General features: G+C 60.3%; 83 protein-coding genes, 4 pseudogenes and 1 riboswitch (1 of these 88 running past the window's edge). Of the genes and pseudogenes, 44 read left to right on the forward strand and 43 right to left on the reverse strand.

Annotated elements, in window-relative coordinates; translation table 11 throughout:
- Positions 1-1,682: 1,682 nt before the first annotated feature.
- From ACSV9I_RS09320 to ACSV9I_RS09350, 7 genes are read left to right on the forward strand one after another with little or no spacing between them, the layout of a single operon-like run.
- Complete coding sequence (locus tag ACSV9I_RS09320) at positions 1,683-2,966, forward strand: RhtX/FptX family siderophore transporter (RefSeq protein WP_438328563.1); 1,284 nt, start codon at positions 1,683-1,685, stop codon at positions 2,964-2,966.
- Positions 2,967-2,992: 26 nt separating this feature from the next.
- Positions 2,993-4,348 (forward strand): diaminobutyrate--2-oxoglutarate transaminase, encoded by a 1,356-nt coding sequence (locus ACSV9I_RS09325; protein WP_438328565.1) that lies wholly within the window; start codon positions 2,993-2,995, stop codon positions 4,346-4,348.
- Entirely contained in the window at positions 4,345-5,835 is a 1,491-nt protein-coding gene (locus ACSV9I_RS09330; RefSeq protein ID WP_438328567.1) for a pyridoxal phosphate-dependent decarboxylase family protein, read from the forward strand. Before ACSV9I_RS09325 ends, ACSV9I_RS09330 begins: the two co-directional genes overlap by 4 nt.
- A complete protein-coding gene (locus ACSV9I_RS09335; RefSeq protein ID WP_438328569.1) occupies positions 5,822-7,579 on the forward strand; it encodes an IucA/IucC family protein in 1,758 nt (585 codons plus the stop codon). Before ACSV9I_RS09330 ends, ACSV9I_RS09335 begins: the two co-directional genes overlap by 14 nt.
- A complete protein-coding gene (locus ACSV9I_RS09340) occupies positions 7,572-8,162 on the forward strand; it encodes a GNAT family N-acetyltransferase (RefSeq protein WP_438328570.1) in 591 nt (196 codons plus the stop codon). The genes ACSV9I_RS09335 and ACSV9I_RS09340 overlap by 8 nt, the downstream gene beginning before the upstream one ends.
- Before the next feature lie 3 nt (positions 8,163-8,165).
- Positions 8,166-9,533: a SidA/IucD/PvdA family monooxygenase gene (locus tag ACSV9I_RS09345; RefSeq protein ID WP_438328572.1), complete on the forward strand. Its 1,368-nt coding sequence runs from the start codon at positions 8,166-8,168 to the stop codon at positions 9,531-9,533.
- Complete coding sequence (locus ACSV9I_RS09350; protein WP_438328574.1) at positions 9,520-11,325, forward strand: IucA/IucC family protein; 1,806 nt, start codon at positions 9,520-9,522, stop codon at positions 11,323-11,325. Before ACSV9I_RS09345 ends, ACSV9I_RS09350 begins: the two co-directional genes overlap by 14 nt.
- A 57-nt stretch (positions 11,326-11,382) precedes the next feature.
- Here ACSV9I_RS09350 and ACSV9I_RS09355 read toward each other — a convergent pair whose 3' ends face one another.
- Positions 11,383-12,333, reverse strand: a complete 951-nt coding sequence (locus ACSV9I_RS09355; RefSeq protein WP_438328575.1) for a helix-turn-helix transcriptional regulator — start codon at positions 12,331-12,333, stop codon at positions 11,383-11,385.
- A gap of 157 nt (positions 12,334-12,490) precedes the next feature.
- Between ACSV9I_RS09355 and ACSV9I_RS09360 the strand changes: the two genes are divergently transcribed.
- From ACSV9I_RS09360 to ACSV9I_RS09370, 3 genes are all read left to right on the forward strand, one after another.
- Positions 12,491-14,743 carry a TonB-dependent receptor gene (locus ACSV9I_RS09360; RefSeq protein WP_438328577.1) on the forward strand — a complete coding sequence of 751 codons (2,253 nt, stop codon included), beginning with the start codon at positions 12,491-12,493 and terminating at the stop codon, positions 14,741-14,743.
- 190 nt (positions 14,744-14,933) lie between these two features.
- Positions 14,934-16,001 (forward strand): GNAT family N-acetyltransferase, encoded by a 1,068-nt coding sequence (locus ACSV9I_RS09365; protein WP_438328578.1) that lies wholly within the window; start codon positions 14,934-14,936, stop codon positions 15,999-16,001.
- Positions 15,988-17,058 carry a siderophore-interacting protein gene (locus tag ACSV9I_RS09370; protein ID WP_054159426.1) on the forward strand — a complete coding sequence of 357 codons (1,071 nt, stop codon included), beginning with the start codon at positions 15,988-15,990 and terminating at the stop codon, positions 17,056-17,058. The genes ACSV9I_RS09365 and ACSV9I_RS09370 overlap by 14 nt, the downstream gene beginning before the upstream one ends.
- Before the next feature lie 115 nt (positions 17,059-17,173).
- Here ACSV9I_RS09370 and ACSV9I_RS09375 read toward each other — a convergent pair.
- Positions 17,174-17,305, reverse strand: a pseudogene (locus tag ACSV9I_RS09375) (IS6 family transposase); the annotation flags it as partial.
- A gap of 137 nt (positions 17,306-17,442) precedes the next feature.
- Here ACSV9I_RS09375 and ACSV9I_RS09380 point away from each other — a divergent pair.
- The 9 genes and pseudogenes from ACSV9I_RS09380 (at position 17,443) to atzF (ending at position 28,372) form a co-directional block, all read left to right on the forward strand.
- On the forward strand, positions 17,443-17,574 hold the full coding sequence (locus ACSV9I_RS09380) for a hypothetical protein (protein ID WP_438328580.1): 132 nt from the start codon (positions 17,443-17,445) through the stop codon (positions 17,572-17,574).
- Between the two features lie 800 nt (positions 17,575-18,374).
- Positions 18,375-18,488, forward strand: a riboswitch (guanidine-I (ykkC/yxkD leader).
- Between the two features lie 72 nt (positions 18,489-18,560).
- Positions 18,561-19,634 (forward strand): putative urea ABC transporter substrate-binding protein, encoded by a 1,074-nt coding sequence (locus tag ACSV9I_RS09385; protein WP_438328581.1) that lies wholly within the window; start codon positions 18,561-18,563, stop codon positions 19,632-19,634.
- 70 nt (positions 19,635-19,704) lie between these two features.
- On the forward strand, positions 19,705-20,523 hold the full coding sequence (locus tag ACSV9I_RS09390; RefSeq protein WP_438328583.1) for an ABC transporter permease: 819 nt from the start codon (positions 19,705-19,707) through the stop codon (positions 20,521-20,523).
- A pseudogene (locus tag ACSV9I_RS09395) lies at positions 20,520-21,342 on the forward strand (ABC transporter ATP-binding protein); the annotation flags it as partial. The gene ACSV9I_RS09390 and the pseudogene ACSV9I_RS09395, both read left to right, overlap by 4 nt.
- 4 nt (positions 21,343-21,346) lie before the next feature.
- On the forward strand, positions 21,347-22,174 hold the full coding sequence (locus ACSV9I_RS09400; protein ID WP_438328585.1) for an urea amidolyase associated protein UAAP1: 828 nt from the start codon (positions 21,347-21,349) through the stop codon (positions 22,172-22,174).
- Positions 22,175-22,188: 14 nt separating this feature from the next.
- Positions 22,189-22,842 (forward strand): urea amidolyase associated protein UAAP2, encoded by a 654-nt coding sequence (locus tag ACSV9I_RS09405; protein WP_438328586.1) that lies wholly within the window; start codon positions 22,189-22,191, stop codon positions 22,840-22,842.
- A pseudogene (locus tag ACSV9I_RS09410) lies at positions 22,842-25,167 on the forward strand (5-oxoprolinase/urea amidolyase family protein); the annotation flags it as partial. The gene ACSV9I_RS09405 and the pseudogene ACSV9I_RS09410, both read left to right, overlap by 1 nt.
- 146 nt (positions 25,168-25,313) lie before the next feature.
- Positions 25,314-26,564, forward strand: a pseudogene (locus tag ACSV9I_RS09415) (carboxyltransferase domain-containing protein); the annotation flags it as partial.
- A complete protein-coding gene (gene atzF, locus ACSV9I_RS09420) occupies positions 26,564-28,372 on the forward strand; it encodes an allophanate hydrolase (RefSeq protein ID WP_438328588.1) in 1,809 nt (602 codons plus the stop codon). The pseudogene ACSV9I_RS09415 and the gene atzF, both read left to right, overlap by 1 nt.
- A gap of 536 nt (positions 28,373-28,908) precedes the next feature.
- Here atzF and ACSV9I_RS09425 read toward each other — a convergent pair.
- Positions 28,909-29,817: a LysR family transcriptional regulator gene (locus tag ACSV9I_RS09425; protein WP_438328589.1), complete on the reverse strand. Its 909-nt coding sequence runs from the start codon at positions 29,815-29,817 to the stop codon at positions 28,909-28,911.
- Positions 29,818-29,928: 111 nt separating this feature from the next.
- On the opposite strand from ACSV9I_RS09425, the gene ACSV9I_RS09430 reads away from it, so the two are divergent.
- The 5 genes from ACSV9I_RS09430 to ACSV9I_RS09450 all read left to right on the forward strand — a co-directional run bounded on the left by ACSV9I_RS09430 (position 29,929) and on the right by ACSV9I_RS09450 (position 35,203).
- Positions 29,929-30,351, forward strand: coding sequence for an organic hydroperoxide resistance protein (locus ACSV9I_RS09430; protein WP_438328590.1), 423 nt, complete (start codon positions 29,929-29,931; stop codon positions 30,349-30,351).
- Between the two features lie 13 nt (positions 30,352-30,364).
- Positions 30,365-31,783 carry a coniferyl aldehyde dehydrogenase gene (locus ACSV9I_RS09435; protein WP_438328591.1) on the forward strand — a complete coding sequence of 473 codons (1,419 nt, stop codon included), beginning with the start codon at positions 30,365-30,367 and terminating at the stop codon, positions 31,781-31,783.
- Between the two features lie 51 nt (positions 31,784-31,834).
- The gene (locus tag ACSV9I_RS09440; RefSeq protein ID WP_438328592.1) at positions 31,835-32,512 is read left to right on the forward strand and encodes a type 1 glutamine amidotransferase domain-containing protein; all 678 of its coding nucleotides are present in this window, start codon (positions 31,835-31,837) and stop codon (positions 32,510-32,512) included.
- Positions 32,513-32,883: 371 nt separating this feature from the next.
- Positions 32,884-34,173, forward strand: coding sequence for an NAD(P)/FAD-dependent oxidoreductase (locus tag ACSV9I_RS09445; protein ID WP_438328594.1), 1,290 nt, complete (start codon positions 32,884-32,886; stop codon positions 34,171-34,173).
- 106 nt (positions 34,174-34,279) lie between these two features.
- Positions 34,280-35,203 carry an alpha/beta hydrolase gene (locus ACSV9I_RS09450; protein ID WP_438328596.1) on the forward strand — a complete coding sequence of 308 codons (924 nt, stop codon included), beginning with the start codon at positions 34,280-34,282 and terminating at the stop codon, positions 35,201-35,203.
- 71 nt (positions 35,204-35,274) lie between these two features.
- On the opposite strand, the gene ACSV9I_RS09455 is transcribed toward ACSV9I_RS09450, so the two are convergent.
- From ACSV9I_RS09455 to ACSV9I_RS09500, 10 genes are all read right to left on the reverse strand, one after another.
- Positions 35,275-37,284, reverse strand: coding sequence for a CocE/NonD family hydrolase (locus ACSV9I_RS09455; protein WP_438328597.1), 2,010 nt, complete (start codon positions 37,282-37,284; stop codon positions 35,275-35,277).
- The gene (locus tag ACSV9I_RS09460; RefSeq protein ID WP_438328598.1) at positions 37,281-38,912 is read right to left on the reverse strand and encodes an ABC transporter ATP-binding protein; all 1,632 of its coding nucleotides are present in this window, start codon (positions 38,910-38,912) and stop codon (positions 37,281-37,283) included. Before ACSV9I_RS09460 ends, ACSV9I_RS09455 begins: the two co-directional genes overlap by 4 nt.
- Positions 38,905-39,732: an ABC transporter permease gene (locus ACSV9I_RS09465; protein WP_438328599.1), complete on the reverse strand. Its 828-nt coding sequence runs from the start codon at positions 39,730-39,732 to the stop codon at positions 38,905-38,907. Before ACSV9I_RS09465 ends, ACSV9I_RS09460 begins: the two co-directional genes overlap by 8 nt.
- Positions 39,729-40,838 (reverse strand): ABC transporter permease, encoded by a 1,110-nt coding sequence (locus ACSV9I_RS09470; protein WP_054159400.1) that lies wholly within the window; start codon positions 40,836-40,838, stop codon positions 39,729-39,731. The genes ACSV9I_RS09465 and ACSV9I_RS09470 overlap by 4 nt, the downstream gene beginning before the upstream one ends.
- Entirely contained in the window at positions 40,838-42,427 is a 1,590-nt protein-coding gene (locus tag ACSV9I_RS09475; protein WP_438328600.1) for an ABC transporter substrate-binding protein, read from the reverse strand. Before ACSV9I_RS09475 ends, ACSV9I_RS09470 begins: the two co-directional genes overlap by 1 nt.
- A 197-nt stretch (positions 42,428-42,624) precedes the next feature.
- Positions 42,625-43,407 carry a carnitinyl-CoA dehydratase gene (locus tag ACSV9I_RS09480; protein ID WP_438328601.1) on the reverse strand — a complete coding sequence of 261 codons (783 nt, stop codon included), beginning with the start codon at positions 43,405-43,407 and terminating at the stop codon, positions 42,625-42,627.
- Between the two features lie 4 nt (positions 43,408-43,411).
- Entirely contained in the window at positions 43,412-45,466 is a 2,055-nt protein-coding gene (locus ACSV9I_RS09485; RefSeq protein ID WP_438328603.1) for an acetate--CoA ligase family protein, read from the reverse strand.
- A gap of 6 nt (positions 45,467-45,472) precedes the next feature.
- The gene (locus ACSV9I_RS09490) at positions 45,473-46,633 is read right to left on the reverse strand and encodes an acyl-CoA dehydrogenase family protein (protein WP_438328605.1); all 1,161 of its coding nucleotides are present in this window, start codon (positions 46,631-46,633) and stop codon (positions 45,473-45,475) included.
- A 78-nt stretch (positions 46,634-46,711) separates the two neighbouring features.
- Entirely contained in the window at positions 46,712-48,208 is a 1,497-nt protein-coding gene (locus ACSV9I_RS09495; RefSeq protein ID WP_438328606.1) for a carnitine 3-dehydrogenase, read from the reverse strand.
- Entirely contained in the window at positions 48,205-49,116 is a 912-nt protein-coding gene (locus ACSV9I_RS09500) for a 3-keto-5-aminohexanoate cleavage protein (RefSeq protein WP_438328607.1), read from the reverse strand. The genes ACSV9I_RS09495 and ACSV9I_RS09500 overlap by 4 nt, the downstream gene beginning before the upstream one ends.
- Before the next feature lie 106 nt (positions 49,117-49,222).
- On the opposite strand from ACSV9I_RS09500, the gene ACSV9I_RS09505 reads away from it, so the two are divergent.
- Positions 49,223-50,197 carry a GlxA family transcriptional regulator gene (locus ACSV9I_RS09505; RefSeq protein WP_438328608.1) on the forward strand — a complete coding sequence of 325 codons (975 nt, stop codon included), beginning with the start codon at positions 49,223-49,225 and terminating at the stop codon, positions 50,195-50,197.
- 34 nt (positions 50,198-50,231) lie between these two features.
- Here the strand turns inward: ACSV9I_RS09505 and ACSV9I_RS09510 are convergent, their stop codons facing one another.
- From ACSV9I_RS09510 to ACSV9I_RS09545, 8 genes are all read right to left on the reverse strand, one after another.
- The gene (locus tag ACSV9I_RS09510) at positions 50,232-51,344 is read right to left on the reverse strand and encodes a Gfo/Idh/MocA family protein (protein ID WP_438328609.1); all 1,113 of its coding nucleotides are present in this window, start codon (positions 51,342-51,344) and stop codon (positions 50,232-50,234) included.
- Between the two features lie 40 nt (positions 51,345-51,384).
- Positions 51,385-52,281: a bifunctional methylenetetrahydrofolate dehydrogenase/methenyltetrahydrofolate cyclohydrolase FolD gene (gene folD, locus ACSV9I_RS09515; protein WP_438328610.1), complete on the reverse strand. Its 897-nt coding sequence runs from the start codon at positions 52,279-52,281 to the stop codon at positions 51,385-51,387.
- A gap of 5 nt (positions 52,282-52,286) precedes the next feature.
- On the reverse strand, positions 52,287-53,171 hold the full coding sequence (gene purU / locus ACSV9I_RS09520; RefSeq protein ID WP_438328612.1) for a formyltetrahydrofolate deformylase: 885 nt from the start codon (positions 53,169-53,171) through the stop codon (positions 52,287-52,289).
- A gap of 112 nt (positions 53,172-53,283) precedes the next feature.
- Positions 53,284-54,366, reverse strand: coding sequence for an ABC transporter permease (locus ACSV9I_RS09525; RefSeq protein WP_438328613.1), 1,083 nt, complete (start codon positions 54,364-54,366; stop codon positions 53,284-53,286).
- Between the two features lie 21 nt (positions 54,367-54,387).
- The gene (locus tag ACSV9I_RS09530; protein WP_054156831.1) at positions 54,388-55,941 is read right to left on the reverse strand and encodes a sugar ABC transporter ATP-binding protein; all 1,554 of its coding nucleotides are present in this window, start codon (positions 55,939-55,941) and stop codon (positions 54,388-54,390) included.
- Between the two features lie 68 nt (positions 55,942-56,009).
- The gene (locus ACSV9I_RS09535; protein ID WP_054156832.1) at positions 56,010-56,933 is read right to left on the reverse strand and encodes a sugar ABC transporter substrate-binding protein; all 924 of its coding nucleotides are present in this window, start codon (positions 56,931-56,933) and stop codon (positions 56,010-56,012) included.
- A 182-nt stretch (positions 56,934-57,115) separates the two neighbouring features.
- Positions 57,116-57,931, reverse strand: coding sequence for a TIM barrel protein (locus ACSV9I_RS09540; protein ID WP_438328617.1), 816 nt, complete (start codon positions 57,929-57,931; stop codon positions 57,116-57,118).
- Between the two features lie 163 nt (positions 57,932-58,094).
- Positions 58,095-59,126 carry a LacI family DNA-binding transcriptional regulator gene (locus ACSV9I_RS09545; RefSeq protein WP_054157357.1) on the reverse strand — a complete coding sequence of 344 codons (1,032 nt, stop codon included), beginning with the start codon at positions 59,124-59,126 and terminating at the stop codon, positions 58,095-58,097.
- A gap of 163 nt (positions 59,127-59,289) precedes the next feature.
- On the opposite strand from ACSV9I_RS09545, the gene ACSV9I_RS09550 reads away from it, so the two are divergent.
- The 4 genes from ACSV9I_RS09550 to ACSV9I_RS09565 are packed head-to-tail and all read left to right on the forward strand — an operon-like array spanning position 59,290 to position 62,788.
- A complete protein-coding gene (locus tag ACSV9I_RS09550; RefSeq protein WP_438328618.1) occupies positions 59,290-60,381 on the forward strand; it encodes a fatty acid desaturase family protein in 1,092 nt (363 codons plus the stop codon).
- A gap of 44 nt (positions 60,382-60,425) precedes the next feature.
- A complete protein-coding gene (locus ACSV9I_RS09555; protein ID WP_438328620.1) occupies positions 60,426-60,740 on the forward strand; it encodes a MocE family 2Fe-2S type ferredoxin in 315 nt (104 codons plus the stop codon).
- A 1-nt stretch (position 60,741) separates the two neighbouring features.
- The gene (locus tag ACSV9I_RS09560) at positions 60,742-61,968 is read left to right on the forward strand and encodes an NAD(P)/FAD-dependent oxidoreductase (protein WP_438328621.1); all 1,227 of its coding nucleotides are present in this window, start codon (positions 60,742-60,744) and stop codon (positions 61,966-61,968) included.
- Between the two features lie 25 nt (positions 61,969-61,993).
- Entirely contained in the window at positions 61,994-62,788 is a 795-nt protein-coding gene (locus ACSV9I_RS09565) for a 3-methyl-2-oxobutanoate hydroxymethyltransferase (RefSeq protein WP_438328622.1), read from the forward strand.
- Positions 62,789-62,790: 2 nt separating this feature from the next.
- On the opposite strand, the gene ACSV9I_RS09570 is transcribed toward ACSV9I_RS09565, so the two are convergent.
- From ACSV9I_RS09570 to ACSV9I_RS09590, 5 genes are all read right to left on the reverse strand, one after another.
- Positions 62,791-63,348: a 4'-phosphopantetheinyl transferase family protein gene (locus ACSV9I_RS09570; protein WP_438328624.1), complete on the reverse strand. Its 558-nt coding sequence runs from the start codon at positions 63,346-63,348 to the stop codon at positions 62,791-62,793.
- 247 nt (positions 63,349-63,595) lie between these two features.
- Positions 63,596-64,351: a 2,3-dihydro-2,3-dihydroxybenzoate dehydrogenase gene (dhbA, locus tag ACSV9I_RS09575; protein ID WP_438328626.1), complete on the reverse strand. Its 756-nt coding sequence runs from the start codon at positions 64,349-64,351 to the stop codon at positions 63,596-63,598.
- Between the two features lie 20 nt (positions 64,352-64,371).
- A complete protein-coding gene (locus tag ACSV9I_RS09580) occupies positions 64,372-65,241 on the reverse strand; it encodes an isochorismatase family protein (RefSeq protein WP_438328628.1) in 870 nt (289 codons plus the stop codon).
- Positions 65,242-65,263: 22 nt separating this feature from the next.
- Positions 65,264-66,922, reverse strand: coding sequence for a (2,3-dihydroxybenzoyl)adenylate synthase (locus ACSV9I_RS09585; protein ID WP_438328629.1), 1,659 nt, complete (start codon positions 66,920-66,922; stop codon positions 65,264-65,266).
- Positions 66,923-66,948: 26 nt separating this feature from the next.
- Positions 66,949-68,124: an isochorismate synthase gene (locus ACSV9I_RS09590; protein ID WP_438328630.1), complete on the reverse strand. Its 1,176-nt coding sequence runs from the start codon at positions 68,122-68,124 to the stop codon at positions 66,949-66,951.
- Positions 68,125-68,205: 81 nt separating this feature from the next.
- Between ACSV9I_RS09590 and ACSV9I_RS09595 the strand changes: the two genes are divergently transcribed.
- Together ACSV9I_RS09595 and ACSV9I_RS09600 are read left to right on the forward strand one after the other, a co-directional pair.
- A complete protein-coding gene (locus ACSV9I_RS09595) occupies positions 68,206-72,657 on the forward strand; it encodes an amino acid adenylation domain-containing protein (protein ID WP_438328632.1) in 4,452 nt (1,483 codons plus the stop codon).
- Positions 72,658-72,748: 91 nt separating this feature from the next.
- Positions 72,749-74,113 (forward strand): condensation domain-containing protein, encoded by a 1,365-nt coding sequence (locus ACSV9I_RS09600; RefSeq protein WP_438328634.1) that lies wholly within the window; start codon positions 72,749-72,751, stop codon positions 74,111-74,113.
- A 78-nt stretch (positions 74,114-74,191) separates the two neighbouring features.
- On the opposite strand, the gene ACSV9I_RS09605 is transcribed toward ACSV9I_RS09600, so the two are convergent.
- Both ACSV9I_RS09605 and ACSV9I_RS09610 read right to left on the reverse strand, forming a co-directional pair.
- Positions 74,192-77,149 carry a condensation domain-containing protein gene (locus ACSV9I_RS09605; protein ID WP_438328636.1) on the reverse strand — a complete coding sequence of 986 codons (2,958 nt, stop codon included), beginning with the start codon at positions 77,147-77,149 and terminating at the stop codon, positions 74,192-74,194.
- A gap of 56 nt (positions 77,150-77,205) precedes the next feature.
- On the reverse strand, positions 77,206-78,042 hold the full coding sequence (locus tag ACSV9I_RS09610; protein ID WP_438328638.1) for a siderophore-interacting protein: 837 nt from the start codon (positions 78,040-78,042) through the stop codon (positions 77,206-77,208).
- Positions 78,043-78,570: 528 nt separating this feature from the next.
- Here ACSV9I_RS09610 and ACSV9I_RS09615 point away from each other — a divergent pair.
- Complete coding sequence (locus tag ACSV9I_RS09615) at positions 78,571-80,640, forward strand: TonB-dependent receptor (protein WP_438328639.1); 2,070 nt, start codon at positions 78,571-78,573, stop codon at positions 80,638-80,640.
- A 79-nt stretch (positions 80,641-80,719) separates the two neighbouring features.
- Here the strand turns inward: ACSV9I_RS09615 and ACSV9I_RS09620 are convergent, their stop codons facing one another.
- Genes ACSV9I_RS09620 through ACSV9I_RS09635 form a run of 4 tightly spaced genes read right to left on the reverse strand, consistent with a single transcriptional unit; the run spans position 80,720 to position 84,540 of the window.
- On the reverse strand, positions 80,720-81,667 hold the full coding sequence (locus tag ACSV9I_RS09620; protein WP_438328641.1) for an ABC transporter substrate-binding protein: 948 nt from the start codon (positions 81,665-81,667) through the stop codon (positions 80,720-80,722).
- Positions 81,668-81,680: 13 nt separating this feature from the next.
- Positions 81,681-82,745 (reverse strand): FecCD family ABC transporter permease, encoded by a 1,065-nt coding sequence (locus ACSV9I_RS09625; RefSeq protein WP_438328643.1) that lies wholly within the window; start codon positions 82,743-82,745, stop codon positions 81,681-81,683.
- Positions 82,742-83,755: a FecCD family ABC transporter permease gene (locus tag ACSV9I_RS09630; protein ID WP_438328644.1), complete on the reverse strand. Its 1,014-nt coding sequence runs from the start codon at positions 83,753-83,755 to the stop codon at positions 82,742-82,744. The genes ACSV9I_RS09625 and ACSV9I_RS09630 overlap by 4 nt, the downstream gene beginning before the upstream one ends.
- Positions 83,752-84,540, reverse strand: coding sequence for an ABC transporter ATP-binding protein (locus ACSV9I_RS09635; RefSeq protein ID WP_438328646.1), 789 nt, complete (start codon positions 84,538-84,540; stop codon positions 83,752-83,754). Before ACSV9I_RS09635 ends, ACSV9I_RS09630 begins: the two co-directional genes overlap by 4 nt.
- 122 nt (positions 84,541-84,662) lie before the next feature.
- Between ACSV9I_RS09635 and ACSV9I_RS09640 the strand changes: the two genes are divergently transcribed.
- Entirely contained in the window at positions 84,663-85,967 is a 1,305-nt protein-coding gene (locus ACSV9I_RS09640) for an NtaA/DmoA family FMN-dependent monooxygenase (protein ID WP_438328647.1), read from the forward strand.
- A 20-nt stretch (positions 85,968-85,987) separates the two neighbouring features.
- Here the strand turns inward: ACSV9I_RS09640 and ACSV9I_RS09645 are convergent, their stop codons facing one another.
- Positions 85,988-86,857, reverse strand: a complete 870-nt coding sequence (locus tag ACSV9I_RS09645; RefSeq protein WP_438328648.1) for a D-amino-acid transaminase — start codon at positions 86,855-86,857, stop codon at positions 85,988-85,990.
- Between the two features lie 330 nt (positions 86,858-87,187).
- Here ACSV9I_RS09645 and ACSV9I_RS09650 point away from each other — a divergent pair, with 330 nt between their 5' ends.
- From ACSV9I_RS09650 to ACSV9I_RS09690, 9 genes are all read left to right on the forward strand, one after another.
- Positions 87,188-88,030 (forward strand): transporter substrate-binding domain-containing protein, encoded by an 843-nt coding sequence (locus ACSV9I_RS09650; protein ID WP_082352394.1) that lies wholly within the window; start codon positions 87,188-87,190, stop codon positions 88,028-88,030.
- Positions 88,031-88,091: 61 nt separating this feature from the next.
- Entirely contained in the window at positions 88,092-88,835 is a 744-nt protein-coding gene (locus ACSV9I_RS09655) for an amino acid ABC transporter ATP-binding protein (RefSeq protein ID WP_438328649.1), read from the forward strand.
- 7 nt (positions 88,836-88,842) lie between these two features.
- On the forward strand, positions 88,843-89,520 hold the full coding sequence (locus ACSV9I_RS09660) for an amino acid ABC transporter permease (protein ID WP_438328650.1): 678 nt from the start codon (positions 88,843-88,845) through the stop codon (positions 89,518-89,520).
- A 2-nt stretch (positions 89,521-89,522) separates the two neighbouring features.
- Positions 89,523-90,188 (forward strand): amino acid ABC transporter permease, encoded by a 666-nt coding sequence (locus ACSV9I_RS09665; protein ID WP_438328651.1) that lies wholly within the window; start codon positions 89,523-89,525, stop codon positions 90,186-90,188.
- Positions 90,189-90,216: 28 nt separating this feature from the next.
- Positions 90,217-91,143 carry an N-carbamoyl-D-amino-acid hydrolase gene (locus ACSV9I_RS09670; RefSeq protein WP_054156854.1) on the forward strand — a complete coding sequence of 309 codons (927 nt, stop codon included), beginning with the start codon at positions 90,217-90,219 and terminating at the stop codon, positions 91,141-91,143.
- A 12-nt stretch (positions 91,144-91,155) separates the two neighbouring features.
- The gene (hydA, locus tag ACSV9I_RS09675) at positions 91,156-92,616 is read left to right on the forward strand and encodes a dihydropyrimidinase (RefSeq protein ID WP_438328652.1); all 1,461 of its coding nucleotides are present in this window, start codon (positions 91,156-91,158) and stop codon (positions 92,614-92,616) included.
- Complete coding sequence (locus tag ACSV9I_RS09680) at positions 92,613-93,287, forward strand: aspartate/glutamate racemase family protein (RefSeq protein WP_438328654.1); 675 nt, start codon at positions 92,613-92,615, stop codon at positions 93,285-93,287. The genes hydA and ACSV9I_RS09680 overlap by 4 nt, the downstream gene beginning before the upstream one ends.
- Positions 93,284-94,204: a LysR family transcriptional regulator gene (locus ACSV9I_RS09685; RefSeq protein WP_054156857.1), complete on the forward strand. Its 921-nt coding sequence runs from the start codon at positions 93,284-93,286 to the stop codon at positions 94,202-94,204. Before ACSV9I_RS09680 ends, ACSV9I_RS09685 begins: the two co-directional genes overlap by 4 nt.
- Positions 94,205-94,230: 26 nt before the next feature.
- Positions 94,231-94,896, forward strand: coding sequence for a flavin reductase family protein (locus ACSV9I_RS09690; RefSeq protein WP_438328655.1), 666 nt, complete (start codon positions 94,231-94,233; stop codon positions 94,894-94,896).
- A gap of 30 nt (positions 94,897-94,926) precedes the next feature.
- On the opposite strand, the gene cysG is transcribed toward ACSV9I_RS09690, so the two are convergent.
- The 9 genes from cysG to ACSV9I_RS09735 form a co-directional block, all read right to left on the reverse strand.
- Positions 94,927-96,393 (reverse strand): siroheme synthase CysG, encoded by a 1,467-nt coding sequence (gene cysG, locus ACSV9I_RS09695; RefSeq protein ID WP_438328656.1) that lies wholly within the window; start codon positions 96,391-96,393, stop codon positions 94,927-94,929.
- Positions 96,365-99,022 (reverse strand): nitrate reductase, encoded by a 2,658-nt coding sequence (locus ACSV9I_RS09700; RefSeq protein WP_438328657.1) that lies wholly within the window; start codon positions 99,020-99,022, stop codon positions 96,365-96,367. The genes cysG and ACSV9I_RS09700 overlap by 29 nt, the downstream gene beginning before the upstream one ends.
- Positions 99,023-99,051: 29 nt before the next feature.
- Positions 99,052-99,381 (reverse strand): nitrite reductase small subunit NirD, encoded by a 330-nt coding sequence (gene nirD, locus ACSV9I_RS09705; RefSeq protein WP_136600248.1) that lies wholly within the window; start codon positions 99,379-99,381, stop codon positions 99,052-99,054.
- A gap of 177 nt (positions 99,382-99,558) precedes the next feature.
- Positions 99,559-102,006: a nitrite reductase large subunit NirB gene (gene nirB / locus ACSV9I_RS09710; protein ID WP_438328659.1), complete on the reverse strand. Its 2,448-nt coding sequence runs from the start codon at positions 102,004-102,006 to the stop codon at positions 99,559-99,561.
- A gap of 5 nt (positions 102,007-102,011) precedes the next feature.
- Entirely contained in the window at positions 102,012-102,809 is a 798-nt protein-coding gene (locus tag ACSV9I_RS09715; protein WP_438328660.1) for an ABC transporter ATP-binding protein, read from the reverse strand.
- Positions 102,810-102,820: 11 nt separating this feature from the next.
- Complete coding sequence (gene ntrB / locus ACSV9I_RS09720; protein WP_438328662.1) at positions 102,821-103,717, reverse strand: nitrate ABC transporter permease; 897 nt, start codon at positions 103,715-103,717, stop codon at positions 102,821-102,823.
- Positions 103,718-103,840: 123 nt separating this feature from the next.
- Entirely contained in the window at positions 103,841-105,139 is a 1,299-nt protein-coding gene (locus ACSV9I_RS09725) for a CmpA/NrtA family ABC transporter substrate-binding protein (protein ID WP_438328663.1), read from the reverse strand.
- A 357-nt stretch (positions 105,140-105,496) separates the two neighbouring features.
- Positions 105,497-106,762, reverse strand: coding sequence for a CmpA/NrtA family ABC transporter substrate-binding protein (locus tag ACSV9I_RS09730; protein WP_438328664.1), 1,266 nt, complete (start codon positions 106,760-106,762; stop codon positions 105,497-105,499).
- 48 nt (positions 106,763-106,810) lie between these two features.
- Entirely contained in the window at positions 106,811-107,398 is a 588-nt protein-coding gene (locus tag ACSV9I_RS09735) for an ANTAR domain-containing response regulator (RefSeq protein ID WP_054157362.1), read from the reverse strand.
- A 294-nt stretch (positions 107,399-107,692) separates the two neighbouring features.
- On the opposite strand from ACSV9I_RS09735, the gene ACSV9I_RS09740 reads away from it, so the two are divergent.
- The gene (locus tag ACSV9I_RS09740; RefSeq protein WP_054156866.1) at positions 107,693-108,361 is read left to right on the forward strand and encodes a response regulator; all 669 of its coding nucleotides are present in this window, start codon (positions 107,693-107,695) and stop codon (positions 108,359-108,361) included.
- A 23-nt stretch (positions 108,362-108,384) separates the two neighbouring features.
- Here the strand turns inward: ACSV9I_RS09740 and ACSV9I_RS09745 are convergent, their stop codons facing one another.
- Positions 108,385-109,809, reverse strand: coding sequence for a sensor histidine kinase (locus ACSV9I_RS09745; protein ID WP_438328665.1), 1,425 nt, complete (start codon positions 109,807-109,809; stop codon positions 108,385-108,387).
- Between the two features lie 317 nt (positions 109,810-110,126).
- On the opposite strand from ACSV9I_RS09745, the gene ACSV9I_RS09750 reads away from it, so the two are divergent.
- Positions 110,127-115,343, forward strand: partial view of a peroxidase family protein gene (locus ACSV9I_RS09750; protein ID WP_438328666.1) — the 5' portion only. The gene runs 3,639 nt beyond the window's last position; 5,217 of the gene's 8,856 nt are visible here — the first part of the coding sequence; it begins with the start codon at positions 110,127-110,129; its stop codon lies off the right edge, out of view.

The following is a 115,343-nucleotide window of genomic DNA, read 5'->3' on the forward strand; positions in this document are numbered from 1 at the left end:
GCCCGGTAGCTCGTCAGGCTCATAACCTGAAGGCCGCAGGTTCAAATCCTGCCCCCGCAACCAAATCCAAACATAAATACGCAAAACCGCCTCCATCCAATGGGGGCGGTTTTGCGTTTATGCGGTATGCAAATCGGCGCCGCCGCAAGCCGGCCAGTTCATACCACTGCTTGTGTTGACCTGATCCCCTTGAGATTTCGGTAAGCGATGTTCTGATCGCACCTTCCGGATCAGCGCTTGATTGCCGACCTCGGCCCAAATCGATTTTCAGCTTACGCTCAAATCCCAGGAGCCATGCGCCAGGTTGAGGTCTTTACCAGCGGCTGGCAGTTCGTGATCAGTCTTACGACTTGTCTGGCGGCTTGCAGCCTAGTTCAGCCGTGACGAGCCCATCGTACCGCTCGCGGACGACGGCGCGTCTCATATTATGGGCAAGCCGATCGTGGATTATTTCGAGCGCTCGTGGAGTCTCTTCATCCGAAAGCCAGCCATCGCATAGTCGCCAGCGTCGATAGAATAGCCCGTCGAGTTCGCCCGACCCGCTTTGCTCGACGCCAGTACGTGCGCGCGCCCGTTCAATGTCCGGCGGGCAAATTCGGGAGGCGCGACGTCCCGGCCACGTCGCTTGGCGTTGGTATAGTTCATTTCTCTGACCTTGCGGATACGCACCACACTCTATTCGACATCATCGTCAGCGATCGTCGCGAGGCGGTGCGTTTCGTCCTCGATGTCATCAGGCATCGTCTCGTAGGCAATTTTGACGCTTCCCTAAAGCGAACGTCTTGGAGGCGTGAAGGCTTCCAACCGTCCGCATATCGCCAGTGGATCGTCTCTGAAGCCTGTGTCCATTGCCCATTCTCCGTAAGACCAAGGCTATCGAGCAGCGGTAAAATAGTGGTGCTAGCCAGTGCCGCATCCGCTGTCTTGTAGGCAGCCATATTCGCATCTGTGGCTGTCCAAACCGGTTGTTATCCCGGGTGGCGCACGCCCTACTCGCAAGAGCTTTACATTCGCCAGGCCCAGGACCGTCAAGCATAAGTCATCTCAGTGCGGCAGAATTCCGGGGTGTTTTGGGCAGTCCTTCGCCAGCGCGCCTGACCCAATGCGCTCCGCCTGTCCCAACGCCACCAACGCATCGCACCCGTTCTGAAAGGCTGTCATGCTATCATCGGATCATGTAAGCGGAGATCGACTGGCCACCGGCAGACTTTCCTCCAGGAAGGCGATGACAGCGCTTGGCCAATCGTCGTTCGGTCCATTCGCACTCATTCGCTTCTCGCCACCTTGCCTGGATTATGCAACTATTGAATGTCGTCGGCCGCGCGTCATGGGTTTTGGCGTTATGCGATGGACCCCGGAAAATTTCAGCTCCCGCTGGTCCAAATTCTGGGTGCACGTCACAAAACCGCTCGCGGGTTAGTCTGAGCCTATCGAAAGGTTTGCGACAAGCCCCGGTTATTCCATCATCGACAAAGGATCCGTGCACCAGCGCCTCTCATGGGTGTTGATCCGGGACATACGACGAAGTCGTCAATGTCACCGGTCAATATGGCACGCTGCTTGATTGTATTTTTGTCTTCGGAGTTCGCCGTGGTCCAATCCGTGTTCGTATTGGCCCTAGCCAACTGTGACCACCCAGCATAAACATGACTTATTCTATCATGTTTTTTCGAGGTCGAACGATGGCAATCCATGCAGAGCTGGGCGACGACATGGGCGATGCTGGTCGCGCGGCCCTGCACCAGCGACGGCTGTTTGCGGTGCTGGCCGCGCTCTACCTCGGCCAGGGCATCCCTAACTATCTGCTGCTGGTGGCGTTGCCGCCGATCATGCGTGAGGCCGGCGCGTCTCGGACTGCAATTGGCCTTTTCATGTTGTTGATGCTGCCAATGCTGTTCAAGTTCGCCGTTGCCCCCTTCATCGACCGTCATGCTCTCTTGCCGGCGCTTGGCCATCGCCGCGGCTGGATCATCGTGATGCAGGCTGCCGTCAGTCTCGGGATTGCCATTCTTTCACTCGTGGGGCCGACCGACACGGCAGTGTTGTTTGTCATCTGCGCCATCGTCGTCGTTCTGTTTTCCCTCCAAGACATTGCAACTGACGGATACGCAATCCGTACTCTTCGCTCAGAAGACAGAGCGATTGGCAATGCCATACAGGCCGGCGCCATCGCCCTTGGGGTGATCATTGGGGGCACCGTTTCGCTGGTTCTCTACCACCATATCGGCTGGCAAGCGACCATGCTGACCATTGCAGTCATTTCGCTTGCGCCGCTCGCCGCCGCCGCCTGGATGCGCGAAGAGCCGGACGCGGAACCGAAGGACGCGCGCCCACGACCGAGCATCACCGCTTTCTTCCGCCGCCCGCAGGCATGGCTTTTGCTTGGCTTTGCCCTTACCTATCGCGCCAGCGAAGGCCTCGTGAAGGGGATGGAAGGGACCTATCTCGTCGATCTCAAGGTTCAGACAGACTGGATTGGCTATCTCACCGGCTCGGCAGCCGCCACGGCCGGCCTTGCCGGGGCTGCGATTGCCGCCGCAGTCATTCGTCGCTTCGGTCTTCCGGCGACGCTTGTCCTGCTCGGCAGCCTGCGCACGCTCTGCTTCATCGGATTTTCATTGAGTGCCCTCGGTATCCTTCCAGCGGTCGAGACAGCAATGACCGCATCGGCCTTTCAGACGCTGATCCGCTACATGGAACTCGTTGCCATCTATTCCTTCTTTATGGCTTCCTCCTCTTCGGATCAGCCCGGTACCGACTTCACGATCCTCAACTGCGCAGAGCTCTTGATCTACCTCATAGGCGGTTCAATCGCGGGCTACTTTGTTGATCGCCTCGGCTACTCCGCGCTTTTCGTCACGGCGACCGTGGTCTCGCTGATCGGCATTGCGCTTGCGGTCTGGTTCCTCCGCCGCATTCCTGCGGTGGCGGATCAATCCAACGAAGGTGTCCTCTGTCCCCCCTGAGTGTTTCGGGATGAGAGGAGGTCTTCATGTCTTTTTCAGGTGCCTCGACAAATGAGCACTATCTGGAGCGCCAGAGCCGGCGCGAGTCAAACGCGCGGAGTTATCCAAGGCGCTTCCCGGTCGCGCTCCAGTCAGCCAAGGGCTGCATTGTTACGGATGTCGATGGGCGTAGCTATATCGATTGCCTTGCAGGGGCGGGCACGCTGGCCCTTGGACATAATCATCCTGAGGTGATCGAGGCCTTACAACAGGTGCTTCTGTCGGGCCTGCCGCTGCATACGCTGGATCTGACAACACCGGTAAAGGACAGGTTCGTCTCAGATATCTTCGATACCCTGCCGTCAATCCTGAAGGAACGGGCCCGCATCCAGTTCTGCTCCCCGAGTGGCACGGATGCGACTGAGGCGGCGATCAAGCTGGCGAAGACGGCAACAGGGCGTGATCATGTGATTGCCTTTCGAGGCGCCTATCACGGCATGTCGCAAGGGTCCCTGTCGCTCATGGGATCGCTCGGCCCGAAGGCCGCTCTTGGGCATCTTGTACCTGGTGTCCACTTCTTTCCCTATCCCTACAGCTTCCGTTGCCCCTTCGGACGCGGCCCGGAAGAAACGGCGGATCTAGCCGCAGATTATTTCGAGCGGGCGCTGAACGACCCGGAGGGCGGTATCCCGCTGCCAGCAGCAGTCATTCTCGAAGCCGTGCAGGGGGAGGGAGGTGTCATTCCGGCGCCAGCCTCATGGCTACGCCGCATTCGCAAGGTGACGCGTGATCTCGGGATTCCGCTCATCATCGACGAGATCCAGTCGGGCGTTGGGCGTACCGGTACGTTCTATGCCTTCGAAAAGGCCGGGATCGTTCCGGATATCATCCTCATTTCCAAGGCAATCGGAGGCGGTCTGCCCTTGGCCGTGATCGTCTATGATGAGGCGCTCGATCTCTGGCAGCCGGGCGCGCATGCCGGCACCTTCCGCGGAAACCAACTCGCCATGGCGGCCGGATCGAAGACGCTTGAGGTCATGCGTCGGGATGCGCTTGTCGAGCGGGCGACACAGGCCGGTGGCCGGTTGCGTGCCCATCTCGAGCATATCGCTGCCGGTTCTGCCTATATTGGCGAGGTGCGCGGAGAAGGATTGATGCTGGGCGTTGAACTGGTCGATCCCTTTGGGCGACCTAACCTCCAGGGGCATCCGGCGCATGGGGGCGCCTACGCCCGACTGGTCCAGGCCGATGTCTTCCGATCCGGCCTTATCCTGGAAACCGGTGGTCGCGATGGCAGCGTGCTGCGCTTCCTTCCGCCACTGGTCATTTCTGATGCTGAAATCGACCGGGTTGCCGACATTGTAGGTTCCGCTTTTGCGCGATTGGAGCGCCAGGCGGCATGACTGCAAACATCGTGAACGTGAAAGCTCCGGTCGAAAGCGACCGGGGCATAGACCTCCTTGCCCATGAGATCCTCGGATCCGCCCTTCAAAGTCTGGCGCGTTATCGCGATGCCTTGCTCGCGGTTGCCGAACTGATCGGGGCCCAACAGAGAAGCGGTCCTTATGCCGGACGGCATGCTGACGATCTTGCGAAGGATATTTCGCTGATCGATCCCATGCCGGACGAAGGAACGGGGCTCACTCGCGCGCTTGAGGATATTGGTCGACCCGCGGTCGCCAATGCCCTGAATGTGGGGTCTCCCGTCACCATGGCGCATCTGCAGTGCCCGGTTTCAATCAGTGCTCTGGCCGCCGAAGCGATCGTTGCGGCCACGAACCAGTCCCTGGACTCCTGGGATCAGTCGCCCTTTGCGACCATGGTCGAGGAGAAGGTCTGCACTTGGCTTTCCTCCCTTTGCGGATTGCCAGAGAGTGCTGGTGGCAGCTTTACCAGCGGTGGCACCCAGTCGAATATGACGGCCCTTTACCTCGCGACGGAACGATTGGGGCCGGAGAGCCGAAGGCGGGGCGTGATCTTCGCGTCGGATCAGGCGCATTTCAGCATCACCAAGAGCGCTGAGATACTTGGCTTTCCCCGAGGAGCGATCACGCTCGTTCCGACGGATGACGAGGGGCGGATGGAGCCGGAGGCGCTCGAGAGAGCGGTCGACCAGGCGATTGCAAACGGCATGATACCCGTAACCATCGTCGCAACCGCCGGGACTACCGATCTCGGCGCGATTGATCCGCTCGACGCGATTTCAGACATAGCCATGCGTCGCGACATCTGGCTGCATGTCGATGCTGCCTATGGGGCGGGGCTTCTTTTCACTCGCTATCGTGGTCGGCTGAGCGGGATCGAGAAAGCCCGATCGATCACCCTCGATTTCCATAAAATGCTGTTCCAGCCGATCAGTTGCAGTGCCGTCGTCCTGCGCGACGTTCGAGACTTCGCACCGCTGGCCAGCAAGGCTGACTATCTCAATCCCGAAGAGGAAGTCTTCAAGGGCGTACCAAACCTGGTTGAGCGCTCTTTCCAGACCACACGCCGCAGCGATGCCCTGAAGGTTCTGATGACGACGAGGTCACTCGGAAGGAGCGGGCTTTCCACACTGCTTGAGCAGACGCTCGCCAACACTCAGGCGATCGCAGAAGAGATCTCCCGGCACGACGACTGGATCCTCAGCAGGACGTCCAGTCTTTCGACGGTTCTCTTCCGGCCGAAACTCGACTGCGACGGCGAACGACAGGATCGCCTGGTCATGCTGGCCCGCGCCGAGCTTATGCATCGGGGCATTGCCGCTGTGGCAACAACTGTTCTCGATGGCCGGGTCCACTTCAAGCTGACCCTGCTCAATCCCGCATCCACCCTTGATGCCGTCCGGCCTGTGCTGGATGCGCTGTCTGTCATCCTGAAGGAACTGGAGGCTCAATATGCACAAGCATGATGCTGCAATCCTCGCCCTGCGGTCGCTGATCAATTGCATTGCTCGCGAATACGCCGATTTGACCCATTGGTCGTTCAACGAAACGACGACATTCTCCGTCCGCTTTCCCGACAGGGGTGGGCGCATCACTTTGCCGGTCCTGCATCATTCCGCCACGGGCCATCACGTGTTCGGGGAGCCGCTCCTGCTGGAGGACCTGACGGGCTCTCGTCTCATCACGGTCGTCGAAGCCTTGCCAATCATCATCACCCGGCTTGCACCGGAAGACAGCCAGCGCGAGGGGCGGGAAGAAATTCTGGAGCGCGCCCTCTCGAGCCGCGCGTTGATTGCAGAGGCACTCGATGCGCGTGCTGATGATCTCGACGGCTTGAGAGCGGAAATGCTCAGCTTTCTCGAGGCGGAGCAAGGGCTGCTTGCAGGGCACGGCATCCACCCGTGCCCGAAGAGCCGCTCCGGCATGACGGCTGACCAACTTGCGCGCTTTTCTCCGGAATTCGGGGCGGGCTTCCCGCTGCACTGGTTTGCCATTGCGCCTGAGCTTTACCGGACAGGACATTCCGAAGGTGTTCCCGCGGCACAGGCCTGGATTGGGGAAGCACTCGGGCCGGAGCTTGCGGATCTGAAGGCTCGACTGCCGTCGGATGACTTCGCGCTTGTCCCCGTCCATCCCTGGCAGGCAGCGCATATTCTCGAATCCGGTCGCATTGATCCCCTCCTGTCATCTGGAGGCGTCATTGATCTCGGCGAGGCCGGGAAAGAATGGTTTGCAACGTCTTCTGTGCGGACGCTCTACCGGCCCGACATGCCATTCATGCTCAAATTGTCGCTCGGCATTGGAATTACCAATTCGGTCCGCATCAATCTGCCTAAGGAACTTTTGCGCGGAGACGACATGGCGCGGTTCCGCACACATCCAGCGTGGTCGAGATTTTGCGAGAACTTCCCTGGTCTGACCTTCATCCCTGATCCTGCCTGGATGGCGGTCGCGGACACAAACGGAGAGCTAGTCGACGACCTTTCAGTGTCGGTGCGCGAGAATCCCTTCGTCGGGCTGGGTGCAGAGCGGAACGTATCGGCACTCGCCAGCCTATGTGAATATCTTCCGGGTCGTGGAAGCCGCGTCGGTGCGCTGATCCGCAATCGTGCGGCAGCAGAACACCGCAGTGTGGACCTCGTCGCACTAGACTGGTTCCATGCGTTCCTTGGCGTCTTCACCCGTCCGGTGGTGGCGCTCTATCTGACCCATGGCATAGCGCTTGAAGCCCATCAGCAAAATGTTCTTCTGGAAATCCGCGACGGATATCCGGTGGGCAGTTTCTATCGCGATAATCAGGGCTTCTTCCACCATAGCCGGAGCCATGATGCGTTGACTGCGATCCTGCCGGGCCTCGGTGAAGCCAGCCAATCGGTCTATGACGAGCTGCCGGTCGACGAGCGTGTTATCTATTACAGCTACATCAACTCTATGCTCGGTATGGTCGGAGCAATTGGTCGCGAAGGGCTGATTTCCGAGGAGCGATTGCTGGCGGCGTTGCGTGATGAGCTGCTCTCTCTGGAGCGTAAAATCGGCGGCCAGTCCCGTTTCGTGCGCAAGGCCCTTCATCCCATCCTCAGTTGCAAGGCCAATCTGCGAACCCGGCTGGCAAGAATGGACGAGCTCGTCGGTCCGGTCGAGACCCAGTCCGTCTACCTCGACATCGTCAATCCGATCACTCTTGCCGATGTGGAGCGCGCCCATGCTTGACCGGATCGGAGACAAAGCGGATTTCGCTTACTGCCGTTTCGATCCGGAAATCGGGGCGACTGTGGCATTTCGGCTGCTGGACAAGGAGAGCGACACCGAACTGCTCTGGCGGTGGATGAACCAGCCGCACGTCGTGCCGCAGTGGAAGATGGCCAAGCCGATCGAGCTGATTGCGGACTATATCGAGCGCAATCTCGAAGATCCGCATCAGGATCCGTATATCGGTTTCATCGATGGCGTTCCAATGAGCTATTGGGAGGCTTACTGGGCGAAAGAGGATATTCTCGGCCAGCATTATCCGGCCCTCGAAAAGGATCGTGGCTGGCACATGCTTGTCGGTGACCCCTCCTTTTTCGGTCGCGGCTTTGCTCCGGCGGTCATCCGAGCTTTCACGCGGTTCCTGTTTCTGGATGATCCGCAAACCGCAAAGGTTGTCGGTGAGCCGGCCGTCGCGGCCCGACGTCTCCTGCGCTACGCGCCAGAGTGCGCATTCGAGGAACAGGGTGAGATCGAACTCCCCGACAAACGGGCAAAACTGATGTTCTGCCACCGCGAAACCTTTCTTCAACGATTTGGGATCTGATCCATGCAAACCCTTGATCTCGCCGGCATAGGCATCGGCCCCTTCAATCTGGGGCTGGCTGCACTTGCCTCTTCCCACGCCACAATCGATTGCCGCTTCTTCGAAAAAAAGAGCAGTTTTCGCTGGCATGAGGGCATGATTCTGCCTGGCACGACCCTGCAGGTGCCCTTCCTTGCCGACCTTGTCACCATGGTCGATCCCGCGCATCCACTTGGCTTCCTAAGTTATCTTCGGGACCAGAAGCGGCTCTACAAATTCTACTTCTACGAAAACTTTTTTATTCCGCGCGAGGAGTACGACCACTATTGCCGGTGGGCCTCGGAACGGCTCGCAAGTTGCGTCTTCGATGAAGAGGTGACCGGTCTTAGCTTTGATCGGGATGCTCATCACTTCGTCATCGCCAGCCACCGGGGGGCGCAGGCCCATCAGGCTACGGCCCGCAATATCGCCGTGGGTGTCGGCACAGTCCCAGTGCTCCCGCAATGGGCACGTGCTCGGCCGGGGTCTCGGCTGATACATTCGAGTTCGTTTGGCTTACGTCGCGATGAACTCGGCAAATGCCGCACGATCACCGTTGTCGGCTCGGGGCAGAGTGCGGCCGAATGCGTTCTTTCGCTCTATGCCGATCTCACGCCGGAGAAGATTGCAGCGGGGTATTCCCTGCGCTGGATCACCCGATCGGCTGGCTTCTTCCCGATGGAATATTCCAAACTTGGACTGGAATACTTTACGCCGGATTACATGCGCCAGTTCCACCGCTTGGCTGTCGATAAACGCCGTGAGGTCGTCGCAGGGCAGGGGCTTCTCTACAAGGGCATCAGCTTTGCTACGATCGCCGAGATCTTTGATCTTCTCTACGAACGCAGCGTCGGAGGGCAGGATCCAGGGCTTTCGCTCTATTCCAACTGCGAGGTTACCTCCCTTGAGGCAGCGGCGCCAAGAACTGCGGGCGGCTTCGTTCTCGATATCCGCCATCTGCATCTCGACGAGCAAACGACAGTCGAGGCCGACGCGGTGATTGCTGCAACCGGTTATCGTCATGTCTGGCCGAGTTGGCTTGAAAGCCTGAAGGGAGAAGTACTCGCGGTGGATGACAACGGCGATTTCATCGTTGACGAAACTTTCCGGGCGACCACGGTTGCTACGCATCCTGCCGCCAACAGGGTCTTCGTGCAGAATGCCGAAACGCATCAGCATGGTGTCGGCTCCCCGGATCTCGGGCTCGGCGCATATCGCAACGCCATCATTCTCAACCAGCTTCTCGGGCATACCCATTACCAGGTGGACCATCCGTCCGCATTCCAGAGCTTCGGCCTCCCGGGTAACCCCAAACGCTCCACTCACGAAGGAGAACGCTATGCAGGTGTTTAACGAAACCAATGTGCCGCAGGCCTTCAACAAGGCCATCTGGCACGAAGCGTCACGCCGCCTTCTGGCCAAGGTGATCGAAGAGTTCGCTTATGAACGGGTGTTCGAGGTGATCAGCGAACAGCCGGGGTCCTATGCCGTGGAGGTCGGCCCCTTCCGATATCGCTTTCGTGCAAAGCGGTACGTCTTTGACAACCTCGTGGTGGAGCCTGATAGTGTTGTGAGGACTGCCAATGGTGTCGACGGGCCAATCCACGATGCGATGGCATTCGTGGCGGAGGTACTTCCCCATCTCGGCGTCAAGCCAATGACCACGGCCCATTTCCTTCGTGAACTCGGCAATACCCTGACCGCCGATGCCCATAGTCTTGCGACCGCGACCAAGACTGGCGCTGAGCTGGCCCTTCTCGATGATGTCCGGATGGATGGTGAGCTTACTGGCCATCCCTGGGTTACTGTCAGCAAGGGCCGTATCGGCCTTGGTTACCGCGACTACGCGCATTACACGCCGGAAAACCGGACCCCCTTCCGGGTGGCATGGCTTGCCGTCAGCCGGGTCCGCGCGCGGTTCGTTGGCGAGGAGGGGCTGTCCAATGAAGGACTGGTGCGGGAGGCCGTGGGTGAGGAGAGGTTCGCAGCTTTTCTCGCAACACTGCACAATCGGGGCGGTTCTCTCGAAAGCCATCTTCTGATGCCGGTTCATCCCTGGCAGTGGGATCAGGCGATCATCCCGAACTTTGCCGGTGATATTGCAGAGGGCCATATCGTCTATCTCGGCGAAGGTGAGGATCTCTACCTAGCCCAGCAATCGGTGCGCACCGTTTCAAATGTCAGCGATCCAGCGAAATCCACGCTGAAGCTTTGCATGAATATCCTCAACACCGCTGTTTATCGTGGCATCCCGGGCAAGCGTGCCCTGACGGCTGCGCCTCTGACGACATTCCTCGACCAGCTTGTGCAGCGGGATGCCTTCCTGTCGGCAACGTGCAAGTTGGCACTGCTTGGGGAGCGTGCTGGCATGCATTATGTCCATCCTCTCTATTCGACAGTGCCTGGCGCGCCTTACCAGTTCAACGAGATGCTCGGCTGCTTGTGGCGCGATAGCCTGTCGGATCACCTCGCAGCAGGTGAGACCGGGATGCCGCTCGCAGCCTTTGCGCATGCCGGATCCGACGGCCAGCCTGTTGCGGTCGCACTTGCGAAGACGGCGGGCGTGCCGCTCTCGGTCTGGATGGAACGGTTCTTTGATGTTGTCCTAGTCCCTGTCTATCATCTGCTGGTTAAGCACGGTCTCTATTTCTCCGCGCACGGGCAGAACGCCACGGTGATTCTGAAAAATGGCATGCCGGAGCGGCTGGCGCTGCGGGATTTCATCGACGATGTCATGGTCTGCGACCGCGCGTTTCCCGAGAGCGCGGGCATCCCGGAGGGGCCTGCCGAAGTCCTGCTTCATCTACCACCCGAAGTTCTGATCCACGGGATCCAGACCACGCTTTTCGTCTGCGTCTTCCGCTACATGTCGGTGTTGCTCGACCAGCGTGCAGGATTTGGAGAGGCGGCGTTCTGGGCGGCCGCCAACAACAGTGTCCTGCGTTATCAAAGAGCCTTTCCGGATCTTGTCGAGCGCTTTGCGATCTTCGACCTCTTCGTAGACGAATATCCGCGCCTGTGCCTGAACCGTGTGCGGCTGTTCACCCATGGCTATGCCGACGACGATGAACGTCCGGTTCCGGATTTTCAGGGCATGGTCGCCAATCCGCTCACTGCGCTGAACCTGCTGGACCATGCGGCCTGATGGTTTCTGGCCTTCGCAGCCCGCCGGGCCAGGTGGGGGCAATTTGAACACATGACTTCACGCGGCCGGCGAGGTGCCGAATTGGCGCACCTCTGTCGGCCGCGTACCATAGCGCCGTCGGAAAGTCCGGTTGAAATAGGACAGGTCATTAAAGCCGACGCCGTAGGCGATGTCGCTGATGCGTGCGTCAGGCGGAGACGAGAGCAGTTGTGCCATGGCAAGCGCCAGCCTCTGCTCGAGGAGATATTTCGAAAAGGTCGTTCCCTCGCGGTGGAACAGCTTTTGCACAGCGCGTGGCGTCACACCCTCATAGGCCGCGATGCTGCCAACCGTGAGCATGCTGTCCGAAAGGCGACGGTCGATTTCCGCTTTCACGCCATCGATGCGAAGATGCGGTCGATTGGTCGGGGCGGCCTTGCCAAGGTTCTGGGCCAGAACGGGGATCAGCGCATAGAAATGGCCAATCATCATCTGGGCTTCCATATCCGTTTGATATTCGTGACGGAGCAGATAACCAGCATAGCTGCACAGGAGCTGCAATGGCAGGCATTCGGCAGATACAGTCCTGCCGATCAGCACGGCGAGATGATCACGCTGACGCGCCAGAGCGTGCGCCGGCAAATGGGCGAAGTCCAGACGACCGCCAGCTTCCAGCTGGAATTGTACGTCTTGGCCGGCGCTGAGAAAGGCGACATCTCCGGGCCGCACCGTGAAGTTGCCGGTGCCACAGGCGACCTTCAGCGGGCTTTCCACCGGTCGCACGATGACGACATCATCCAGTGCACCATTGGTCGCCTCTATGATCAATGGTACCGCCGGAAAATACAGGGTCGCAAGGGAAAGGTGCTGATAATTCCAGTAGAGGCCAGTTAGGCCGGACAAGTCGCTCATGCCAAGCGAGATTTCAAGGTCGCCGAGCATATCCTTTAGGATGCCCTGGCACATCAGGCGCGCTTGCTGGTCCGGTTGGGTCGCACTTCCCAACTTCATCACTCTAACGATTTCCATGGCAATGGTCCCTTTCGGACTGAAGTTCGCTTTCGGACTAATGACGTTCGCTGGAATCCAAGATGTCGGACTGGCGCCGCTTTAAACATGATAAAATTAGTTATGTTTAAGCCGACTTGCATGGAAATGCAACTATACGTCGGTGTGGCGTGGGGACATGATGCAGAAGAGTTTGAAGGAAACCAAAGCGTTGGCGTTTGCCAGCACGGCTATTGTGATGGCGTTTTCCGGCCAGGTTTGGGCACAGGACGGGCAATCGCCGCCAACTGCGGCGAACGGTGAAGGCACGGTGCTGCAGGAGATTGTTGTAACTGGCAGCCGTAAGCCACAGCAGGTGTCACAGACCGCACACACAATACGGGTCGTTGAGGGCGACGTGATTGCCCGCCAGGCCCGCATGGGGCTATCCCTGCAAGAAATTCTCGGCGAGGAGATCCCGAGCTTTGATCCGGGGAGCCAAGGCGCGCGGACCAGCTATAGTCAGAACCTTCGCGGGCGGACCGCGCTCGTCCTGATTGACGGGGTATCCATGAATTCCGCGCGGGGTCTCAGCCGGCAATTCGACTCGATCGATCCATTCAACATCGCACGCGTGGAGGTTTTGTCCGGCGCGACCTCGATTCACGGCGGCAATGCGACCGGTGGTGTGATCAACATCATCACCAAGAAGGGCAGCGATGCGGAGGATGGCCTGCATGGCGAAGTGCAGGGCGGAGTCGCCAGCGGATTTGCCGGAAGCTCCGATTTTGATCGCAACGCTGCCGGGGCCGTGACCTACAAGGCGGAAAACTTCGACGCTCGCCTGTCTGTATCCGGTACGCGCAATGGTGCCTTCTACGACGGTTCCGGTACGATGGTGATCCCGGACATCACCCAGACGTCGATGGCGTTCAATGAGCGAATCGACATCATGGGGTCTGTCGGCATCCAGATCGACGATACCCGCCGACTGGAGATCGGCACGCAGTATTTCGACAGTCAGCAGCAGTCGGATTATGGGCTGTTTTACGGTGTCAACTTCGCGGCGCTTTTCGACCCGAGCCAGTTCGAGACCCGTGACGGTTATTCTTCCGATGTTGATCCTAGAACAACGCGGCGAATGATCAATTTGACCTATACCGATGATGACTTTCTGGAGCAAGAATTGCTGCTGCAGGCTGCCTATCGGAGTGAGGCCATCACATTCAATCCCTTCCCGGGGACCAGCCCCAGTCTGTATTTTGGTGCAAGTCAGCAGGACACCGATTACTTCGCCGTCAAGGCAGCCATGATCGCGGAGCCGCTGGATGGGCTGACGGTGACCTATGGGGTCGATGCAGACCACGATTCCTTCTCGGCAACGCAGTCGATTTTCGATCTTGCCACCGCTGCTGCGACCGGAGGCATGACGTTCGACGTGATCGGCGAAACGGGTCTCTATCCGGACATCGATGTAAGCACTGTCGCTGGCTTCGCCCAAGTAAGCTATGAGGCAACCGATCGGCTAACCCTGAGTGGCGGTACACGTTACCAGTTCGTCCAAACTAAGGTCTCCGATTTCATTGGAGCGGCGCAGCAGATTGCAATTCTTAACGGGACAGCGACGGGTGCCGATACAATTCCCGGCGGTGAAGTTGATTATGCGGCGTTTCTGTTCAATGCCGGAGCGTCCTATGAGTTAAATGAGACAAGCCAGATTTACGGCAATTTCAGCCAAGGTTTCGATCTCCCCGACCCCGGAAAATATTATGGCGTTGGCAATTATAGTCTCGCCAGTGGATACTATTCCCTTCTTTCGAGCGTAAATGTCGAAGACTCTCCGCTGCAGGAGATCAAGACGGACTCATTCGAGTTGGGCTATCGCCTGGATGACGGCACCTACAATTTTGACATCGCCGGCTTCTATTCACGGTCTGACAAATCGATCACCCTGAACCGTACCGCCATGACAATCAGCCTGACCGACGCGCCACGTCAGGTGTATGGGGTTGAAGCTTCAGCAGGAGTGAAATTCGACAACGGTTTCGATGTCGGCGTCAATGGCCAATGGATTCGTTCCGAGGTCAAGGATGGCAACGACTGGGTCAACGAAACCGTTGGAACGGCGAGTGTCTCGTCGCTTGGAGGCCATGTCGGCTGGACGAATGATGTCTGGCGCTTGAAGTTTGCCGGACAGCACGTCTTCAGCCTCGAAGACAACGATGGCCACGAAATTGAAGGCTACACACTGTTCAACTTCGGCGGCAGCTACACATTTGCCGATCAGGCGACGACCGTTAATTTCGGTATCCAGAACGTCTTCGACACCCAATATACGACGATCTGGGGTTCCCGCGCCAAGGCTCTCTACGGCGCGCTCGCGGATGAAGCGGTCTTTGATTATCAGGGTCGCGGTCGCACGCTGGCACTGTCCATCACAAAGACATTCTGAACAGGCGACGTCCGGGCAGGTTTGCCCGGACGTCCGCACGTCTTGGAGGATTACCGGCGAACACCGGTTAGCCGCCGATGCACCAACTTCCTGTTTTAACGCATTTTCCGGACGTGAAATCGGATCTGGAATTCAGTGGAAATGCTTAAGATCTGACCGGACAGCCTGGAGGACTACCAAAATGGGGAGATTGGCCGAGGCCTCGGCATCCATTGCTTTCATCGACAAACATTTTCGGTGTTTTGCTGTGTCGTCTTCCGGCCCGGTGACGGTTCGGCGGATATCGGAGCAGCTTCTCGTCGTCGCGGCCGATAGTCATGCGGCTACGATGGACGTTGGCGAAGGGCCGATACACTCGCTAACTGCACGTCGGCCATTGCCGGATGGCAGACCCGGCTTGCAAATGGCGCTTGCGGTTTTCGAGACCTTATTGTCTACCCTGCCACCGACAAGCCGCCTTGTCCTTCATGGCGATGGCTGGACCTCGCAGATGGCGGCGCTGGTTGACCTTGGCGTCGTCGCTCACGCGTCTGAACCGGTGATCTCTTCCGAGGGGCTGTTCCAGCGCTCCGAGCTTTGGATGGGGCCGCAGTCTGTTTACCCCGTACGCATGACATCGACCGACGGGGTCAGCCATCCGGTCCGCCCGCCGAAACCTCAGGCGCGGATCTATTCCCGGTTCATCCCATGGCTCGGCGGCTGCCTCACGTTCGACGTGGCAACCACGCGCGATACCCAGACCCTGCATCGTTGGATGAATGATCCTAGAGTCGCTGAGTTTTGGAAGGAAGACGGTAGGTTCGAGCACCAGTTCGCCTATCTTCGGCGCGTGATTGCCGATCCGCACATGATCCCGCTAATTTGCCGCTTCGAAGGGGTGGCTTTCGGCTATTTCGAGATCTATTGGGCCAAAGAAGATCTGATCGGGGGCTACTATGCCGCGGATGATTACGACCGTGGATTCCATGTGTTGATTGGTGAGGACGCCTATCGCGGCAAAGCATGGCTCACGGCATGGATGACATCCATCCTGCATCTGATGTTTCTTTCCGACCCGCGCACCAATCGTCTTGTTGGCGAACCTCAGGCGGACCATCACCAGCAACTCCGCAATCTCCTTCGTTCAGGATTCACTCATGCCTCGACCGTGAATTTTCCAGGCAAGCAAGCGGCGATCGTCCATTTGGACCGCCAACACTATTTCGCCAACCGCCTCTGGCAGCCTCGGGAAGAGGACGGCAAACGTGGAAACCTCTGAGCATTTTCCATGGCGTGCCTCCGCCTCGGTGCCGCTACAGGAAGCCGTGTTCGTATTCGAAGCGCTTGCAGAGCATCTCGACGAGCACCTGGAGTTGACGAGAAAGGATGGAACCATCCGTGCGCTGACACCTGAGGGAGAACTCGTCCTAAACCTCCGCCCATCCACAATCGATGTATCGATCAGGGCGATCGACACGCTGACCGTGGGCCGTGCCATGGAATTGGTCGCCACGCATATGCAGGAATTTTCGCAGGAGCAATTGGCGGAAATTTCCTGGCGGGGGAATGCCGTGGCTGCAAAGCACGCGCGTTGCTTCCGCATGGTCACGGTGACTGGAGTAGTCGATCTTTCGTCGAACATTCGCCGCCTGACCTTTCGGGGGGAGGAACTGCAGCCCTTTGCGCAGGGATTGCATGTACAGCTGTTCCTTCCGAGAGTGTCGAACGCACTCCTCCCGGACCCGGACACGGTTGTGCAGGGGAAGCCCATCTGGAGAGATTTGCAGGAAGCGCCCTTTGTCCGAACTTACACAATTCGTCGTCTGGATGTCGCAGCAGGCACCCTTGATATCGATTTCGTGCTTCACCACTGTCGAAGCCCGTATACCGATGCCCCCGGTGCGGGGTTTGCAGCGATCGCGGAGGTCGGAATGCGGGTTGGAATGTTCGGGCCGGGCGGGCGTTCGCTTCCGCCAGCTCGCCACTATGTTCTGGCTGGAGACGAAACGGCACTACCGATGATCGCACGTCTGCTGGAAACCATGCCGGCGGAATCACGTGCCGACTGTATCATCGAAATCCAAGGCATGGCGGACAGGCAATGGCTGCCAAGTCGAGCGGACTGTCGCATTCGCTGGCTAGAAAGAGACGAGACTGGTGATGATCCATCGGATCTTTTGCTCAGCCAAGTCCTCGCGCTCAACATCGGTCCAGACGATCCTGAGCGCTTTATCCTGTTCGCCGCGAAAGCTGAGGCAAGCCGACAATTTCGCCAATATTTGCGCGACGTTTTGCACCACTCTTCGCGACGTTATCTCTGCGCAGGTTTCTGGTGAAAATCTGACCTGATGGGGTTGTCTAGTCGCGGCATTGTAAAGTTAACGCAACGGCGTGCAAGATATGCGATGTAGGGGCATGAAACCACAGAGTGGGGTCGTCGGCGTGTATTGCTCATGCCCGAGCGATCGTCGCCCACAGGTTCATCGCCGTTGCGCGCAGTTCGCGATGATGGTCGGAGGGGATGTCGTGGCGGAGGATGTGGAACAGGTTGACAATCGGATCATGGATCGAAACGAAGCGTTGGCCTGCTGCGGGTTTGGCATTAGGGACGGCGGCATTGGAAACGGTTACCAGAAGCGCGGCCGTCGGACAGATTTCATGGACGATCCGGAAGTCACCGCCAAAAGGAAGGAAGCTTTGGCGCGCAAGGAGGGCGCAGAATGACGTTTGCCAGTTTAAAAGCCAAAGCCGAAGCGGTGCGTCCCTCCCGCCCCGATCTGATCTTGAAAGAGGGCCTGTCGCATGGATCGGGGCTGACCGGCAGCCCCGAAGTCGCGTTTCTAACTGGTTAGCAAGTGCGCGCCTCTATCCAGCTTTGACAAAAGGCTAGATTTTAGCGCCCTCGACGCGGGCTTTATGCAAGTCTCCGTGCAATCAGGCCCCCGCAACCATATCCAAACATAAATACGCAAAACCGCCTCCATCCAATGGGGGCGGTTTTGCGTTTGCGACAGGTCAAAAACACGAAACAAGCGAAGTGAACTGCGAAACGGGGAATCTATACCGCCAATGGCTCGCGCTCCCCGCTATCCAGAAACCCAAACGACCAGAGCCACAAATAACCTGCCATCACCCCGTCAACACACATACTAGCTCAACTTACATATGCAGCTTTTGAGGGCAGGGGGCAGAGCATCGAACGACCGCGGGAATAAAGCGTTCGCAGGTGACCTGCGTGGGGGTAAGAAGGCCATTGAAGCTGATGTACATCGCTGCGTGAGCAAGCTGTTTCGTTGGGGCACGACCCTCTGCCGGATCGAGGAGCCGTCGATGCTGGTATCGAGCGCATTGGTGCCCGTGGTTGGTTCGGAGGGCGGTCCCTCAAAGAACCCTCCTGCTTCGATCCTTTCTCCTTTCGATCCAGAGACGTTCCGTGGCCTTAAGCCTTGGGAGTTGTGGCGGGGGGCATCAAGCGAAGAGGCACGTTTGGGCCTCCATATTCATGCATGCATTTTGATCGAATTGTCAGATTTTGATGATTCTTTGAGCACGGAGGCAGATTGTAATTGGCTCCTTTTTGGAAAACCCTAGGGGAAAATTGCAGATGTCTTGCCGGCTTTGAATTGGCACGGTGCTTGCTTCCCTAGCTTCAGAGTTTGGACGCTAGGGTTCCGATACACTTGAAGTGTGTGACTGGTCCGAGAGCAGCCACTGGGCGGAGGAGAAATTCTGTCCAGATGCACGGCGGGAAAAAAGCCCGGGAGACCTCGTTAGCCAAGGGATTGGCGGCGCTGGTCTTCGCCATTCCCTTTTTGAAAAGCGCAAAAGGGGAATGCTCATGATGAACTTCAAAAAAACCATCTCTGCAATTGCGGCAGCGACGCTGGTCGTTGCGGGGATCTGCTCATCTGCGGAAGCTGCACAAAAGAAAGACTTCAAAGTTGCGTGGTCGATCTATGTCGGCTGGATGCCCTGGGGCTATGCCAATGACACCGGCATCGTGAAGAAATGGGCTGATAAATACGGCATCAACATCGAAGTCACGCAGTTCAACGACTACGTAGAGTCGATGAACCAGTACACCGCTGGTGCCTTCGATGCGGTGACGCTGACTAACATGGACGGCCTGTCGATCCCCGCCGCCGGTGGCGTCGACACGACTGCCGTCATCGTCGGCGATTTTTCGAACGGCAACGACGCCCTCATCCTGAAGGAAAAGGACAAGCTCGAGGATGTGAAGGGCCAGAACGTCAATCTCGTCGAGTTCTCGGTCTCCCATTATCTGCTGGCCCGTGCGCTCGAAAGCATCGGCTCGTCCGAGCGGGACGTAAAGGTGGTCAACACCTCTGACGCCGACATGGTCGCTGCCTATCAGACCCCGGATGTGAACGCCGTCGTGACCTGGAACCCGCTTGTCTCTTCCATCCTGGAGGACGCCTCGGCCAAGAAGGTTTTCGACAGCTCGCAGATCCCGGGAGAGATCATCGACCTGATGGTCGCCAACACCGATGTGCTCAAGGACAATCCGGACTTCGGAAAGGCGCTGGCCGGCATCTGGTACGAGACCATGGCGGTCATGACTGCGCAGACGGACGAGGGTAAGGCAGCGCGTACAGCGATGGGCACTGCCTCCGGCACCGATTTGGCAGGCTTTGAAGCGCAGATGGCGGCGACAAAGCTGTTCGACAAGCCGGCTGATGCAGTTGCCTTTACGGCTTCTCCGAACCTGTCCAAGACCATGGATCTGGTCCGCAACTTCCTGTTTGAAAAGGGCCTGCTTGGAAGCGGTGCGCCTTCCGCCGATGTCATCGGGATTGAACTGGTCGACGGCTCGGTGCTTGGCGACAAGGAAAACGTCAAATTCCGCTTCACCACGACGTACATGGACGCGGCTGCCAAGGGTGCGCTCTGAGCGTTGATCACCGCCCGGAGGATAATGTCTTCCGGGCGGCTGCTGCCTCCCTGAAACCCTGGAGTGGTCGATGCGCTGGATCAATGCTCATCCCGGAAATGGCGCGCGCCTGACGCTGGTGCTTCTGCCTTTCGTGCTGGTGCTTGGCGCCTACATGATCGGTTCGGCCGAGCGGCTCGCGGAAAACCCGAATGACAAGTTGTTGCCCGGTTTTGCCGCCCTGTGGGAAGGCATAAGCCGCATGGCCTTTACGGCTGACGTCAGAACTGGCGAATACCTGCTCTGGTCGGATACCTGGGCGAGCCTAGGGCGCCTCTTTGCCGGGCTTGGCATCGCCACCGCGATCGCGCTGCTTCTCGGCCTTGTCATCGGTATCCTGCCCTATGCACGGGCAACTCTGTCTCCCTTCGTCGGTGCGATCTCCATGGTCCCGCCGCTGGCGCTGCTGCCGATCCTCTTCATCGTCATGGGGCTCGGTGAGGCGTCGAAAATTGCGCTGATCGTCATCGGTGTCGCCCCGATCATGATCCGTGATCTGGCGCTGACTGCGACATCGCTTCCGCGCGAGATGATTGTCAAAGCGGAGACCCTGTCGGCCTCGTCCTGGCAGATCGCATTGCGTGTGGTGCTGCCGCAGATCCTGCCGCGCCTGATCACCACGCTCCGCCTGCAGCTCGGCCCCGCCTGGCTCTTCCTGATCGCAGCCGAAGCGATCTCTTCCGACAGCGGCCTCGGATACCGCATCTTCCTCGTCCGCCGCTATCTGTCGATGGATGTCATCTTCCCATACGTTCTCTGGATCACGCTGCTCGCAATCCTCACCGACATCCTGCTCGATCGCCTGCGCATCGCGGTCTTCCCCTGGTCCGAACTGGAGAAGGGCAAATGAGCGCGCTTTCCATCAAGAACCTCTGGAAGGAATATGGCGACCAGATCGTGCTCGAAAACGTTTCGATCGAGATCGAATCCAGAGCCTTCGTCGCGCTGGTCGGCCCTTCCGGTTGCGGCAAGTCCACCTTCCTGCGCCTGCTGCTCGGCCAGGAGCGTCAGACCAAGGGTGAGATCGTGCTCGATGGTGTGGCCTTGCCGAAGGAGCCAGGGTCCGATCGCGGCGTCGTCTTCCAGCGCTACTCCGTGTTTCCGCATCTGACCGTGCTCGGCAATGTCATGCTCGGCAAGGAGTTGAAAGCCTCGCGTTTCGCCGCCCGCCTGTTCGGCGCTGCGAAGCGCGCGGTCGAGGACGAGGCACGCGTGATGATCGCGGCCGTTGGGCTTGCCGGTTCCGAGGACAAGTATCCGGCCCAGCTCTCCGGCGGCATGCAGCAGCGACTGGCGCTCGCCCAGGCGCTGATCATGCGGCCCAAGGTTCTGCTGCTCGACGAACCCTTCGGCGCGCTCGATCCCGGCATTCGGGCTGAAATCCACACGCTGATGAAGACGCTCTGGCACGAGGCGCCAATGACCGTCGTCATGGTCACCCATGACATGCGCGAGGCCTTCACGCTGGCTACCCGCGTCGTTGCCTTCGAGCGTCCCCGCGACCGCCCGGAGGAAAAGCTGCGCTACGGCGCGACGATCACCCGCGACATCGCCATCTGGCCGCCCCGCAAGGCGGGCGAGGCTTCCCTCTTTCGCCCCGACCGGGACGGCCCGGTCTCTTCACAGGGTCAATAGCCGGGACGACCCGGCCAACGAAACTACTGGAGATGACAATGCATATCCGACGCTCCCCCGAAGAGATCGCCGCCAACCGGGCGCGCTACGAAGAGCATCAGAAGAAGGGGCTGGAATTCGCACCGAAGGCGCTGCCGGCCAAGAGCGCAAAGCCCGCGCCCGCCATTGATGCCGATAAGATCGTGCACCAGGAAAAGCTGCCCGGCGGCTGGTACTGGTGGACCCGCGTTAAGGCCAACGAGACGCTGCGCATCGCGCTCGACGAAGGCTTCTCGACCGTATCGGTCGTTGCCTGGAATGCCGAAGACCCGAGCGAGCGCATGAACCTGCCTGATACCGTCAAGGTTCAGTGGACCACAGGGCTTGGAAAGGGACGTGTCATCTTCTCCGACATGGGCAAGGTCATGTTCTCGATCACCGAGGACAGCTCCGGCGCCCATGACGTGCTGATGGGCGGCTCGACAGCCTCCTCCAACGCGAAGAAATATGCCGGACAAAACGGCCCGGCGCTGCGAAACACCCGCGACAACTTCGTGCTGATTGCCACCAAATCAGGTCTCGACAAGCGCGACATTCCGGCAGCGCTTGCCCTTTTCGCACCCGTCCGTGTCGATGCGGATGGCAAATTCGAGTGGAAACCGGATCTCGTTTCCGAAGGCGACTATGTCGATCTGCGTGCCGAGATGGACATGATCGTCGGCTTCTCGAATTGCCCGCATCCGCTCGATCCAAACCCGGTCTACGCCCCCAATCCCGTCAGCATCACCCGCATCGCCGCAATCGAGCCGGCGGCGGATGATCTGTGCCGGACCGCGACTGCAGAAGCCATCCGTGGTTTTGAAAACAACGCTTTTGCGGCCCTGTGAGAGGAGAGGCGACCATGACCAGTTTCATCCAGACCTCTCCCGCCCGCACGCTCGCCAACACCGCGCAGGATCATTACATCGCCGCCGAAGCGCCCTTCTCGACCTTCATCAAAAAGGGCCAGGTGGTGCGCATCGAGGACACCTACGGCCAGCAGGCCGTCGATACGCTCTTCTACAACGCCCATGATTTCTCCGAGCGCTATTCGAGCCAGGACACCATGCGCGAGCAGGGGGCGGCCTACATCTCCACCGGCACCAAGGTGATCTCCAACGAAGGTCGGGTGATGCTGACGGTGACGGCCGACAGCTGCGGCCGCCACGACACCTCTGCCGGCGCCTGCTCCTGCGAGAGCAACACAGTCCGCTTCGGCCATTACACAAAATACCTGCATGCCTGCCGCGACAACTTCGTCATCGAGGTTTCCAAACATGGCATGAGCAAGCGCGACGTCGTGCCGAACATCAACTTCTTCATGAATGTGCCGATCGAACCCTCAGGCGAAATGACCATCGTCGACGGCATTTCCGCCCCCGGCGACTATGTCGAGCTGAGGGCGGAGATGGACGTGTTGCTCGTCATTTCCAATTGCCCGCAGATCAACAACCCCTGCAATGGCTTCGATCCCACGCCGATCCGGGTGCTCGTCTGGGACGACGAGGCGGCCTGATGTTCAAAAAAGTTCTGATTGCCAATCGCGGCGAAATCGCCGTGCGCGTCATCAAGACGCTTCGAAAGATGGGGATCGCAAGCGTTGCGGTCTATTCCGATGCCGACCGCTTTTCGAAAGCCGTGCTGATGGCCGACGAGGCGGTGCGCCTCGGCCCCGCACCCGCCAGCGAAAGCTACCTGAACGTCGACGCCGTCATCGCCGCCTGCCGTCAGGCGGGTGCTGAAGCCGTGCATCCCGGCTACGGTTTTCTCTCGGAGAACATTGGCTTTGCCGAACGACTGAAGGCGGAAGGCATCACTTTTATCGGCCCCACGCCGGACAACATTTCCGCCTTCGGCCTGAAACACACAGCCCGCGAACTGGCCAAAGCGAGCGGCGTGCCGCTCTTGCCCGGCTCCGGCCTGCTAGACAGCCGGGAAGAGGCGCTCTCCGCAGGGGAGCAGATCGGCTATCCGGTGATGCTGAAATCCACCGCCGGCGGCGGCGGTATCGGCATGCAGCTCTGCGACAGTGCGGAGGCGCTTGCCGCAGCCTTCGACACGGTGCAACGAACGGCAAAATCCAGTTTCGGCGACGCCCGCGTCTATCTCGAACGCTTCGTATCCAAGGCCCGCCATGTCGAGGTGCAGATCTTCGGCGACGGCAATGGCAGGGTGATTGCGCTCGGTGAACGCGACTGCTCGCTGCAGCGGCGAAACCAGAAGGTGATCGAGGAAACGCCGGCCCCGGGTCTTACCGATGCCGTGCGCCAGCGCCTGCATGCGGCGGCCGTGTCGCTCGGTAGCCAAGTGGCGTATGCCTCCGCCGGCACGGTCGAGTTCATCTATGATCCCGCCCGCGAGGAGTTCTACTTCCTAGAGGTGAACACCCGACTGCAGGTCGAGCATCCGGTGACGGAAGCCGTCTTCGGTGTGGATCTGGTCGAATGGATGATCCGTCAGGCAGCCGGCGAAGATGTACTGACGGGCAAGGATAACCTCGTGCCGAAGGGTGCGGCGATCGAGGCGCGCGTCTATGCCGAAATGCCCCATGCCGGCTTCCGCCCAAGTGCCGGCCTGCTGACGGAAGTTGTCTTCCCCGAGGGCGTCCGTGTCGACGGCTGGGTGGAAACGGGAACTGAAGTTACGCCTTTCTATGATCCCATGCTCGCCAAGGTGATTGTCTCAGGCGCGGATCGCGAGACTGCCATTACGGCGCTCTCCTCCGCGCTGGAAAAAACCTCGCTTGCCGGCATTGAGACCAATCTCGAATACCTGAAGGCCATCGCCGCCTCCGACCTGTTCCGCAGCGGCGATGTCGCGACCACGGCCTTGAAGGACTTCGCCTTCGTGCCCGATGTCGTCGAGGTGATCGCCCCCGGCGCGCAGTCGAGCCTCCAGGAGCTGCCGGGCCGTCTAGGTCTCTGGCATGTCGGCGTCCCGCCATCGGGTCCGATGGACGAACGCTCCTTCCGCCATGCCAACCGGCTGCTCGGCAACCACGATCATACGGCGGCCCTGGAACTGACCGTCTCCGGGCCGGTGCTGAAATTCTTCTCCGATACGGTGATCGCGCTCGCCGGCGCGGTCATGCCGATGAAGCTCGATGGCCTCGAGCTGCCCCATAACCAGGCGGTCGAGGTCAAGGCCGGCCAGACGCTGGCCATCGGCAGCATCACCGGTGCCGGCCAGCGCGCCTATCTGGCGGTCTCCGGCGGCTTCGATGCGCCCCTGGTCATGGGCTCCCGCGCCACCTTTGGCCTCGGCCAGTTCGGCGGCAATGCCACCGGCACTTTGCGGGCGGGACACATCCTGCGATTGGCGCGCCGGAACCAGACCGATGTCCTGCCGGCAACCAAGCCTGCAGAGCTGACCCGCGAATGGTCCGTCGGCGTGCTCTACGGTCCGCATGGCGCGCCTGACTTCTTCCTCGAAGAGGATATCGAGACGCTGTTCTCGACGCCTTACGAGGTGCATTTCAACTCTGCGCGCACGGGTGTGCGGCTTATGGGTCCGGCCCCCAAATGGGCCCGCACCGATGGCGGCGAGGCGGGGCTTCACCCGTCGAACCTGCATGACAATGCCTATGCGATTGGCGCGATCGACTTTACCGGCGACATGCCGATCATCCTCGGCCCCGACGGCCCAAGCCTGGGCGGCTTCGTCTGCCCTGCGGTGATTGCCCGCGACGAGCAGTGGAAGATGGGCCAGTTCAAGCCGGGAGATAGAATCCGGTTTCATGCGGTGACGCGGGAGGAGGATGGTGTCCTTTCCGCAGGTTCCGTCCCCGGTTTACCCCCCTCTGTCCTGCCGGACATCTCCCCCACAAGGGGGGAGAGCGGGGAGGCCGCCGTCTCGCCTGCCGCTTCGGTTGAGTTGGAGGCAAGCGCATCTGCAGTATCGGGCGAGGCCGGCGTTGTGCCAGTCTCCCCCCTTGTGGGGGAGATGCCCGGCAGGGCAGAGGGGGGTATGGCTCGGCACTCCGCCATCGGCTCCCCCATCCTGGCCTCCAACGATACCGGCCCCATCCCCGTCGTCTACCGCCGCCAAGGCGATGACAACCTCTTGGTCGAATACGGCCCGATGCAGCTCGATATCGGCATTCGCATGCGCGTCCATCTTCTGATGCAGGCGGTGAAGGAGGCAAAACTTCAGGGCCTGATCGATCTGACGCCTGGCATCCGTTCGCTGCAGATCCATTATGACAGCACCACGCTGTCGCGCTTGAAACTCTTGGGCGCACTCGCCGAGATCGAGAAGAGCCTGCCTCCGGTCTCCGCCGTCAAGGTGCCGAGCCGGACCGTATGGCTGCCGCTCTCCTGGAACGATCCGGACGCGGAACTGGCCATGCGCAAGTATCAGGAACTCGTCCGCCCGAACGCCCCCTGGTGCCCCTCCAACATCGAGTTCATCCGCCGCATCAATGGGCTCCCCGATGAGCAGGCGGTGAAGGACACGATCTTCAACGCCTCCTATCTCGTGATGGGCCTCGGCGATGTCTATCTCGGCGCCCCGGTCGCCACCCCCATCGACCCCCGCCACCGGCTGGTGACGACGAAGTACAATCCGGCCCGCACCTGGACGCCTGAAAACGCCGTCGGCATCGGCGGCGCCTATATGTGCATCTATGGCATGGAAGGGCCGGGCGGCTATCAGCTCTTCGGCCGCACGATCCAGGTGTGGAACACCTGGCGGCAGACGGATGTCTTTGCCAAGGACAAGCCCTGGCTGCTCGATTTCTTCGACCAGATCCGCTTCTTCCCCGTGAGCCACGAAGAACTGACAGAGGCCCGCGCCGCATTCCCGCATGGCGGTTATCCGATCCGGATCGACGAGGGCACCTTCTCCTATGCCGATTACGAGGCGGAGATGGCCCGCAATGCAGACAGCATCGGCGCCTTCAAGCAGGGACAGCAGGCGGCCTTCGAGGCCGAGCGAAAGCGCTGGAAGGACGAGGGGCTCGACTCGTTCCAGGTCGATGACGGCGCGGGCGCAAGCCTCGGCGGCGATATACCCGAAGGCTGCTTCGGGGTGGAAAGTGCCGTGCCCGGCAATGTCTGGAAACTGCTGGTCGAGGAAGGCCAGTCCGTGCAGGCAGGCGACACGCTTGCCATCATCGAGTCGATGAAGATGGAAATTATCGTCACCGCCCATGCCCCCGGCACAGTCCGGGACCTGCGTGCCGGGCCGGGTCGCAACGTCAAGGCCGGCGATGTCCTGGTCATCTTGGAGGATCTGTAATGCTGCCGACTATTCTCGATCTCGCTTCGCTGAAGTCCGCCTATGCCAGTGGGCTCACCCCGCTCGATCTCGTCGAGGAGGTGATCGCCCGCCGCAAGGCCTCCGACGATCCGGCGGTCTTCATCACGCAGACGCCGGATGAGGACTTGCGGGCAGCCGCAAAGGCCCTGATGGCGCGCGCGCCGGAGCCGAACAGTCTGCCGCTCTGGGGCGTGCCCTTCGCCGTCAAGGACAATATCGACGTCTCCGGCCTGCCGACCACCGCAGCCTGCCCGGCCTTCGCCTACCAGCCTGAGAAGGACGCCACGGTCGTTGCGAGACTGAAGGCTGCGGGGGCCATCGTCATCGGCAAGACCAATCTCGACCAGTTTGCGACGGGCCTGAACGGCACACGGTCTCCTTATGGTGCTCCGCGCTCCGTCTTCGACAAGGCCTATGTCTCCGGCGGCTCCTCGTCCGGCTCGGCCGTCACGGTTGCGGCCGGCCTCGCAAGCTTTGCGCTCGGCACCGATACCGCCGGTTCCGGCCGCGTGCCCGCCGCCTTCAACAACCTCGTCGGCATCAAGCCGACGCCCGGCCTCGTACCGAATGTCGGCGTCGTGCCGGCCTGCCGCAGTGTTGATGTCGTCACGGTCTTTGCCGCAACCGTTGGCGATGGTGTCGCGATCCGCAAGGTCATGGATGGCTATGACGCCGGTGATCCCTATTCCCGCAAGGCGTCGCCAGTGGCCCTGCCGGGTTCAGGCCTGCGCATCGGTGTGCTCGAAGGAGCCGAGCGCGAGTTCTTCGGAAACAAAGCCGTTGAAGCCCTCTACGATCAGGCCATCGAACGGGCGAAATCACTCGGGGCCACCATCGTTCCCTTCGACTACGCGCCGTTCCGGCAGGCCGCCGAACTGCTTTACAATGGGCCCTGGGTGGCTGAGCGTCTCGCAGCGGTGAAGGAGTTCATCGGCACCAATGCCGAGGATTTCGATCCGACCGTGCGCACCATCATCGAGGGCGCCAGGGGTTACGACGCGGTCGCGGCTTTCGAGGGCCAGTACAAGCTCGGCCATCTCCGCCAGAAGGCACTTGTCGAATGGGAGAAGCTCGACGTCCTGATGCTGCCGACCTCGCCCACGACCTATACGGTCGAGGCGATGCTCGCAGACCCGATCGTCAATAACAGCCATTTCGGCCGCTACACAAACTTCGCCAATCTCTTCGGTTATGCGGCCATCGCCGTGCCCGGCGGCTTCGGCTCGGATGGTCTCCCGAGCGGCGTGACCTTCTTCGGCCCCTCCTTCTCCGACGATGCGCTGGCGCCCTTTGCCGATGCCATGCACCGCGCCGCTCAGTCCGGCATGGGCAAGGACAAGACTGCAGCCCTGCCGGAAGCCTCGAAGGTTGCCGAGCCCGACGATGGCCTCGTCACGATCATGGTCGTCGGCGCGCATCTGACCGGCATGCCGCTGAACCACGAACTGACTGGCCCCGGCGGCAAGCTGGTGAAGACTTGCCGCACCGCCGGCGACTACCGCCTCTTCGTCCTGCCCAACACCACGCCGCCCAAGCCAGGCCTGATCCGCGAGCCGGGCTTCGAAGGTAAGGGGCTCGAGGTCGAAGTCTGGAAAGTAACGCCATCAGCCTTCGGCCGCTTCGTCCAGAACATCCCCGCACCGCTCGGCATCGGCAAGGTCACGCTCGATGACGGCGCCCAAGTCTCGGGCTTCCTCTGCGAGCCCTATGCCATCCAAGGCGCGCGGGAAGTCACGGATCTCGGCGGCTGGCGCGCCTATGTATCGGCGGAAAGGAGCCAAAAATGAAAAAGAGAGTTTTTCAAACTCTACAGAATTTTTTGCAGCTATTCGTTGAATGCCTAGAGGCGCGCAGTGCTATTCGTGGATTTGGGCGAGAAAAATTCTTCAGAAGGCATCGTTGAGTGCTCATCGCAATTTTTCTGCGATCGCTCCAACATTCCTTCGCCTTGAATGTTCTCAAGACAAATCGTCTCTGACGCCGTCCAAATATCGCGATGACGCCTCGTTCTCTTCTCAGGGAACGCGGCTCTCTGTAAACGAAGGGACTTGCCGCAATTGCGAGCATTTGCCTGTCGACCCAGGGGGCGGGAAAGCAGTGGCGTTCAAACGTTAGAAGCGGGACAGAGCCGATAGCTTGACCGTGCCGGATGCGGCGAACCTGGTTTGGTCCATGGCCTTCATGACAGATCGTTCGGAAGACGGCAGGGAATACCGGCTACGAATGGTCAGGACAACATCCTCACCCCGGTCAGTGGAGGGTGCCTTGGCAGCCCGGCAATAACAGGATCAAGAATGCCATCCCGATTCTGTTTCGTGCCGGGCTATATGGCCTTCTCTTGAGAAGACTGCTCCTGAAGTCCTCTCAGTAGGATTTGGCGCGCATGCGCAACTCGAGGATGGCGCAGAATCGTTGGAAGCCAGACCAGCCAGTAGGTATTTGTTGTTGCGCGTCGGGGAGGCGGAATGACGTGAAGCCTTCCTTCCGCGACGGCGTCCTGACACAGATATTTCGGCAAAATCGACCATCCCATTCCGCCGAGCAGCAAGTTGCGCAGGACGCGCAAATCGGGGCTTGTAACGGATGGAGACGCTTGAACGTCCTCAAGACCATTGCCTGCAAGCCAGACATCGATCAATGGCAGGTCCAGGCTGTAGGATAGCAACGCCTCGCTCCGTATCCCCTCCGACAGGCTTGGGTTGGCCTTTATCCGCTCCGCTACGGCTGGAGCGGCCACGGCGACCACGGGTTCCTCCCGGATCAATTCCGTGCGCAGGCGCGTGTCGGTTATGGGATAGGCGGAAATTCCAAGGTCGAAGTGGCCCTCGATCAACATCTGCTGCAGCATGTCGCGATGAGCGGGCTGCAAGCGGATGCGTATTCCGGCATCCACCAGTTTTGGAAGGTGCAAGGTCAGCACTTCCGCCATGAAATCAGCATGACCGATGATGCGGATCGCTCCGACGAGTTCCGTAGATCGCGCTCGTGCTTTCGCCAGCGCCTGTTCCGACAGGTCCAGATGATCAGCAAGGTCGGCTGCGAGTTCTTCTGCAGTGATTGTCGGGATGACCCCCCGTGCGCCGCGCTCGAACAACTTGCGACCCAGTGCCACTTCCAGTCCCGCAATATGCTGGGAGACATTCGATTGCGTCAGGTTGAGGCTGCGCGCTGCGGCGGAGAGCGATCGCAGGCGATACACTTCAACAAAGCTTCTGAGACGGATGAGCGACATCACATAGCCATCATATTTTTGATGGCAGAAAGCAAGCGTCTTGTGAGCCCGGGCGAACGGAAGAGTGTAGACAAAAGTTCAGACGGTTGATGCTTCCAAGGAGTTTTCACGATGCTGACAAAAACGCTCTACTCCACCTCTGCCACAGCGACCGGTGGTCGTGACGGTCGAGCCCGCACGGCGGATGGTTCGCTGAATGTGTGGCTAGACATGCCTGTCGAACTGGGCGGCAAGGGGCATGGCAACAATCCCGAGCAACTCTTCGCCGCGGGCTATTCGGCCTGCTTCCTGTCCGCAATGAAAAACGTGGCCGCTTCGCAGAAGATCACTCTTGCTGCCGAAACGGCGGTTACGGCTGTTGTTGGTATCGGCCCGCGGGCGGCAGGCGGTTTCGGTATTTCGGCTGCCCTCACCATCGACATTCCCGGCATGGACCGGGAGGCCGCACAGGCGCTTGTCGAAGCGGCTCATTCCGTCTGCCCCTATTCCAATGCGTTGCGTGGCAATGTCGATGTCGCATTGAACCTGGCTTGAGGAGTTGTGAACAATGTCAGATATCAAAACAGAGCTGTCGGGTATCCTGCAATCCATGAAGCGGGCGCATCTCGCCCAAGGTCCGGCCAGTCCAGAGACGCGGCGTGACCGTCTGGAACGTGCGGCTCGACTGCTGATCGACAATCGCGAGGCGCTGGCCCGTGCCATCAGCGCCGACTTCGGAAATCGCGCGATCTATCACACCCTCGCCGCCGATATCGCCACCACCGCAGCCGGTCTGCGCTATAGCGCCGGAGGCCTTGAAAAATGGATGGCGCGTGAGCTTGTCACTCGTCCTGAGGACGATGTGCAGGCCTGGATCGAGCCGCAGCCGCTTGGCGTGGTCGGCATTGTTTCGCCCTGGAATTTCCCGCTCAACCTTGCCTTCGCGCCCTTGGCTGGCGTCTTTGCAGCCGGAAACACGGCATTGATCAAACCGTCGGAGTTTACGCCGCGCACCGCTGATCTGCTCGCAGAACTCGTCGGCGCTAGCTTTGACGCCGATGAACTGGGTGTGGTCATCGGTGGGCCGGACGTGGCGAGTGCCTTCACTTCGCTGCCTTTTGATCACCTTGTATTCACAGGCAGCACCCAGGTTGGCAAGATCGTGATGCGCGCGGCAGCCGAGAACCTTACTCCTGTAACCCTGGAGTTGGGTGGCAAGTGCCCCGTGGTCATCGAGCATGGCTTTGATATCGCGACGGCGGCTGAACGCACGCTGACGGTTAAGACCTTCAATGCCGGACAGATCTGTTTAGCGCCGGATTATGTGATGCTGTCTGCCGCTGACCTGGATGCATTCGTTGCCAGCGCCCGCGCTTTCGTGGCACGCGCTTTCCCGACCATCCAGGCCAATCCCGATTACACTTCGGTAATTGCTCCACGTCACTACGACAGACTGATGACGCTGATTGCGGATGCTGAAGTAAAAGGCGCGACCGCCATTCCGCTTGCTGCAGAAGGTGAGCCATTCCATTGCGCCGACGGCCGTAAAATTGCGCCCGTCTTGCTGGTGGGGGTGAATGAAACGATGCGCGTGATGCAGGAGGAGATATTTGGCCCGCTTCTGCCAATCATGACAGTCGCCTCGCTTGATGCGGCCATCGACCGCATCAATGCGCATGACCGACCGCTCGCCGCTTATCTGTTCAGCGACGATCAACAGTCTCGCGACCGATTTGCCCAGAGCGTCACGTCCGGTGCGCTGGTGATCAACGACATCATGCTGCATGCCAGCATTGATACCTTGCCATTCGGCGGCGTGGGGGCCTCGGGAACTGGCGCCTATCATGGTGTACATGGCTTCCGGCGCTTCAGCCATTTTCGTCCAGTCGTGGTGCAGGGGGCAAGCGGCGCAAGCGGCGCTCGGCTGCGCGCGCCTTATGCCGAAAAGCAAACGGCACTGGAAAAAGCTCTGGCCGGCCAAGCCTGACACCGAGCACCTATGAAATCAACGATCTCAAATCTAGATGGAGTAAATAGCATGAAAGTACTGATGGTTCTGACCAGCCATGACACGCTCGGCAACACTGGAAAGAAGACCGGCTTTTGGCTGGAAGAGTTCGCCGCACCTTATTACACCTTCCTGGATGCGGGTGCCGACATCACCGTCGCATCCCCGGCGGGCGGGCAGCCGCCGCTCGATCCAAAGAGCGATCTGCCTGATTTCCAGACCGAATTGACGCATCGCTTCAAGGCAGATGCAGCCGCACAGGCCGTTCTTGCCAATACCATTAAGCTTGATGGCCTGCGTCAGGACGATTTCGATACCGTCTTCTATCCAGGCGGCCATGGCCCATTGTGGGATCTGGCGGAAAGCCAGGCATCGATCAACCTCATTCAGAGCTTCGAGCGGGCTGGCAAACCCATCGGCTTTGTCTGTCACGCGCCAGGTGTACTCAAGAATGTCAAAGCGGCCAACGGCGATCCGATCGTCAAGGGACGTACCGTAACCGGCTTTACGAATAGCGAGGAAGCCGCCGTCGAACTGACCGATGTCGTGCCGTTTCTGATCGAGGACACCTTCATCGCCCAGGGCGCCGATTATCGCAAGGGTCCCGACTGGGCGCCGTTCGTGCTCGAAGACGGCAAACTCGTAACCGGGCAGAACCCGGCGAGCAGTGAAGGTGTCGCCAAGGCGCTGATTGCTCAACTGCGTTAACCGTTCTGAGTGCGCGGTGGAAACACCGCGCACCTCTGGCTGCCAATGGGAAACTCCCATGGCCAAATCCGTGACACCGGCCTGCAGAACACATTGAATGATGTGATCGACCAGTCGTGGGTAGCCCTCATCTAGCAGCCACGTCACAACCCGCCAGCGGCTTGGGTGTGGGAGGCTGGCGGCATCCATGCAGGAGCATATTGCCGAAAAGCCTGAACCCATTGCGGCACTGCAGAGGCGGTTACTCGATCTCAACGGTGCAATGAACTCCCATCGACGCCGACATCTGCCGTCGAACACCGAAAATCTTGACAATCGTAAATACGAATATTAGTATATATGATGAAAATTAGATTTGGAGGAGGATCGAGATGGTTACGGTTGTCGTGTTGGGGGCAGGGCTAGGTGGGACGATCATGGCATACGAGCTTCGAGATCGTGTACCGGCGGAGACCGAGGTCGTACTGGTCAACAAAGGCTCAATCTATTCCTTCGTGCCGTCCAATCCCTGGGTCGCAGTTGGCTGGCGGGAGCGAGAGGATGTTGAAGTCGATCTCCATTCCGCCTGCGCACGGCGCAAGATCACGCTGATGCCGCAGGGAGCAGAGCGTGTCCATCCGAACGAGAACCGGATCAGCCTGCTCGATGGCAGTTCGATTGCCTATGACTATCTGGTCATCGCGACAGGGCCCGATCTGGCTTTCGACGAGATCCCGGGCTTCGGCCCTGATGGCCACACCCACTCCGTCTGCCATATCGATCATGCTCTGATGACCCGTGAGGCGTTTCGCAGGCTGGTTGACAACCCGGGGCCTGTCGTCATCGGTGCCGTGCAAGGCGCCTCGTGTTTCGGTCCGGCCTATGAGTTTGCCTTTATCCTCGACAAGGCGTTGCGCGATGCAAAGGTGCGGGACAAGGTGCCCATGACCTTTGTCACCTCCGAACCCTATATCGGGCATCTGGGGCTCGATGGTGTCGGCGATACGAAGGGGCTTCTGGAAAGCGCGCTGCGCAACCGCCACATCAAGTGGATCACCAGCGCCCGCGTTTCGCAATTCACTGATGAAGGCGTCACGGCCGAGGAGATCAGTGAAGACGGCAGCGTCAAGGCAATACATCAGGTGCCGTCGACTTTCACGATGATGCTTCCGGCCTTTCGTGGCGTTGCAGCTGTGCGCGACATCGAGGGTCTTACAAATCCCAGAGGCTTCATCCTTGCCGACAAGCATCAGCAGAATCCGAGGTTCTCGAATGTCTTTTCGGTCGGTGTTGGCGTTGCGATACCCCCGATGGGCAAAACGCCGGTCCCTGTCGGCGTGCCAAAGACGGGCTTCATGATCGAATCCATGGTGACGGCGACTGCCCACAATATTGCGCGCCTGATGGAGGGCAAGGCGCCCAATGCGCAAGGCACCTGGAACGCCGTATGCCTGGCTGATTTCGGCGACGGGGGAATTGCATTCGTGGCCCAGCCGCAGATCCCGCCGCGCAATGTGAACTGGTCCTCGTCCGGCAAATGGGTTCATGCCGCCAAGATCGGCTTCGAGAAGTACTTCCTCTACAAGGTCAAACTCGGCAAGTCGGAGCCATTCTACGAAAAGCTCGCGCTTCAGGCGCTCGGGATCGACAAGCTGAAATCCATCTCGCTTGATGCAGGCTGATGTAACCGAATGGGTCGGCCTTGCCGCGGCAAGGCCGTTTCCCGCCGTTTTGTAGTGACGCGGAGCGGTCACTCGGTGTTAGCTTCCCATCAAAGGGAGCCTGACCATGACGCTTGAACAGATCAGCCCAATGCCAACGGAGCCGGGCATTCTCGCATTTCACCAGCGCTGCGAGAGTTTCTATCCGCCCGATGCCGTGGATGCCTCGATTGCCGAGCAGCGGCAGTGGTATGATGCGCTCTGTGCCGAATTCTCACCGCCTCTGCCAGAAGGCCTCGTCCGCCAGGATGCGCTGGTGGCGGGCCGCATCCCGGTCCGGCATTATCGGCCAAGCGTGGTCGAGACACCCGTCCGCATCCTCTATATCCATGGCGGTGGCTTCGTTGTCGGTTCCCTCGACAGCCATGACGCCTTCTGCGCGGAGCTGGCTGATGGTGCCAAGGCGGAACTGGTTGCGGTTGATTACCGGCTGGCACCGGAGCATGTCTGGCCGGCAGCCTTTGAGGATTGCCGGGATGTTCTTTCAGCGCTGCTCGCGGACGGGCGCGAGGTGGTGGTGGCCGGCGATAGCGCTGGCGGGAACCTCGCCGCCGGTATCACGCTTGAGGCATCTTTGGCGGCGCGGCGCGGCATTGTTGGTCAGGCGCTGATCTACCCGGCCCTTGGCGGCGATCTCATCAGTGGCTCCTATCTGGAGATGGCCAACGTGCCCGGGCTTTCCACCGCCGATGTTGCCTATTATCGAGATGTACTCCAGGCACCTGATGACGATCCGGTTGCCTATCCATTGTCGGCGCCGGATCTGTCCGGCTTGCCACCAACCTATATCTCGGCGGCCTTCTTCGACCCGTTGCGAGACGATTCCAGACATTATGCCGCGCGCCTGGCGTTGGCCGGCGTGGATGTCACCTTCCGCGAAGAAGGCCAGATGATCCATGCTTGGCTTCGGGCGCGGCATATGAGCCCGGGCGCCGCAGAGGGGTTCCGCCATCTCGTCCAAGCTTTGTCAAAGCTCGTTGGCACCGTCTGACCGTCGAGGAGGCCGGCGGGTGGCTCAATCCCGCCGGATGGTGTGTAGCGACATCGCGTTTGACGGCATGTTTACATCAGGTCGCGCGGGATCCGCTTGGCAAAACGCTTCTCGAATATCGTCTCGTCGCCTTCAAATGCCTGAACGCTTGCTTGCGTGATCCACGCATCAGCGGTGCACGACAGGCTCGCGGTGGAGACCGTCGTCACCGAACGACCATGGCCTTGCGCCCTGCATGTCCATGTTGACGTTCCGGTCATGGACAATGGGTCATTCGCGGCGATCGACCAGACCTCGTCGCGGATATCCTGCGTCGCATTGCCAGTTTGCGGATGTTCAATCAGCCCGGTGTCCTCGTAGATGCGATAGTGAGTGAGGCCACGGGTCATGTCGCGCTCGACGCTCCGGCGGGTGATGGACGGCGAGTGCTGCTCGTACTGTGGCAGGGGATCGGGATTTGCCGGTTCCGGCAGGTCGATCTCCTGATGGTCGCCGAGGCGTGGAAGGGCGAGCGTCAGCGATGCGGTATCGATGGTGAGGCCCGGATTTTCAGGCGATGGCAGCACCATTGGCCAGTAGGCCGTGGAAAGCGCAAGCCGGATGCGATGACCTTTGCCGAACCTGTAGCCGCAGGCATCGAGCCTGAGAGAGATCTCCGTCATGAGGCCTGGGACCATGGGAGAGGGCTGCGCATTGCCGTTCCGATGGCTGAGGTTCAGCACGCCGAAGGCAACGCGGGTGGCAGTTCCGTCCGGATGGATATCGACGATCCGGGCGATGAGATTGGCAGTCGGGGCGTCACAGGAGAGAGTGAGCCGCAGTTCGGGCTGGCCCAGATAATCTTCAGGTTCGGACAGGACAACACTGTCGAAGACCAGTGATCCGGCATCGTCGATGCGCTGGTCTCCGGCCATCTCGGCATCCGGTTTCAGGGTGAAGTATTCGCCGGATGCCGTGCCGGTATCGAGCGGCGAGCGGAGATAGACCTCGCCGACGCCGACGCCGACCGGATTGGTCGAGACGGGAGCAAGCTGTCCGTTGCCGGATATGCGAAGCTCGTTCATCTCCGGCGTCGACCAAGTCTGCTTGGCAATCCACCGGCCAGGGTCGCGATCGCGCCTCAGCGCCGGCTTCGGCCCATCGAGAATATAGGCGCGCATCTGGGGGAGGTGTTCGGCATCATTGTCTTCGTCACGCAGCCAGCGGTTCCACCAGGCAATTGCCTCGCCATGAAAGTCCGCCCGTGGTTTCGGCCAGGCGAAATGCGGGTATTTATGCACCCAGGGTCCGATCATCGCCTTGGCCTTTTGCCCGAGACCTTCGAGCGCCTTGATCGGCGTGTTACGATAACCGTCGGCCCAGCCGGCGATTACGAGGGCCGGAACGGGAAGTCCGTCGAAGTCCTCGCAGATCGATCCGTGGCGCCAGAAGCTGTCGCGGCGCTGATGCTCGAGCCATTCTTCGAGAAAGAAGGGTTCGTTCTCCAGCCGCTCAAGCCACATCTCCTTCCAGCGGTCCCCGACCAGTTGCGGATCGGGCGAGCGGGACTGGTAGGCGAGCATGGTCGCGGCCCAGGACAATTGAGCCGACAGGTGGCAGCCGTTCTTGTAGTGGATATCGTCATTATAGCGATCGACGGTCGAGGCAATCGAGATGACCGCCTTGAGCGCCGGTGGTTTCAAGGCCGCAATCTGCAGGCAATTGAAGCCGCCCCAGGAAATACCCATCATGCCGACCCTGCCGTTTGACCAGGGGCGGCTTGCGATCCAGTCGATGATTTCCAAACCATCGGAGAGTTCGCGCGGCGTGTATTCGCCGTCGATGACGCCGTCGGATTCACCAGAGCCGCGAATATCGACGCGGACGCCGACAATGCCGGCAGCGGCGAAGGCCGGATAGGTGGATTCGTCTCGGGGTGCGGTACCATCGCGCTTGCGATAGGGGAGATATTCAAGCACTGCCGGGCAAGGGGCCTGTTCGGCGCCGTCGGGCATCCAGATGCGGGCTGCCAGGCGCGTGCCATCCTTCAGCGTGATCCACTCGTTTTCGATGACGGTGTGTGTGTGGTTCGAATGGCTCAATGACCTGCCCCTTCCATTCGGCGCGTGGCAAGCACGCTTTCCAGCCAGCCGATCTTCATTTCCGGCACGGATTTCAGCAGGAGGTCGGTGTAGTCGTCGAAGGGGGGCGACAGGACTTGCGTCTTGGGGCCGAACCGGACAAGGCGACCCCGGTTCATGACGGCGACGGAATCGGCAATTGCACGGACAATGGCAATGTCGTGGGTGATGAACATGTATGAGACCTGTGTTTCGGCCTGCAGCTTCAAGAGCAGTTTCAGAATGCCCTCGGCCACCAGCGGATCGAGAGCGGAGGTTGGTTCGTCACAGAGGATGATGTCCGGCCGGGCGGCGAGAGCGCGTGCGATGGCAACACGCTGTTTCTGGCCTCCCGACAATTCTGCGGGATACCGATCGGCAAACCCGCTGCCCATTTCTATCTGCTCCAGAAGTTCGTTGACGCGCGCCGTCTTCTGTTTGCCGCGCAAGCCGTCATAAAAGGTGAGCGGGCGGCCGATGATGTCACGCACTGTCTGGCGCGGGTTCATCGCCGTGTCAGCCATCTGGTAGATCATCTGGATGCGACGCAACTGGTCCTTTGTGCGGTCTTTGAGTGCCCTGGGCAGAAGTTTTCCATCAAAGCCGATGTCACCTGTGAGCGGTGGCAGAAGACCGGTGATGACCCGTGCCAGGGTCGACTTGCCGGAACCGGATTCGCCAACCACCGCAAGCGTCTGTCCCTTGGGCAGATGGAGCGTCACATCGCGCAGCACCTTGAAGCCGTTGGAATAGCCGGCCGTAACGTTCTTGACGGTGAGCAGCGTGTCCGATTGGTCGGCTGCTTCTTCCCGCTTGGTGCTGCGGACATTGACCAAGGCACGCGTATAGTCTTCCCGAGGTGCCTCGATGATCTGCTGAGCCGGCCCGTATTCCACCATCTTGCCGTGCCGGAGCACCAGAATGTCATCGGTGATCTGTGCGACGACGGCAAGATCATGGGTGATGTAGAGCGCTGCCGTCTTGGTCTCTTCGATTGCATGCTTGATCGCCGCCAGCACATCAATCTGGGTCGTCACGTCAAGCGCCGTGGTTGGTTCGTCGAAGACGATCAGTTCCGGGTTTGGGCAGAGCGCCATCGCTGTCATCGCCCGCTGCAACTGGCCGCCTGAGACTTGGTGCGGATAGCGCTGCCCAAAATTTTCCGGGTCGGGCAGGCCGAGTACGGTGAACAGGTACTGGGCGCGCTTTTCAGCGTCTGCTCGCGACATCAGGCCGTGCTTCAGCGAGGCTTCGATCACTTGCTCACCAAGCCGATGGGCGGGATTGAAGGCCGCTGCCGCAGATTGGGCGACATAGCAGACTTTGCAGCCGCGGATCTGGCGAATGCCGGAGGAGCTGAGCGTCAGCAGATCTTCGCCGTTCAGCCTGACTTCGCCACCGGTGATACGGACCCCGCCACGACCATAGGCAAGTGCCGTCAGGCCGATCGTCGATTTTCCGGCACCGGATTCGCCGATCAGCCCGAGGACCTTGCCCTTGGCAACGTCGAAGCTGACGCCTTCGACCAGCGTTACCGTTTTGGGTGGCTCGCCCGGTGGGTAGCTCGTCGCCTCGATCTTCAGGTTCCTGACGGACAGAAGTTCATGCATCGCCGCGTCCTCCCTTGAGGCTGGATGTTCGCTTCATCAGCCAGTCGACCACCAGGTTGACGCAGACGGCGAGGGTTGCGATCGCCGTGCCCGGAATAAGAGCGGCCGATATGCCGAAGATGATGCCGTCTTTATTGTCTTTCACCATGCCGCCCCAGTCGGCGGCCGGCGGCTGGATGCCGAGGCCGAGGAAGGAAAGGGTGGAGAGAAACAGGATCGAGAAGGCAAAGCGCAGGCCGAATTCGGCAAGCAGCGGCGACAGCGTATTGGGCAGGATTTCCTTGAAGATGATCCAGAGCGGACCTTCGCCGCGCAGGCGCGCCGCCTCGACGAATTCCATCACCGCGACGTCGAGCGCCACGGCACGGCCGATGCGGAAGACGCGGGTGGAATCCAGCACGGCCATGACCAGGATCAGGATCCAGAGTTGCTGCGGAAGCACGGCGAGCACGACCAGCGCAAAGATCAGTGTGGGGATGGCCATCATCAGATCGTTGAAGCGGGAAAAGATCTGATCGATCAGTCCCCCCCGAACCGCTGCCGTAAAGCTCAGCAGCATGCCGAGTGCAAACGAAATGGCCGTTGCGGCGAGTGCGACGAAGATCGTCGTGCGCGCCCCGTAGATCAGGCGCGAGAGGAGGTCGCGCCCGAGATTGTCCGTGCCGAGCAGGAAGTCGCCGCCGGCCGGAAGCCAGACGTCACCGACAATCTCACGCTCGCCGAAGGGTGCGATCCATGGGGCGAATAGGGCGCAGATGAGGGCAATGACGATGCCGGCGAGGCCGATCCAGGCGCTCAAGGGGATGGATTTCAGCGTCATCGCGGGTGCCTCAGTCTCGGATTGGCCAGAATGCCGATGATATCGGCGGCCATGTTGAGGAAGATGTAGAAAGCCGCGAAGATCAGACCGCAGGCTTGCACGACGGGCATGTCGCGCACCGTCACGGCGTCCACCATATACTGGCCCATGCCGGGATAGACGAAGACGACCTCGACCACGACGACACCGACGACGAGATAGGCAAGGTTGAGCGCCACAACATTGACCACGGGTGCGACGGCATTGGGGGCCGCATGCCGAGCGATCACGCGGAAGGTGCCAAGACCCTTCAGCTCCGCCGTTTCGATATAGGCCGAGGACATCACGTTGAGGATGGCGGCCCGCGTCATGCGCATCATGTGGGCGAGCACCACAAGAACGAGGGTCGCAACGGGAAGCGCGATGGCGGACAGGCGCTCGGTCAGCGACATACCGTCATAGACGGTGGACGGGAAGGTCGCGACACCGAGATCGATGGCGAAGACCATGATCAGCAGATAGCCGATGAAGAATTCCGGCAGGGAGATCGCGGCCAGCGAGATCACGTTGATGATCTTGTCTGGCAGCCGGTTGCGGAACTGCACCGCGACCATGCCGAGCGCGATTGCGAGCGGCACCGAGACAAGGGCCGCGAAGAAGGCGAGGAACAGAGAATTGCCGAGTCTGCGGCCTATCTGTTCGCCGACCGATTGCTTGCTTGCCCAGGACGTACCGAAGTCTCCCTGGACCGCGCCACTCAGCCAGCTGACGTAGCGTTCCGACCATGGGCGATCGAGGCCGAGATCCTTGCGAATGTTCTCGACGGCCTGCGGGGTAGCGGATTGCCCGAGATAGGTCGTGGCAAAGTCGCCGGGGAGTGCTTCGACGCCGCCGAAGATCATCAGCGAGACAGCAAACAACAGCCCGACGCTCAGGCCAAGGCGCTGCAGGATCAGCGCCAGGAGGGGGCGGCGAAAGGCGAAGTGTCGCCAGAAGGTGCCGCCGATTTCGCCTGCGTCTTCGAGGGGCCCAAGCGTTGCGGGCAATCCGGAAACGGCAGGGGTCCGCGCTTGCGGCGCGGCCCCATCCGTCGTGTCCGGACCTTGGTTCGGTCCGTGCTCCGTCATCAGGCTTCCAGCCAGACCCGGGTTGCGACATAGCCGTTCGACATGTCGTTGCCGATGTCGTGTATGTAGCCCTTCACCTGCTTGGAGGCCGCGTTCACGAAGTCGTTGAACATCGGCAGGATCAGCCCGCCTTCGTCCCGCACCATCATGGCCATGGTACGATACATGTCCTTGCGTTTGGCTTCGTCGAGTTCAGAGCGGGCTTCCAGCAGGATCTTGTCGAAATCCGGACGCAGGAAGCGGGTATCGTTCCAGTCTGCACTCGAGAGATAGGCCGTCGAATACATCTGGTCCTGCGTCGGGCGGCCGCCCCAGTAGGAGGTGGAGAAAGGCTGGACGTTCCAGACATTCGACCAGTAGCCATCGCCCGGTTCGCGCTTGACCTCGATCTCGATGCCGGCCTTCTTGGCACTTTCCTGATAGAGGACAGCGGCATCGACGGCGCCGGGGAATGCGACTTCCGAGGTGCGCAGCAACACCGAGCCAGAATGGCCTGATTTCTTGAAGTGGAAGGCTGCCTTGTCCGGATCATAGGCGCGCTGTTCGATGCCTTCGGGGAAGAGGGCGTAGGTGTTGTTGATCGGGAAGTCGTTGCCCACCTTGCCGTAGCCGCCGAGCACGCGCTCGACCATGGTTTCCCGGTCCATCGCATATTTCAGCGCCAGACGCAGATCGGCGTTGTCGAAGGGGCCTGTGTTGCAATGCATGATGAAGACATAGTGACCGCGCCCGGAGGTGCTCAGGATCTCGACATTGGGCGAACGCTTCAGCATCGAGACCGTCTTCGGATCGATGCGGTTGACATAGTGGACCTGACCCGAGGCGAGGGCTGCGATACGGGCCGTCGCGTCATTCATGTTGATGATCTCGATGGAGTCAACATAACCACGGTCCGTGCGCCAGTCGTCAGCATTGCGCTCGAAGGTCGCGCGCACACCCGGCTCGAAGCTCATCATCTTGTAGGGGCCGGTGCCGATCGAGGCGAGCGGGTCGTCATAACCGCCATTCGGCTGGATGACGAGGTGGTAGTCGGTGAGGAGCAGCGGCAGGTCGGCATTGCCCTCGGTCAGCACGAGGACGAGGTTGCCACCGTCAGCCTTGATTTCCTTGATCGACTTCATGACGCCCAGCGCGCCCGATTCTGACTTCTCGTCGGTATGGCGCTGAAGGGTCTTCACAACGTCCTCAACCGTCAGCTCCTTGCCGTCGTGGAACTTGACGCCCTTGCGGATCTTGAAGGTCCAGGTCGCGGCATCGGCCGAAGGCTCCCAGGATTCAGCCAGGGCTGGCACCGGCTGGCCGGTCAGCGGCTCGGATTCCACCAGCATGTCGCCCCAGCAGCGACCGATGCAGAACATTACCTGGGACAGAAACTTCGCCGGGTCCTTGCTATCGGTAGCCGAGCCACCTTCGAGGCCGAGCTTCAGATGGCCGCCGCGTTTCGGCTCCTGTGCCGCAGCGCTGGTCGCAAACAAGGTGCCTGCGGTCGATGCCGCAAGACCAAGCGCTGCCGCGCGGCCGAGAAACTCGCGTCTGTTCATTGCGCCCAGCATGACCTGGCGTGCGAGATAGTCCTTGTAATCGCTCATTCCACTGTTCCCTTGTCTGCGCGGTCTTTGCCGCTTGTTGTGATTGGTCGAGCTGCTGCCGATTTCCGTTTGCCGAGGCGTCGGTTCGCCTGAAGTCAGTGTCTTTCGTCCTCCTGTTCGCCGCGGCCTGGCCATCAACCTGTGCCGTTCCGTGCCCTTCATTCGTTCTTGCGCCGCGCGCCTGGTCGGTCAGCCTATCACCGGCCCTTCCAAACTGGGTCACGCTTTTCAGCAAAGGCGCGGGCGCCTTCCAACTGGTCCTCGCTGGCGTAAAGTGTATCGACCGTCTGCAGTTGGCGCCGTGTGACCTTGTTCATCACCGTCTGGAAGTCGCGGCCTTCTGCCTCTCGCACCACTTCCTTGATCGCGGCATAGACGAGGGGTGGGCCGCTTTCGAGCAGACGTGCCAGATCCCAGGCGCGCGCCATCAGATTTGCCGCCGGCAGGATTTCGTTGACGAAGCCCCAGCGATGGGCCTCGGCCGCGTCCAGCCAACGACCTGTCAGCAGCATCTCCATGGCAATGTGATAGGGAATGCGCTTCGGCAGTTTGATGGAGGCAGCATCGGCAACGGTACCCGAGCGAATTTCCGGCAGGGCGAAGGTGGCGTGATCGGCAGCGAGGATCAGGTCTGCCGACAGGGCGATTTCGAAGCCGCCTCCGCAGCAGATGCCGTTGACGGCGGCGATGATCGGCTTGTTCAGGTCGCGCAGTTCCTGCATCCCGCCGAAGCCGCCAACGCCATAGTCTCCATCGACGGCGTCTCCGGCGGCGGCGGCCTTCAGGTCCCATCCGGCGCAGAAGAATTTCGGCCCGCTGCCGGTGACGATTGCGACGCGCAGATCTGGATCATCGCGAAAGTCGCGGAAGATCTCGCCCATCAGTCTGCTCGTCTCCAGATCGATGGCGTTCGCCTTCGGCCGGTCGATCGTGACTTCGAGGATTGCGCCTTCGCGGCGGGTGAGGATCGGGCCGGACATGCAGTCACCCTCTCAGACGGATCAGGGCGTCGACAGCGAAGGCCCCGGAGCCTTCCTGCAACACCATGACGGGATTAACGTCGAGTTCCTCGACGATTGAAGCGTTTGAAACGACATAGGATGCGACCGATGCGACGGTGGACACAAGGGCGTCGAGGTCGCCTTTGGGATGGCCGCGATAGCCCTCAAGCAGTTTTGCGACCTTCAACCTGGCTATGGCCTCACGAATTGCACCGTCGTCTGTGGGGAGTGTCAGGATGGCGACATCCTCCAGTAATTCCACGAGAATTCCACCAGCGCCAATCGTCAGGACCAGGCCTGCGACCGGGTCATGCACCGCGCCGATGATGAATTCTGCAACAGGTTTGTCGATCATTTTTTCGACAAGGAATCCGGCGGCGACACCTGCCATGGTGTCAGCGGCTGAGCGGACCGCATCGGTATCGGTCAGGCCAAGCACGACTGCGCCGGATTCTGTCTTGTGTGCGACGCCGAGGGCCTTCAGAACCACGGGGAAGCCGAGACTGGCTGCGGCATTGGCTGCGCCCTCTGCCGTTTCGGCGCGCAGACCTTGCGGAACTTTGACGCCATGGACGCCGAGGGCGCTCTTGGCCTCCTGCTCGTTGAGCGTCATGACCTCGCGCCCGGTTGCCTGGACCTTGAGGAGAGGTGTCGCCTCGGGCGCATTCCAGGACGCGCCGATCATGGCGGCCGTTTCGGCCGCAGCCAGTGCGTCGTCGATCCCCAGAAGTGGAACGACGCCTGCCTTTATCAGCCGTGTGGCCATCTCTTCCGGCATGTTTTCCGCCATGCTGGCGACGATAGCAGCCTTTGCCCCGGTCTCAACAGCGGCATCGATCACGGCGTCGGCGGTGGTCATCCAGTCTGCGGGATCGCAGCGATCCAGTCGCGGGACATCAAGGACCACGAGATTGAGCGCGTAGCCGCCCCGCATCATGGCGGCAAAGGCTTCGAACTGTCTTTGCCGGTTGCCCCAGACGAAGGTGTGGTAGTCGAGCGGATTGCCCAAGGTGACCATGGGGCCGAGGGCTTGGCGCAGCGGCTCGGATTGGTCAGGTTGCAGCTCACGAAACCGGATGTTTCGCGCAGTTCCTGCATCGGCCATCAGCGAGGCCTCGCCGCCGGAACAACTCATCGAAGAGATGTCGAAGCTGGCGAGCGGGCCGTGCAGGTGGAGCAGTTTCAGCACTTCCAGGAATTCCGGCAGGCTGTTTGCGCGTCCGATGCCCAGCCGTTCGAACAGGGCAGCCATTATGGCATGGTTGCCGGCAAGCGATGCCGTGTGGGAGATGGCAGCGCGGCAGGCGGCCTCCGACCGGCCAACCTTCAGAACCACCAGGGGCTTTGCGAGCTGTCTGGCCTTCAGGGCCAGACGCTCAAGCGAGACGAGGCTGTCGATCCCCTCGATATGCAGTCCGACGGCAGTCACGCGCGGATCGTCGAGAACGGCCATGGCGAGATCGGACAGGCCGCATTTCGCCTGGTTGCCCGCCGTCAGCACATAGGCAATGGGAAGCCCGCGTGTCTGCATGGAAATGTTCAAGGCGATGTTCGAGGATTGCGTCAGGATCGCAACGCCTCGATCGACCATCGACAGTCCCTGTTGGTCCGGCCAGAGCAAGACACGATCCAGCATGTTGATGAAGCCGTAGCAGTTGGGGCCGATGATCGGCATATCGGCTGCGGCTGCAACCAGCGTGTCCTGCAGGTCTGCCCCATCGGGAAACTCGGCCACGGCTTCGCGAAAGCCCGAGGCATAACAGATCGCGCCGCCTGCCTTGCGTTCTGCCAGGTCACGGACGATGCCGATCGTGGCGGCTCGGTTTACACCGACAAAAGCGGCATCCGGTGGAGCCGGCAGGTCATTCACGGACCGATAGCAGCGCTGCCCGCCGATTTCGTCTTTGGTTGGATGTACGGGCCAGATGGGGCCATCAAAGCCGATCTTCCGACATTGCTCGACCACACGCGCTGCCTCCTTGCCGCCGAAGACGGCAATGGATTTCGGGCGAAGCAGGCGGTCGAAGGAGCGGGTCACCGTGTGCTATACCCCCAGTGGTCGAAGGAGATCGCGGCTGATGATGTGCCGCTGGATCTCGGAGGTGCCATCCCATATGCGCTCGACCCTTGCGTCGCGCCAGAAGCGCGCCAGCGGCAGGTCGTCCATCAGCCCCATGCCGCCATAGATCTGGATGGCCTCATCGGTGACGCGCGCCAGCATCTCCGTTGCATAGAGCTTGGCCGAGGCAATCTCGCGATTGGAGGGCAGGCCCTGGTCGAGGCGGGATGCGGCGGACAAGGTTAGAAGGTCGGCGGCGTCGATCTCGGTGATCATGTCGGCAAGCTTGAAGGATACGCCCTGATTGGCGCCGATTGGTTTGCCGAATTGCTTGCGCTCGGCGGCATAGGAGAGCGCGAGATCGAAGACCCGTCTTGCGCGGCCAACACAGCTCGCGGCAACCGTGAGGCGGGTCGAGTAAAGCCATTGATTGGCGATGTCGAAGCCCTTGTGCACCTCTCCGAGAACCTGGGCATCACTCAGGCGACAGTCATCGAAGTTCAGCACGCAGTTCTTGTAGCCGCGATGAGATACCGAGCTGTAGCCTTCACGGATCTCGAAGCCGGGCGTGCCCCGGTCCACAAGAAAGCAGGTGATGCGCTTCTTGCGGCCATGCGGCGTGTCTTCTTCTCCTGTCGCTGCGAAGAGGATGACGAAGTCGGCGATGTCGGCGTGGCTGATGAAATGTTTGGTGCCATTGACGATCCAGTCGTTGCCGTCCTTTTTGGCCATGCACTTCATGCCGCGCACGTCCGAGCCGGCATCGGGTTCGGTCATGGCAAGAGCGTCGATCCGTTCGCCCCGGATGGCGGGCAAAAGGTAGCGCTCGCGCTGCTCGTCATTGCAGGCCATCAGGATGCCGGAGGGGCGGCCGAAAAAGACGGTGAGCGCCATTGAGCCCCGACCAAGCTCACGCTCGACGAGCGTGAAGGTCGCATGGTCGAGGCCGGCACCGCCGAGTTCCTCGGGAAAGTTACAGGCATAGAAGCCGAGTTCGCGACATTTGGTGGCGATCTGCCTGCCGAGTTCCGGCGGGACATGGCCGCTGCGCTCGACCTCGTTTTCGAAAGGGTAGATTTCGGCCTCGACGAAAGAGCGGACCGTCTCCACGATCATCTGCTGTTCGTCGGTCAGTGCGAAGTTCATGGGCTACCCTCCTTTCTATGAATGCTTCTCACTCGGCTGGCATGACCTTTTCCCCGGAGCCGGGAGAGTGTTTGTGTTTCATTGTGCCTTCCTCTGTCCCACGCTGCGCCCCGCACCATCGGGCATTGGCAGATTGGCGTGAGCCTCTGCGATCACTGCCGTCTTCGCCTGTACGTCGGCCGGTGCATCGACGCTTTTGCCGGCTTTGGAATCGACATGGAGCATCAATTGTTCGGCCGTCGCGATCAGATCGCCGCTAGCCTGATCGTGAATACGAGTGAAGAAATGCAGCCGCTTCCGGTCCGAGGACAGGAGCTGCAGCGTCGTGTAGAGCCCCTGGCCGAGCTTCGCCTCGCCGAGATGGCGGATATGGGTTTCGACCGTGTAATAGCTGTGGCCCGCTTCGACATAGGCCATGTCGACGCCAACAAGGCGCAGCAGCGCATCGGCGGTATCGCCGAAGAGCTGCAGATAGCGGTGTTCGGTCATGTGGCCGTTATAGTCGACCCAGGCGGCGTTCACGCGGGTCTCAAGCAGTCGGAGGGGCTCGGTTGCCGAGACCGTGGTCTCGGTCTTTTCGGCACTTTGCCAAAGATATTTTTCGAAATCCGCGAGGATCTTGCCGGTGCCCCAGCCGCGTCCGTCGTCTCCGGCTTTCAGCGCATGCATGATGCCGACGAGGTTCTGGTCGCGGATGCGCTCCAGCTCGCGGATGCCGCGGGCGCCCGATTGGGCGTCGGATTGGGCCGAGATCTTCTCGACCAGCGCGTCATCCAGGTCGACGACGTCGGTCAGCTTGCTCCAGGGCCAGGCGAGACAGGGGCCGAATTGGGCGAGGAAATGCCGCATTCCTGCTTCGCCGCCGGCAATGCGGTAGGTCTCGAACAGACCCATCTGGGCCCACCGCATGCCGAAGGAATAGCGGATGACGTCATCCAGCGTTTCAGTGTCGCAGATGTCGTCCTTGATCAGCCACAGCGCCTCGCGCCAGACGGATTCCAGCAGGCGATCGCCAACAAAGGCCTCGATCTCCTTCTTGATGATCACGCCCTTCATGCCGATTGGTACGAGCTTGGCCTTGGCATCATCGAGCACGCTGCGGGCGGTCTTTTCGCCGCCGACGAGTTCGACAAGCGGCAGGAGGTAGACGGGGTTATAGGGATGGGCGACGAAAAGGCGCTCGGGGTGGCGCATATCCCGCTGCAATTCGGTCGGCATCAGGCCGGAGGTCGACGAACCGATCAATGCTGCCGGCTGGGCTGCGGCGTCGATCTGGGTCAGCACACCGCGCTTCAATTCCAGCCGTTCGGGCACGCTTTCCTGGATCCAATCGGCGTCGCGGACGGCGTCTTCCAGGCTGTCGCAGAAGGTGACATCGCCCTTCTTCGGAAGCGGTGCGGTTGTCAGCATGCCATAGGCGCGCTCGGCATTGGCCAGCACTTCACCGATGATGCGTTTCGCGTCCGGATGGGGATCGAAGACCTTGACGTCGATCCCGGCAAGCGCAAAGCGGGCGATCCAGGCGCCACCGATAACCCCACCGCCAATGCAGGCTGCTTTCTGTATACGGCTCATTTCGGCGCTCGCTTGGTCAGTTTCAGTTTCTCGCGCACTTCAGCCGGGCCAATGACCTTGGCACCCATGCCCTCGATGACGGAGACGGCCTTTTCGACCAGCTGACCGTTGCTCGCGAGCTGGCCCTTACCGATGTAGAGATTGTCCTCGAGGCCCACGCGCACATTGCCGCCCGCAAGCACGGCGGCCGCTGGATAGGCGAGTGCATTGCGACCGATCGAGAAGGCCGAGAATGTCCAGGACGAAGGCACGTTGTTGACCATGGCCATGAAGGTGTTCAGGTCGTCGGGAGCTCCCCACGGAATGCCCATGCACAGCTGGATCAGGACCGGATCCTCGATCAGGCCCTCTTCCGCGAGCTGCTTGGCAAACCACAGATGACCAGTGTCGAAGGCCTCGATTTCGGGGCGGACGCCGAGATCGGTCATCATTTTTGCCATAGCACGCAGCATCGACGGCGTGTTGGTCATGACGTAATCGCCGAGATTGAAGTTCATCGTGCCGCAGTCAAGCGTGCAGATCTCCGGAAGGCATTCGGCCACATGGGCCATACGCTCCGTGGCGCCGGCCATATCCGTGCCAATGGGATTGACGGGCAGGGGGCTTTCAACATTGCCGAAGACAAGGTCTCCGCCCATGCCGGCTGTCAGGTTGAGAACAATGTCCACCTCGGCGGAGCGAATGCGGTCCGTCACCTCGCGATAGAGGTCGAGCCTGCGGGATGCAGCACCGGTCTCCGGGTCGCGAACATGGCAGTGCGCGACGGCAGCACCGGCCTTGGCCGCTTCGATCGCGGCTTCTGCGATCTGTTTCGGGGTGATCGGGACATGAGAGGATCTCGATACCGTATCACCGGAACCGGTGACGGCACATGTGATGAAAACCTCACGGTTCATACTGAGTGGCATAGTTGTCTCCGTCTTGCTGATCACATTACGCGGCAGGAGCGACAATTCTGCTTTGCATTATCGGAACCATTTCATACATTCTCGGAGGTATTCGGAATGAGGTTGGATGGCGATGGATGTTTCGGCGGCGCAGCATTTCGACCTCTTGATCTTGCCGCAGACGAACCTGATCCTGCTCGCCTCCGTCATCGAACCCTTACGCGCCGCCAACCGGATTGCCGGGCGCACGCTTTACACGTGGCAGACCTACAGTCCGACTGGTGCTGCGATCGAGACCACCAGCGGTGTGCCGATTGCGGTCTCGGGCCCTTTCCGGCCGGGGCGCGAGACAGATCCGCTTTTTGTCGTGGCGAGCTACGAGTGGCGGCGGAGCCTGACCTCACAGCTTAAAATGCTGCTGTCTCAGACGGCACGTCACCGGGATTTCGTGGCCGGCATTGAATCCGGCTCCTGGTTGCTGGCGGAGGCCAGCTTGCTGGATCGCGTTCAGGCGACGGTTCACTGGGAAGATTTCGAGGATTTCGCCAGCGCCTATCCGCAGATCAAGCTGGTGCGCGGCCGCTTCGTGATCGATGGAAAACGCATCACGACAGGGGGATCACTGCCGACCATCGACCTGATGCTGGAGTTGATCCGGCGGGCGCATGGCTATTCCATGGCGCTCGAAGTGTCGCGGCTGTTCATCTACGAGCAGGAGCGGATGGAAGGAGATCTGCTGCAGGCGCCCGCCATCGGCAATCGGCGCATGCTGGATCATCGGCTGGAAGCGGCCGTCAAGCTGATGGAAGAGACGGTGGACACGCCGCTGACGTTGTCCCGTCTGGCGCGGCGGGTCGGTGTGAGCGCCCGACATCTGCAGGACCTGTTCAACCTGGCAATGGGCGTCGCGCCACACCAGCACTACTTGGCGCTTCGTCTCAATGCTGCCCGCCGCAAGGTGATCGAGACGAGGATGGAGTTCGCCGATATCGCAGCGATCACAGGCTTCAACTCATCCTCATCGTTTTCCCGCACCTATCGAGCCCACTACCGCGAAAGTCCGACGGAAACCCGACGACGCCTGAAGCCGCGTGACGGTTAGGCTGTGGTCATTCAGTGAACCGGAGCGGGTATCCTTAGGTTTCCACCCAGACACCGCTTTGGGTCGATCTGGCCATCGCGTGAACGATCGTTTCGATTTCAAGCCCGGTGTCGAAGTCGATGACATGGGCATCCTTGTCGCCACCGACATGACGCAGGAGTTCACGGCATTCGATAACCTTCAGTTCGTTGAAGCCGAGACCATGCCCGGGGGCTGGGATAAATTGCTGATAGGGTGGATGCGAGGGTGCTGCGAGCAAGGTCCGGTAACCCTGGACATCGCCGCGATCGCTTCTCGTAAAGACCTGCAACTCGTTCATCCGCTCCTGATCGAACAGGATTGAACCATTGGAGCCAAAGATCTGCAGGGCGATGCGTCCCTTGCGGCCCCAGGCAGATCGGTTGACCATCAATACACCGGAGGCACCTGCCTCAGTACGGAAGAGGGCCTGCGCAATGTCGTGGTTCTCGACCGGACGGCTGCCGCCACCGGCGACGGGTCGCTCAGCATAGGGCTTGGCCATGTCGGCGACGAGTGAAGTGATTTTCCCGTGGAGCACGGTGAGCAGGGAAAGCGGATGGACGGCAAAGTCGTCCAGAGCGCCATAGCCTGACGTCTCGGCGCTCTTCCAGTAGAATGGCTCGTCCGGATCGGCCATGTAATCCTCGTCCATCTCCAGGCGGATATGATTGACGTTGCCAATCGCGCCTTCGGCGATCAGCCGGCTGGCCTGACGGATCATCGGGTTCTGGATGTAGTTGTAGCCGAGGATGGCTGTCTTTCCGGAGACGCGGGCTGCATCCCGCATCCGCGTCGCGTCCGCAAGCGACGTCGCCATGGGTTTTTCGCACCAGACATGTTTGCCGGCCTCAAGGGCGGCGATGGCCATGTCGGCATGGAACTGGTTCGGGGCTGCGATTGAGATCACGTCGATTTCGGGATTATCGACAAGCTCCCGCCAATTGCCGGTTCCCTGCGCAAAACCAAAGGCCTTGGCATGACGGGTTGCAAGCTCGGCTGTCGCGTCGCCCAGTGCCACCAGTCTTGGCCGATCGACGTCGCCGAAGACGGTCGCCACAGAGTTCCATGCCATGGCATGGCATTTGCCCATGTAGCCCGAACCGATCAGTCCAATTCCCAATCCCATGTCTTCCTCCGCAGATCGCAGTCGATTTCGTGAATTCCGTTCAGAACCGCGGCGCGTCCTCGCCAGCGCGGCGATAGGCGGCAATGACGGTATTGGCCATCAGCATGGCGATGGTCATCGGGCCCACACCGCCGGGAACCGGCGAGATGGCGCCGGCCACCGGCTGGCATTCGGAGAAGGCCACGTCGCCGACCAGCTTGAACTTGCCCTCGCCCTTCTCAGGGGCAGCCACGCGGTTGATGCCGACATCAATGACGGTCGCACCCGGCTTCAGCCAGTCGGCCTTGACCATTTCGGCTCGGCCGACGGCGGCGACCACGATATCCGCCTGACGGGCAAGTGCCGGCAGGTCACGGCTTTTCGAGTGGCCAATGGTGACGGTGGCATTGGCATTGAGCAGCAGCTGGCCCATCGGCTTGCCGAACAGGTTCGAGCGGCCGATGACGAGCGCGTTGAGGCCGGAGAGATCCGTGCCATGGATCTGGCGAACCAGGATCATGGCGCCGGCCGGCGTGCAGGAGATGAGGCCGGTTTTCAGGTCGCCGGTTGCCAGCTTGCCGGCATTGACGATGTGCAGGCCATCGACATCCTTTTCCGGCAGGATCGACTGGATCACGCTCTCGCTGTCGAGGGGCTTTGGCAGCGGCAATTGCACAAGAATGCCGTCAATCTCGGGATCTTCATTGAGGGTGGCGACGAGCGCCATCAGATCGGCCTGCGCGGTTTCGGCCGGCAGGGTATGCTGGATCGAGGTGAAGCCGCATTGCTTGGCCATGCGGCTCTTTGCGCCGACATAGGCATGGCTTGCCGGATCGTCACCGACGATCACCACGGCCAGGCCCGGCTTGCGGTGGCCACGCGCCTGAAGATCTGCCGCTGCTGAAGTTACCGCTTCGACCACGGATGCGGCCGCTGCCTTGCCATCGATTACCGTCACTGTGCTCACCCCATGCGCTCGGAGGCGTAGGAACCCGGGCTTGCGGGGAAGACCACCGTGCGGTTGCCGTTGATGAAGGTGCGGTGATGGATGTGCGCGTGGATGGCGCGGGCCAGCACCTGGCTTTCAACATCGCGGCCGATCGAGACGTAATCTTCCGCCGACTGGGCATGGGTGATGCGGGCGACGTCTTGCTCGATGATCGGACCTTCGTCGAGATCTGCGGTGACGTAATGGGCGGTGGCCCCGATCAGCTTCACGCCGCGCTCGAAGGCCTGCTTGTAGGGGTTTGCACCCTTGAAGGACGGCAGGAAGGAGTGATGGATGTTGATGATCTTGCCGGACATCTTTTGGCACATCTGGTCCGACAGGATCTGCATGTAGCGGGCAAGCACGATGAGTTCGGTACCGGTCTGCTCGACGAGGTCCATGATCCGGGCTTCGGCTTCCGGCTTGTTGGCCTTGGTGACCGGGATGTGGTGGAAGGGAATGTCGTGGTTCACGACGACCTTCTGATAGTCGAAGTGGTTGGAGACGACGCCGACGATCTCGATCGGGAGCGCGCCGATCTTCCAGCGGTAGAGAAGGTCATTGAGGCAGTGGCCGAAGCGGGAGACCATCAGCAGGACCTTCTCGCGCTTGGCGGCGTCATGCAGGTTCCAGGTCATGCCGAAGGTTTCAGCAACGGTGGTGAAGCCCTTTTCGAGCTTGGCCTGGCTTGCGCCATCCTCTGAAATGAAGGAGACGCGCATGAAGAACTGGCCGGTGTCGAGGTCGTCGAACTGGGAACTATCGACAATGTTGCAGCCCTCGGCGGCCAGATAGCCGGAGATCGCCGCGACAATGCCGCGGGTGGACTTGCAGGATACGGTCAAAACATAAGGCTTCATGGTCATCTCTCGATAGGTCCCTGACATCAACGTCATATTGTCTGGCTGCATGAAGAGGAGAGGCGACGCAGGCCCGCCGAACCCGCGTCGCCTCAGCGCCTGTGGAGGTTTGTCAGGCGCGTGATTTCTTGCGTTGGCGGTAGACGTCAATGACGACGGCCGCCACGATGATCGCGCCCTTGACGATTTCCTGATAGTAGGCGCCAACCTTGAGGAAGGTGAAGCCCGAGGTGACGACACCGAGAATGATGGTGCCGATGACCGTCCCGGTGATCCGGCCAATGCCGCCGGAAAGCGAGGTGCCCCCGATCACGGCAGCCGCGATCGCATCCAGTTCGAAGGAGATGCCCATGTTTGGCTGGCCGGACTGGGCGCGGGCGGCAAGCATGACGCCTGCAAGGCCGGACAGCAGGCCAGCGACAGCATAGACCTTGATCAGGTGCTTGCCGATATCGATGCCCGAAACCCGTGCGGCTTGACTGTTGGCGCCGATCGCATAGGTGAACTTGCCGTAGCGGGTGTAAGACAAGGCAATGTGGAAGATCGTGGCGACGACAAAGAAGACGATGACCGTTCGTGGAACGGGGAAGCCCCAGAGGTCGAAACTTTGTCCGAGCCAAGCGAAGTTTTCGTTGAGCAGTGCGACCGGCTGGCCTTCGGTGTACCATTTTGCCAGGCCGCGGACGGACACCATCATGCCGAGGGTGGCGATGAAGGGCGGAATGCCAGTCTTGGCGATGAGGAGGCCATTCAGGTAACCGAGGAAGCCACCCAGCAGCAATCCGACCAGCAAGGGCCAGATCGGACTGGAATCAATGAACCAGCTGAGGCCGAAGGCGGCATATTCGGGTTGCAGGAACACGGCACGGGCGTTGAGCGATGTCTGGGCGAAGCTCGCCGCCACCATCGCGATGAAGCCAACCATGGACCCTGAGGAGAGGTCGACGCCGCCGGTGATGATGACCTGGGTCACGCCGACTGCGATAATGCCGGTGACAGCGACCTGCAGGACGATGATCGACAGACGCTGCTTGTTGGCAAGAAAGCTCTCGCCCACGACGTACCAGCCGAGCACTTCGAAGACCAGCGCGATGCCGATCAGCACGGCGAGGATCGAGAATTCAGGGGGCAGGCGTCGAACCTTCTTCAAACCCGTCTTGGACGTCTCGCCCAGTTCATTGATGGCATCTGACATGATTTCCTCCCGGCTGTGTCGTCAGCGCGACGCCAGCTCCATAATTTTCACTTGGTCGGCCTCGGCTCTGTCCAGGATGCCGGTGACCCTTCCTTCATGCAGCACGACGATCCGGTCGCTCATGCCGAGAACCTCCGGCATTTCAGACGAGATCATGATGATGGCTACGCCCTGGCCAGCCAACTGTGAGATCAGTCGGTGAATTTCGGCCTTCGCGCCGACATCGATGCCGCGGGTGGGTTCGTCGAGGATCAGGATCTTCGGATTGGTCATCAGCCAGCGGCAGATCAGCACTTTCTGCTGGTTGCCACCCGACAGGTTGATGATCGGCTCGCGCATGTCCGGCGTGCGCACCCGCAGGCGTCCGGCCATGTCCGATGCTGCCTTGCGCAGCTTTTCCTGCTGAACAAAACCGAGATTGACATAGCGCTGCTGCAGCACTGCCATCTGGGCATTTTCCTGGATGTCGAGCAGCAGAAAACAGCCTGTTTCCTTGCGGTCTTCCGTGAGGAAAGCCATGCCGTGGCTCATGGCGATGGATGGCGAGGACACATTTACCTGTTTGCCGAAAAGCTCGATCGTTCCGGCGTCTGCCGGCGTCACGCCAAAGATGGTTTCGGCAACATTCGAACGTCCCGAGCCGACGAGGCCTGCAAAACCGAGAATTTCGCCAGCGCGCACATCGAAGGACACGTCGTGGAAGACGCCGTTCAGCGTCAGCCCTTTTGCAGAGAGCACGACCTCGCCAATCTGCGCCGGTTCCTTGGGGAACATCTGTGTAATTTCGCGACCAACCATCATGCGGATGATGTCGTCGCGGGTGACGTCTGCGGAATTGCAGGTGGCAATGTACTTGCCGTCGCGGAAGACGGAGAACTCGTCGGCAATCTCGAAGAGTTCGTTCATCTTGTGGGTGATGTAGATGATGCCCTTACCCTCTTCGCGCAGGGCGCGAATGATGCGGAAGAGATGGTTCACTTCCTTGTCGGTCAGGGCAGAAGTCGGTTCGTCCATGATCAGGACGTCGGAATCGAAGGATACGGCTTTGGCGATCTCGACCATCTGGCGGCTGGCAACGCTGAGCGTGCCGACCTTGATCTCCGGGTCGATGTCGATGTCGAGACGGGCAAACAGGGCTTCCGTGCGACGGTTCATCTCGGCATGATCGATAAGGCCAAAACGGCCGATCGGTTCGCGCCCGATCCAGATGTTTTCCGAGACGGTCATTGGAGACATCAGGTTCAATTCCTGATGGATCATCGCAATACCATTCTGCAGGGCATCGAGCGGGTTCTTGAGGCGGATTTCGGCGCCGCGCAGGCGGAAACTGCCGCTGTCCGGCGTGTAGATCCCGGCGAGGATCTTCATCAGCGTCGACTTGCCAGCGCCATTTTCGCCCATCAGGGCATGCACCGTGCCGCGGCGAAGCTTCAACTGCACATCGTCGAGAGCGACGACGCCGGGAAACTCCTTGCGTACATCGCTGACCTCGAGCAGGTATTCGCTCTGTGGAACTGCGCCGCTCTGTCTGACGGCCAGCATGGTCTGCGGGCTGATCGCCTGTGATCGCACCATGAGTATACTCCTCCCCGGAAAGACTGGTCCGCCGTCACCTCCATGGCGGCGGACCAGATTGGCGTAGATCAGTTCTTGGTGACGAACTGGTCCATGTTTGCCGGTGTCACCAGCTGGAACGGAATCCAGACCTTGGCTTCGACTTTTTCGCCCTTGGCGAGCTTCATGGCCGCGTCCACGGCACCGGCGCCCTGGCCGAAGGCATCCTGGAAGACGGTGACGTCGAGGTCGCCGGCCTTCATGTAGGCAAGCGCTTCCTGGGTGGCGTCGATGCCGGCGACGACCACGTCATCCATGCTCCAGCCCGCAGCCTTCATGGCGTTGATCGCACCGATGGCCATATTGTCATTGTTGGCGATGACGGCAGCCGGCTTGTGGCCTGCAGCGATCCAGTTGGTCATCAGGTCCTGTGCCTTGACCGGATCCCAAACGGCAGTCTGCTCATCAAGGATCTTCATGCCGGAGCATTCAGGCGTGGCGATCACGTCGTGGATGTCCTTGGTGCGCTGGACGGCTGCCTGGTTGGCGAGGTCGCCGACCATGACCAAGATGTCGCCCTTGCCGCCGAGGATACGGCAGACTTCCTTGGTTTCCAGCGTACCGGAATCCACTTCGTTCGATGCGACGAAAGCGCCCTTCGGGCCCAGTGCATCGACGTCTGCCGGCTGACGGTTGACATAGACGATCGGAATGCCGGCGTCATTGGCGAGCTTGGTCATCGGCGCGGTTGCCGAAGTGTCGACGGCGTTGACGATGATCGCATCGACCTTGGCTGCGATGAAGTTCTGGATCTGCGACAGCTGCTTTTGAACGTCGTCGTCTGCAATTTCAATCTGAACCGGCTGGCTCGCATCGGCTGCCGATTTTTCGATGCCCTTGCGAAGCACCGTCAGGAAGGTATCCGAATTCGCCATCGAGACGCCGATGTCGCCGGCATAGGCCGATACCGACGTCATCAGCGCGATCGTCGTGCCGAGAATAAGCTTTTTCATGTTTCTCTCCTCCACTTTGGGTGTCCGGTTCACCCGACAATTCCCGGAGCCTCATCTTTCCGGTGAGGCGATCTCGATACGCCCTTCTCCCAAAGGCGCATGGAATAAACAGACCCATATTCGAGTATGTGGAATATTTATTCCATTTTAACGGTGTGTCAACGTGATTTTCTGCGCAGTGCTTAGCCAAGCTTCTGCAGGATGAAATCGATGCTTTCACGTGCGGATGTCGCCGGATCAGCATCGCGGGCGGCATCTTCTGCGAAGGGCTCGAAGGAAAACGGTCCGGAATAGCCTGCAGCCAGAAGGCTGCGGATCTGGCCGACATTGTCGAGCCTGTCATGTTCCGTGACCATGACACGGTGCGGGTCCCGCATATCGTCGATGCTGATGCCTGCGTCGTCCACGCCGGAAATGTGCACAAGGCCGGTGATCTCCGGGAAGAGTTCCGGTTCGCCCGCAAGAACATGGTGGAACGTGTCGTGCACCAGCTTGAAGCGACCGCTGCCGGAGACGGCAGTGATTGCCTCTGCGGCCTCTTTCTTGGAGCGCAGGGAACAGATGTTGAAGCCGAGGGGCTCGACGAGGCCGATCAGTCCTGCTTGTTCGAGGATGGGTGTGAGGGCCTTCAGGGCCGTGCGCAGGTTAGCCTGGCGTTCGCCATCAGCCTGTCCGCTGCCGTCGTTGACGGGCACGAGAACGAGCGCCTTGGCGCCGCAAGCCGCCGCATAGGCGGCGAGCTCTCTGGCTTCGGCTTCCCGTTCTGGCGTCCATTCATTGAAGCGCTGCAGGGCATTGATGGAGATGATTTCGGCGTTGGCAGTTGCGGCTTCCGCGCGAATGGCTTCGGGCGCAGTTCCGTCGAGAATGGCGTTTCCAGCAAGATCATTTCGGATTTCGAAGTGATGGATGCCAATCGCGGCGCCGGCCTTGACCAGATCTGCGAAGGGAAGCGAAGGCGCAACCATATGGTTGAGCGCGAAGGTGGGTGCCGCCATGAATGTCTCCCAGGATGATGTCTTTCCAGGCGGAGTGTCTCCTCCCGCCTCTCGACAGAAGGTCATCAGTTTTCCGGGGCATCGTCAAAGTCGAACTGACATCATTCTCTCTCATTCATGAGAGATTTTGCAGATGTTGATGATGTGATTTTATCATTCCGGATCAGATATTTTCTGGAACGTACATTTCAAACGGCAGGAAGGTCTGGCCTGGGACTGAGGCGGGTCCATTTTCGATTGCGGCGACCATTACACGGATGAGCTCGCGGCAGAGATGCTGCAGAGGTGTGTGGATCGCGACGGTGATGATGTCGTCCGCGAGGGCTGCCCTTGAGTCGGGTGTCAACTCATTGACGGCGACAACATATTTGCCGGCTGCGTTTTCTTCTCTCAGGGCCGAGATTGCCCCTTCCATGCCGCCGCCGGCGACGTAAAAGCCTACGAGGTCTGGATGTCGCTGTATGAGATCGATCGTCGCTTCGTGGGTAATTTCACCGGTATCGAGGTTCACGAAACTATCGAGCACTTCAAATTCCGGGGCGCATTCGCGGAAGAAGGACCGGAAACCAATTTCCCGGAGTTCGTGGCCGTTGAAGCGATGGCTGCCAACGAAGATCGCCACTTTGCCGGGGCGCTTTGCTGCCTTGGTAATCATCCAGGCGGCTGTTCGGCCAGCCTTGCGGTTGTTTACCCCTACATAACCCTCGCGTACGCCTGAGGCGAAATCTGACAGAAGCGAGAAGACCGGGATATTTCTCGACTTCAGGTCTTCCACCACCGCTGTGATCGCAGGATAGTCCGGGGACACCATGGCGACTGCATGGCATCGAGCGCCGACATCCTTCAGCTTCTCGGAACGTTCGGCTGGAGTCTGGCTGGAGGCGTACTCGATCTGTGCGATGCCTCTGATGTCGGTGAAGTTTTCAACTGCGGCCTCCAGTTCGCGAGCGAAGGCCTGGTAAAAGGGTTGATCCGGCTTCTGCAGAACGAAGCCCAGGCGATATTGTGGCTGGCCTTCGAAGATGCGCTGACGCAGCAGGCTCACCGCATGAAAACCGATATCGCTGGCTGCCTGATAGACTCGTCGGGCCGTATCTTCGCGAACCTTGTGTCGCCCGTTCAATACGCGGTCCACCGTCGCGACGCTGACATTGGCCGCCCTGGCAAGATCCGCAATGGTTGGTCTCGTTCCCATGATCATTCCCTCTTTGTGAGGTTGTCTATCACAATTCTCATTATAAATGATAGGTTTTGATAGAATATATCATGACCCTATTGAGCTCCTAAAAAAGAGTGGTCATCCTTTGCTTACCGTCAAATGGACGCGGGACCGGTTCCCGGAGGAGCAGGAGGATAGCATGGCGAGGATTGCGACAAAGCGGGACTATAGTCTGCTGGGCAAGGATGCCCAGGCGGCAGTGGCCAGCGGCTTGTCGGCGGCGGAGTGGTATCATACCGACGTACCACGCAAACAGATGAAGGAATTGATGAAGCGGGAAGATGGCCCGGCCATTCGTGACACGGCGATCTGGCTTGGGTCGATGATGGTCTTTGCCGGTTTCGGCATCTATTTCTGGGGCAGCCTCTGGGCGATTCCCTTCTTCCTCGCCTACGGCGTTCTTTACGGTTCTGCCTCGGATAGTCGCTGGCACGAGTGCAGTCATGGCACAGCTTTCAAGACGATGTGGATGAACACAGTCGTCTACCAGATTGCGTGCTTCATGATCATGCGCAATCCGGTGACCTGGCGCTGGAGCCATACCCGCCACCATACAGACACCGTGATTGTCGGTCGTGATCCCGAGATTGCCGTCATGCGACCGCCGGACCTTGTCCGGCTGATCCTGAACTTCTTTGGCCTGCTCGATGCCTGGCATGCCATGGTCGACATGGTGCGCAACGCCTTCGGCATGATCAGTGCAGAAGAAAAGACGTTCGTTCCTGAAACCGAGCAACCGAAGGCGATCCGCACCGCGCGAATCTGGCTTGCCATCTATGTTGCAACGATTGCTCTTGCCGTTGCCATGGGGTCTATTCTGCCGTTGATGCTGATTGGTCTGCCAAGGCTTTACGGGGCATGGCACCATGTGATGACCGGCCTTTTGCAGCATGGCGGCCTCGCCGACAATGTCATCGACCACCGGCTGAACAGCCGCACCGTCTACATGAACCCGATCAGCCGCTTCATCTACTGGAACATGAACTACCATGTGGAACACCACATGTTTCCGATGGTGCCCTATCATGCACTGCCGAAACTGCATGCGATGATCAAGGACGACATGCCGGCGGCAAACCCCTCGATCCTGCATGGGTATCGCGAAATGATACCGGCCTTCCTGCGCCAGCTGCGCAACGAGGACTACTTCCTCAAGCGCGATCTTCCGCCAACGGCAAAGCCCTACCGCGAAGACTTTCACAACGAAGCCATGGCGCCGGCTGCTGAATAAACCACCAGAGCGACCACGTAGACAATAATGGGGAGGAGAACCCGATGAGCACCTGGATCGACGTCTGCGCCAAGGACGAGATCGACGAAGAGGATGTGATCCGCTTCGATCACGACGGCAAGAGCTTTGCCATTTATCGCAGCCCGGAAGACAGTTTCCATGCGACCGATGGCCACTGCACGCATGAGCATGTGCATCTGGCCGATGGTCTGGTCATGGACGACATCATCGAGTGTCCAAAACACAATGGCCGCTTTAATTACAAGACCGGCGAGGCCAAGGGGGCGCCCGTCTGCATCAACCTGAAGACCTATCCGGTCAAGGTGGATGGCGGGCGCGTCCTGATCCAGGTTGGCTGATATGGTCGATCGAGGCATGGTGATCGTGGGCGCGGGAGAGGCGGGTGTCCGGGCGGCATTTGCTCTGCGGGAACAGGCCTATCAGGGTTCTGTCACGCTGATCGGCGAGGAACCGCATCTGCCCTATGAACGCCCACCCTTATCGAAGATTGGCCCAGATGCGTCATCCGGGAGCGTTCGCGCGATCGCCGCAGATGACCGTTTTGCCGAGGCCGGGATTACCTTTCGACGCGGGCTGCGGGTTACGGCGCTGCAGCCATCGGAGCACCATTTGGCGCTCGAAGGCGGGAAGTTTCTACCCTACGAGCGGCTGCTGCTGGCGACAGGTGCTGCGCCGCGTCAACTCCCGGGCGTCCCTTCGAGCAAGCGCATCCACGTGCTGCGTACCGTCGAGCATGCCGAGGCGATCCGTTGCCATATGCAGCCGGGGCAGCATGTCGCCATTCTCGGTGGTGGCTTCATCGGCCTCGAACTGGCAGCGATGGGCCGCAAACTTGGAACAGAGATAACGCTGATCGAGGTACAGCCCCGTGTCCTGATGCGCGGCGTGCCGGAAGTCCTGGCCCTCAAGCTGCAGGCACGGCATGTGGCTGAAGGGGTGGTGCTGATCTGCGGGGTGCCCGTCGAGGGAATTCGATCGGACGAAAACGCGGTCACCATCGCTCTCGGCGACGGCCGGACTATCGAGGCGGATGCCCTTGTCGTTGGTATCGGCGCGCAGCCGAACACGGCCCTTGCATCCGATGCCCGGCTTACCATCGAGAATGGAATTGCCGTCGATCAGCATCTGAGGACCAGTGATCCTGATATCTTCGCCGCCGGCGACTGCTGCTCGTTTCCCGTTCACGCCTATGCAGGCAGGCGAGTCAGGCTCGAATCCTGGCGCAATGCGCAGGATCAGGGGGCTGTGGCGGCGGCCAACATGCTCGGGCACGATGAGGTGTTCAAAAACGTGCCGTGGTTCTGGTCCGACCAATATGACCTGACCCTGCAAGTGGCCGGTCTTGCGGATGGCGCCGTACAGGAGATCGTTCGACCGCTCACCGCGGAAGCCGAGATCCTCTTCCATCTCGGGGCTGACGGCCAGTTGTTGGCCGCGAGCGGACTTGGGCCCGGCGGTTCTGTGGCACGCGATATCCGGCTGGCGGAAATGTTGATCGGGAAGGGCGCAAAACCGGATCCCGCAACACTTGCCGATCCCGCGACCAAATTGAAATCTCTGTTATGAGCGCTCGGCGCCGAAGGATGAACCGATGAAATCCAACCGTCCCACCGTTGCCGACATTCTGGCGCTCAAGGGCAAGCGGCAATTGAGCATGCTGCGTGTCGTCACGCTCGAAGAGGCAGACGCCGCCGACAAGGCCGGCATTGAAATGGTGTCTGTGCCACCGTCCCTTCTGGGACCAGCCTTCCGCGAGGCGGCACCCAATGTTTTTGCCGTGCCGGGCCTCGAATATGGTGATTTCGTGACGGCAGAAGAGTATCTGCGCGCTGCCTTTCAGGCGATGCGTGCCGGTGGAGACGCCGTCTATTGTGCGGCCAGCCTTGGGATCATTCGTAGGTTGCGTGACGAGGGAATTCCGGTCTGCAGCCATGTGGGACTGATCCCGTCCAAGGCCACCTGGACCGGCGGTTTCCGTGCTGTTGGCAAGACGGCGGAGAGTGCGCTGACGATCTGGAATGCGGTCAAGGCGCTGGAGGAGGCGGGTGCTTTTGCCGCTGAAATCGAGGTTGTTCCAGCTGAGATTGCCGCACTGATCAGCGCCCATACCTCACTCTTCATGATCTCCATGGGGGCCGGTGCCGGCTGTGACGCGCAATATCTGTTTGCTGACGACGTGCTCGGACAGAACCGCGGACACGTTCCGCGCCATGCAAAGACCTATCGCAACTTTGCCGCCGAGTTCGATCGCCTGCAGCAGGATCGCATTGCGGCCTTTCGCGAGTTCCGCGAGGATGTCGATAGCGGGGCGTATCCGGCGTCCAGCCACAATGTCGGGGTTTCCGAGGTCGAGCTATCCCGCTTCCGGTCCATGATCGGCGGCTGACGTCACGGTTTTGCAAGCAAGGCGAATGTGGCGAACAGCTCACCCAGTTCTGCGAGACCGACCGTAAACTCGGTCTCGCAGTGTTGTCCCGGCAAGGTGTCCGGGATGAGGGACAGACGCATGTTGCTGTGCTCGATCTCCGAGACCTGGAAAGACTGGAAGAAGGGGATGGGGCCTGTGTGCGATGACAAGGCTTTGAACAGGCTCTCCTTGGCTGAAAAGATCAAAGATAGGGTGACCGCATCCAATCTTGTGCCCAGGCGCTGACGTTCCTTATCGCTTGTAACCAGATCGGCAATATCGCGGGCTTCGGCATTCGACAGACATCGTTCCAGATCAATCCCGATGCCGATGAAATGGGTCGTCTCGCCTGCAACAGCGATTGCTCTTCGACCACTGTGAGAGATTGAGCCGCAGAGCCCTCCAGGCCAGCGGGGCGCGCGATCGGGGCCGACCGGCAAGTCGGCGATGTCACCCGTCAGGCGCCGGATCGCTTCGCGCGCGCAGGCGCGTCCGCCGATGAATTCCGCAATCCGCCGGGGCGCCGCACGGTCGAGCATGGCCGGTCGCGGCACATCTGCGAAAAATGGCGAGGGATTGTCCGCTATGCAGTCAGAGAATGTGGCCGTGATGCATCTGATCGGCGATGGACCTTTTGTGTTTGAAACAATGGGGAGGTCGACGCAGGCGTGATGGCCGACCTCCCTGATCGGGAGTTGGTCAGTCCAAGGGCTCGTTTCAACACGTGGCTCAGGTGCTGGCCGCCCCATGGCGACCGCCCCTGTCGTTATCTCCCCGGCGTTCACCTCAGGCGGCCAGCGTTGCCCCGCCATCGACGACGATGTCCTGGAGGGTGACATGGCCGGCGCGGTCGGAGGCGAGGAAAAGGACGACATCAGCAATATCGTCGGCGCTTGCGATCTTGCCGAGTGGGATGCCAAGCTTGAACTGATCGGGCTGTCCGGCAACGAGACGCGCATAGCCGCTCTTGCCGTTCATCATGCCTTCCAGCATGGCTGTGTCGGTCGAGCCCGGAGAGACGATGTTGCAGCGGACGCCGTAGGGCGCGAGCTCGAGGCCAATTGTGTGGCTGAGGCTGACAAGGGCGGCTTTCGAGGCGCAATAGGCCGCCATGCCAATACGCGGCACATGAGCCGCATTGGATGCGATGTTGACGATCGCACCTGCCTTGCGGCGCTGAAAGGCCGGGATCCATTCGCGCATCAGAAGGAAGGCGCCGCGAGCGTTGACGTCCATGCAGGCGTCAAAGTCCTCGCAAGAGAGGTCCTCTGTCCGCCCCAGGCGCAAGACGCCAGCGCCGTTGACCAGGACATCGATTTCCTCTGCCTCCGCCCGCAGGACACGGCATGTGGCCGTGACGCTTGCCGGGTCGCGGATGTCAACGGCGACAAGACGGAAGGGTGGCGGGTTCTCCGGTCGCGCGAGGTCGAGGCCGATCACTTCGGCGCCGGCTTCCGCAAAGCGTTCGGCGATACGTCGTCCGATGCCGCCTGCTGCGCCAGAGACAAGCACCCGGCGGCGGGCAAAGCCGCTATCATGCATGGGATTTCCCTCTTCCTGCATCAGGCCGCGAGCCGTCGATCCTGGATCAGTGACCACCAGCCATTGAGCGTCGGTACGCGTGCCAGTTCGTCGAACCCGACGACCACGTCAAATTGCTTGAGTTCGGCCGCAACCATCATGACCTGAAGCGAGTCGAGGCCGTAGAAGATCAGGTTCTCGTCGGGATCGATTTCCGATCCGTCCTCGACGAGCTGGAGCAGCCGGGCCTCAAGCCAGGCGCGGCTTGCGGTCTTCTTCGCCGTTCCCACCAAGCTTGCGGTATCTACAACGGCACCGCAACGGGTGGCGACATATTGCAAGGCCATGCGGTGTTCGGCTTCGGAAAAGTCGGCAACGGCATCGCCGACCATGAAGGCCTGGATGTCTTTCATGAAGGCTTCTACGGCTGTGACCATGCAGCCGATATGGGCATAGACGCCGCCGATCACGAGCTGATCGCGGCCCCAGCCGCGCATCCGCTCCGCAAGGTCCGAGCGCTCGAAGGCGCTGTAGCGCCATTTGGTCAGCACCACATCGGATGGCTGCGGGGCGAGGGCTTCGACGATCTGCTGCAGCGCCGGATCGGCGACGGTGAGGCCCGGGCCCCACATATCGTTGAGCAATGCACGGTCGCCCGGCGGCTGTTCATGCGGCTGAGCGGTGTAGACCACGGGCACGCCGTTTGCGCGGGCCCAAGTCAGCAGACGGGCGAGATTGTCGATGAGGCTCTGCATCAGGCCGCCGTCCGCCTCGTAGAAGCGGAGGAAATAGCGCTGCATATCGTGAATGAGAAGAACGGAGCGGGCGGCTTCCGGCTTCCAGGTGGTCTTGTTGGTCGGGAAGCTCTCAGGCTTCGGCATCGGATAATCGGAGATGGCGGGAATGGCCATTGTGCACCTCTGTCGGATTGTCTCAGGTCAGTACGGGCGTGGGAGCGGGAGCCGTGGCAGTGGCTGACTGGGCCAGGAGCTCGCGCAACCGCTTCTTGTCGATCTTGCCGACGGCCGTCAGGGGCATGGCTTCGATGAAGCGCACCCGGTCGGGCAGTTTGTATTCGGCAACGCCGAGGCGCATCAGATGCTGGCGGAGCGCTGGCGCCTTCAGGCCCGGGTTATGGGAGACGACGAAGGCGCAGCTCTTTTCACCGAGCAGATCATCCGGCATGGCAACCAATGCTGCATGCGTGACGTCACTATGGGTGAGGAGCAGGTCCTCGACTTCTTCTGCGGCCACCTTTTCACCACCGCGATTGATCTGGTCCTTCACCCGGCCGACGACCTTCAGGTAACCGTCTGCCGTACGCTGCACGACATCACCGGATGAGTAGAAACCGTTGCGGTCGAAGACGCGGGCATTGTGCTCGGGGCTTTGGTAGTAACCGCGAAACGTGTAGGGGCCGCGCGTGGCAAGCAGGCCCGGTTCGCCCTCGGGCACAGGTCTCCCGTCCTCGTTGAGGATGAGAACCTCGTCGTCCGGGCTGATTGGCCGGCCCTGGGTGGTGAAAATGCGCTCATCCGGATCGTCAAGGCGGGTGTAGTTGACGAGGCCTTCGGCCATGCCGAACACCTGCTGCAACCCGCAGCCGAGAACCTCCGGCACCTGGCGGGCCAGGGTCTCGGCAAAACTTGCGCCGCCCACCTGAACAAGTTTCAGAGAGGCAAGTGCTGTGCTGTGCTGCGGTGCCGCCTGTAGCCACAAGGCAACGGCGGGTGGAACAAGCGCGACCATATCGACGGCATGGCGCTCGATCAGGGCGAAGCAGGCAAGCGGCTCCGGGTTGGGCGCCATCACCACGGTTCCGCCGGCGTGGAAGACCCCAAGCGCGCCCGGCGAGCTCATCGGGTAATTGTGCGCGGCCGGCAGGGCGCAAAGGTACCGCGTGTCTGGGGTGAGCTTGCAGATCTCGGCGCTGGCCCGAACGGAATAGTCATAGTCGTTATGGGTGCGCGGGATCAGTTTCGGAGTTCCGGTGCTGCCACCGGATAGCTGGAAGAAGGCCACGTCCCCCGGTGGCGTTGGCCCGAAGTGGACGGAGTGGCCGTCGTCCGAGTTCATCCAGTGTGCCAGATCCGTTTCTGGCGAGGGATCGCCCAGCATAAGGATCGTACCGAGGTTCGGTGACAAGGTCTTCAATTCATCGACAAAGTGATCATCGGCGAATAGCTCGTGCCGCCGCGATGCGACCAGCAGGCGCGGGGCAATCTGGCGGGCATAAGCCGACATTTCCAGCCGACGATGGCTGTACAGAGCGTTGACCGGAGCGACCCCGATCTTCAGCAGGGCGAAATAGACGATATAGAACTCGGCAAGGTTCGGCAGTTGCACGAGAGCCGTGTCGCCGTGCCCAAGGCCTGTTAGGGCAAGCTTTGCTGCAAGGTTTGTCGAAAGCCGGTCGAGCTGTGCGTAGGTGACACTGCGGTCGCCGCAGATCACAGCCACCGCATCGGGGCGCTGGCTGGCCTGTTCTTCCACGATCCGCGACAGAGGCCTGTCGATCCAATAGCGGCGCTCGCGGTAGCGCGCAGCGACGTCCTCTGGCCATGGCGTGAATTCTATTCTGGTATTTTTCATAGGCTTGTTTCCGACGATCTCGATCATCATGCCTCGACGCCGCAGGCAGCCAGCATGGTGCCGAGTTTGGTCTGCACCTCTGCCCACTCGGAATCGGGCTGCGAAGCCTCGACGATGCCTGCGCCAGCAAACAGCTGGACGGTACTGCCCTTCACCGTGCCGCAGCGGATCGTCACGACCCATTCGCCGTTGCCCTCGGCGTCGCACCAGCCGACCATTCCGGTGAAAAGTCCACGGTCGAAGGGCTCGACGAAGCGGATCAGTCGGTGGGCCCGTTCAGTCGGGAAGCCGCAGACGGCCGGTGTGGGATGTATCAGGCATGCGAGTTGCAGGGCGTTCATCGAGGGGTCGGCGACGCGGCCTTCCATTCGGGTCGACAGGTGCCAGAGGGCTGCCGTGTTGATCAGCGACGGGCGCGAAGGCACGGACAGTTCTGCGCAGCAGGGTTCAAGTCTCGCCCGGATATCGTCGACCACCAGCCGGTGCTCGTAATGATCCTTTTCCGAGGCCCCCAGCTTTTCAGCATTGGCGCGGTCTGCTTCAGGATCGGCCAGACGTTTGGCGGAGCCGGCAAGCGGGTTCGAGACGATCCTGTCGCCTTCCTTGCGCATGAGAAGTTCGGGGCTCACGCCAACCAGTTCGCCGCCATCGGGCGTCGCGATGCGGAACTGATAGCCTTCGCGGTTGCGGGCCCTCAGATTGGCCAGGAGCAAATCAACATCGATGTCTGTCGAAAACTTCAGTTCCCGCATGACAGACAGCACCACTTTGCGCACGTCGCTGTGGCGGAAATTGACGATGGCATGCTCGACGGCACGCTTGAACCCGGCCTCGTCCGGAAGGCTTCGCTGTGCCGTCAGAACGGGGAAGCCGGTGGGAGCATGAGGCGTCGTGGCGTCGCGTGAGTGCCATTCATGGTTGTCTGTCACGTAAAGGCAAGAGGGTTCGCTAACGTCGAATGGGATCGCGCCGATGACGACCGGGTTTGCCCGTCCACTGCGATGAGCCCGCTCGAAAGCCTCTGTCAACGCCCGCTGCAAGGGGCTGTCGACCAAGTGCCCACTCCTTGCTGGAACCGAAATCTGTTCGCGAATTCCGTGCGCGCGCAGCTCCCTGTTTCCCGAGGTGAATATAAATTTCTTCGTTAAATCAACTGATAAAGCCGATTCGGCGTGGTTCGTCCTGAGTGCGCCGGCTCTCATGCAGCACCTCCTATGCTGGTGGTTGACGATCGTTTATACTTGAGTATGTTGATCATGTTTTGTCAACCGCTGTGAGTTCAGATGCGTGAATTAACATCGATGCAGGCCGCCAGCTGGGTCGGCCGAGGGATGCCCGGCGTACTCGGGGGAGTTGTTCCGCATCTCTATGTCGAGTTCGATGGCAGCGCCCTTGATCCCGGCCGTCTTGCCTTGGCGATCAAGCGTCTTGGCGGGCTGCACCCGATGTTGCGTCTCCGCGTCGATGCGGATGGCCGCCAGTCTATTGCGCCCGAAGCAGCTGAAATCACATTCGAAGTCGAAGACCTTTCCGACTGGAAAGAGCCCATGCTCGCCACCCATCTGGAGGCCAAGCGCGACAGCTGGACGCATCGCCGCCTCAACCTTGAGGCGGGTCAGTCGTCTGCTTTCGGACTCAGCCTCCTGCCGGAAGGAGCGACACGGCTGCATGTCGATACCGACATGGTGGCAATCGATCCCGCAAGCTTCCGCATCGTGATGGAAGATCTGGCGCGGCTGTATGCCGATCCTGAAAAGCCTGACCTTTCCGACCGACCGCAATTTTTCGACTGGCTCGATGCCGTGCAGGCCGATCCTGATCTGAAACAAAAGCGGGAAGCGGATCGTCTGTGGTGGAAGGACAGGCTGCCGGACATTCCACCTGCGCCGCACCTTCCGCTCACGACTCTGTCGCCTAACGGCAACGTAAAGAGTACGCGGATCGCGGCCCATATTTCGTCCTCAGAAAGGCAGGCGCTTGAGCGTTGCGCGCGCAGTCTTCGTGTGACGTCGTCCAGTCTTTTCCTCGCCTTGTTCGCGCATGCTCTGGGGCGTGCCACCGCAAGCGAGCGTTTCCGCCTGTCCGTGCCGAGCTTCCTACGCTGGCCGGTGATCGCGGGCGTCGAGGGCATTGTCGGAGACTTTTCGAACATTCTTGTCCTTCGGGTGGAGATCCGTGCCGACGACAGTCTGACGACCCTGGCCAAACGGCTCGGTGACGAAATGATCGATCTCCTTGCCCATAGCGCCTATCCGGGTGTCAGCGTCATGCGTGACCTCTCGCGCCTTGATGGAACGGTGCAGGCCTCGCCGGTCGTCTTCACATCCGGGCTCAACCTGCCCGGTGGCGATCTCTTTTCCGAGCGGGTGTCGCAGATCTTTGGCGCGATGAACTGGGCCGTTTCGCAGGGTCCGAACGTTGCGCTAGATGCGCAGGTCGCGACTGTGGATAGCGGCCTTCTGATCAATTGGGACATCCGCCGCGATGCCCTGGCGGAAGACTGGATCGGCGGACTGTTCAACGATTTTGTCGATCTTGTCCGGCGCGTGGCGCGGCAGCCTGCCACTGTCGACCTGCCTTTATCGGAACTCGGGCTTATAGGACGCGAGCCGTGTTCCCAAGCTTTCCATTCTTTGAAAGGACAGGACATGGAACGTCCCTTGAATCCGCTGCAGCAGGCTTATCTCCTGGGGCGCAGCGACCATGTTCCGCTTGGCGGCGTGCCGATGCAGGAGTTTCGGGAATATCGTGGCGCGGTGGATCTCGACGCTCTTGTGCTTCGTCTCGCGGCGCTCGTTCGCCAGCACGCATGCTTGCGAACACATATCGATGAGATGCGATTGGTCGAGACGATCTCTGAGGAGGAGGTGGTCAATTTCGAGCTGATTGATCTGACGGACCGATCAGCCGAAGACGCGCTGCACCATGTCGGAAAACTGCGCGAGGCCTTTGCCCATAAGCACTTTGATCTACACCGTTCACCTTGGGAGGTGGTCGCCTTCCGCCTGCCCGAAGGTTCGGGGGGTGGAGCTGGCGAAGCGATCATTTTTATCCGCTTCGATGCCCTGATCGTTGATGGCAGGGCGATTGCCTCTCTGGCAAACGAGATCTTTGGTGTGGCTGCGGCCGAAGGGGGCCAGATGTCTGGCCAAACGGATACGCCGAGTGCGTCCGCTGAGAAGCGCAGTGCCGATGCGGAGTATTGGGCGGCGAAGCTCTCCAGCAATGCCGGACCACCGGAGCTGCCATGGCTGAAACCGTTGGAGACGATCAAGGCATCCTCCTATCGCCGCGAGAGCCTGACGATCGCGCTTGACCGTTTCGCCCGCTTGAGCCGCATCGGCGCGCGGCAACGGCTGTTCAAGAACAGCATGCTGACTTCCTTGATTCTGGAGGTCCTGTCTCATTGGGAGGCGAACAGCGCCCTTTGCGTTGGAATTCCCGTAGCTCCGCCAAACACCGGTGGCTTCCGCAATGGATCCAGCTTCATTGCCGTCAATTGGGATCGGCGATCCGGTTCTTTTGCCACACGATGCGAGCGCCTGCAGGCTGATGTGCTCGAAGGGCTGGATCATCTCTCGTATTCCGGGGTTGATCTGAGCCGGATGCTGATGACGAACAATCCTGGCAGTGTGGCGCTGCCGGTTGTGATCACCAACGGGTTGTCCTGGCCTGTTCTGCCGCCCGACCATCCGGTCCAGCTGGTCAGTGGACTGACGCAGACGCCGCAGGTGGCGATGGACGTCCGCTTCTCGCTGGACCCTGTCGGCAATCTCCGTATCGATATCGATTATGCCCGGGAAGCACTGGGCGAAGAGACTGTGCGCGACATTCTGGAGGCGATCGACCGGGCCGTCGAAGCACTGGTTGCACTGGACCGGCTGGACCTCCCGGCGCAGGATTTCCTGCGCCTCGACCACTATCACCGCAACAGCACGGAGGGCGATGCCAATACGCTTCCGTTTCTTCAGCGCATCGCATCTCACCTGTTCGATGGAGAGAATGGTAAAACGGCGCTGATTTGCGGTACCCGCCGGTTGACCTACTCGGAACTCGGCCGTGAGGTCGCACGCGCAATGGAAGGTCTCAAGATACGCGGCGTGACGCGTGGGAGTGTCGTTGCAATCGCCCTCGGGCGCAGTTTCGAGCATACGGCGGTGACCTTGGCCGCAGCTTTTCTCGGAGCGATCTGGGTGCCGATCGACGCTGGCTCGCCGGACGACCGGCTCCGTTACCTTCTGACGAATTGCCGGCCGGATCTCATTGTTGCGACCGCAGTGCCCGAAGGTTTTTCGGCGGTATCGCCGAGGGAGCTTCTGGGTGGCGACACGCCCGTCAATGCGCAAACACTCGCCCTGCCTCTGGATGAACTGTCCCTTAGCGACGATCCTGCCTATTATCTCTACACGTCCGGCACGACGGGAAAACCGAAATGCGTGGTGCTGGCCAACCGGGCGACGGCCAATGTCATCGGCAGCACACTTTCAAATTGGACTGTTACCGACCGGGATGTGTTCATATCGGTTACCCCCTTGCATCACGACATGTCCGTCTTCGATGTGTTTGGCTGCCTGACGGCAGGTGCGACACTGGTGCTGCCGGCACCCGGGGAGGAGAAGGATGCGATCCGCTGGAACCAGCTGGTTGCCGAGCATGGTGTGACGCTTTGGTGTTCGGTGCCGGCGATCCTCGAAATGCTGTTGTCATGCCGGCGCGGCGACCAATTGCGGTCCCTGCGTCTGGTTGCGCAAGGGGGGGACTATATCAAGCCGGTGGTGATTGCCGACCTTCGCAAACTTAACCCGGCGCTCAGGCTGATTTCGCTTGGCGGGCCGACCGAAACCACCATCTGGAGTATCTGGCACGAGATTGGGCCAGAGGACACCGATCTCATTCCCTACGGCTATCCGCTGCCGGGAAATCGCTATTTTCTGCTGGATGAGACAGGCGGGCATTGCCCAACCGGCGTTGTCGGCCGCATTCACACGGCGGGCACGAATGTTGCCATCGGCTATCTGGAAGATGGCGTGATCAGTCAGACCGATTTCGTTACTGTGCGGGATGAGACAGGGGCCGAGGTTCGCGCCTTCCGCACTGGTGACCGAGGTCGCTTCCGCCCTGATGGCGAAATCCTGTTTGCAAGCCGGGTCAATGGCTATGTGAAGGTGCGGGGTGTCCGCGTCTCGCTTCCGGATATTGAAAACGAGCTGGCCCGCCACCCCGATATCCGCCGCGTGCTGGTGGTCGATTACGGCCATGAGCAACGGGGAGAAGCGGCGATTGGCGTTCTCTATGTTGCCGCCCCCGGTGCCGTGATCGCTGGTTCCGAACTGCGCGCCTTTGCCCGGCGGCACCTGCCGGAATCGCATATTCCGACGCGTTTTCTAGCTGTCGATGACCTGCCGCTTTCGGCCAATGGCAAGCCTGATCGGCGCCGGGCGCGTGCCTTGCTGGACGGATCGCCCGCATCGTCGGAGCTGCCTCCTGCCCGGTCCGTGCAAGACCCGAAGGAGGCGCGGGTGCTTGATATCTATCTCGGCGTGCTTGGCAATCCGCCGGGCCGGCAAGTGGATGCCAAGACCGATTTTCTGTCGCTGGGTCTCAAGCCCTCGCATCTGATGGCCATTTCGACCCGGATTAAAAGCGAGATCGGCGTTGAGCTAACGCTCCCGCAACTTGTCCGCTGCCGCAATGCCGGAGAGGTCCAGGCCCTGTTTCCGGTTGCGGCAGGCTAATCCTGCCTTGCCACCCGTTCGGTTTGCCGAACCCAGGGTCCGGCGCTGGCCGGGTGCCCATCGCTGATGACAGTCCATGAGGAGATCCTTCGTGTCGCATATCCAAGCTGCCGGCCAATGGATGCCGTTGACCTTGCCGCAACTCGATTTCTGGGAGGAGTTCCTCTTCCATCCCGATGAGCCCGTCTCGACCGTTGCCCACTGCATCGTGCTTAAGGGCACGCTCGATCATGCGGCCATGTCAGCTGCGATTTCGCGCACGGTTGCCGAAGCTGAAGTCCTGTGGGTGCGTTTCCGTGATGGAGGCAAGAGCGAGGCGCCAGAGCAGTTCTGCGATCCGGCATGCCGCCCGCCGGTCGAGATCTTCGATTTCAGTGATCGGGAAGACCCTATGGCCGAGGCGCGACGGCTGATGGAGTCGGACGTGAAAGCGCCGCTTGATCTGAGAGTTGACAGGCTATCCGCGCAATTTCTGATCCGCCTCTCCGAAGATCATCATCTTTGGTATATCCGCGCCCACCACATCATCGTCGATGGGTTCGGACTGTCACTGGTCGAACATCGCTGCGCTCAGCTTTACCGGCACTTTCGCGATGGAGAGGATGCCGGGGCACCCTTCCATTCGCTGGCGAGTTTTATCGCAGAGGAAGAGGCTTACCGGCAGAGCCACCGTCATGCGGCCGATCGCGCCTTCTGGCAGGCCTATCTCGAAGGGGCTGCGGATCTGCCGGTGATCTACAAGGGTGACGAAAGCTATGGTGCGAGCACATTCGAGGGGGGGTCCGATCTCGATGACACTCTGCCGGATCAGCTTCGGCAAACGGCCATGGAACTTGGGATCGGCTGGCCGGATCTGCTGGTGCTGACGGCCGGGCTCTATTTTCACGAGACGCTGCCGCGTCAAAAGACGGCAGATGGCGATGTCCTGACGCTGTGGCTTCCCTTCATGAGCCGCTGGGGCAGTGTGGGTGCGCATATGCCGGGCATGCTGGTCAACATTCTTCCCTTCTTTGTGCGGCTGGAGCGAGGCGAGACGGTTTCGGCCTATCTCAAAAGGTCTGCCGCGATCTTGCGCAAGCAGCGGATGCATGGTCGCTACCGCATCGAGCAGATCGCGACGGACCGGGAAATGCCCGAGGGAAGCCGCTTTTATTTTTCGCCGCTCATCAATGTCTTGCCTTTCAGCGCGCCGGCCTTCCCGGATCTCCAGGTCTCCCGGCATATTCTCGCCAATGGTCCCGGTGAAGGCTACAGCCTGACGTTCCGCGGGGCCGATGATGGCAGCGACCTGACATTGCGGCTGGACGCCGATTCAGCCGTGCTCGACGGTTCCGAATTCGAGCGCCACAAGAACGCCTTGCCACATCTGCTGCGGCTTGCCCTGTCGCCGGCCGGGCTTGGCGCTGATGCTCGTGCATTGGTTTCCGAGGTTCAAGCCGAATTTACGGGCGCTTGACGCTCAGCTTTTGGCGGACACGAAAATGGCCGGCTTCGCATGCGAAGCCGGCCTTTTTCTAATGGGCTGGAATAGGGGTCAGGCCGTGGCCAGAAGCGCTGAAACCGGAAGTGCTGCTGTGGCTTTCGTTGCGAAGCAGGCGAACATGTCGCGGGTCGTCGTGCGGATGTTTTCGACTTGCTCGAGGCCATAATGGTCGGCGCGGTAACTCATTAGCACGCGGATCGACCTTTCGCCGCCGATCATCTCCTCCATCACCTCGAAATGCAGTCCAAGCAGGGACTCGTGACGCTCTGGATCGACCTGACGGAACTCGATCGTATGTCCGTCTGCCGATTGCAGCACGCCATTCAACTTGTTCTTGGCATGGATCTGGATGAACACTTCGAAGAGATGATCGCGGCCGGGCGTCATGCCGAGTGCTTCCTCGATCAGGTCGATCGGGATCTCCGAATGAGGCAGGGAGCCGTTCACGGTGTTCTTGACCATGGTGATCAGGTCGCCAGCTGTCGTTGATGGATCGAAGCGCAAGCGGTGGGCGACGACGGTGGTGAAGTAACCGACCGTATCGAAATACGCCTGGTCGATCCGCCCTGACGCGGAGGTGCCGACGACGAGATCCTTGACGCCGCCGAGCCGGAAGAGGGACGCGGCAATGGCCGCATAGGCAACGTTGAACAGCGAGGCGCTCATATCCCTTGCCGTTGCGTAAAGGCCCTCGGTCACGCTCCTGTCGAGCTTGAATTCCACCCAGCCGCCGGCGGCGGAGGAGGGGCCTGCCTCTGCATCGGCAGTCTGCTTACCGTCCGAGCCAAGTACCGGCAGACTCGTCGGCGCGTCGCGTAGCATGTCGGTCCAGTAGGCAAGATGCTCGGCGTTGACGCCTGCCTCGTGCTGCTTGCGGGCAAATTCGTGGAACGGCGCGGGTTGCGTTGCCCATTGCGGGACCTGGCCTGCGCTTCGGGCCCGATAGGCGTCGGCGAGTTCATCCATCATCAGGTTCACCGACCATTCGTCGAGCACGATGTGATGGAAGAGGAAGGACAGTGTCTGTCGGCCGCTTTCTGGATCTTTCAGGAAGCGAAGCCGGATTGGAAGCTCGCGGGTCAGGTCGAAGTGGTGTCCGGCCTCTGCATTGCGCTCGACGCCGATGCTTTCGTCGCTGGTCCAGAACCACCTGTAGTCCGGGATGTCATACATCGGCACCACTTCCTGGAACACGGTGTCGCCGTCCGGGTGGAATAGGGTGCGCAGGCCTGGATGACGTTCGAGGATGTCGAGGAAGGCGCATTCGAAGACCCGCTCGTCGACCGGATCGAGAAAGTCGAGTGCAAAGGGGATGTTGAAGATTTCGTTGAAGCCGAAGGCTGCATAGGCCTTCCACAGCGACATCTGGGCCAGAGACAGGGGCGCCCGGCGGCTGTCAGTCGAGTCCGTCTGGGTCTCAGGTAGCCCGTGGTTTGCTGCGTCAACCCGGCGGGCATGCAAAGCCAGTGATGCAGCTGTCGGGTGACTGAACAGGTCGTTGAAATGCACCTCGATCCCATGGTTGCCAAGAAGGCGACCGATGATGCGAGTGGCAATGAGAGAGTGCCCCCCTTGATCGAAGAAGTCATCCATTGCGCTCATATCCGGCATGCCCAGCGCTTCTCGGAAGGCAGCGAGGATCAAGGCCTCGATCGTCTGAGCTTCGTTCTTCGCGGTGTCACTGGGCTTGGCTGCCGCATGAGGCGGTGCTGTTGCCAAAGGTGTTGCCATCATCGAGATCGCCGACTGGCCATCCAGCAAGGCCGGATCGTTAAGGGCAATGACGAAGCGTTCCAAGAGAAGCGCGCCTGCATTTGACGAGAGGGCCTGGCCCGTCGTCAGTTCCAGTAGGAGATTGCCGTCAGGCAGAGTTGCAATGCCGAGCCCGAGATCGGGAAGCGCGATCCGTGTCGGCAGCGGCAGGCGATGAAGCGTCACGTCCGGCACGGCGAAGAAAGGGTTGGGATCGCTGAGCCAGGTGACCGAAACGCGAGGGCCAGGGGTCGCCGCAGGGTGTGTCTGGGCTTCGGCCGAGAGAATGGCGTCTTGCACCTCCTTCAGCGGTCGATTGGTGTGGATCGGGATCAGGGTAAACGTGGCGGCAGCGCGGCCAAGGCCGGGCTCGCCGAGGCTCGCTTCAGGATCGCGCGGAAGTTCCAGGTCTATCTCGGAATGGCCACCCAGAAGGGCAACGAAGCGAGCAAAGGCTGGACCAAGTGCTGCCAGAAGGCGCATCGGTTCTGTCTCGGTGGCGATGGGCCCAGTAAGGCGCTTACGCGGCAGGACGGCGCTGTATCGGCGGGCAATTGGGCCAACCGCTTCAGCTGATGCATCGTCATGCATGCTGGAGACCACGACATCGGCGATATCGGCGCGGCGCAGCCAGGCTATGGGCGATCCTTCTGATGGATGGTCCGCCTCTGTCGCCTTCGGCGCTGGCAATTCTGGCAGGGGACGGCGGGCATAGGCTGCGCCGAGGCCGCGCAGGATGGTCTCCGGCGGGCATAGCGCCTCGATCAGCCTATGCGTGAGGAGCACCAGCAAGGTTTCGGCGTTGCACAGGATCAGGAGCAGCCTAAACGGTGCATCACGTTCCGGATCAAAGGCCCTGGCCTGAAGAGCGAGGGCCTGGCGAGCTGCGTCGGCGAGCGTATCGGCTCTGAGGATTTCTAGGGCATCGAATCCTTTCGATACATTCAGGCGGATCAGCTGGCCGCTGTCTTCAAACCGATAGCGGCTATCGAGCGGTGACCAGCGGCATGCCAGTTCGCGTGCGGACTCGGCCAGTCTCACAATGTCGACATTCCCCGCGATCCTGTAGGCGATCAGGTGTCGGAAAATACCGTCTGGATCCTGCATCTGCTGAAGCCAGACATGTTCCTCGTGATCCGATGGCACTGTCATGCGAGGAGGCAAGGATGCAAGATTTGCAGGTGTTGCTCCTTCCGTGCCGCTCAGGTTCTGTTGATCATGGGCATGCGACATCGCACGCTGTGCTTCTGCGGACATGTCGGGTTCCTCCTTCAGTCGATTGTATTCTTATGGAGCCGGCCGAGGTGGGCCGCTCAATCGTCAAAATGGTCGTGGACGCCGGCATCGCCGCGCCGCCAGTAGCCTGAAGCGCGCAACCACTTCGGATTGGCGCCGCGTTCCGTCACAAGGAATGAGCGCAAGGCCTTGGCCGTCGAGGATTCGCAGCCGATCCAACCGAAAAAATCACCCGATGGCAGTGCGGTCCGGGTGAGCGCTTCGAGCAATGGGCCTGTCTGGTTGGGGTCGCTGCCGTGACGGTGGACCCAGACGATCGATGCGTCGCTTGCTGTCTGAAGCGGGATCACGTCGTCGGGTCCCTCGACTTCGATCAAAGCGAGTGCGCGCGTTCCGGCCGGAAGTTCCTCAAGACGCCGGGCCAGCGCCGGAAGACCCGTCTCGTCGGCGATCAGCAGATGCCAGTCAAATGTGAGTGGAACAACGAATGATCCACGCGGACCGGCAACCCAGGCGGACTGGCCGGGCTTCGCAGTCCTCGCCCAATTGCTGGCCGGGCCGTCGTGGTGGATGGCAAAGTCGATCGCCAACTCGCCTGTCTCAGGATCAAAGCTGCGTGGTGTGTAGTCGCGGCCGAGGAGAGGGGGGCCATCTTCCGGCATTTCCAGCCCGTTTGGTCCCACAGTCGGAAGACGCGGTTCGGCCTCCCCCGGAGCAGCAAAGAACATTTTCACATGATCGTCGAAACCGAGGCTGGAAAAACCTGAGAGCTCCGGCCCGGCCAGAATGACACGCACCAGGGCGTGGCTGAGCTGCTCTACACGCGCTACTTTCAGGTGGCGCAGGCGCACGGTGTGCCGGTGTCTTTTCGGTGTTCTGTCGGCCAGCGACATGGCAAGGGCATTTGTGGTCATGCGGTCCATCTTTCGACGATCAACGATAAGGGTGGCCCGGTCACGATATCTGGGTCCATTCAGGGTTGCCGTGACGGATCGGGCGAAACCGTAGCAGGCGATTTTCGCTTGCGCAATAAACTTGTATATAATAGTCATGTTTTATGATTGCGACGCTGGATCGGACTATCGAGATCCATGGATTTCCTGTGATTGCAATTATTGATTGACGTGTTGAGGAGAGGTTTGCGAAATGCGCTCTCTCGGCCCTGTCTCGGATACCCGCGTATGCGGTCTATTTTGTCATCATGAATATCTGTTTAATTATCGTTTAAAAACAGTTATTTATATCGCTTCTTATCTGGCTACCCGTTCCGCTTAGACAAATCGGAAACCGTGCCCTGGGCCGGTGGTGTTCAAATTGTGGCAAAAAAGAAACAAAGACGATGCAACCAATGCGAATTGCGCTCTTCCCGTTGACATGTCGGTTTTAATGTTGATTCAAGTTGTCAACTTTGAATCGAATGACGCGTTGTTGAGGGGATTTTCATGTCTTTGCGATCGAGTAGAATTTTGATGCTGAGCGCTAGCGCCATTGCGCTGTCGCTGCCTGCCTATGCCACATTCGCGCAGGATGCCGCCGGGGACGAGACGGTTCTGGATGCGATTGTCGTGACCGGCGAAAAGGTCGCACGCAGCCTCAGCGACACGGCCTCTTCGGTTGCGGTCAAGGATGAAGAGGACATCAAGAAGGAGGAAGCCGGCAACGCCTCCATCGCGGAAGCCATCACGGATGTGCCGAACGTCGTCTACACCGACAATGTCGGTGCCCCGGTTATCCGAGGTCAGGATTCCCAAGGACCGAACACTGGGTCCGGTGCTTTCTTTGCGGGAACGGTGCCGCGGGCCAGCGTCAATCTCGATGGTCATTACATGAACTATTTCGAGTCCATCTATGGCAGCACGTCGATCTGGGATGTCGACAGCATCGAGGTCTTCCGCGGCCCACAGACCACGTCTCAGGGTGCAAACGCTATCGGCGGTGCGATCATCGTCAACTCGAAGGATCCGACCTTCACGCCGGAGGCCTCCTATCAGGCCGAAATCGGCAGTTACAACACCAAGCGCGCCTCGGTCGCCTTGTCAGGCCCGATCATCGACGAGGAACTGGCAGGCCGTATCGCGATCGATTATGCCGGCCGCGATACCTTCATCGACTATGTCAATGCTGCCTTCCTGCAGGGCGATACAGACCAGAACTTCGATGCTTTCAACGCGCGCGGCAAGCTGTTGTGGGAGCCTTCCGAAATTCCCGGTCTGTCGGCCAAGCTGACGCTTTCCCACAACTCGGGCAATCGTCCGAGCCAGGAGGCGGCTCAGCAGCCCTATGACGATCTCGAAAGCTATACAACCACCATGCCGAGTTGGGATCAGCGCACCAATACGGCGATCCTCGACGTGACCTATGACTTTGATAACGGCATCAGCTGGTTCAACCAGACGCAGTATTCCGCGTCGGATGTCGAGCGCCTGGCTGAGCCTGCAACCAATGGCAATGCGGTGGTCGAGCAGGCCAATATCTCGCATGAATCGCGGGTCAATTTCGGCTCCGAGGATGACGTGCTCAGCGGTATGGCCGGGGTCTATTATGCGCATACGACCTCCGATGAATACCTCAATTTCAGCGGCATCACGACCTTTGATGACACCAAGGACAATCTGGGTATCTTTGGTGAGTTGAGCTACAAGCTGGCCGAACAGTGGACGCTTACCGGCGGTCTTCGCTACCAGCGCGACCACATTCAGCGTGCCGGCACCTATACGGGCATTGGCGAACTCGACTACGACGAGACCTTCGATGCCATCCTGCCGAAGCTGACGCTAGCCTATGACGTTACACCGGACTGGACCGTCGGTGGCCTCATCAGCCGAGGCTACAATCCGGGCGGTGCATCCCTGCGCCGCAGCCCGAATGCCTGGCTGACCTTCGAAGAAGAGACGGTAACCAACTACGAGCTGTTCACCCGTGCCGAACTCCTGGAAGACAAGCTCTTCGTCAATGCCAACATTTTCTACATGGATTTCAAGAATGCCCAGCGGCCCTTCGGCGAACTGCTCGCCAGTGGCGTCACCCAGTATTACACCATCAATGCCGAGAAGGCGCATGCCTATGGCATGGAAGCGGCCTTCGAATATCAAGCACTCGACAATCTGACGCTGAAGGGCGGTGCCGGCCTTCTGCGCACCGAGATTGACGAGATGTCCGCATCGGCAGCACTCGAAGGCAACGAGTTCCTGAAGTCGCCTGGCTATATGGTGAGCTTCGGCGCAAGCTGGGACGTGACCGAGAAGTTCAACCTCTCGGCCGAAGCGCGCCACCTCGACAACTACTATTCCGACGATGCCAACAGTGCGGCCTATGCGGTCGATGCCTATACGCTGGCCGATGTGCGGGCGAGCTACAAGATCCGCGACGAGATGGAAGTCTATGGCTATGTGAAGAACGTCTTCGACGAGCGCGCTCCGACCTACGTCCAGTACAACCGCGGCACGGGCGGTATCGAGGCCAGCATCACCACACCGCGCCTGTTCGGCATCGGGGTGAGAGGCACGTTCTAAGTCGGATTGCTTGAGATGAAAAAAGGGGGCTGCGGACCAAAATGTCCGCAGCCCTTTTTGGTGTTCGGAGCGGACCTCCTCAGCGGTCCGCCAGCGCTTCGAAGGCGTCCAGCGTGTGCTCGGCGCTGGCGATCGTCGGCGTTGCGACTTCGCCGGAATCGAGGAACAGCACGCGCCCTTCGCGGACTGGCTTCAAGAACCTGTCCCAGCCGGGCAAGAGCTTGTCGAGCCGGGCGCGGATTGCCGCTTCAGAGCGGTCCTTGCCGGCATAGCTGTTCATGATCACCAGCAGATCCGGGTCGAGACGGCCGAAGCTCTCGGCGTTGATCGGGAGGGAGAAGGTCGAGCCCATGCCGGCACCGGGAACCAGTCCTTCCATTGGGAGGCGGGCGAAACCGAGGTCCTCGATCGCCTGGACGGCTCCGGACATGTCTCCGACGAGATTGATCTGATCATGCACGATCAGTGCGAGATAGGTGGCGCCCTGTTTGGGCGGCATCTTCTGGCGAACTTTTTCCAGGTGGTCGAGATAGGTTTGCCTGCGGGTCGCAAGGGCGTCTTGCGCATCGACGACATCGGCGAGTTCTGCTTCAACGCTGAAGCCGCGCGCCTTGCCGGTGCTGACATTCTGGATATAGACGGGCGCCAGCGGTTCGAGCTGGGCAAGTTTGTCGAGGTCACGCTCCGTACCAATGATCAGGTCCGGGTTGAGCGCGCACAGTTTTTCAAGATCGATCTGGCCGACGGCTCCGATGCCCTTCGGCTTGTCGTGGCCTTGGCCGAGAACCGTATCGATGAAGTCCACTGCCGTCAGAGATCTGCCGTCATCGCCGCGACCGTAGCTGCCGACCGGTGAGATACCGAGATCCATCAGGGGAAGGCCGAGCAGCGCTTCGTGCATCACGACGATGCGCTCAAGCTTTTCCGGAATCGTGACTTTGCGGCCGCCGTCGTCGGTCAAGGCGCGCTCGCCGGCAAGGCTTGTGCCAGCCAGCATCAGGGTTGCAAGCAGTATCGTCAAACGCATGGTCTCTTGCCTTTCAGTGGGAATGCATCTTGCGCAGCGCCTGTAGGCGCAGCGCCACGACAAAGAGCGGCACGCCGATCAGAGTGAGCGCGAGCCCGATCGGTATCGGTATGTCGGCACCGATCCCACGTGTCAGGGCGTCCGCGCCGACCACCAGGATCCCGCCGGTGAGTGCGGAGAGGAAAAGACGGGCCCGTCCGACGGCGGGGGACACATAGCCCGCCAGTTGCGGAGCGAGCACCCCGAGGAAGGTGAGGGGGCCAACGGCAGTCACGGCTGCGGAACTGAGAAGGACCGCAAACCCAAGGACCAAGGGCCGCGAACGGGCGATTGGTTCGCCGAGCGCCATCGCCATGTCATTGCCAAGATCATAGGCCGAGAGTGCGCGGCCGATGAGAAATATGGCAATCGGTGTGACGCAAAACAGTGGTGCGAAGGTGCCGATCAGCTGCCAGTCGGCATGGAACAGCGAGCCCGCGAGCCAGTCGGACAGCGCATAGGATGTTTCCGCCGGCGTATAGAGCAGCAGGACCGAGGCGAGCGCCGACAGCATGGTTTCGATGGCGATGCCCATGAGCAGGATTGCAAGCCCGCTCGACCGTTCTCCCCCGACAAGACCGATCAGCAGCAGGGCGACGGCGAGGCCCCCGCCGACCGCAGCGAAAGCCACAAGGAGCTTCGATGCGGCGGGGAAAAAGACAAGGAGCAGCATGATCATGGTGATCGAGCCCTGGCTGAGCCCGAACAGACCCGGATCGGCCAGAGGGTTGCGGGCAAGCGATTGCAGCATGGCTCCGGCCAGCGCCACGCTCCAGCCGGCCATGAAGCCGAGCACGATGCGGGGCAGGCGTACGTTCCAAAGCGCATAGGCATCGGCGTCAGCGATTGCGCCTCCGGCGAGCGAATGCAAGAGATCCAGCATTCCGGTCTCAGTCGACCCAAGTCCGGTGGAGAGGCAGGCGAGCGCAAGAGCCAAGGCAATCAAGCCAAGGCCTGCTGCAAGGTTGCCTTCGCCGATCTGCAATCCGCTGGTCAGCCGTATGATCGGCTTGCCGTCGGTAGCCCTGTCCCGTCTCATGGCAAACCCCTTCGTGCGGGGGAGAGATAGTAGCGCTTGACGATGACGACGAAGACCAGTCCGCCGAAGAGATCCATGAGGAGGCCGGTATGAACATTGAAGGGCTGGAACGCTTCGCGCGCGGCAAGATCTGCCGCGAGGCAAAGCGCAGCCCCGGTCAGGGCAGCGGATGGCAGCAGTCTTGCAAAGCCATTGCCGACCAGGGGTCGCAGAAGATGCGGCACGATCAGGCCGACAAAGCCGATCGGTCCGCAGATTGCGACGGCAGAACTGCTGGCCAGCATTGCTGAAATGAGGGCGAGGCGGGATACAAATGTTACGGGAACGCCAGCCGAGGCGGCCTTTTCCGCACCCAGCAGAATGAGCGTGAGCGGCCGGGCAAGGATGGCAAGAACCGTAAGCGCCAAGGCACCGATCCACCAGAAGGCGGTAAGGCGGTCGGCATAGACATGGTTGATATTGCCGCTGACGAAGCCGAGAAAATCGGCACGGCGGGCAGGATCGGAGAGCAGAAAGGCGTTGGTCAGGCCGACAAGCAGCATGGAGACCAGCGCGCCGGCCAGAATGAGTGCCAGCCCGCGCGGATCATTCCGGCGACCTGCCACACGCGCGACGAGGAGGCAGGCGAAAAAGCCGCCGAAGCCGCCGGCAAGGGCTGCGATGCCCTGAGCCTCCATGCCGAGATCGAAGAGATAGGCGCCCGCGATGACGAAGAGCATTGCGCCTGCATTGATGCCGAGCGTCGACGGGGATGCCAGCGGATTGCGGGTCAGCCCCTGCAAAACGGCGCCGGCCACGGCCGTCGTTGCCCCGACATAGATGGCAATCAGGGCTCGCGGGAGCCGCTGATAGAGGATGACGGATTGCTCGAATGTGTCCGCCTGTTGATGGATCAGGGTCTCGATGACCTCGCTTACCGGGAAACGCGTTGCCCCGAAGGTAAGATGGGCGAGAAGTGCGAAGGCAAGCACACAGGGCGTCAAGGCGAGAAAGAGCAGGCGGTTGTTCATGCTGCTGCGGTTTCCTGCAACCGGATTTGGGGCAGGCAGACCAGTCTGCCATCGCGGACGAACACCTCAGTCTCAAGGTCGAAGACCCGTGCGATGGTGGTTTCGGTGATGGTCGATGCAACTGGGCCTGCCGCGACGACCCGGCCCGCCCGCAGCATGACGACATCATCTGCAAATGCGGCAGCCAGATTGAGATCATGCAGCACGACGACGATTGTCTTGCCATGGCGCACCGAAAGTTCGCGGATCAGGCTGAGCACGGCATACTGATACTTGATGTCGAGATGATTGACCGGCTCGTCCATCAGGATCACCTCGGTATCCTGCGCCAGAACCATGGCAATGAAGGCGCGCTGGCGTTGGCCGCCCGACAGTGCATTAACCTGGCAATGCGCCTTGTCCTTGAGGCCGACGATCTCCAGCGACTGGCGAAAGAGAGCCCGATCCTTCTCCGAGGGGCCGCCGGCCAGCGTGTAGCGGGCATGGCCGGCAAGCTCGATCAGTTCACCCAGCGTCATGTAGTCGGGGCAATGGGATTCCTGCGGAAGATAGGAGAGCCGCTGCGCCAATGTTCGCCTTGCGAGGCCACGGATCGCCTGGTTCTCGATTTCAATCTCACCTGCCGAGACCGGCACGAACCCCATGATGGCTTTCAGAAGCGTCGACTTGCCGCATCCGTTTGGGCCGACAAGTGCGGTCACCCGACCCCGGGCAAATGCTGCGGACAGACCTTGCAGCACAGGCATTTCGCCGTAACCCGCGGTAACATTCCTGGCTTCGAGCACGAATTTGCAACTCCCGTTTGGCCTCTTGCGGCGATATTAAACTATAGTAAAAAAGTCCACAATTTGATTTTGGGGCTTTCCCCATCGCCCCATGCAGCTGATTTCAACGCAGGAATTCCTCGATGACCGCCTCCCGAAAACTGAAAATTGGCATGTCGCTCGCGCCGACCTGGCTCAGCGGCGAGGGCTGGCGACGCCCGGACAGTGGTGTCGAGGACCTGTTTTTTAGCGATTTTTACCTTGATATCGCTCGGCGGGCGGAGGCTGCCTGTCTCGATTTTGTCTTTCGCCCTGACACGCTGTTCCTGCGGCCGGAGGTTCTGGACAAGGGACCGGGCTTCACCAGCCTCGATCCCACGGTGCTGCTTGCCTCTATCGCCCGCGAAACCACCCATATCGGTCTCTTGTCGACGATATCGGCTTCCTTTCTCCCGCCTTATATCATCGCGCGCCAGCTCCAGACCCTCAACTGGTTGAGCAAGGGCAGGGCCGGTTGGAACATCGTGACGGCGCTGGAAGGCCAAGAGAATTTCGGGCTTAAGGACATGCCTTCGGCCGAAGAGCGCTATGAGCATGCAGCAGAAGTGACGGCTGTGGTGAAGGCCCTGTGGGACAGCTATCCGCATGAAGCGCTGAGGATGGATCGGGCGACGGGAACCTTCGCCGATCCGGCCATGGTGGGCCCGATTGGGCATCAGGGCACACATGTGACAGTCAGCGGGCCTTTAAACATTCCGGCTTTCGGCAAGGGGCGCATTCCCCTTGTGCAGGCGGGTGCATCTCCGACAGGGCGTGACTTCGCAGCTTCCGTCGCCGATGCCGTCTTTGCCTCGACACCGGACAAGGCGGCCGCGATCGAATTGCGCCACGATCTGCGCCGTCGCGCCGAAGCGCACGGTCGGTCATCCAGCGCGGTCCGTTTGATGCCAGGCCTCAGCCTCTATCTCGCCGAGACGCGAAAGGAGGCAGAAGATCTCTTCGCCGAATCGCACGCGCGTGCAGACCGGGGACGGCAGCTTGCCGCCGTCAGCCGGATGCTTGGCCTTGATCTGTCCACCTGGCCGGGTGATCGGCGTGTGACCTCAGGCGATCTTCCCGCACCGCCCGCCAGCCCAAGAAGCCGAACCCATGCGGAGCTGCTTTTCCGACTGATCGAACGCGAGGCGCCGACCGTTTCCGAACTTCTGGCGCGACCCGAGGTCATCGGGTCAGGCCATTGGCAGGTAATCGGCACGGTTGATGACGCCTTCGAAGCCATCCGTGACTGGAGCGAAAGCGGCGCGATTGATGGCTTTATCGCCTTGCCTGGCGGCTCCGTTGGTTCCATGCACCTGGCATTGGAACGTCTGATGCCCCGTCTCGTCGATGCAGCCCTGCTGCGCGAGGCTTATCGGGGCACGACGTTTCTGGATCACCTTTCGGAATAAGTGCCGAGGTCGCCGTCGGGTCAGGCTGACGCGATCGGCATGCCGTGGGCCAGTCGGTCGTTGATGTAGAGGTCGAGCAGTTGCCGCGTGATCGGTCCGACTGCACCGTTGCCGATCGGCGTCCGGTCAATCGACACGACGGGAGTCACGAAGCTTGTGGCCGAGGTGATGAAGGCCTCTGATGCCGCCATGGCTTCGTCCACGGAAAAGCTGCGTTCCTCGGCCTTCAGTCCGGCTGTTTTTGCAAGATCGAGGATTGAACCGCGAGTGATGCCGTGAAGGAGGGCGTTCGACAGGTCACGGGTGACGACCGTGCCGTCCTTGGTGACAATGTGGAAGTTTGCAGAGCTTGCTTCCGTCACATAACCATCCTCGACGAAGAGTACGTCGTCGAAACCTTCGCGCTGTGCCTCGGTCTTTTTCAGTGACGAATAGAGGAGCTGTACCGTCTTGATCTGCCGCTGTGACCAACGGCCTTCCGGCACGGTCTGCAGCGAGAGGCCGGTCTTCCACTTGGCATTGCCGAGCACGGATTTCGCTTGGGTAAACATGGTGAAGGTCGGCCGCATATCCTTCGGATACACGAAATCGCGATCCTGGCTGCCGCGTGAAATCTGCAGGTAAATCAGGCCTTCCGTCAGGCTATTTCGTTTCGCGAGGTCTTTATGGAGCGCCAGCAATTCGGCCTCATCCACCGGCATAGGAATATCCATGGCATCGAGCGAGCGTTTCAGGCGTGCCGCGTGGCCCGGATAGTCAATGAGCTTTCCGTCGATGACGGCAGTCACTTCGTAAATGGCATCGGCGAAAAGGAAACCGCGGTCGAAGACGGAGACCTTGGCCTCGGTTTCGCCCAGCCATTCTCCATTCAGATATACGATCCTATCCATCTCTCGTGCTTGTCCTTCCGGCCTCGGTGTTTCGCTCATTGCTTCTGTGGTTTTGCATCGCGCAAGATCGCATGCAAGCCACCTGCTGTGGTTCAATACTATTGCGCAGCTATCCCGAATTGCGCGAGGTGCCAGCAATCTCTGGATCAATTTTCTGATTTAATAGGATTTTTTGTGGCGTGCGGTGTCGCGTGGCGCGGAGTTTCGTATATCGAAAACGAATAATTCAATTCCAATTATAATAGCCAATTATATTGCAGCGCAGCGAAGCCTGTGAAATCATCCTCGGAACAACAAGCCAAAATGGCACTTCCAGCAGGAGAACAGACGATGACCTTTATGAGATCCGGCCTTGCCGGACTGACGATGCTCGCTGCCTTTTCGGTTGCTCATGCCGATGGTGTGATCAAGACAGCGCTCGACGGTACATTTGCCCCTCATGCCATGCCGACCCTTGACGGAAAGGTCGAAGGCTTCAACGTCGACCTCGTCAATCTGATCGGCGAACGCCTCGGCAAGACGGTCGACCTGACCTCGGCCCAGTTTTCCGGGCTTATCCCGGCGCTCCAGGCCAAGACCTATGATTTTCTCGCCGCACCGGTCACGGTGAACAAGGAACGCTCGGCGAACCTGCTATTCACCGAAGGCTTCATGGACACCAATTTTGCCTTTGTCGTGCCGGCGGATGCTGCCGACTACAAATCTCTCGAAGACCTCAAGGGTAAGACGATCTCGGTCAACAAGGGCTCTGCCTATGACAGCTTCCTGCGCGAGCGCGAGGCGGAATACGGCTGGAAGATTGAAAGTTATGGCACCAATACCGATGCGGTTGCCGCCGTTATTGCCGGTCGTGCCGATGCGAACCTGGCCGGTGCCACGGTTGCTGCCTGGGCTGCCAAGCAGAACCCACAGGTCAAGCTGTCTTATGAATATCCGACCGGTCTCGTCTGGGGTCTCGCCTTCCGTAAGGATGACGTGGAAGGGCGCAACCTTGTCGACAAGGCAATCGAATGCCTGAAGATCGACGGCTCCATGGCCAAGCTGTCGGAGAAATGGTTCGGCACGACGCCGGTAGCCGGCACAACCATCGTCACACCCACCAAGGGTTACGGCGTCCCGGGTTTCGAGGGTTATAGCGAAGACGAGCATCAGGCGTCCTGCGACCTGAAGTGACGTTTGCCTTTGGGGTGGTGGGGTCTTTCCCGCCATCCCATGCTCTCGCGGGAGACCCTGAATGACCAACCGTCCTATGCTGGAAATCGTTTCGCTGCAGAAGCGGTTCGGCGACAATCAGATCCTCCGTGACATCAACCTGAAGGTTGCCAAGGGAGAACTCGTCTTCGTCATCGGCCCATCCGGGTCTGGTAAAAGCACGCTGCTCAGGTGCTGCAACAGGCTGGAGGAGCCATCCGGTGGGGATATCGTCCTTGATGGCCGCAACATCATGAGCGGCACCAGCCGTGACCTTGCGCAGATGCGTCTGAAGGTTGGCATGGTTTTCCAGGGGTTCCATCTCTATCCCCACATGAGCGTTCTGAAGAATGTCACCCTGGCGCAGTGCAAGGCCCTGAAGCGCTCCACCGCAGACGCAAATGCGCGGGCGATGGAGATGCTTGAAGGTGTGGGCCTTGCGCACAAGGCCGAAGCCATGCCCTCCGAGCTTTCGGGCGGCCAGCAGCAGCGTGTCGCCATCGCGCGGGCGCTCGCACTTGATCCGCTGGTCATGCTGTTTGACGAACCAACATCCGCGCTTGATCCGGAACTGGTGGGCTCCGTGCTCGCGGTTATGAAGGACCTCAAGGCCAAGGGCATGACGATGCTTGTCGTCAGTCATGAAATGGGTTTCGCCCGCGAGGCGGCAGACCGCGTCGTGTTCATGGATGGCGGCGTGATTGTGGAAGAGGGGCCGCCTGAGGAGATCTTCTCCAACCCGAAGACGGATCGCGCCCGCAGCTTCCTGTCACGCGTCAGAGGATAGCCGCACCATGCAGCGCTTCCTCGAAACCTTCTTCAACCACGACGTCATGCTCCGTTATCTCCCGGATATCGTGGCTGGCGTCTGGGTTGCCCTCTGGATCGGTCTGATGGTGGTCGTGGCCGGTGTGGCCATGGGGCTTGCGCTTGCCTGCCTCAGAACCTGCCGCATCCGGATCTGGAATTTCTTCATCATCGCCTTTGCGGATATCTTTCGCGCCTTGCCGCCGCTGGTCCTGATCCTGATCCTGTATTTCGGTCTCCCCGGAGCCGGCATCCGGCTGTCGGGGCCGATGGTCCTGTTCATCGTCCTGTCCCTGACCCTCGCTGCATTCGCGGAGGAGATCTTCTGGGCCGGTTTTCTCTCGGTCGAGAAGGGCCAGTGGGAAGCGGGTCTCTCGACCGGCCTTGGGTTTGGCGGGACGCTGCTTCACATTGCCTTGCCGCAGGCCGTCCGCCTTGCCTTGCCGCCTTTGGTAAACCGCGTGCTGGCGATCACCAAGATGACTGCGCTCGGCTCCGTTATCGGCGTTTCGGAAGTGCTGTCGGCTGCGACAACGGCACAGAGCTTTTCCGGCAGTGCAACGCCGCTTTCGCTCGCAGCCATCGCCTATCTGATCATTTTCCTGCCGCTGGTCTGGGCCGCGCGATGGTTCGAGCGGCGCCACGAACGGCGAAGGAGGACCTGACCATGCAGAGCCTCATCGACCAGTTCTTCAATATCCCGATCATGCTGAAAACATTGCCGTTGATGCTGAACGGCCTGTGGATGACCGCGAAACTGTGTGTGGCCGTCATCCTGCTCGGTCTCGCCGGTGGCCTAGTCGTTGCGCTTGCCAATCTCAGCCAGCGCGCCTGGATCAGGCTGCCTTCACTCCTGCTCACGGATATCTTCCGGGCGCTGCCGCCGCTTGTGCTTTTGATTTTCATCTATTCGGGCCTGCCCTTTGCGGGCGTCGAGATCTCGCCCTTTGCTGCTGTGGTGCTGGCCTTCCTGATGAACAACTCGGCCTACTATGCCGAGGTCTACCGGGCCGGCATCCTGTCGGTCGGCAAGGGGCAATGGGAGGCCGCACGGTCTACCGGTCTCAGCAAGAGCCAGACACTGACCTCTGTCGTGCTGCCCCAAGCGATCCGCAATGTGCTTCCGGACCTTTTGTCCAACACGATCGAGGTGGTGAAACTCACCTCGCTTGCCTCGGTCGTCTCGCTATCGGAGCTCCTCTACAGCGCGAATATGGCGCGTTCGATTACCTATAATGCATCGCCGCTCGTCCTTGCGGCGCTGATCTATCTCATCCTGCTCTGGCCTGTGGTGCGGCTTGTCAGTCGTTTCCAGAAAAGCCTTGCAGCGTGACCAACGAGACTTGAGAAGGTTTATGACTATGACGCGAATGATTATCGCCGGCGCGCAGCTCGGAGCCATCCAGAAGGCGGATAGCCGCGATGTGGTGGTGGCCCGGATGCTGGCGCTCCTCAATGAGGCCGCGTCCCGTGGCGCCACACTGGTCGTTTATCCTGAACTGGCGCTGACAACATTCTTTCCGCGCTGGTACATGCCGGATTGGAACGAGGTCGACACCTGGTTCGAAACGGAAATGCCCAGTCGCGCCACCTTACCGCTCTTTGAGCGGGCCCGCGAACTCGGCGTGGCGATCAGCTTCGGCTATGCCGAACTCACGCCGGAGGGGCAGCATTTCAACACCTCGATCATGACCAACCGCAAAGGCGAGATCATTGGCAAGTATCGCAAGGTGCATCTGCCGGGGCATGTCGAGTATGACACCGAGCGCGCTTTTCAGCACATGGAGAAGCGCTATTTCTTGCCCGGCGATCTGGGTTTCAATGTCTGGCGCAATGAAGGCGTCATCATGGGCATGGCAATCTGCAACGACCGCCGCTGGCCAGAGACCTATCGCTGCATGGGTCTGCAGGGCGTCGAACTGATCACGATCGGCTACAACACGCCTGCGGTGAACAGCCAGATGAGCGCCGAGGGGCAGGAAAAGCGCCTGTTCCACTCCGACCTGTCGTTGCAGTCGGGCGCTTATCAGAACGCCTCATTCGTCGTTGGCGTCGCCAAGGCCGGTGTCGAGGATGGCCATCCGCTGATTGGTGGCTCCATCATCGTCGATCCGGACGGTTTCGTGCTTGCACGCGCCGAGACTGAAGAAGATGAATTGATCCTGGCCGATTGCGACTTCGCGAAATGTGCCTTTGGCAAGACGACGATCTTCGATTTCGAGCGCCACCGGCGCGTCGAGCATTATGGTCGCATCACGTCGCAGACCGGCGTCATCATCGAAGTCTGAGGAGCAGGACGTATGGCAGACTTCGATACGGTCATTCACGGCGGCACCCTGGTTACGGCCGGGGAGACGTTCAAGGCGGATATCGGCATTCGCGGTGCCGCCATCGCTGCGATCTGCGACCGGATCGTCGGCGGGGAGCACCGGATCGATGCCGGTGGCAAACTCGTCCTGCCTGGCGGTATCGAAGGGCATTGCCATATCGCGCAGGAAAGTTCTTCCGGCGTGATGACTTCCGACGACTATTATTCCGGTTCGGTGTCCGCAGCCTTTGGCGGCAATTCCTGCTTCATTCCGTTTGCCGCCCAGCACCGCGGTCAGGCGATATCAGAGGTCATCGCCACCTATGACAGCCGCGCCATACCCAACGCTGTCATCGACTATTCCTATCACCTGATCATCTCGGACCCGTCGCCTTCGGTCCTTGGCGAACTTCCCGGGGTTTTCGAGCGCGGCATCACCTCGTTCAAGGTGTTCATGACCTATGACCTGATGAATATCGGGGATGGCGGCATGCTCGACATTCTGACGCTGGCCAAGACCCATGGCGCGCTGACCATGGTCCATGCCGAGAACAACGAGATGGTGAAGTGGATGAACCGGCGCTTTGCAGCCGCCGGGCTGACCGAACCGAAATATCATGCACTCAGCCGTCCGGAACTGGCCGAGGAAGAAGCGATCAACCGGGCCATCTCGCTCGCCAAGCTGGTCGACACGCCTCTGTTCATCGTCCATGTGTCGACACGTGGCGGGGCGGAGATCGTGCGGCGCGAGAAGCTGGCTGGAACGCGGCTCTTCGCCGAGACCTGCCCGCAATATCTGGCGCTGACCCGTGCCGACCTCGACCGATCCGGTATGGAGGGCGCGAAATATGTCTGCTCGCCGCCCTTACGCGACCGCGATACCCAGGAGGCGCTATGGCAGCATATCCGAACGGGCACGTTCGAAAGCGTATCGTCGGACCATGCGCCCTATCGTGCGGATGCGACAGGCAAGTTTTCCAACGGGGTGGATGTGCCATATGCCAAAATCGCAAACGGCATGCCGGGCATCGCCATGCGATTGCCCTATCTGTTTTCGGAGGGCGTTGCGAAAGGCCGGATCACCCTTGGCGATTTCGTTCGCCTGTCCAGCGCGAATGCCGCGCGGGTGTTCGGGCTTGATCGCAAGGGCAGCGTGATGCCCGGCTTCGATGCAGACATTGCCATCTGGAATCCGGAGGAGCGTCGCAAGGTGACGCTCGCGGATCAGCACGACAATATGGACTACACACCGTTCGAGGGCATGGAGTTTACCGGCTGGCCGGAATTGGTCATGAACCGGGGGCGGATCGTGGTCGAGAAAGGCGCGCTGAAGGCCGTGCGCGGGCAGGGGCAGTTCGTGGCGCGCAAGCCGACCGATACGGGAACGATGCCGGGCTACCGGGCCGTCGAATTCGATGTTGCTGCGGCCTATGGCCATGAGGTGGCCCCATGACCGATTTTGTTTGCGGGCCGATCCTGGTCATCAATCCCAACAGCTCCGAGGTTGTTACCGAAGGCCTCAGAGAGGCACTTTCCGGCTTTGGTTTTCCGGGCGCGCCTGCGATCGAATGCATCACCATTGCGCATGGCCCGCCGGGTGTGGTCACGCAACGCCATGTGGACGAAGCCGCCCTCAATACGGCGGCCGTGATCGAGGCGCGGCCGGATGCCAGCGCGTTCGTGCTCGCATGCTATTCGCAGCCGGGACTGGACCTTGCCCGGTCGATCACGTCGCGTCCTGTCTACGGCATTCAGGATGCGGGCGTGCTTTCGGCCCTTGCGCTTGCCGACATGTTCGGTGTCATCGCGGTTGCGGAAGCGTCGATCCCGCGCCATCTGCGCAATCTACGGCGTCTGGGCGTCGATCACCGTCTGGCCGGTGAAGTGGCGCTTGCGGGTTCGATTTCGGTCGCCGATAGCGGGCATGGTGAAGAAAGTTATGGTCTTTTGCTTCAGGCGGCGAACAGGCTCAAGACCATGGGCGCCGGGGCGATCGTGCTCGGATGTGCGGGGATGTCCGGCCACCGAAAGCGTCTTGAACAAGAGACAGGCGTTGCAGTCATCGATCCGACGCAGGCGGCGGTCGCCATGGCCTTCGGAAACCTTGTCACGGGTCTTGCATGAGCGAACTCCCTGCCAAGTCTGATATATCGCTTCGTCTTCTCGAGATTTTCGACGCCATCATGCGGTGCGGCACCACGGTGGAAGCGGCGGAGCAGCTCGGAATCTCGCAGCCGGCCGTCTCGAACGGCATCCGGCAGCTTGAGGTGCAGACCGGGGTCACCCTGTTTGAGCGCCTGCATCGACGCCTCCAGCCAACGGAGGAGGCGGTCGCCCTGCATGAAGACATAAAGCCGGTTTTCGGTCTCTTGCGCGGCTTTGCGGATCGCGCCCGTGACATGCGGCAGGGGCTGTCTGGACGCTTGCGGATCATCTCGACGCCGCCACTTGGTCACACGGTGGCGCCGCTGGCGATGCGGCGGTTTCTCAAGGAGCGCACAGGTGTTTCGGTCGCCTATGACGTTCGACGGTTGGAGCATGTCATCGAAGCGGTTCAGAGCGGCAGTGCGGATCTCGGCCTTGCGCTTGCGATCGAGCGCCATCCGGCCGTCAATGTCGAGGTTCTGGCACGGACGCATATGGTCGCGGTCGTGCCCAAGGCTGCGAGGGTGGACGATAGCACGGTCAGCGCCGAGTTTCTGTCGCGTGGCGATTTCATCGGACTGGAGATCGATTCCCGCCTCGGGCATATGGTCCGGGCAGCCTTCGAGCGTGACGGGGCGCCCTATCACCCACGCGTCGAGGTTCGCTATTGCGCCACCGCCGCCGTGCTGGCGACCGCTGGTATCGGGTCTGCAGTCATCGACCCATATACCGCGGCCTTCCACAAGACACCCGATATCGTGGAGCGATCCTTCCTGCCACCCATTGAAGTTCCAGCCGTTCTAATCACCCGCAAGGGCGTGCCGCGCTCGAGACTCCTGCATGCCTTCATTTCCGAGATGAAGCGGGCACTGTCGGAGTTCGGCACCGGCGGCTGAGGCATGAGGATGACAGAGGAACTCGTATGAAAGACGATACTGCGCATACGCATTTTGATTTCACCCAGTTGACCGAACGGGAGCGCTACAAGCTTCTCATCGGCACGGTCATCCCCCGTCCGATCGCGCTGGTGACAACCCTGAGCCGTGCGGGTCAGGCGAATGCCGGTCCCTTCAGCTTCTTCAATGTTCTGACCCATGATCCGGCACTTGTGGCGATCGGCGTCGAGAACCATGCTGACCTCAGCTACAAGGACACGGCCCGCAATATTCGGGAAACCGGCGAGTTTACCGTACATATTGTTGACAGCGACCTCGTCGAGCAGATGGAGATCTGCGCGATCAAGTTCGGACCTGATGTCGATGAATTGCAGGAGGCCGGCCTCGCGACGGTTCCGGGGCAGATGGTGCGTAGTCCGCGTATCCTGGCGGCACCTGCGGCCCTCGAATGCCGCCGGCATACGACATTGCAGGTGGGACCTGCGCGCGAGATCATCATTGGCGAGGTTCTGGGCCTCTTCGTGCGCAGCGACGCCGTCGATCCCTCAAACCTTCATGTCGATCAAGCCCTGATGGATGCGGTCGGGCGCCTGGGTGGATATCTCTACACAAGGACCCAGGAGCAGTTCGAGCACAAGACACTCAGCGTCGAGGCGTATCGCCGACGACAGGAGGAGGGCAGCACCGGCTGATGCCGTCGTCCACCAGACGTACCCAGCCGCTCATATCGCTGCGGCCACAGTTTCCGGCTGCCAGCGTGAAAGATCAACCGTCATCTCTGCCTCAAATGCATTGCCGATACCGATCAGGACGGGCTCGTCCAGTCCCATATCCTGCATCGCCCTCGGGAGATGTGCGAGCGTTCCCCGCCAGGAACGCTGGTTCGAGCGGCTGATCGCCGAGGCGATGACGACAGGGGTCGTGGCCGGCATGCCAGCCACGCGCAGCTTTTCCTCGATCGACCCGGCTGTCCGGCCACCCATGTAGAAGATCGTGGATTGGCGCGGGTCGGCAAGCGAAGGCCAGTCCAGCGATCGCGGCAGTTCGCCGTGGCGGGAATGACCGGTGACGAAGCGGACTTGCTGGGCGTGGTCGCGATGGGTCAGCGACACGCCGAGGGATGCCGCCATGGCAGAGGCGGCCGTGATGCCGGGGACCACGTCGACCGCGATGCCTTCCCGGCGCAACCGTGCGATTTCTTCGCCGGCACGGCCGAAGATCATGGGATCGCCGGATTTCAGCCGGACAACCCGTTTGCCCGCCTTGGCAAACATCACCATCATGTCGTTGATGTCTTCCTGCCTGCAGCTTTCGCGGCCGCCGCGTTTGCCGACCAGCATGCGCTTGGCTTCGCGCCGCGCGAGCTCCAGAACCTCTGGCGAGACCAGATCGTCGAAGAGAATGACGTCGGCGGCCTGAAGTGCGCGCATGGCTTTCAGCGTCAGAAGCTCCGCGTCGCCGGGCCCGGCGCCGACCAGAGTCACGCAGCCAGCGCCTGGTGCCTTCGCAATACGATCTGCCTCGGTCAGAAGGGTTGCGGCTGTTTCGTCGTCCGGTGCCTGGTTCGAACCGAGCCCGCGATCAACGAACCTTTCCCAAAAAAGTCGACGTCGCGCACCGGGCGCCAATCTGAGGTTCACCGCATCGCGCATGGTCTGCGCCAGGCGAGCCCAATCCTTCAAGGCAGGCGGCAGAAGCGTTTCGATCCGCTGCCGGATGGCCTGGGCAAGAATGGGGGCGGCGCCATCTGTTGAGATCGAGACGATCACCGGCGACCGGTTGACGATCGAGCCGAACTGGAACTGGCAATAGGCCGGCTTGTCGATCACATTGACCGGCACGCCGGCCGCGCGGGCGGCACAGAAATAGGCCTTCGCCTCTTCATCGGTTTCGCAGTCGGCGAGGGCAAGCGCCGCGCCTTGAAATATGCCGCAATGCCAGGGATGCGCATGATGTGTCACCGAGCCCGCGGCAATCATGCCCTGCATTGTCTCGCCGAGATGCTCGCAGCCGCAATAGACGTCGACGGTTGCGCCACAGGCGAGAAGAAGCTCCGTCTTCCAGGCGGCCGCCTCCGAACCACCGGCGATGACGGCCCGTTTGCCGGTGAGGTTCCAGAAAACGGGCAGCTTGGCGAGTGGCGCGATGCGCTCAGGTGTCTTATTCGGCGGCGAGAACGTGCGTGGCATCGACAATCCTCCTGATTTCCGGGCGGCAGGAGCCGCAATTGGTGCCTGCATTCAAAGCTTTGCCGATGGCTTCGACCGAGCAGCAGCCGCTACGGGCGGCAGCCGAAATCTCGTTGACGCCGACCGAGAAACACGAGCAGACGATCGCGCCCTTATCCGGCCGTCCGGGTGCCGGCCGCCCTGCCACCAGCATGGATCGTGCTCGCGGGTCGGAATGGCGCTCGGTCAGCTGGTCTGCTGCCCACTGCCGCGACACGGACACTGGTCCGCGCGACACAAAAAGTGCTGCGATCAGGTGGTCGCCTTCGAATGCGAGAATCCGGTGGTCGCCTGTCTGACTGTCGATATAGCCTAAGATTTGCAGGCTTTCGCCGAGGTTCAGGCTATCACGAAGCCAGCTCTCCCAGCCGTCTGCCGGCGTATTGCCGGCAAATTCCACCCGATGGCCGCCATTCGTCCGCGCAATCGCCCAGTAGGCGAAAGGCAGGTCTGCTGGCTTTATGGTGGAAACAAGGAAGCCGTGGTTGGAGGCCTCGTTGCGTTTAACGGAGACCTCCGTTCGCTTCAGGGCGGGTTGCCCCGAGACGGGATCGACCTTGGACGGCACCAGCGTGCAGACACGGGCGGACGGTGCCGTTTCACCTGTCCAGTGCATGGGAACGAAGACCGCGCCGCGGGTTTGTCGCTCCGTTAGCAACGCTCTGACGATGATTGATGCATCATGCCGGCTTTGTACCGTAACAAGATCGGCGTCCGACAGCCCGATTTCGGCTGCGTCGAGCGGATGGATTTCGCAGAAGGGCTCGGCGATATGGGCGGATAGGCGGGCGCTCTTGCCGGTCCGGGTCATCGTGTGCCAGTGGTCGCGTACCCGCCCAGTGTTGAGCGTGAAGGGATAGCGCGCGTCCGGCTTGGGGATGGCGGGTGAGGACACCGGAATGAAACGCGCCTTGCCGTCGGGATGATAGAAGCGGCCGTCGGCAAAGAAGCGCTCGCGTGGTGCGGTGCCCTCCGCTTGGGGCCATTGGAACGGCGACAGCTTGTCGTAGGCTTCATCGTCGATCGTGGCATGCGCGCCGATGTCGAAGTCGCGCGTGCCATCGTTTTCGAAGGCGGACAGGGTTGCATGTTCGGCAAAGATTTCGGCCGGGGAGGCATAATCGAAAGCCTTGGCAAACCCCATGCGCTTTCCGACTTCAGCAAGCTGCCACCAATCCGGACGGGCCTCGCCCGGTACGGACAAGAAGGGGCGCTGGCGCGAGATCCGGCGTTCGGAATTGGTGACGGTGCCGGATTTTTCACCCCATCCCGTTGCTGGCAGGAGAACATGGGCGAGCCGCGCCGTGTCCGTATTCTTCTGGATGTCGGAGACCACAACGAAGGGGCAGACTTCCAGTGCTTTCCTGACTGCGTCTGCGTTCGGCATAGAGACCACGGGGTTGGTGGACATGATCCAGATCGCCTTGATCCGGCCGTCGGCCACGGCCTCGAACATGTCGACGGCCTTGAGGCCGGCTTTGGCCGCGATGACCGGCGCATTCCAGAAGCGCTGGACCCTATCGCGATCAACCGGGTTCTCGATCGCCATATGGCCGGCGAGCATGTTGGCGAGACCACCGACTTCGCGTCCGCCCATGGCATTGGGCTGACCGGTCAGCGAAAATGGTCCCATGCCGGGCTGGCCGATCCGGCCCGTGGCCAGATGGCAGTTGAGTATGGCGTTCACCTTGTCGGTGCCTGAGGCCGACTGGTTGACGCCTTGGCTGTAGCAGGTGACGACCTTCTCCGTCTGCCCGAAGAGCCAGAAGAACTGGCGAAGCAGCATGCCGGATACGCCCGTTGCGTCGGAAAGGTCCGACATGGACTGGCGAGAAACCGCCATTAGCGCTTCGGCCAAACCAGTCGTGTGGGCGCCAACGAAAGCTTCGTCGGTCCGGCCGGTCTCGACCAGATGGGCGAGCAGACCGTTGAACAGGGCAACGTCTCCATCCGGGCGGACGGAGAGGTGCAGATCGGCGAGATCGGAAGTGGCGGTGCGCCGCGGATCGATGACGACAACCTTCATCGTCGGCCGTGCGGCCTTGGCAGCCGCGAGGCGCTGGTAGAGAACGGGATGGCACCAGGCCATATTGGAGCCAACCAGCACGACGAGATCTGCAAGCTCCAGATCCTCGTAAGCGCCGGGGACTGTATCGGACCCGAAGGCGCGCCGGTGCCCGGCAACGGAGGATGCCATGCAAAGGCGTGAATTGGTGTCGATATTCGCGGAGCCGATGAAGCCTTTCATCAGTTTGTTGGCGACGTAGTAGTCTTCGGTCAGCAACTGGCCGGATACGTAGAAGGCAACGGAGTCTGGCCCGTGCTCGGCGATTGTTTGGCTAAAGGTCGTCGCGACGCGGTCTAGCGCTTCGTCCCAGTTTGCCCGTTCACCATCGATCTCAGGGTAGAGTGCCCGACCGTCGAGATCGAGCGTTTCGGCGAGCGCCGAGCCTTTGGAGCAGAGGCGGCCGAAATTGGCCGGATGGTCCGGATCGCCCTTGACGCTCACCTTGCCGGCGTCATCGACACTGGCAATCACGCCGCAGCCGACGCCGCAATAGGGACAGGTGGTCTTGGTTTCAGTCGACATGGACGCCTTCGCCAAGCTCACCATTGCATTCACTCCGCCGCTACCAGCATCGCGTCGAGCGCGATGGAGAGTTGACCGTCGATGTTGCGCAGCGGAATGGTCCTGACCTCACCTTCATCGGCCCCGAGCGCCTTGCCGCTTTCGAGCGAGATGACGAAGTTGTGCAGGGGGCAGGTGACGGCCTTGCCGTGCACGATGCCCTGGGAGAGCGGGCCGCCCTTGTGGGGGCAGTGGTCCTCGATGGCGAAAACCTCGTTTTCGGCGGTGCGGAAAACGGCGATCTTGCCCTCGGGCGTTTTCACGCAGCGGGCACCACGCAGGGGAATGTCGTCGATATGGCCGATGGCGATCCAGTTCATGGCTTTATCCTTCGTTTTGTTCTCGACGCCGCAGCGTCTGCCGTCTCTTCTCCCCAACGGGGAGAAGGTGGCCCGGTAGGGCCGGATGAGGGGCGAAGCCCGTTAGCTCCAGTGCAAGCGACCCCCTCATCGCCTCGCAAGCTCGGCACTTCTCCCCGCTGGGGAGAAGAGGGAGATCTATTCCGCTGCCGCCGAGAACCCGACGGTTGCCATGGGCTTGAACTCGTGCTTGTCCTTGCCGGAGACGCGTTCCGACCAGGGGTCCACCTGGGCAAACGACTGGCTGAAGACGAAGCGCTCGTAATAGCCCTTGCGCTTTTCCGCGTCGGTCATGATCTGGCGGCGGATCTCATCCAGTCCGACGCGCTTGGCCCATTTGTAGATGCGCTCGAGATAACGGGCCTGCTCGCGATACATCTGGGTGAGCGCCACGATATGTTCGAGGGCTTCGTCCTCGGTCTTCACCAGGCCGAGCACTTCGGTGCCCTTGATGTCGAGGCCGGCAGCACCGGCGAAGTGGATCTCGAAACCACTGTCGACGCAGATGACGCCGATATCCTTGCAGGTGGCTTCGGCACAGTTGCGCGGACACCCGGAAACGGCAAGCTTCAGCTTGGCCGGTGTCCATGAGCCCCACATGAATTTCTCAATGCGGATGCCAAGCCCGGTCGAATCCTGCGTGCCGAAGCGGCACCAGTCGGAACCGACGCAGGTCTTTACGGTGCGAAGGCCCTTGGCATAGGCCTGGCCGGAGACGAAACCTGCCTTGCCGAGATCGGACCAGACGGCGGGCAGGTCTTCCTTCTCAATACCGAGCAAATCGATGCGCTGACCGCCGGTCACCTTCACCAGTGGGATATCAAACTTGTCGACGACATCGGCGATCGCGCGCAGTTCGGCGGCATTCGTGACGCCGCCCCACATGCGCGGCACGACCGAATAGGTGCCGTCTTTCTGGATGTTGGCGTGCACGCGTTCGTTGATGTAACGCGACTGGTAGTCATCGGCATATTCATCCGGCCAGTCACAAACGAGGTAGTAGTTGAGTGCCGGACGGCATTTGGCGCAGCCGCAGGATGTCTTCCACTCCAGTTCCTGCATCACGGCTGGAATGGTCTTCAGCCCCTTGGCCTTGATCAGACGGCGGACGTCGTCATGGCCGAGTTCGGTGCAGGTGCACATTGGTGTTACGGCGGCGGGGTTGTAGGCGTCGCCCAAAGTCAGGGCCATCAACTGCTCGACAAGGCCTGTGCAGGAGCCGCATGAAGCAGATGCTTTGGTATGGGCGCGCACGTCATCAAGCGAGGTCAGGCCCTTGGACGAGATCGTGGTCGTGATCTTGCCCTTGCAGACGCCGTTGCAGCCGCAGATTTCTGCATCATCCGGCAAGGCTGCAACGGCCGCCATAGGGTCCAGCGGGGTGCCCCCCTGGTATGACTGGCCGAATATCAGGGTTTCGCGCATTTGAGAGATGTCGGTTCCGCGCTTCATCAGATCGAAGAACCAGGAACCGTCAGCGGTTTCGCCGTAGAGCACGGCGCCGAGGATCTTGTTGTCCTTCAGCACGAGGCGCTTGTAGATGCCGGCTGCAGCATCGCGCAGAACGATTTCCTCGCGGTCAGGCGCTTCTGCAAAGTCGCCGGCCGAGAACAGGTTGATGCCGGTGACCTTGAGCTTCGTGTTGACGACGGAGCCGTGATACTCACCGGTGCCACCGGTCAGGCGATCGGCAAGAACGCGGGCTGCTTCATAAAGGGGCGCGACGAGGCCGTAGCAGGTGCCGCGATGTTCGGCGCATTCGCCGAGTGCAAAGATATTGGGGTCCGAGGTCATCATGCCGTCGTCGACGACAATGCCGCGGTTGACCGCTATGCCTGCATCCTTGGCGAGCTGCGAGGCCGGGCGGATGCCGACGGCCATGATGACCATGTCGCCCTTGATCACACGGCCGTCTTCCAATTCGATGCCTTCGACCTTGTCGGTTCCGAGGATCTGCTTGGTGTTGGCCTTTGTGATGATGTCGATGCCGCGTTCGGTGAGCGCCTTTTCCAAGAGGTAGGCGGCGGCCGGATCAAGCTGGCGCTCCATGATGGTTGGCATCAGGTGGATGACGGTGACATCCATCCCCTGGCGCTTCAGGCCGTAAGCCGCTTCAAGACCCAGCAGGCCGGCGCCGATCACGATGGCGCGACCCTTGCCTTCGGCGATCTTCAGCATGTTGTCGACGTCGTCGAGATCTCGGTAGGGCAGTACACCCGGCAGCTGGTGGCCGGGAACCGGGATGATGAAGGGCAGCGAGCCGGTAGCGATGACCAGCTTGTCGTAAGGGACTGTGATGCCGTTGGCCGATGTCACCGTCTTGGCCTGGCGATCGATCTCGGTGACTTTGGCGCCCTTGTGCAGGGTCACACCATGGGCGGTGTACCAGTCGTCATTGTGGATGACGATGTCTTCATAGGACTTTTCGCCTGATAGCACCGGCGAGAGCATGATGCGGTCGTAGTTGACGCGCGGCTCAGCGTTGAAAATGGTCACGTCGTAAAGGCCCGGCGCCTTTTCGAACAATTCCTCCAGCATGCGGCCCGGGGCCATGCCATTGCCGATGATGACGAGTTTCTCAGCCATTGATGTTACTCCGCAGCTTCGACAAAGCGGTGGCGTTCGTAGAGGAACTTCAACACGGCTTCGCGGGATTTGAGGTAGGTTCGGTCGGCGGCGAGCGCGATGCGGTCGCGCGGGCGCGGGATCGGGACTTCCAGCACTTCGCCAATGCGGGCTGCCGGGCCGTTGGTCATCATGACGATGCGGTCGGAGAGCAGCACAGCCTCGTCGACGTCATGGGTGATCATGATCATCGTGTTGCCGAGACGGGAATGGATTTCCATCACCGCATCCTGCAGATGGGCGCGGGTGAGGGCATCGAGCGCACCGAAAGGCTCGTCGAGCAGCAGGATCTTGGGCTCCATGGCGAGTGCGCGGGCGATGCCGACACGCTGTTTCATGCCACCGGAGATCTCGGCCGGGCGCTTGTCCTTGGCATGGCCCATCTGGACGAGATCCAGATTGCGCATCACCCATTCATGCTTTTCCGCCTTGGTCTTGCGGCCGGCAAAGACCTTCGAGACTGCAAGGTTGACGTTTTCATAGACGGTCAGCCAAGGCAGGAGCGAGTGATTCTGAAAGACCACGGCGCGTTCTGGGCCTGGTGCGTTGACCTCGACGTTTTCGAGCAATACGGCACCGGAGGAGACGCGCGTCAGGCCGGCGATGAGGTTGAGCAAGGTCGACTTGCCGCAGCCGGAATGGCCGATGATCGAGACGAATTCACCTTTGTCGATGGTGAGGCTGACATCCTTGAGGACGTCCGTCTTCGTGCCGCCCCGTTCAAAGCTTTTGTCGATATGGTCGATCTTGAGATAGGCGTTCATGCTCGCTCTCCTCAGTTCTTCGCGGTGCCGCGGGTGATGACGTTGCCGAGAAGGGCGACCAGCTTGTCGAGGACAAAGCCGGTCACGCCGATATAGGCGAGCGCCACGATGATGTCGGAGAGGCGCGAGGAATTCCACGCATCCCAGATAAAGAAGCCGATGCCGACGCCGCCGGTCAGCATTTCCGCAGCAACGATGGCCAGCCACGACAGGCCGATGCCGATGCGAAGGCCGGTGAAAATGTAAGGGGCTGCAGCCGGCACCATGATGCGGATGAAGAATTCCAGCGGATTGAGGCGCAGTACGCGGGCGATGTTGCGATAGTCTTCCGGGATATTGCGCACGCCGACAGCGGTGTTGATGATCACGGGCCAGATCGAGGTGATGAAGATGACGAAGATCGCCGACGGATTGGAGTTCTGGAATGCGGCGAGCGACAGCGGCAGCCAGGCCAGCGGTGGCACCGTGCGCAGGATCTGGAAGATCGGATCGAGACCGCGCATGGCCCAGACAGACTGGCCCACAACCGCACCCAGGAAGACGCCGACGACAGCTGCAAGGCCGAAACCGATGGCGACACGTTCAAGCGAGATCAGAACCCGCCAGGCAAGACCAATGTCCTGCGAGCCGTAATCGAAGAACGGAAAGGCGATCAGGTCATAACTGTCGATCCAGACCTGCGATGGCGGTGGCAGGCTGGCGCCGGGATTGGAGCAGGCGATCTGCCAGACGGCCAGGAGCCCGATCAGCACCACAAGTGGCGGCAGGACATTGCGACAGAGGGCGGCGAGCGGCTTGCGGATGTTGAGCTTACTGGCTGGGCGCTTTGCGATCATGACGACCGTCCCTGTCCTGGTCGCTGAAATGGCCGTCGCCTCGGTCTCAGTCTTGCGGGCGGTTGCGGTCATGGTGTGGTCCTTTTGGGCGGTTGGTGTTTAGCTAGCGATGAGGGGAGGCAAATGCGCCGAGCGTCGCTCCCCCTCATCCGGCCATGCGTGGTTACAGCCTCCCCCGCGGGGGAGACTGTGAAATCAGGCTCCGGCCTTGATCGTCAGGCTGTCGAGATAGGCCTTTGGGTTTTCCGGGTCGAAGACCTTGCCGTCGAAGAAGGTTTCTGGACCGCGCGACGAGGAAGCCGGGATGTCGGCGGCGGCGATGCCGAGATCGGCGGCGGCGGCCCGCCAGATGTCCTCGCGGTTGACCTTGTCGACCAGTGCCTTGATGTCGGTGTCGGCTGCGAATTTGCCCCAGCGGACGTTCTCGGTCAGGAACCAGGCATCATGGCTCTTGAAAGGATAGGAAGCGTGGTCCTTCCAGAACTTCATCTCGAGCCCGGTGTTTTCGGCGAGACGGCCATTGCCGTAGTTGATGGTGCCCTTGAGGCGACCCGCGACATCCTTCGGAGGCACATTGAACCACTGGCGCTTGCCAAGGATCGCCGACATCTCTTCCTTGTTGTCCATGCTGTCGGCCCAGATCTGGGCTTCCATGACGGCCATCATCAACGCCTTTGCGGCGTTTGGATTCTTTTCGATCCATTCGGTGCGCAGGCCGAGCGCCTTTTCCGGATGGCCCTTCCACAGCTCGCCGGTGGTGCAGGCGGTAAAGCCGATGCCCTGATTGACGAGTTGCTCGTTCCAGGGTTCGCCGACACAGAAGGCATCCATGTTGCCGACCTTCATGTTGGCGACCATCTGCGGCGGCGGCACGACGATGGTGGAGACGTCCTTGTCCGGATCGATGCCGCCGGCGGCCAGCCAGTAGCGGATCCAGAGGTCATGGGTGCCGCCCGGGAAGGTCATCGCGACCTTGATCTCATTGCCGGCTGCTTTCTTGGCGGCAAAGGCTTCCTTCAGCTTGGAGGCGTCGAGCTGGACGCCAGTCTCGGCATATTCTTTGGCAACGGAGATGCCTTGGCTGTCGAGGTTTAGTCGGGCGATAATCGACATCGGCACGGGAACGTTGTTCTGCGTCACCTTGCCGGTTTCCATCAGATAGGGCATCGGGGTCAGAATATGCGCACCGTCGATACCGTTCGCTTCGCCACCGAGCACGAGGTTGTCGCGGGTAGCGCCCCAGGAAGCCTGCTTCAGCACTTCGACATCGGCCATGCCGTATTTTTCGAAGAAGCCCTTTTCCTTGGCGATGACCAGCGGGGCGGCATCGGTGAGTGCGATGAAGCCAAGCTTCACGCCCGTTACTTCAGGCCCGGCGGTTGCGGCGAAGGCGCCCGACGGAAATGCAAGGCGGGCAGCACTTGCCAGTGCTGCCGCAGAGCCGATCTTGAGAATCTGACGCCGGCTGATGCTCGTTGCTGTGGTCTTGGTCATAGCTGTTTGCCCCTCTTTGTCTGATGACGGAGATCCGGAAAAACGAAAAAACGCCGCATGCTTTCCTGCGGTGTCCTGGCGGGAGGAGCCGGACAGCAAAAAGCCTGCGACGTCATTGTCTGATGGGTATCTGCGCCTCTGCGGCGCTCATCCGTCCTGCGATCGCCGTTGACCGTGGACGAATATTAAGAAGCAAGAGGCGTGCCAGTTTTAGAAATCGATCTTGAAGTTGTTGATATGGAAGGTTTTTCTGCTCGTAAACCTGTCGTCTGCCTGGCGTTGTGGGTAAAGGCTTTGCATGTTTCGCGATCTCGCTTTGAATGCAGATGCCGCTGCTTTGTGCAGTGCACGCCTCAATCAGGCGTCTTGGGACCTGTCGCCAAGGGAGGCTTGTGTGCGCACGGGGAAGCCTTCGATATAGCCGGGGATGTTCAATGGGTCGAAAACCTGCCCGTCCATGAAGGTGTCCCCCGGCTCCACGCCAACAGGAGATAGGGTTTCTTCGCGTGCAGGCTGCCCGAGGGCTGCCCGATAAAGATCCGGCCGGAAGGCCGAGGCCGCCGCCGATGCCTTGTCGGCGGAGAAACCCGTTTGGCCCCAGCGGATCATCTGGCTGTAGATCCACAAGGCCTGGCGGGGGGCGGGCAGGTTTGCCTCCCCCCGGTGAAAGACGAAATAGTTTTCGAGAACACGCTTGGTTCCCTTGGCGTCGAGTGAGAATTCCCCGGCGAGAACCTGTCTAAGGATGTCGACCGGTGCTGCGATATAACGCTCAGCTGACAGCGTTTCGGCGAGACGTGCGTGGTTGGCGCGATCGTCACACCAGCGTGCCGCGGCATCGAGCGCGACGACCAGACGAGACACCGTGTCTGCGTTGGCGGCTGCCCATTCCGGGCGCATGCCGACGACCTTTTCCGGTGCCGACGGCCAGATGTCCTGCTTTGCTGCAACGATCCGCCCCAGGCCGCGTTCGGATGCGACCATGTTCCAGGGCGCGCCAACGCAAAAGCCGTCGATCGCGCCGGCAGCAAGCGCATCTGAGGTGAGCGGCGGTGGCACAACGACCATCTTCACATCCGCATCCGGATCGATGCCGCCAGCGGCCAGCCAGTAGCGGAATTCGTAATTGTGGGACGAGAATGGATAGGTCATCCCGAAGGTCGGCGGTGTTTCTCCCGCAGCCCGCATCTCGGCAAGTACGGATGCTAGCGCCCGAGCATTGTCGAGGGCCGAGGCGGTGTCGCTCAGATCGGCAATGGCCTGCATCCGTTCGAAGAGACGTGAGGACAGCGTAATCGCGTTGCCGCCGCGACCGAGCGAGAAAGGCGCGATGGTTGGCGAGGGGTTGGAGCCCAGACCGAGCATCGAGGCGACGGGCATGGGTGACAGCATATGGGCAATGTCGAATTGCCGGAAGGCAAGTCTGTCGCGCACATTGGCCCAGGACACGTCGCGCACAAGGTCGAGCGTCAAGCCTTCCCGCGCCGCAAACCCGAATTCCGCCGCTGCGACAAGCACGGATGCATCCATGAGCGGGATGAAGCCGGCGCGCAGCAGTTTCTGTTCGCCGCCACTGATCCTTGCCGGTGCGTTGAGCCCGCTTTTGCCATTGTCGATCGTCATTTCAAGCACTCCGCCGCCTCCGCTTTTCGGGTTCGGACCAGCACGCCATCACAGCAACATGCCGGCAGCTGTCACCACCGATTGGGCGATGTCGGCAAGCCGTTTCTTTTCGTTCATCGCCGTCTGGCGCATCAGCGTGAAGGCCTCCTCTTCCGAAAGGCCGCGCATCTTCATCAGGATCCCTTTGGCGCGCTCGATCACCTTGCGCTCCTCAAGTGCGCTTCTTGCATCGGCCAACTCGCGTTGCAGGCGGCTGAAGGCATTGAATCGGCTGACCGCCATATCGAGGATCGGCTTGATGCGTTCCTTGCGCAGGCCATCTACGACATAGGCGGAAACGCCAGCATCGACGGCGGCTTCGATCGAGGCGGTGTCCGAACGGTCGACGAACATGGCAATCGGGCGACTGACGGAGCGCGTGAGCTGGAACAGATGTTCCATCATGTCCCGGTTCGGGTTTTCAATATCGATGATGATGACATCGGGGGCAAGCGTCTCGACGATACGGGCTATGCCGTTCACCTCGTGGACGACGGTCACCCGTCTGTGGCCAGCCTCATGCAATCCTTCCTCGATGATCGCTGCACGAACAGCGTTCTCATCAATTACCAGGATGGTGAGGTCGAGGTGGTTCATGCAGGGATTGATGACGCAATGCAGCATTGATGGCAACCGGCATTGCCTAAAAACTAGGTTTTTCCGATGCTGGCGCAATAATATGCAAATTGACACGCGTCCATCTGGTGCCTCAGGTTTTCTGCGGAATACAGAGGAAAACAGTCAATTTCATCTTGATGTTTTATTTTAGCTCATCCGGAAGAGCAATTATTTCCCAAAAATGGGCGAATGGACGTTAACTGATATTTAAGCAAACGCTTCACCACGCCGAGGCCGCGTGTTACTCATAATAACCCTAAGGAGGCATGGGTTATGGTGGTAAGGGTCGCGTTTGTCGATGATCATCCGATTCTGCTTGAAGGTCTTGTGAGCCTTTACAGCAGCAAGGCCGATCTCGATGTGGTGGCCATGGGCCACAATACAATTGATGCACTGCAGATCCTTGAGCAACATCGACCTGATGTCATTGTCATGGATCTCAGCATGCCCGGCGATTCTTTCGCTGCGATCGATCTGATGCTTGTGACCCATCCCTATACAAAGGTGATCGTCTTTACGGCGTCCAGCGCCATCCAGCCTGCGGTTGAACTGATCGAGGCCGGCATTTCCGGTTACGTTTTGAAGGGATCTTCCTCCTCGGATCTGCATGAGGCGATCCTGCGGGCTCATGATGGAGAAACCTATATCACCCCGGGTTTTGCCACGAAGGTAATCGTCTCGATGAAGACCGCAGAGCTGCGGCGTGCGGCACAGCCGAAAGAACACCTGCATCATCGCGAGGAGCAGATCATCGGCGGATTGTTGAAGGGTATGACCAATCGTGAGATCGGCACCAGCCTCAATCTCAGCGAGAAGACGGTCAAGCACTATATGACCTCGCTGATGAGCAAGCTTGATGTTCGCAACCGCGTCGAGCTCGTGATCGCCGTCAAGAACCGCGCTGCACCAAAGGAAGCGCCTGCAAGACGCATCTCCGGGTGAAGGATTGGGTGGCGTGTCCCGCCTCAGTCCGCACCTAGCGGGAGACTTGCGACTGCAAATGTTCCGTTCTTGCGCGGAAAGTAGCGCATCCTGCCACCGAAATTTCGGATGCGACGTTTCTGGCTGACCTTGCCCAGGCGTGATCTCTGGACTTCGCTCTTCGAGGCAAGGACCGGTTTTTTTCCGATATCGACGACGGCGACATAAAGTTTTCCTGCGCGGCAGTGATAGCGGACGAGATTGCGGTTGTCTGGCGCGTGGCGGTAGCTGTTGAGGAGCCCTTCAAGCACGAAACGATAGAGGCAAATCGATAGATCGGGAATGCGTAGTTCCGAACGAAGCCGGCCTTCGACTGGAGCTTCGCGTCCGGTAATCTCGAGATAGCGTTTGGCTGCCAGATGGATCGCCTCGTCGACCGTTGTTTCTTCCAGCTCAGGCAGGACCAACCCGGCAGAAAGATGCCGGATTTCGTCAAGCACATTGGTGACTAGGTCGATCGCCTTGTGAAGCGCTTCCCTGCGTGTCTCGGGAGATATGTTCTGTTTTGTGCTCGACAGGTCGCTCAGGCGAAGCTTTACCAAGGTCAGAAGCTGGACCGAACCGTCATGGAGATCGGAACCGATCTGATCCAGAATTCGCTCATTCAGCTTGCCGGCCTCAACGCGGGCATTTTCTGCCAGCAAGCGGAGCCTGTTGTTCTCGACGGAAAGCTCGATCGCATTGCGCAGGCTTTCCCGCAATGTTCGCCTCTGATGCTCGATCAGCCGGGCGCCTTTGCGAACCACCAGATAGAGAAGAGAGAGCATCGGTACAGAGATCAGGAGGACGACGGCCATCGATTTGTGGCGCGTGCCAAGGATCTGCTGCTCGAGCACGACGGATTCTTCGTAGATTTCACCTGCAAGCAGAACCTTGCCGTCACTGTCGCTGACCAGTGGTGCGTAGACTTCAAGCAGGGGCTCGACCTGTTCTTCCTCGCTGTAGTCGTGTTTGGCAATCGTCGTACGCGACACAACCGTTTCCCCTTGGAGGGCGCGTGCCAGCTCATCAAAAACGATCGGGGCCGGCGAGGGCTCTTCCTTCGGGAAGATCTGGCGTCCATCGGCCGACCATATCTTGATGAAGCGGATGCGTTGGCCGATTGGCCCCTGGCCGATCAGGGCAGAGATGCTGACCTCAAACGTCTCGTTGAATTCGAAGTTACCCGACGGGGTCGTCTGGACGAGTGGTGCAATCAGCGTCTGCATGCGTACTGCGCCGGCAGAGCCGGCTGCATTCAGCGCTGCGGTCTCCACCTGCGCTGCGGTGAAGAAGCTGACGCCTGCCATCAGGCTGAAGACGATCACCGAGGCCGCGATCAGGAATTGCGCAGACAAGGACAGTTCTGAAAGCTTGCCCCAGAACCTCCAGATCAGACTTGGCTGCGAAAGACTGTTCTTTGCCTTCATGGTGCTCGACTGTCCGATGCTGTCTCCGGCGCTGTCTGGAACTCCGGCCCGGTCCCTGCAGAGTAAGCATAAATCCTGCAGCCGGTGGGACATTTCTTGGTTTTCGCCAGTATCGACGATTTTTCCTTGGCGTCCATGGTCTGAAAACTATCGGACCATGGTCTGAAACTGGATAGGACCTAGGGCGCATACATTGTGAGACCTAGTTCCCTTCAATCGTTCCGTGGTTGTGAGAAGCTTCGAACCTGACAAAGTCCTGACAAACCCCTGTCAGAACGCCGATCAAGCTCACGGAGGCGGGGATTTCCCGAAGCGTCATGGTTCACATCAATCAGCACGACCTCGAATTCATCCTGAAGCAGATCAAGATCGCCGAAGCGAATTCGACGGCGCATTCGGGTAGTTTTTCCGCCGACCTAAAGGAAATCTGGTCCGATGCCGCGGGGAATACCTACACGCTGGATGCGGAGGGTTTCCCGATCAATAGCGCGGGTGAGCGGATCGTTATCGAGAATGTCGAGCAGACGGTCACCAGCCTTGGGCTAACCCAGGCGATCAGTGCTGACCATGTTCCCTACGGTCTGCGCACGGTGGACGGCAGCTACAACAACCTTGCGGAGGGGCGCGAGGATTGGGGTTCCGCAGACCAACCCTTTGTTCGGTTGCTGGAGCAGGGTTGGCGCGTCAGCGACGGCGATACCTTCCGACTGTTCACAGGCTTTTCCCAGGCGGGGCCGAGCTTCACGACGATATCGAACAGTGCCTATAACCCCACGGGTGCGGTTGCAGACGCCGATCCGCGGCTGATCTCCAACCTGATCGTTGACCAGACATTGGCCAATCCGGCCGCCATTTACACGGCGCTGGTTCAGTCGGGCTATTCCGGCGACATCATGGCGGCGGTTGATGCCATTCGCGCAGACTTCAACGAAGCACTCGAAGATGCAAAGGCTGCGAACACCACGCAGAAGACCGTTGCCGTGCTTGCCGCGGAGGCGACTGCGGGGATCGCTGGCAATCTGGAAGCGACCTACGGCATCAGGTTTGACGGTCCGTCGGTGCTGATTGAGAATGTGGCGCCCGACGAAGGCCTCTCGGCACCCTACAATTCCTGGTTTACGCTGTTCGGCCAGTTTTTCGACCACGGCCTCGACCTGGTCGAAAAGGGGGGCAATGATAAGATCTACATTCCGCTGTCTCCCGATGACCCGCTTTATGTTCCGGGCAGCTTCACCAATTACATGGTGCTCACCCGTGCGCCGGAACAGCCCCGCAATTTCACGACGCCTTTCGTCGACCAGAACCAGACCTATTCGTCCACGGCTTCAAAGCAGCTGTTCCTGCGGGAATACAAGCTCGATGCCGATGGCAAGCCGGTCGCGACAGGCCATTTGCTTGAAGGTGCCAAGGGGATCGCAACCTGGGGCGAAGTGAAGGATCAGGCTCGAGACATTCTGGGGATTGACCTCTCGGACGAATATGTCGGAAGCGTTCCGCTCTTCCTCATGGACGCTTACGGTGAGTTCATTCGCGGCCCCAACGGTTTCCCGCAGCTGATAACCGCCAATGGCCTGGTCGAAGGCAATCCCGACGCGCCAATCAGCCTGAGCAACGCAGTTCTCACCGGGCACGCCTTCCTGGATGATATCGCGCATAATGCGGTTCCTGGTCTTGTCGATCACGATCGCAATCCATCAACCGCCGCCATTCTCAAAATGGCAGATGCCGATGGTGATGCCGGGAATGCCATTCCTCTCAACAACGTCGGGCAGGCAACGACCTATGACGATGAACTGCTCGATGCCCACTTTGTCACCGGTGATGGTCGCGGCAATGAGAACATTGGCCTGACCGCTGTTCACCACATCTTCCATTCCGAACACAACAACACGGTGGAGCAGGTCAAGGTGCGCGCCATTGAGGCCGCGCAAAACGGTGATCTCGGCTTCCTGAACGAGTGGCTTGCGACAGACGTTCAGGAATTGCCCGAGGATCTTGGCACGTTAAATTGGGACGGTGAGCGCCTGTTCCAGGCCGCCCGCTTCACCACGGAAATGCAGTACCAGCATCTGGTCTTTGAGGAATTTGCTCGGAAGATCCAGCCAGATGTCGATGCCTTTGTCTTCAATCCGTCCATGGACATCGATCCGGCGATCTTCGCCGAGTTCGCCCATGTCGTCTATCGCTTCGGTCATTCGATGCTGAATGAGACGGTCGACAGCGTTGATGCGGATGGCGTCGGTTCTTCCATGGACCTGTTCGATGCCTTCCTCAACCCGATTGCCTATGCGTCGGGCGCTGTTACGGCCGAGCAGGGGGCTGGCGCCGTCATTCGCGGCATGACCGGTCAGGTCGGCAACGAGATCGACGAATTTGTCACCGACGTTCTGCGCAACCATCTGGTCGGCATCCCGCTTGACCTTGCCGCCCTCAACATCGCCCGAGGCCGTGAAACCGGCATCCCGAGCCTGAATGCGGCGCGTGCTCAGTTCAAGGAAATCGCCAATGGCGATAGCCAGCTCGACCCTTACAAGAACTGGGTCGATTTCGGCATGAACTTGAAGAACCCGGCTTCGATCGTGAACTTCATCGCGGCTTATGGCACGCATTCTTCGATTACAACGGTGCTGGATCCTGCCGCGGTGACACCGCAAAATCCGACCGGCAGTCGCGCCACGACGATGGAGGAAAGGCGCGACGCGGCGATGAAGCTGGTCTTCGGTGGCCAAGGCGCGCCGGCTGATCGTCTCGACTTCCTCAATGGCACAGGCGCCTATGCAGATCTCGGCGGCTTGAACGATGTCGATCTCTGGATTGGCGGCCTTGCCGAAAAGAAGATGGCCTTCGGCGGCATGCTGGGGTCCACTTTCTCCTTTGTCTTCGAACTCCAGCTTGAAAATCTGCAGAATGGAGATCGCTTCTACTATCTGTCACGCACACAGGGCCTTAACCTGCTGAACGAGCTGGAAGCGAACTCCCTGGCCGAACTCGTCATTCGCAACACGGACATTGGCGAGTCTGGCTATGCAGTTCCGGGCGACATATTCTCCGTTCCCGATCATGTGCTCTATGTCGATCCGTTGGAGCAGGGCAAGTGGGTCGGTCCCGATCCGATGGGGAGTGATCCGTTCCAGAACGCGCTGGCTCCAATGGTGCAGCGTGGCGCCAACTTCATCCAGTTCAACAGCCTCGATCATGCCCTAATCCAGGGCACGAACCAGGCGGATACGATCATTTCCGGTGGTGGCGACGACACTGTCTGGGGGCGTGGCGGCAATGACCGGATCGAAGCGGGTTATGGCGTCGACAAGGTCCATGGCGGCGAGGGCGACGATATCATCACCAATTCTGGCACGGATATCGGCGAGACCGATTTCCTCATGGGCGAAGAAGGAAATGACGTTGTCCATGGCGGCTCCGGCCTTGCGCTGGTCTTCGGCAATCAGGGCTCTGACGTTCTGATCTCCGGGCCCGACGGCAAGGAAATGTTCGGCGGGGAAGGCGACGACTTCATGCTCGGCGGCGAAGGCGGCGACTTCCTGCTTGGCAATGAAGGCGACGACTGGATCGAGGGCGGCAACGGCTTTGATACGACGGCCGGTGACAATTCCGAGCTGTTCTTCAACTCGACGATCCTTGGCCATGACGTCATGTTCGCTGGTCAGAACGAACACGACTTTGATGCCGAATCCGGCGACGACATTATGGTGCAGGGCGAGAGCGTCATGCGCAATGAAGGCATGTGGGGGTATGACTGGGCAGCCTACAAGGGCACGGCCAAAGCAGCGGATGCGGACCTGCTCACGCCGATCTTCACCACGGACCAGCAGGATATCCTGCGCAACCGCTTCGACGCTGTCGAAGGCCTGTCCGGTTACAAGGCGAACGATCTCCTCAAAGGGGATCATCGCTCCACGGCGTTCCCTTCGACGCCTGATCCGGAAGCGGAACCAGGCGCAAACCTCGCCGGTGCCGAAAACACGATGGTCAAGCATCACCTGAGCCAGGCTGGCATCGACCGGATCTCCGGCCTTCGCGAACTTCTCGGCGATCTGGTTCAGAATACGAATGCGGTCGGCGAGGCAGCCCGCGAAGCACAGATCGCCTTTGATGCCGGCAACATTCTTCTCGGCGGTGGCGGCAGCGACACAATCGAAGGCCGTGGCGGCGACGATGTGATCGATGGTGACAAGTGGTTGAACATTCGCATTCGCATCACTACGCCAAACGCGACCTATACCGCAGACAGTCTGGCTGGACCGATCTATCTTCAATCCCAGCTGGTCAACGGGGAAATCCCGACGAATGCCGCCCCGGCCCTTGGCGGTAAAACGCTATCGGAACTGTTGCTCGATCGTGCGATCCTTCCCGGGCAGATGGAAATCGTCCGTGAAATCGTCGATGGCGGCCAGAATGGTGACACTGACGTCGCCGTCTATTCGGATGTGCGGGCGAATTATGCCTTCGAACTGAATGAAGATGGCAGTCTGACGGTGACGCACGTGACGGTCGATCCCGATGGGACGCTTGGGCTGGTCAATTCTGACGGGCAGGACCGTCTGAGCAATATTGAGACCCTTCGCTTCGCCGACGGTGACGCATCAGTCGCCGAGCTCTTCAATCGCGAACCTTCGATTACATCCAATGGCGGCGGTGCGACTGCGGCAACCACGGTCGGAGAAAACAGCTCGATCGTGACAACCGTAACGGCCAACGATCCGGATGCTGGCCAGGTGCTCACCTATTCAATTGCTGGGGGTGCCGATGCTGCTTTGTTTGCGATCGATCCATCCACCGGGATCCTGACATTCCTTGCGCCACCGAACTTTGAGGCTCCAACCGATGTCGGTGCCAACAATGTCTACGATGTGGTCGTTCAAGTATCCGATGGACTTGCCATTGATACACAGGCACTTGCCGTTACGGTCTCCAACGTCAATGAAGGTCAGAGCGGTTCACCCGTGATTTCCGATCTGACACCCACGAGGCCACAACAACTTTCCGTGGATACGTCGGGGATCGCGGACCCGGACGGACTTGGCGCTTTCTCCTTCCAATGGCGTATGTCGGTCGACAATGGCGCGACCTGGACGAATATTGCCGGTGCAACGGCTGCAACTTTCACGCCCGGTGGCGCGCAAGTTGGTAACCTTTTGCGGGTTGACGTATCCTATGTTGACGGAAGCGGCGCCGTCACAACGCTGACATCGACACCAACTGCTGCCGTGGGCGATACCGTTACCGGAACCGTCTTCGGCGAAACGCTCAATGGGACTGCTGGTGCTGATGTTCTGGCCGGGGCGATCGGCAACGACACGGTGAATGGCGGCGCCGGCGATGACGTGATTTCTTGGACCGTCAGAAACACCGGGTTCCCTGGATTCGGTATCGCTGACGGCCGTGACTTCGTCGATGGCGGCGCTGGCAGCAACGATACCTTCGTCGTCAACGGCAACAACCAGACGGAAACCTACCGCATCTACGCCCGTGCCGATTGGTTGGTGCTGAATCCCTTCGCGCCCCTCAATGTCAAC

Source organism: Rhizobium sp. G187 (assembly GCF_051549525.1).
Classification (GTDB): Bacteria; Pseudomonadota; Alphaproteobacteria; order Rhizobiales; family Rhizobiaceae; genus Allorhizobium.

Bases quoted from the DNA above. Each gene is read 5' to 3' on its own strand.
- cysG (WP_438328656.1), bottom strand. From the start codon at position 96,393: ATGCCACGCACGTTCTCGCCGCCGAATAAGACACCTGAGCGCATCGCG.
- ACSV9I_RS09660 (WP_438328650.1), top strand. From the start codon at position 88,843: ATGCAGCGCTTCCTCGAAACCTTCTTCAACCACGACGTCATGCTCCGT.
- ACSV9I_RS09385 (WP_438328581.1), top strand. From the start codon at position 18,561: ATGATGAACTTCAAAAAAACCATCTCTGCAATTGCGGCAGCGACGCTG.
- ACSV9I_RS09585 (WP_438328629.1), bottom strand. From the start codon at position 66,922: ATGAAAAATACCAGAATAGAATTCACGCCATGGCCAGAGGACGTCGCT.
- purU (WP_438328612.1), bottom strand. From the start codon at position 53,171: ATGAAGCCTTATGTTTTGACCGTATCCTGCAAGTCCACCCGCGGCATT.
- ACSV9I_RS09435 (WP_438328591.1), top strand. From the start codon at position 30,365: ATGTCAGATATCAAAACAGAGCTGTCGGGTATCCTGCAATCCATGAAG.
- ACSV9I_RS09735 (WP_054157362.1), bottom strand. From the start codon at position 107,398: ATGAACCACCTCGACCTCACCATCCTGGTAATTGATGAGAACGCTGTT.
- ACSV9I_RS09545 (WP_054157357.1), bottom strand. From the start codon at position 59,126: ATGGGAACGAGACCAACCATTGCGGATCTTGCCAGGGCGGCCAATGTC.
- ACSV9I_RS09685 (WP_054156857.1), top strand. From the start codon at position 93,284: ATGAGCGAACTCCCTGCCAAGTCTGATATATCGCTTCGTCTTCTCGAG.
- ACSV9I_RS09445 (WP_438328594.1), top strand. From the start codon at position 32,884: ATGGTTACGGTTGTCGTGTTGGGGGCAGGGCTAGGTGGGACGATCATG.
- ACSV9I_RS09650 (WP_082352394.1), top strand. From the start codon at position 87,188: ATGACCTTTATGAGATCCGGCCTTGCCGGACTGACGATGCTCGCTGCC.
- ACSV9I_RS09320 (WP_438328563.1), top strand. From the start codon at position 1,683: ATGGCAATCCATGCAGAGCTGGGCGACGACATGGGCGATGCTGGTCGC.
- ACSV9I_RS09640 (WP_438328647.1), top strand. From the start codon at position 84,663: ATGACCGCCTCCCGAAAACTGAAAATTGGCATGTCGCTCGCGCCGACC.
- ACSV9I_RS09745 (WP_438328665.1), bottom strand. From the start codon at position 109,809: ATGAAGGCAAAGAACAGTCTTTCGCAGCCAAGTCTGATCTGGAGGTTC.
- nirB (WP_438328659.1), bottom strand. From the start codon at position 102,006: ATGGCTGAGAAACTCGTCATCATCGGCAATGGCATGGCCCCGGGCCGC.
- ACSV9I_RS09725 (WP_438328663.1), bottom strand. From the start codon at position 105,139: ATGACCAAGACCACAGCAACGAGCATCAGCCGGCGTCAGATTCTCAAG.
- atzF (WP_438328588.1), top strand. From the start codon at position 26,564: ATGCTGCCGACTATTCTCGATCTCGCTTCGCTGAAGTCCGCCTATGCC.
- ACSV9I_RS09475 (WP_438328600.1), bottom strand. From the start codon at position 42,427: ATGAGCGATTACAAGGACTATCTCGCACGCCAGGTCATGCTGGGCGCA.
- ACSV9I_RS09340 (WP_438328570.1), top strand. From the start codon at position 7,572: ATGCTTGACCGGATCGGAGACAAAGCGGATTTCGCTTACTGCCGTTTC.
- ACSV9I_RS09570 (WP_438328624.1), bottom strand. From the start codon at position 63,348: ATGCTCGACCGTGCGGCGCCCCGGCGGATTGCGGAATTCATCGGCGGA.
- ACSV9I_RS09360 (WP_438328577.1), top strand. From the start codon at position 12,491: ATGATGCAGAAGAGTTTGAAGGAAACCAAAGCGTTGGCGTTTGCCAGC.
- ACSV9I_RS09740 (WP_054156866.1), top strand. From the start codon at position 107,693: ATGGTGGTAAGGGTCGCGTTTGTCGATGATCATCCGATTCTGCTTGAA.
- ACSV9I_RS09715 (WP_438328660.1), bottom strand. From the start codon at position 102,809: ATGAACGCCTATCTCAAGATCGACCATATCGACAAAAGCTTTGAACGG.
- ACSV9I_RS09610 (WP_438328638.1), bottom strand. From the start codon at position 78,042: ATGACCACAAATGCCCTTGCCATGTCGCTGGCCGACAGAACACCGAAA.
- ACSV9I_RS09325 (WP_438328565.1), top strand. From the start codon at position 2,993: ATGTCTTTTTCAGGTGCCTCGACAAATGAGCACTATCTGGAGCGCCAG.
- nirD (WP_136600248.1), bottom strand. From the start codon at position 99,381: ATGAACTGGATCGCCATCGGCCATATCGACGACATTCCCCTGCGTGGT.
- ACSV9I_RS09495 (WP_438328606.1), bottom strand. From the start codon at position 48,208: ATGAGCCGTATACAGAAAGCAGCCTGCATTGGCGGTGGGGTTATCGGT.
- ACSV9I_RS09580 (WP_438328628.1), bottom strand. From the start codon at position 65,241: ATGGCCATTCCCGCCATCTCCGATTATCCGATGCCGAAGCCTGAGAGC.
- ACSV9I_RS09500 (WP_438328607.1), bottom strand. From the start codon at position 49,116: ATGCCACTCAGTATGAACCGTGAGGTTTTCATCACATGTGCCGTCACC.
- ACSV9I_RS09505 (WP_438328608.1), top strand. From the start codon at position 49,223: ATGGCGATGGATGTTTCGGCGGCGCAGCATTTCGACCTCTTGATCTTG.
- ACSV9I_RS09525 (WP_438328613.1), bottom strand. From the start codon at position 54,366: ATGTCAGATGCCATCAATGAACTGGGCGAGACGTCCAAGACGGGTTTG.
- ACSV9I_RS09380 (WP_438328580.1), top strand. From the start codon at position 17,443: ATGACGTTTGCCAGTTTAAAAGCCAAAGCCGAAGCGGTGCGTCCCTCC.
- dhbA (WP_438328626.1), bottom strand. From the start codon at position 64,351: ATGCATGATAGCGGCTTTGCCCGCCGCCGGGTGCTTGTCTCTGGCGCA.
- ACSV9I_RS09605 (WP_438328636.1), bottom strand. From the start codon at position 77,149: ATGTCCGCAGAAGCACAGCGTGCGATGTCGCATGCCCATGATCAACAG.
- ACSV9I_RS09690 (WP_438328655.1), top strand. From the start codon at position 94,231: ATGAAAGACGATACTGCGCATACGCATTTTGATTTCACCCAGTTGACC.
- ACSV9I_RS09425 (WP_438328589.1), bottom strand. From the start codon at position 29,817: ATGTCGCTCATCCGTCTCAGAAGCTTTGTTGAAGTGTATCGCCTGCGA.
- ACSV9I_RS09615 (WP_438328639.1), top strand. From the start codon at position 78,571: ATGTCTTTGCGATCGAGTAGAATTTTGATGCTGAGCGCTAGCGCCATT.
- ACSV9I_RS09540 (WP_438328617.1), bottom strand. From the start codon at position 57,931: ATGGCGGCACCCACCTTCGCGCTCAACCATATGGTTGCGCCTTCGCTT.
- ACSV9I_RS09630 (WP_438328644.1), bottom strand. From the start codon at position 83,755: ATGAACAACCGCCTGCTCTTTCTCGCCTTGACGCCCTGTGTGCTTGCC.
- ACSV9I_RS09535 (WP_054156832.1), bottom strand. From the start codon at position 56,933: ATGAAAAAGCTTATTCTCGGCACGACGATCGCGCTGATGACGTCGGTA.
- ACSV9I_RS09470 (WP_054159400.1), bottom strand. From the start codon at position 40,838: ATGACGGAGCACGGACCGAACCAAGGTCCGGACACGACGGATGGGGCC.
- ACSV9I_RS09465 (WP_438328599.1), bottom strand. From the start codon at position 39,732: ATGACGCTGAAATCCATCCCCTTGAGCGCCTGGATCGGCCTCGCCGGC.
- ACSV9I_RS09330 (WP_438328567.1), top strand. From the start codon at position 4,345: ATGACTGCAAACATCGTGAACGTGAAAGCTCCGGTCGAAAGCGACCGG.
- ACSV9I_RS09440 (WP_438328592.1), top strand. From the start codon at position 31,835: ATGAAAGTACTGATGGTTCTGACCAGCCATGACACGCTCGGCAACACT.
- ACSV9I_RS09530 (WP_054156831.1), bottom strand. From the start codon at position 55,941: ATGGTGCGATCACAGGCGATCAGCCCGCAGACCATGCTGGCCGTCAGA.
- ACSV9I_RS09595 (WP_438328632.1), top strand. From the start codon at position 68,206: ATGCGTGAATTAACATCGATGCAGGCCGCCAGCTGGGTCGGCCGAGGG.
- ACSV9I_RS09550 (WP_438328618.1), top strand. From the start codon at position 59,290: ATGGCGAGGATTGCGACAAAGCGGGACTATAGTCTGCTGGGCAAGGAT.
- ACSV9I_RS09555 (WP_438328620.1), top strand. From the start codon at position 60,426: ATGAGCACCTGGATCGACGTCTGCGCCAAGGACGAGATCGACGAAGAG.
- ntrB (WP_438328662.1), bottom strand. From the start codon at position 103,717: ATGACCGCAACCGCCCGCAAGACTGAGACCGAGGCGACGGCCATTTCA.
- ACSV9I_RS09510 (WP_438328609.1), bottom strand. From the start codon at position 51,344: ATGGGATTGGGAATTGGACTGATCGGTTCGGGCTACATGGGCAAATGC.
- ACSV9I_RS09565 (WP_438328622.1), top strand. From the start codon at position 61,994: ATGAAATCCAACCGTCCCACCGTTGCCGACATTCTGGCGCTCAAGGGC.
- ACSV9I_RS09730 (WP_438328664.1), bottom strand. From the start codon at position 106,762: ATGACGATCGACAATGGCAAAAGCGGGCTCAACGCACCGGCAAGGATC.
- ACSV9I_RS09430 (WP_438328590.1), top strand. From the start codon at position 29,929: ATGCTGACAAAAACGCTCTACTCCACCTCTGCCACAGCGACCGGTGGT.
- ACSV9I_RS09405 (WP_438328586.1), top strand. From the start codon at position 22,189: ATGACCAGTTTCATCCAGACCTCTCCCGCCCGCACGCTCGCCAACACC.
- ACSV9I_RS09625 (WP_438328643.1), bottom strand. From the start codon at position 82,745: ATGAGACGGGACAGGGCTACCGACGGCAAGCCGATCATACGGCTGACC.
- ACSV9I_RS09560 (WP_438328621.1), top strand. From the start codon at position 60,742: ATGGTCGATCGAGGCATGGTGATCGTGGGCGCGGGAGAGGCGGGTGTC.
- ACSV9I_RS09680 (WP_438328654.1), top strand. From the start codon at position 92,613: ATGACCGATTTTGTTTGCGGGCCGATCCTGGTCATCAATCCCAACAGC.
- ACSV9I_RS09670 (WP_054156854.1), top strand. From the start codon at position 90,217: ATGACGCGAATGATTATCGCCGGCGCGCAGCTCGGAGCCATCCAGAAG.
- ACSV9I_RS09590 (WP_438328630.1), bottom strand. From the start codon at position 68,124: ATGAGAGCCGGCGCACTCAGGACGAACCACGCCGAATCGGCTTTATCA.
- ACSV9I_RS09480 (WP_438328601.1), bottom strand. From the start codon at position 43,407: ATGTCCGGCCCGATCCTCACCCGCCGCGAAGGCGCAATCCTCGAAGTC.
- ACSV9I_RS09400 (WP_438328585.1), top strand. From the start codon at position 21,347: ATGCATATCCGACGCTCCCCCGAAGAGATCGCCGCCAACCGGGCGCGC.
- ACSV9I_RS09665 (WP_438328651.1), top strand. From the start codon at position 89,523: ATGCAGAGCCTCATCGACCAGTTCTTCAATATCCCGATCATGCTGAAA.
- ACSV9I_RS09620 (WP_438328641.1), bottom strand. From the start codon at position 81,667: ATGCGTTTGACGATACTGCTTGCAACCCTGATGCTGGCTGGCACAAGC.
- ACSV9I_RS09460 (WP_438328598.1), bottom strand. From the start codon at position 38,912: ATGCATGAACTTCTGTCCGTCAGGAACCTGAAGATCGAGGCGACGAGC.
- ACSV9I_RS09345 (WP_438328572.1), top strand. From the start codon at position 8,166: ATGCAAACCCTTGATCTCGCCGGCATAGGCATCGGCCCCTTCAATCTG.
- ACSV9I_RS09390 (WP_438328583.1), top strand. From the start codon at position 19,705: ATGCGCTGGATCAATGCTCATCCCGGAAATGGCGCGCGCCTGACGCTG.
- ACSV9I_RS09700 (WP_438328657.1), bottom strand. From the start codon at position 99,022: ATGTCGACTGAAACCAAGACCACCTGTCCCTATTGCGGCGTCGGCTGC.
- hydA (WP_438328652.1), top strand. From the start codon at position 91,156: ATGGCAGACTTCGATACGGTCATTCACGGCGGCACCCTGGTTACGGCC.
- ACSV9I_RS09450 (WP_438328596.1), top strand. From the start codon at position 34,280: ATGACGCTTGAACAGATCAGCCCAATGCCAACGGAGCCGGGCATTCTC.
- ACSV9I_RS09645 (WP_438328648.1), bottom strand. From the start codon at position 86,857: ATGGATAGGATCGTATATCTGAATGGAGAATGGCTGGGCGAAACCGAG.
- ACSV9I_RS09355 (WP_438328575.1), bottom strand. From the start codon at position 12,333: ATGGAAATCGTTAGAGTGATGAAGTTGGGAAGTGCGACCCAACCGGAC.
- ACSV9I_RS09655 (WP_438328649.1), top strand. From the start codon at position 88,092: ATGACCAACCGTCCTATGCTGGAAATCGTTTCGCTGCAGAAGCGGTTC.
- ACSV9I_RS09490 (WP_438328605.1), bottom strand. From the start codon at position 46,633: ATGAACTTCGCACTGACCGACGAACAGCAGATGATCGTGGAGACGGTC.
- ACSV9I_RS09350 (WP_438328574.1), top strand. From the start codon at position 9,520: ATGCAGGTGTTTAACGAAACCAATGTGCCGCAGGCCTTCAACAAGGCC.
- ACSV9I_RS09335 (WP_438328569.1), top strand. From the start codon at position 5,822: ATGCACAAGCATGATGCTGCAATCCTCGCCCTGCGGTCGCTGATCAAT.